General features: G+C 71.6%; 114 protein-coding genes. 82 read left to right on the top strand and 32 right to left on the bottom strand.

Annotated features, from left to right (window positions below):
• Positions 1-85: 85 nt before the first annotated feature.
• Complete coding sequence (locus ACF08F_RS30160) at positions 86-670, bottom strand: DUF4240 domain-containing protein (RefSeq protein ID WP_392301681.1); 585 nt, start codon at positions 668-670, stop codon at positions 86-88.
• A 99-nt stretch (positions 671-769) separates the two neighbouring features.
• Entirely contained in the window at positions 770-3,181 is a 2,412-nt protein-coding gene (gene lon / locus ACF08F_RS30155; protein ID WP_392301680.1) for an endopeptidase La, read from the bottom strand.
• A gap of 131 nt (positions 3,182-3,312) precedes the next feature.
• On the opposite strand from lon, the gene ACF08F_RS30150 reads away from it, so the two are divergent.
• From ACF08F_RS30150 to ACF08F_RS30120, 7 genes are all read left to right on the top strand, one after another.
• The gene (locus ACF08F_RS30150; RefSeq protein ID WP_392301679.1) at positions 3,313-3,951 is read left to right on the top strand and encodes a GNAT family N-acetyltransferase; all 639 of its coding nucleotides are present in this window, start codon (positions 3,313-3,315) and stop codon (positions 3,949-3,951) included.
• 44 nt (positions 3,952-3,995) lie between these two features.
• A complete protein-coding gene (locus tag ACF08F_RS30145; protein ID WP_392301678.1) occupies positions 3,996-4,622 on the top strand; it encodes a hypothetical protein in 627 nt (208 codons plus the stop codon).
• A 251-nt stretch (positions 4,623-4,873) separates the two neighbouring features.
• Positions 4,874-5,476 carry an RNA polymerase sigma factor gene (locus ACF08F_RS30140; protein ID WP_392301677.1) on the top strand — a complete coding sequence of 201 codons (603 nt, stop codon included), beginning with the start codon at positions 4,874-4,876 and terminating at the stop codon, positions 5,474-5,476.
• A complete protein-coding gene (locus ACF08F_RS30135; protein ID WP_392301676.1) occupies positions 5,473-6,387 on the top strand; it encodes a zf-HC2 domain-containing protein in 915 nt (304 codons plus the stop codon). The genes ACF08F_RS30140 and ACF08F_RS30135 overlap by 4 nt, the downstream gene beginning before the upstream one ends.
• Positions 6,384-7,217: an ABC transporter ATP-binding protein gene (locus ACF08F_RS30130; protein WP_392301675.1), complete on the top strand. Its 834-nt coding sequence runs from the start codon at positions 6,384-6,386 to the stop codon at positions 7,215-7,217. Before ACF08F_RS30135 ends, ACF08F_RS30130 begins: the two co-directional genes overlap by 4 nt.
• A 76-nt stretch (positions 7,218-7,293) precedes the next feature.
• Positions 7,294-8,619: a hypothetical protein gene (locus ACF08F_RS30125; protein ID WP_392301674.1), complete on the top strand. Its 1,326-nt coding sequence runs from the start codon at positions 7,294-7,296 to the stop codon at positions 8,617-8,619.
• The gene (locus tag ACF08F_RS30120) at positions 8,616-9,230 is read left to right on the top strand and encodes a hypothetical protein (protein WP_392301673.1); all 615 of its coding nucleotides are present in this window, start codon (positions 8,616-8,618) and stop codon (positions 9,228-9,230) included. The genes ACF08F_RS30125 and ACF08F_RS30120 overlap by 4 nt, the downstream gene beginning before the upstream one ends.
• Before the next feature lie 116 nt (positions 9,231-9,346).
• Here the strand turns inward: ACF08F_RS30120 and ACF08F_RS30115 are convergent, their stop codons facing one another.
• Positions 9,347-9,907, bottom strand: coding sequence for a TetR/AcrR family transcriptional regulator (locus ACF08F_RS30115; RefSeq protein WP_392301672.1), 561 nt, complete (start codon positions 9,905-9,907; stop codon positions 9,347-9,349).
• A 134-nt stretch (positions 9,908-10,041) separates the two neighbouring features.
• Between ACF08F_RS30115 and ACF08F_RS30110 the strand changes: the two genes are divergently transcribed.
• Positions 10,042-10,656: a DUF2867 domain-containing protein gene (locus ACF08F_RS30110; RefSeq protein WP_392301689.1), complete on the top strand. Its 615-nt coding sequence runs from the start codon at positions 10,042-10,044 to the stop codon at positions 10,654-10,656.
• Positions 10,657-10,768: 112 nt separating this feature from the next.
• On the opposite strand, the gene ACF08F_RS30105 is transcribed toward ACF08F_RS30110, so the two are convergent.
• A complete protein-coding gene (locus ACF08F_RS30105; protein ID WP_392301671.1) occupies positions 10,769-11,410 on the bottom strand; it encodes a TetR/AcrR family transcriptional regulator in 642 nt (213 codons plus the stop codon).
• A 197-nt stretch (positions 11,411-11,607) separates the two neighbouring features.
• On the opposite strand from ACF08F_RS30105, the gene ACF08F_RS30100 reads away from it, so the two are divergent.
• From ACF08F_RS30100 to ACF08F_RS30070, 7 genes are all read left to right on the top strand, one after another.
• Positions 11,608-13,365 carry a glycoside hydrolase family 3 protein gene (locus ACF08F_RS30100; RefSeq protein WP_392301670.1) on the top strand — a complete coding sequence of 586 codons (1,758 nt, stop codon included), beginning with the start codon at positions 11,608-11,610 and terminating at the stop codon, positions 13,363-13,365.
• Between the two features lie 255 nt (positions 13,366-13,620).
• On the top strand, positions 13,621-14,691 hold the full coding sequence (surE, locus tag ACF08F_RS30095) for a 5'/3'-nucleotidase SurE (RefSeq protein WP_392301669.1): 1,071 nt from the start codon (positions 13,621-13,623) through the stop codon (positions 14,689-14,691).
• Between the two features lie 129 nt (positions 14,692-14,820).
• Positions 14,821-15,492: a spermidine synthase gene (locus ACF08F_RS30090; RefSeq protein ID WP_392301668.1), complete on the top strand. Its 672-nt coding sequence runs from the start codon at positions 14,821-14,823 to the stop codon at positions 15,490-15,492.
• A gap of 71 nt (positions 15,493-15,563) precedes the next feature.
• Positions 15,564-16,301, top strand: a complete 738-nt coding sequence (locus ACF08F_RS30085; RefSeq protein ID WP_055641368.1) for a response regulator transcription factor — start codon at positions 15,564-15,566, stop codon at positions 16,299-16,301.
• Entirely contained in the window at positions 16,298-17,392 is a 1,095-nt protein-coding gene (locus ACF08F_RS30080; protein ID WP_392301667.1) for an ATP-binding protein, read from the top strand. The genes ACF08F_RS30085 and ACF08F_RS30080 overlap by 4 nt, the downstream gene beginning before the upstream one ends.
• Positions 17,393-17,682: 290 nt before the next feature.
• Entirely contained in the window at positions 17,683-21,471 is a 3,789-nt protein-coding gene (locus ACF08F_RS30075; RefSeq protein WP_392301666.1) for a multifunctional oxoglutarate decarboxylase/oxoglutarate dehydrogenase thiamine pyrophosphate-binding subunit/dihydrolipoyllysine-residue succinyltransferase subunit, read from the top strand.
• A gap of 113 nt (positions 21,472-21,584) precedes the next feature.
• Positions 21,585-21,770, top strand: a complete 186-nt coding sequence (locus ACF08F_RS30070; RefSeq protein WP_024761804.1) for a DUF6104 family protein — start codon at positions 21,585-21,587, stop codon at positions 21,768-21,770.
• A gap of 38 nt (positions 21,771-21,808) precedes the next feature.
• Here ACF08F_RS30070 and ACF08F_RS30065 read toward each other — a convergent pair whose 3' ends face one another.
• Positions 21,809-22,633 (bottom strand): hypothetical protein, encoded by an 825-nt coding sequence (locus tag ACF08F_RS30065; protein ID WP_392301665.1) that lies wholly within the window; start codon positions 22,631-22,633, stop codon positions 21,809-21,811.
• A gap of 148 nt (positions 22,634-22,781) precedes the next feature.
• Between ACF08F_RS30065 and ACF08F_RS30060 the strand changes: the two genes are divergently transcribed.
• Both ACF08F_RS30060 and ACF08F_RS30055 read left to right on the top strand, forming a co-directional pair.
• Positions 22,782-23,777 (top strand): DUF4097 domain-containing protein, encoded by a 996-nt coding sequence (locus ACF08F_RS30060; RefSeq protein ID WP_392301664.1) that lies wholly within the window; start codon positions 22,782-22,784, stop codon positions 23,775-23,777.
• Position 23,778: 1 nt separating this feature from the next.
• Positions 23,779-24,720, top strand: coding sequence for a helix-turn-helix transcriptional regulator (locus ACF08F_RS30055; protein WP_392301663.1), 942 nt, complete (start codon positions 23,779-23,781; stop codon positions 24,718-24,720).
• Between the two features lie 10 nt (positions 24,721-24,730).
• On the opposite strand, the gene ACF08F_RS30050 is transcribed toward ACF08F_RS30055, so the two are convergent.
• The 3 genes from ACF08F_RS30050 to ACF08F_RS30040 form a co-directional block, all read right to left on the bottom strand.
• Positions 24,731-26,152, bottom strand: coding sequence for a cellulase family glycosylhydrolase (locus ACF08F_RS30050; RefSeq protein ID WP_392301688.1), 1,422 nt, complete (start codon positions 26,150-26,152; stop codon positions 24,731-24,733).
• Between the two features lie 82 nt (positions 26,153-26,234).
• Positions 26,235-27,200, bottom strand: a complete 966-nt coding sequence (locus ACF08F_RS30045) for a zinc-binding dehydrogenase (RefSeq protein WP_392301662.1) — start codon at positions 27,198-27,200, stop codon at positions 26,235-26,237.
• Positions 27,201-27,440: 240 nt separating this feature from the next.
• Positions 27,441-28,652, bottom strand: a complete 1,212-nt coding sequence (locus ACF08F_RS30040; RefSeq protein ID WP_392301661.1) for an NADP-dependent malic enzyme — start codon at positions 28,650-28,652, stop codon at positions 27,441-27,443.
• 537 nt (positions 28,653-29,189) lie between these two features.
• On the opposite strand from ACF08F_RS30040, the gene ACF08F_RS30035 reads away from it, so the two are divergent.
• From ACF08F_RS30035 to ACF08F_RS30025, 3 genes are read left to right on the top strand one after another with little or no spacing between them, the layout of a single operon-like run.
• The gene (locus ACF08F_RS30035) at positions 29,190-30,158 is read left to right on the top strand and encodes an ABC transporter substrate-binding protein (RefSeq protein ID WP_392301660.1); all 969 of its coding nucleotides are present in this window, start codon (positions 29,190-29,192) and stop codon (positions 30,156-30,158) included.
• A 29-nt stretch (positions 30,159-30,187) separates the two neighbouring features.
• Complete coding sequence (locus ACF08F_RS30030; protein WP_392301659.1) at positions 30,188-31,138, top strand: amino acid ABC transporter permease; 951 nt, start codon at positions 30,188-30,190, stop codon at positions 31,136-31,138.
• Positions 31,135-31,902, top strand: a complete 768-nt coding sequence (locus ACF08F_RS30025) for an amino acid ABC transporter ATP-binding protein (protein ID WP_392301658.1) — start codon at positions 31,135-31,137, stop codon at positions 31,900-31,902. The genes ACF08F_RS30030 and ACF08F_RS30025 overlap by 4 nt, the downstream gene beginning before the upstream one ends.
• A 98-nt stretch (positions 31,903-32,000) precedes the next feature.
• Here ACF08F_RS30025 and ACF08F_RS30020 read toward each other — a convergent pair whose 3' ends face one another.
• Complete coding sequence (locus ACF08F_RS30020) at positions 32,001-32,750, bottom strand: class I SAM-dependent methyltransferase (RefSeq protein ID WP_392301657.1); 750 nt, start codon at positions 32,748-32,750, stop codon at positions 32,001-32,003.
• A 95-nt stretch (positions 32,751-32,845) separates the two neighbouring features.
• Here ACF08F_RS30020 and ACF08F_RS30015 point away from each other — a divergent pair, with 95 nt between their 5' ends.
• A complete protein-coding gene (locus ACF08F_RS30015) occupies positions 32,846-33,475 on the top strand; it encodes a CGNR zinc finger domain-containing protein (RefSeq protein ID WP_392301656.1) in 630 nt (209 codons plus the stop codon).
• On the opposite strand, the gene sodX is transcribed toward ACF08F_RS30015, so the two are convergent.
• Positions 33,379-33,816, bottom strand: coding sequence for a nickel-type superoxide dismutase maturation protease (gene sodX / locus ACF08F_RS30010; RefSeq protein WP_392301655.1), 438 nt, complete (start codon positions 33,814-33,816; stop codon positions 33,379-33,381). The two genes, ACF08F_RS30015 and sodX, sit on opposite strands and share 97 nt — an antisense overlap.
• 171 nt (positions 33,817-33,987) lie before the next feature.
• On the opposite strand from sodX, the gene sodN reads away from it, so the two are divergent.
• The gene (gene sodN, locus ACF08F_RS30005; RefSeq protein WP_189509412.1) at positions 33,988-34,383 is read left to right on the top strand and encodes a superoxide dismutase, Ni; all 396 of its coding nucleotides are present in this window, start codon (positions 33,988-33,990) and stop codon (positions 34,381-34,383) included.
• A gap of 134 nt (positions 34,384-34,517) precedes the next feature.
• Here sodN and ACF08F_RS30000 read toward each other — a convergent pair whose 3' ends face one another.
• The 3 genes from ACF08F_RS30000 to ACF08F_RS29990 all read right to left on the bottom strand — a co-directional run bounded on the left by ACF08F_RS30000 (position 34,518) and on the right by ACF08F_RS29990 (position 36,731).
• Positions 34,518-35,882 carry a hypothetical protein gene (locus ACF08F_RS30000; RefSeq protein ID WP_392301654.1) on the bottom strand — a complete coding sequence of 455 codons (1,365 nt, stop codon included), beginning with the start codon at positions 35,880-35,882 and terminating at the stop codon, positions 34,518-34,520.
• Positions 35,883-35,953: 71 nt separating this feature from the next.
• Entirely contained in the window at positions 35,954-36,154 is a 201-nt protein-coding gene (locus tag ACF08F_RS29995) for a hypothetical protein (protein WP_392301653.1), read from the bottom strand.
• A gap of 133 nt (positions 36,155-36,287) precedes the next feature.
• Positions 36,288-36,731, bottom strand: coding sequence for a hypothetical protein (locus ACF08F_RS29990; RefSeq protein WP_392301652.1), 444 nt, complete (start codon positions 36,729-36,731; stop codon positions 36,288-36,290).
• Between the two features lie 174 nt (positions 36,732-36,905).
• On the opposite strand from ACF08F_RS29990, the gene ACF08F_RS29985 reads away from it, so the two are divergent.
• The 20 genes from ACF08F_RS29985 (at position 36,906) to ACF08F_RS29890 (ending at position 45,455) form a co-directional block, all read left to right on the top strand.
• Positions 36,906-37,157: a helix-turn-helix domain-containing protein gene (locus tag ACF08F_RS29985; protein WP_392301651.1), complete on the top strand. Its 252-nt coding sequence runs from the start codon at positions 36,906-36,908 to the stop codon at positions 37,155-37,157.
• A gap of 4 nt (positions 37,158-37,161) precedes the next feature.
• On the top strand, positions 37,162-37,389 hold the full coding sequence (locus ACF08F_RS29980; protein WP_392301650.1) for a hypothetical protein: 228 nt from the start codon (positions 37,162-37,164) through the stop codon (positions 37,387-37,389).
• Positions 37,390-37,467: 78 nt separating this feature from the next.
• Positions 37,468-37,836 carry a hypothetical protein gene (locus ACF08F_RS29975; RefSeq protein ID WP_392301649.1) on the top strand — a complete coding sequence of 123 codons (369 nt, stop codon included), beginning with the start codon at positions 37,468-37,470 and terminating at the stop codon, positions 37,834-37,836.
• A complete protein-coding gene (locus tag ACF08F_RS29970) occupies positions 37,833-38,183 on the top strand; it encodes a hypothetical protein (protein ID WP_392301648.1) in 351 nt (116 codons plus the stop codon). The genes ACF08F_RS29975 and ACF08F_RS29970 overlap by 4 nt, the downstream gene beginning before the upstream one ends.
• A 109-nt stretch (positions 38,184-38,292) precedes the next feature.
• Positions 38,293-38,598, top strand: coding sequence for a hypothetical protein (locus ACF08F_RS29965; RefSeq protein ID WP_392301647.1), 306 nt, complete (start codon positions 38,293-38,295; stop codon positions 38,596-38,598).
• Positions 38,595-38,828, top strand: coding sequence for a hypothetical protein (locus ACF08F_RS29960; protein ID WP_392301646.1), 234 nt, complete (start codon positions 38,595-38,597; stop codon positions 38,826-38,828). The genes ACF08F_RS29965 and ACF08F_RS29960 overlap by 4 nt, the downstream gene beginning before the upstream one ends.
• The gene (locus ACF08F_RS29955) at positions 38,813-39,043 is read left to right on the top strand and encodes a hypothetical protein (protein ID WP_392301645.1); all 231 of its coding nucleotides are present in this window, start codon (positions 38,813-38,815) and stop codon (positions 39,041-39,043) included. Before ACF08F_RS29960 ends, ACF08F_RS29955 begins: the two co-directional genes overlap by 16 nt.
• Positions 39,043-39,924: a PD-(D/E)XK nuclease-like domain-containing protein gene (locus ACF08F_RS29950; RefSeq protein ID WP_392301644.1), complete on the top strand. Its 882-nt coding sequence runs from the start codon at positions 39,043-39,045 to the stop codon at positions 39,922-39,924. The genes ACF08F_RS29955 and ACF08F_RS29950 overlap by 1 nt, the downstream gene beginning before the upstream one ends.
• On the top strand, positions 39,921-40,553 hold the full coding sequence (locus ACF08F_RS29945) for a hypothetical protein (RefSeq protein WP_392301643.1): 633 nt from the start codon (positions 39,921-39,923) through the stop codon (positions 40,551-40,553). Before ACF08F_RS29950 ends, ACF08F_RS29945 begins: the two co-directional genes overlap by 4 nt.
• The gene (locus tag ACF08F_RS29940) at positions 40,550-40,756 is read left to right on the top strand and encodes a hypothetical protein (protein ID WP_392301642.1); all 207 of its coding nucleotides are present in this window, start codon (positions 40,550-40,552) and stop codon (positions 40,754-40,756) included. The genes ACF08F_RS29945 and ACF08F_RS29940 overlap by 4 nt, the downstream gene beginning before the upstream one ends.
• Complete coding sequence (locus tag ACF08F_RS29935) at positions 40,753-41,052, top strand: WhiB family transcriptional regulator (protein WP_392301641.1); 300 nt, start codon at positions 40,753-40,755, stop codon at positions 41,050-41,052. The genes ACF08F_RS29940 and ACF08F_RS29935 overlap by 4 nt, the downstream gene beginning before the upstream one ends.
• Positions 41,053-41,085: 33 nt before the next feature.
• Complete coding sequence (locus tag ACF08F_RS29930) at positions 41,086-42,051, top strand: hypothetical protein (protein WP_392301640.1); 966 nt, start codon at positions 41,086-41,088, stop codon at positions 42,049-42,051.
• On the top strand, positions 42,048-42,743 hold the full coding sequence (locus ACF08F_RS29925) for a hypothetical protein (RefSeq protein WP_392301639.1): 696 nt from the start codon (positions 42,048-42,050) through the stop codon (positions 42,741-42,743). Before ACF08F_RS29930 ends, ACF08F_RS29925 begins: the two co-directional genes overlap by 4 nt.
• Complete coding sequence (locus ACF08F_RS29920) at positions 42,740-42,931, top strand: hypothetical protein (RefSeq protein WP_392301638.1); 192 nt, start codon at positions 42,740-42,742, stop codon at positions 42,929-42,931. The genes ACF08F_RS29925 and ACF08F_RS29920 overlap by 4 nt, the downstream gene beginning before the upstream one ends.
• Positions 42,928-43,224: a hypothetical protein gene (locus ACF08F_RS29915; RefSeq protein WP_392301637.1), complete on the top strand. Its 297-nt coding sequence runs from the start codon at positions 42,928-42,930 to the stop codon at positions 43,222-43,224. The genes ACF08F_RS29920 and ACF08F_RS29915 overlap by 4 nt, the downstream gene beginning before the upstream one ends.
• Positions 43,221-43,439: a hypothetical protein gene (locus ACF08F_RS29910; RefSeq protein WP_392301636.1), complete on the top strand. Its 219-nt coding sequence runs from the start codon at positions 43,221-43,223 to the stop codon at positions 43,437-43,439. Before ACF08F_RS29915 ends, ACF08F_RS29910 begins: the two co-directional genes overlap by 4 nt.
• A 25-nt stretch (positions 43,440-43,464) precedes the next feature.
• Positions 43,465-43,863, top strand: a complete 399-nt coding sequence (locus tag ACF08F_RS29905) for a hypothetical protein (protein WP_392301635.1) — start codon at positions 43,465-43,467, stop codon at positions 43,861-43,863.
• An 83-nt stretch (positions 43,864-43,946) separates the two neighbouring features.
• Complete coding sequence (locus tag ACF08F_RS29900) at positions 43,947-44,186, top strand: hypothetical protein (RefSeq protein WP_392301634.1); 240 nt, start codon at positions 43,947-43,949, stop codon at positions 44,184-44,186.
• 58 nt (positions 44,187-44,244) lie between these two features.
• Positions 44,245-44,820 carry a hypothetical protein gene (locus ACF08F_RS29895; RefSeq protein WP_392301633.1) on the top strand — a complete coding sequence of 192 codons (576 nt, stop codon included), beginning with the start codon at positions 44,245-44,247 and terminating at the stop codon, positions 44,818-44,820.
• Positions 44,817-45,455, top strand: a complete 639-nt coding sequence (locus ACF08F_RS29890; RefSeq protein WP_392301632.1) for a hypothetical protein — start codon at positions 44,817-44,819, stop codon at positions 45,453-45,455. Before ACF08F_RS29895 ends, ACF08F_RS29890 begins: the two co-directional genes overlap by 4 nt.
• Here the strand turns inward: ACF08F_RS29890 and ACF08F_RS29885 are convergent, their stop codons facing one another.
• Positions 45,456-45,683, bottom strand: coding sequence for a hypothetical protein (locus tag ACF08F_RS29885; RefSeq protein WP_392301631.1), 228 nt, complete (start codon positions 45,681-45,683; stop codon positions 45,456-45,458).
• A gap of 91 nt (positions 45,684-45,774) precedes the next feature.
• Entirely contained in the window at positions 45,775-46,062 is a 288-nt protein-coding gene (locus tag ACF08F_RS29880; protein ID WP_392301630.1) for a helix-turn-helix domain-containing protein, read from the bottom strand.
• Positions 46,063-46,222: 160 nt separating this feature from the next.
• On the opposite strand from ACF08F_RS29880, the gene ACF08F_RS29875 reads away from it, so the two are divergent.
• The 27 genes from ACF08F_RS29875 to ACF08F_RS29745 all read left to right on the top strand — a co-directional run bounded on the left by ACF08F_RS29875 (position 46,223) and on the right by ACF08F_RS29745 (position 66,207).
• A complete protein-coding gene (locus ACF08F_RS29875) occupies positions 46,223-46,495 on the top strand; it encodes a hypothetical protein (RefSeq protein WP_392301629.1) in 273 nt (90 codons plus the stop codon).
• A complete protein-coding gene (locus tag ACF08F_RS29870; RefSeq protein WP_392301628.1) occupies positions 46,495-46,650 on the top strand; it encodes a hypothetical protein in 156 nt (51 codons plus the stop codon). Before ACF08F_RS29875 ends, ACF08F_RS29870 begins: the two co-directional genes overlap by 1 nt.
• Positions 46,647-47,528: a hypothetical protein gene (locus tag ACF08F_RS29865; RefSeq protein WP_392301627.1), complete on the top strand. Its 882-nt coding sequence runs from the start codon at positions 46,647-46,649 to the stop codon at positions 47,526-47,528. The genes ACF08F_RS29870 and ACF08F_RS29865 overlap by 4 nt, the downstream gene beginning before the upstream one ends.
• Positions 47,525-48,034, top strand: a complete 510-nt coding sequence (locus tag ACF08F_RS29860) for a hypothetical protein (RefSeq protein WP_392301626.1) — start codon at positions 47,525-47,527, stop codon at positions 48,032-48,034. Before ACF08F_RS29865 ends, ACF08F_RS29860 begins: the two co-directional genes overlap by 4 nt.
• Positions 48,031-48,348 carry a hypothetical protein gene (locus ACF08F_RS29855; protein WP_392301625.1) on the top strand — a complete coding sequence of 106 codons (318 nt, stop codon included), beginning with the start codon at positions 48,031-48,033 and terminating at the stop codon, positions 48,346-48,348. Before ACF08F_RS29860 ends, ACF08F_RS29855 begins: the two co-directional genes overlap by 4 nt.
• Before the next feature lies 1 nt (position 48,349).
• Positions 48,350-48,481 (top strand): hypothetical protein, encoded by a 132-nt coding sequence (locus tag ACF08F_RS29850; RefSeq protein ID WP_392301624.1) that lies wholly within the window; start codon positions 48,350-48,352, stop codon positions 48,479-48,481.
• Between the two features lie 11 nt (positions 48,482-48,492).
• The gene (locus ACF08F_RS29845) at positions 48,493-48,663 is read left to right on the top strand and encodes a hypothetical protein (RefSeq protein ID WP_392301623.1); all 171 of its coding nucleotides are present in this window, start codon (positions 48,493-48,495) and stop codon (positions 48,661-48,663) included.
• 134 nt (positions 48,664-48,797) lie between these two features.
• A complete protein-coding gene (locus tag ACF08F_RS29840) occupies positions 48,798-48,977 on the top strand; it encodes a hypothetical protein (protein ID WP_392301622.1) in 180 nt (59 codons plus the stop codon).
• A gap of 100 nt (positions 48,978-49,077) precedes the next feature.
• Positions 49,078-49,368 carry an HNH endonuclease gene (locus ACF08F_RS29835; protein ID WP_392301621.1) on the top strand — a complete coding sequence of 97 codons (291 nt, stop codon included), beginning with the start codon at positions 49,078-49,080 and terminating at the stop codon, positions 49,366-49,368.
• A 130-nt stretch (positions 49,369-49,498) separates the two neighbouring features.
• Positions 49,499-50,101 carry a helix-turn-helix domain-containing protein gene (locus tag ACF08F_RS29830; RefSeq protein WP_392301620.1) on the top strand — a complete coding sequence of 201 codons (603 nt, stop codon included), beginning with the start codon at positions 49,499-49,501 and terminating at the stop codon, positions 50,099-50,101.
• Positions 50,061-51,647: a terminase large subunit domain-containing protein gene (locus ACF08F_RS29825; RefSeq protein ID WP_392301619.1), complete on the top strand. Its 1,587-nt coding sequence runs from the start codon at positions 50,061-50,063 to the stop codon at positions 51,645-51,647. Before ACF08F_RS29830 ends, ACF08F_RS29825 begins: the two co-directional genes overlap by 41 nt.
• Before the next feature lie 14 nt (positions 51,648-51,661).
• Positions 51,662-52,834, top strand: coding sequence for a phage portal protein (locus ACF08F_RS29820; protein WP_392301618.1), 1,173 nt, complete (start codon positions 51,662-51,664; stop codon positions 52,832-52,834).
• Positions 52,835-52,836: 2 nt separating this feature from the next.
• The gene (locus tag ACF08F_RS29815) at positions 52,837-53,517 is read left to right on the top strand and encodes an HK97 family phage prohead protease (RefSeq protein ID WP_392301617.1); all 681 of its coding nucleotides are present in this window, start codon (positions 52,837-52,839) and stop codon (positions 53,515-53,517) included.
• Positions 53,518-53,608: 91 nt separating this feature from the next.
• Complete coding sequence (locus tag ACF08F_RS29810) at positions 53,609-54,850, top strand: phage major capsid protein (protein ID WP_392301616.1); 1,242 nt, start codon at positions 53,609-53,611, stop codon at positions 54,848-54,850.
• 64 nt (positions 54,851-54,914) lie between these two features.
• On the top strand, positions 54,915-55,205 hold the full coding sequence (locus tag ACF08F_RS29805) for a hypothetical protein (protein WP_392301615.1): 291 nt from the start codon (positions 54,915-54,917) through the stop codon (positions 55,203-55,205).
• Between the two features lie 4 nt (positions 55,206-55,209).
• A complete protein-coding gene (locus ACF08F_RS29800; protein WP_392301614.1) occupies positions 55,210-55,806 on the top strand; it encodes a phage gp6-like head-tail connector protein in 597 nt (198 codons plus the stop codon).
• Between the two features lie 8 nt (positions 55,807-55,814).
• Positions 55,815-56,267: a hypothetical protein gene (locus tag ACF08F_RS29795; protein WP_392301613.1), complete on the top strand. Its 453-nt coding sequence runs from the start codon at positions 55,815-55,817 to the stop codon at positions 56,265-56,267.
• Positions 56,264-56,995, top strand: coding sequence for a hypothetical protein (locus ACF08F_RS29790; RefSeq protein ID WP_392301612.1), 732 nt, complete (start codon positions 56,264-56,266; stop codon positions 56,993-56,995). Before ACF08F_RS29795 ends, ACF08F_RS29790 begins: the two co-directional genes overlap by 4 nt.
• A 6-nt stretch (positions 56,996-57,001) precedes the next feature.
• Positions 57,002-57,412, top strand: a complete 411-nt coding sequence (locus tag ACF08F_RS29785) for a hypothetical protein (RefSeq protein WP_392301611.1) — start codon at positions 57,002-57,004, stop codon at positions 57,410-57,412.
• Complete coding sequence (locus tag ACF08F_RS29780) at positions 57,412-57,924, top strand: hypothetical protein (RefSeq protein WP_392301610.1); 513 nt, start codon at positions 57,412-57,414, stop codon at positions 57,922-57,924. Before ACF08F_RS29785 ends, ACF08F_RS29780 begins: the two co-directional genes overlap by 1 nt.
• Positions 57,925-57,936: 12 nt before the next feature.
• Entirely contained in the window at positions 57,937-58,347 is a 411-nt protein-coding gene (locus ACF08F_RS29775) for a hypothetical protein (protein ID WP_392301609.1), read from the top strand.
• 153 nt (positions 58,348-58,500) lie between these two features.
• Positions 58,501-61,644 carry a phage tail tape measure protein gene (locus tag ACF08F_RS29770; protein ID WP_392301608.1) on the top strand — a complete coding sequence of 1,048 codons (3,144 nt, stop codon included), beginning with the start codon at positions 58,501-58,503 and terminating at the stop codon, positions 61,642-61,644.
• 11 nt (positions 61,645-61,655) lie between these two features.
• Positions 61,656-64,403: a hypothetical protein gene (locus ACF08F_RS29765; RefSeq protein WP_392301607.1), complete on the top strand. Its 2,748-nt coding sequence runs from the start codon at positions 61,656-61,658 to the stop codon at positions 64,401-64,403.
• A gap of 8 nt (positions 64,404-64,411) precedes the next feature.
• Positions 64,412-64,852, top strand: a complete 441-nt coding sequence (locus ACF08F_RS29760; protein WP_392301606.1) for a hypothetical protein — start codon at positions 64,412-64,414, stop codon at positions 64,850-64,852.
• A 63-nt stretch (positions 64,853-64,915) separates the two neighbouring features.
• A complete protein-coding gene (locus tag ACF08F_RS29755; protein ID WP_392301605.1) occupies positions 64,916-65,716 on the top strand; it encodes an N-acetylmuramoyl-L-alanine amidase in 801 nt (266 codons plus the stop codon).
• 12 nt (positions 65,717-65,728) lie between these two features.
• Positions 65,729-65,956 (top strand): hypothetical protein, encoded by a 228-nt coding sequence (locus tag ACF08F_RS29750; protein ID WP_392301604.1) that lies wholly within the window; start codon positions 65,729-65,731, stop codon positions 65,954-65,956.
• The gene (locus ACF08F_RS29745; protein ID WP_392301603.1) at positions 65,953-66,207 is read left to right on the top strand and encodes a hypothetical protein; all 255 of its coding nucleotides are present in this window, start codon (positions 65,953-65,955) and stop codon (positions 66,205-66,207) included. Before ACF08F_RS29750 ends, ACF08F_RS29745 begins: the two co-directional genes overlap by 4 nt.
• A 55-nt stretch (positions 66,208-66,262) precedes the next feature.
• Here ACF08F_RS29745 and ACF08F_RS29740 read toward each other — a convergent pair whose 3' ends face one another.
• A complete protein-coding gene (locus ACF08F_RS29740) occupies positions 66,263-66,808 on the bottom strand; it encodes a flavoprotein (protein WP_392301602.1) in 546 nt (181 codons plus the stop codon).
• Positions 66,809-66,926: 118 nt separating this feature from the next.
• Between ACF08F_RS29740 and ACF08F_RS29735 the strand changes: the two genes are divergently transcribed.
• The gene (locus tag ACF08F_RS29735; RefSeq protein ID WP_392301601.1) at positions 66,927-68,111 is read left to right on the top strand and encodes a helix-turn-helix domain-containing protein; all 1,185 of its coding nucleotides are present in this window, start codon (positions 66,927-66,929) and stop codon (positions 68,109-68,111) included.
• A 730-nt stretch (positions 68,112-68,841) separates the two neighbouring features.
• On the opposite strand, the gene ACF08F_RS29730 is transcribed toward ACF08F_RS29735, so the two are convergent.
• Complete coding sequence (locus ACF08F_RS29730; protein ID WP_392301687.1) at positions 68,842-69,102, bottom strand: helix-turn-helix domain-containing protein; 261 nt, start codon at positions 69,100-69,102, stop codon at positions 68,842-68,844.
• Positions 69,103-69,534: 432 nt separating this feature from the next.
• Between ACF08F_RS29730 and ACF08F_RS29725 the strand changes: the two genes are divergently transcribed.
• On the top strand, positions 69,535-70,653 hold the full coding sequence (locus tag ACF08F_RS29725) for a hypothetical protein (protein ID WP_392301600.1): 1,119 nt from the start codon (positions 69,535-69,537) through the stop codon (positions 70,651-70,653).
• Positions 70,654-70,959: 306 nt separating this feature from the next.
• On the opposite strand, the gene ACF08F_RS29720 is transcribed toward ACF08F_RS29725, so the two are convergent.
• From ACF08F_RS29720 to ACF08F_RS29710, 3 genes are read right to left on the bottom strand one after another with little or no spacing between them, the layout of a single operon-like run.
• On the bottom strand, positions 70,960-72,693 hold the full coding sequence (locus ACF08F_RS29720) for a serine/threonine-protein kinase (protein ID WP_392301599.1): 1,734 nt from the start codon (positions 72,691-72,693) through the stop codon (positions 70,960-70,962).
• 56 nt (positions 72,694-72,749) lie between these two features.
• Positions 72,750-73,277, bottom strand: a complete 528-nt coding sequence (locus ACF08F_RS29715; RefSeq protein WP_392301598.1) for a GNAT family N-acetyltransferase — start codon at positions 73,275-73,277, stop codon at positions 72,750-72,752.
• Positions 73,274-74,242, bottom strand: coding sequence for a LysR family transcriptional regulator (locus tag ACF08F_RS29710; protein WP_392301597.1), 969 nt, complete (start codon positions 74,240-74,242; stop codon positions 73,274-73,276). The genes ACF08F_RS29715 and ACF08F_RS29710 overlap by 4 nt, the downstream gene beginning before the upstream one ends.
• Positions 74,243-74,427: 185 nt before the next feature.
• On the opposite strand from ACF08F_RS29710, the gene snpA reads away from it, so the two are divergent.
• A complete protein-coding gene (gene snpA, locus ACF08F_RS29705; protein WP_392301596.1) occupies positions 74,428-75,084 on the top strand; it encodes a snapalysin in 657 nt (218 codons plus the stop codon).
• A gap of 99 nt (positions 75,085-75,183) precedes the next feature.
• On the opposite strand, the gene ACF08F_RS29700 is transcribed toward snpA, so the two are convergent.
• The 3 genes from ACF08F_RS29700 to ACF08F_RS29690 are packed head-to-tail and all read right to left on the bottom strand — an operon-like array spanning position 75,184 to position 76,545.
• Entirely contained in the window at positions 75,184-75,603 is a 420-nt protein-coding gene (locus ACF08F_RS29700) for a DUF6304 family protein (protein ID WP_392301595.1), read from the bottom strand.
• A 42-nt stretch (positions 75,604-75,645) separates the two neighbouring features.
• On the bottom strand, positions 75,646-75,921 hold the full coding sequence (locus tag ACF08F_RS29695; RefSeq protein ID WP_392301594.1) for a hypothetical protein: 276 nt from the start codon (positions 75,919-75,921) through the stop codon (positions 75,646-75,648).
• A 42-nt stretch (positions 75,922-75,963) separates the two neighbouring features.
• Entirely contained in the window at positions 75,964-76,545 is a 582-nt protein-coding gene (locus tag ACF08F_RS29690) for a dihydrofolate reductase family protein (protein WP_392301593.1), read from the bottom strand.
• Between the two features lie 125 nt (positions 76,546-76,670).
• Between ACF08F_RS29690 and ACF08F_RS29685 the strand changes: the two genes are divergently transcribed.
• Positions 76,671-77,246 carry a TetR/AcrR family transcriptional regulator gene (locus tag ACF08F_RS29685; RefSeq protein ID WP_392301592.1) on the top strand — a complete coding sequence of 192 codons (576 nt, stop codon included), beginning with the start codon at positions 76,671-76,673 and terminating at the stop codon, positions 77,244-77,246.
• Between the two features lie 51 nt (positions 77,247-77,297).
• Here ACF08F_RS29685 and ACF08F_RS29680 read toward each other — a convergent pair whose 3' ends face one another.
• Both ACF08F_RS29680 and ACF08F_RS29675 read right to left on the bottom strand, forming a co-directional pair.
• Positions 77,298-78,362: a family 2 encapsulin nanocompartment cargo protein polyprenyl transferase gene (locus ACF08F_RS29680; RefSeq protein ID WP_392301591.1), complete on the bottom strand. Its 1,065-nt coding sequence runs from the start codon at positions 78,360-78,362 to the stop codon at positions 77,298-77,300.
• A gap of 71 nt (positions 78,363-78,433) precedes the next feature.
• Positions 78,434-79,846 carry a family 2B encapsulin nanocompartment shell protein gene (locus tag ACF08F_RS29675; RefSeq protein WP_392301590.1) on the bottom strand — a complete coding sequence of 471 codons (1,413 nt, stop codon included), beginning with the start codon at positions 79,844-79,846 and terminating at the stop codon, positions 78,434-78,436.
• A gap of 255 nt (positions 79,847-80,101) precedes the next feature.
• Between ACF08F_RS29675 and ACF08F_RS29670 the strand changes: the two genes are divergently transcribed.
• Together ACF08F_RS29670 and ACF08F_RS29665 are read left to right on the top strand one after the other, a co-directional pair.
• The gene (locus tag ACF08F_RS29670; protein WP_392301589.1) at positions 80,102-80,692 is read left to right on the top strand and encodes an N-acetylmuramoyl-L-alanine amidase; all 591 of its coding nucleotides are present in this window, start codon (positions 80,102-80,104) and stop codon (positions 80,690-80,692) included.
• Between the two features lie 106 nt (positions 80,693-80,798).
• Positions 80,799-81,704, top strand: coding sequence for a 1-aminocyclopropane-1-carboxylate deaminase/D-cysteine desulfhydrase (locus tag ACF08F_RS29665; protein WP_392301588.1), 906 nt, complete (start codon positions 80,799-80,801; stop codon positions 81,702-81,704).
• Between the two features lie 57 nt (positions 81,705-81,761).
• On the opposite strand, the gene ACF08F_RS29660 is transcribed toward ACF08F_RS29665, so the two are convergent.
• A complete protein-coding gene (locus ACF08F_RS29660) occupies positions 81,762-83,360 on the bottom strand; it encodes a Na+/H+ antiporter (protein WP_392301587.1) in 1,599 nt (532 codons plus the stop codon).
• Positions 83,361-83,407: 47 nt separating this feature from the next.
• Between ACF08F_RS29660 and ACF08F_RS29655 the strand changes: the two genes are divergently transcribed.
• The 3 genes from ACF08F_RS29655 (at position 83,408) to ACF08F_RS29645 (ending at position 85,417) form a co-directional block, all read left to right on the top strand.
• Positions 83,408-83,668 carry a UBP-type zinc finger domain-containing protein gene (locus ACF08F_RS29655; protein WP_392301586.1) on the top strand — a complete coding sequence of 87 codons (261 nt, stop codon included), beginning with the start codon at positions 83,408-83,410 and terminating at the stop codon, positions 83,666-83,668.
• A 313-nt stretch (positions 83,669-83,981) separates the two neighbouring features.
• Positions 83,982-84,395, top strand: a complete 414-nt coding sequence (locus ACF08F_RS29650) for an anti-sigma regulatory factor (protein ID WP_024761155.1) — start codon at positions 83,982-83,984, stop codon at positions 84,393-84,395.
• Positions 84,396-84,472: 77 nt separating this feature from the next.
• Entirely contained in the window at positions 84,473-85,417 is a 945-nt protein-coding gene (locus ACF08F_RS29645; protein ID WP_392301585.1) for an RNA polymerase sigma factor SigF, read from the top strand.
• Positions 85,418-85,424: 7 nt separating this feature from the next.
• Here ACF08F_RS29645 and ACF08F_RS29640 read toward each other — a convergent pair whose 3' ends face one another.
• Entirely contained in the window at positions 85,425-85,850 is a 426-nt protein-coding gene (locus ACF08F_RS29640) for a hypothetical protein (RefSeq protein WP_392301584.1), read from the bottom strand.
• Positions 85,851-85,972: 122 nt separating this feature from the next.
• Between ACF08F_RS29640 and ACF08F_RS29635 the strand changes: the two genes are divergently transcribed.
• Both ACF08F_RS29635 and ACF08F_RS29630 read left to right on the top strand, forming a co-directional pair.
• Positions 85,973-86,941, top strand: a complete 969-nt coding sequence (locus ACF08F_RS29635) for a diacylglycerol/lipid kinase family protein (RefSeq protein ID WP_392301583.1) — start codon at positions 85,973-85,975, stop codon at positions 86,939-86,941.
• A 315-nt stretch (positions 86,942-87,256) separates the two neighbouring features.
• Positions 87,257-87,514 carry a WhiB family transcriptional regulator gene (locus tag ACF08F_RS29630; RefSeq protein WP_003953983.1) on the top strand — a complete coding sequence of 86 codons (258 nt, stop codon included), beginning with the start codon at positions 87,257-87,259 and terminating at the stop codon, positions 87,512-87,514.
• A gap of 157 nt (positions 87,515-87,671) precedes the next feature.
• Here the strand turns inward: ACF08F_RS29630 and ACF08F_RS29625 are convergent, their stop codons facing one another.
• Complete coding sequence (locus tag ACF08F_RS29625; RefSeq protein WP_392301582.1) at positions 87,672-89,138, bottom strand: sensor histidine kinase; 1,467 nt, start codon at positions 89,136-89,138, stop codon at positions 87,672-87,674.
• Positions 89,139-89,431: 293 nt separating this feature from the next.
• The gene (locus ACF08F_RS29620) at positions 89,432-90,079 is read right to left on the bottom strand and encodes a TetR/AcrR family transcriptional regulator (RefSeq protein ID WP_392301581.1); all 648 of its coding nucleotides are present in this window, start codon (positions 90,077-90,079) and stop codon (positions 89,432-89,434) included.
• Positions 90,080-90,162: 83 nt separating this feature from the next.
• Between ACF08F_RS29620 and ACF08F_RS29615 the strand changes: the two genes are divergently transcribed.
• Both ACF08F_RS29615 and nagB read left to right on the top strand, forming a co-directional pair.
• Positions 90,163-90,924 (top strand): SDR family oxidoreductase, encoded by a 762-nt coding sequence (locus ACF08F_RS29615; protein WP_392301580.1) that lies wholly within the window; start codon positions 90,163-90,165, stop codon positions 90,922-90,924.
• 185 nt (positions 90,925-91,109) lie between these two features.
• The gene (nagB, locus tag ACF08F_RS29610; RefSeq protein ID WP_392301686.1) at positions 91,110-91,895 is read left to right on the top strand and encodes a glucosamine-6-phosphate deaminase; all 786 of its coding nucleotides are present in this window, start codon (positions 91,110-91,112) and stop codon (positions 91,893-91,895) included.
• Between the two features lie 114 nt (positions 91,896-92,009).
• Here nagB and ACF08F_RS29605 read toward each other — a convergent pair whose 3' ends face one another.
• From ACF08F_RS29605 to ACF08F_RS29595, 3 genes are read right to left on the bottom strand one after another with little or no spacing between them, the layout of a single operon-like run.
• Entirely contained in the window at positions 92,010-93,533 is a 1,524-nt protein-coding gene (locus tag ACF08F_RS29605; RefSeq protein ID WP_392301579.1) for a glycoside hydrolase family 3 protein, read from the bottom strand.
• Between the two features lie 8 nt (positions 93,534-93,541).
• Positions 93,542-94,408 carry a carbohydrate ABC transporter permease gene (locus tag ACF08F_RS29600; protein WP_392301578.1) on the bottom strand — a complete coding sequence of 289 codons (867 nt, stop codon included), beginning with the start codon at positions 94,406-94,408 and terminating at the stop codon, positions 93,542-93,544.
• Entirely contained in the window at positions 94,405-95,427 is a 1,023-nt protein-coding gene (locus tag ACF08F_RS29595; RefSeq protein WP_359669816.1) for a sugar ABC transporter permease, read from the bottom strand. Before ACF08F_RS29595 ends, ACF08F_RS29600 begins: the two co-directional genes overlap by 4 nt.
• Positions 95,428-95,573: the final 146 nt, after the last annotated feature.

Here is a 95,573-nt window from a genome sequence, read left to right as displayed (position 1 = left end):
TACTGGATGTATCGGGGTGATCCCGACAACGCGGCGAGCGTGCGTGCCAGGCGCCGTCGGGCAGGCGGGACCTTCGCAACACGCCCTAGGAGCCGGACGACCCACGCGGGAAGAGGGCGGTGAGCCGGGGTGTCGCCAACCCCTCCGGCCGAGATCCCCGGGGCACGTCGCCCTCTTCCCGCTCCCCCCGCTCGTCCGCGAGCTCCTCGACCGCGTCGAGGAACTCGTCCCCCTCGTCGTCCTCCTGGCCGGTCAGCTCGTCGAACGCGTCCTGGGCGACGTAGTCGAGCTCCTCCCACTCGGGCCACTCGTGGTCGCACCAGTCGTCGCGGTGGCGCCCCACGAGGGCCCGGATCTCCGGCACGTCGGCCAGCGCGTCCGGGTCGGCGACGACCGACTCGTACACCTTCCGCCCCTGCCCCACCAGCCAGAGCGTGAAGTAGTGGAAGCCGTCGTCCGTGCAGGCGCCGTCCTCGACGCGGTTCGCCGCCTTCCAGACCGCCCGGGTGTCCGCCCGCTCGCAGGCCTCCTCGAGACACACCTGGAACGCCACGCTCTCGGCCGCCGGGCGCCGTGTCAGCTCCGCCCGCAGCCACTCCAGCCGCTCGTCCCGGTCACCGGGGCGACGGCTCAACTCGTCGATGAGAGCCCAGAAGGCGTCGTCGTTCATACGTACGAGCATGCCAGCCCCGACTGACATCCGGACATCGATATCCGGGAACGCCGGAGCGGGGTGCCCACGACGGACACCCCGCTCACGGCAGGCGAGTTACGCGGCCACGGCCACCGGCACCGCCGCCGGGGCGAGCGCGATCTCCAGGACCTGCCGGACGTCGGTCACCGGGTGGACCTCCAGCTTCTCCAGGATCTCGGCCGGGACGTCGTCCAGGTCGGCCTCGTTCCGCTTGGGGATCACCACCGTCGTGATGCCCGCCCGGTGCGCGGCGAGGAGCTTCTGCTTCACGCCGCCGATCGGGAGGACCCGGCCGGTGAGGGAGACCTCGCCGGTCATGGCCACGTCCGTACGGACCTGCCGGCCGCTCAGCAGGGACGCGAGGGCGGTCGTCATCGTGACGCCCGCGCTCGGCCCGTCCTTGGGCACGGCACCCGCCGGGAAGTGGATGTGCACGCCCCGGTCCTTGAGCCCGGTGACGGGCAACTCCAGCTCGGCGCCGTGCGAGCGGAGGAAGGAGAGCGCGATCTGCGCGGACTCCTTCATCACGTCGCCCAGTTGACCGGTGAGGGTGAGCCCGGCGGCGCCGGTCTCGGGGTCGGCGAGCGACGCCTCCACGAAGAGCACGTCTCCGCCGGCGCCGGTCACCGCGAGTCCGGTGGCGACGCCCGGCACGGCCGTGCGCCGCTCGGCCGGGTCCTGGGCCGACTCGGGCACATGGTGCGGGCGGCCGATGAGGTCCCGCAGGTCCTCCGGGGTGACGGTGAACGGCAGCTCGCGGTCGCCCAGTTCGTGCTGGGCCGTGACCTTCCGGAGCAGCCGGGCGACGGCGCGCTCCAGGGTGCGGACGCCGGCCTCCCGGGTGTACTCCCCGGCGAGCTTCCGCAGGGAGGCGTCCTCCAGGACGACCTCGCCGGGCTCCAGGCCGGCCCGCTCCAGCTGGCGCGGGAGGAGGTGGTCGCGGGCGATGACGACCTTCTCGTCCTCGGTGTAGCCGTCGAGCCTGACGAGCTCCATGCGGTCGAGGAGCGCCTCGGGGATGGCTTCGAGGACGTTGGCCGTGGCGAGGAAGACGACGTCGGAGAGGTCGAGTTCGACCTCCAGGTAGTGGTCGCGGAAGGTGTGGTTCTGCGCGGGGTCGAGGACTTCGAGGAGGGCCGCGGCCGGGTCGCCCCGGAAGTCGGAGCCGACCTTGTCGATCTCGTCGAGCAGGACCACCGGGTTCATCGAGCCGGCCTCCTTGATCGCCCGCACGATCCGGCCGGGCAGGGCGCCGACGTACGTGCGCCGGTGACCGCGGATCTCGGCCTCGTCGCGTACGCCGCCGAGGGCGACGCGGACGAACTTCCGTCCCATCGCGTGGGCGACGGACTCGCCGAGGGAGGTCTTGCCGACGCCGGGCGGGCCGACGAGGGCGAGAACGGCTCCGCCGCGGCGGCCGCCGACGACGCCGAGGCCGCGCTCGGCACGGCGCTTGCGCACCGCGAGGTACTCGGTGATGCGCTCCTTCACGTCCTCCAGGCCCGCGTGCTCGGCGTCGAGGACGGACTGCGCGCCGGGGATGTCGTACCGGTCCTCGGTCCGCTCGTTCCAGGGCAGTTCGAGGACGGTGTCGAGCCAGGTGCGGATCCAGGAGCCCTCGGGGGACTGGTCGCTGGACCGCTCCAGCTTCTCGACCTCCTTGAGGGCCGCCTCGCGGACCTTCTCGGGGAGGTCGGCGGCCTCGACGCGGGCGCGGTAGTCGTCGGACTCGTCACCCTCGGCCTCGCCGTTGAGGTCGCGGAGCTCCTTGCGGACGGCTTCGAGCTGGCGGCGGAGCAGGAACTCGCGCTGCTGCTTGTCGACACCTTCCTGGACGTCCTTGGCGATGGTCTCGGCGACGTCCTGCTCGGCGAGGTGCTCGCGGAGCTGGGCGGTGGCGAGCTTGAGTCGGGCGACCGGGTCGGCGGTCTCCAGGAGCTCGACCTTCTGCTCGACGGTGAGGAAGGGCGAGTAGCCGGAGTTGTCGGCGAGGGCGCCGACGCCGTCGATCTGCTGGACGCGGTCGACGACCTGCCAGGCTCCGCGCTTCTTGAGCCAGCTGGTGGCGAGTGCCTTGTACTCCCTGACCAGCTCGTTCACGGAGCCGGGCAGCGGGTCGGGCAGGGTCTCCTCGACGGTGCTGCCCTCGACCCACAGCGCGCCGCCGGGCCCGGTCGTGCCGGCGCCGATGCGGACGCGGCCGAGGCCGCGGATCAGCGCGCCGGGGTCGCCGTCGGACAGGCGTCCGACCTGCTCGACGAGGCCGAGGACACCGGTACCGGCGTAGGTCCCGTCGACGCGGGGGACGAGCAGGACCCGCGGCTTGCCGCCTCCCGGGCGGGCGGCGGCCTGGGCGGCCTCGACGGCGGCCCGCACATCGTTGTCGGAGAGGTCCAGCGGCACCACCATTCCGGGCAGCACGACCTCGTCGTCGAGCGGCAGCACAGGCAGAGTGAGCGGCGCGGACGCCTTGGACGCAGAAGCCATGATCTCCCCTTCGGCAGTCAAGTTGAGCTGTACGGACTCAATGCACATGAGCCCAGGAATGTTCCCCGGGGGCAGTTCGCTCTGAGCGATCACCCTTTCGCGCGGTCGCGAGCTGCCGATGTAATACCTCTATGGATATCGCAGCTATTACCTCGATGTGGGTGGCCGGCTGGACCGTCTCCCGGGGGACCCCGTCCGCCGTCGTGGAGCCCTGGGGCTACCGGATCGACGTCGGCCTGCCCCGGCACGTCGTCCGGCACGTGCTGCCGGCCCCCGACGCGGACTCCGTCGGCGCGCTGTGCGAGCGGCTCACCGAGCCGTACAGCTGGCTCAAGGTGATGGCGACGCCGGAGGAGGTGGCGCCGTGGATCACCGAGGGGTGGACCGTCCCCGACGACCCCGGCTTCATGATGGTCAAGCCGCTGGACCCGGGCGCCCGCCCCGCGCCGCCCGAGGGGTACGCGCGGACCACCGAGGTACGCGACGGGGTCGTCCGGGTCCGGATCCTCGCCCCGGACGGCACCCTCGCCGCGCGCGGCCAGATCGCCCCGACCGGCTCCACCGCCGTCGCCGACCAGATCGAGACCGACCCCGCGCACCGGCGCCGCGGCCTCGGCGCGAACGTCATGCGGACCCTGGAGGCGGCAGCCGCTCAGGCCGGCGCCGAGACCGGGGTGCTCGCGGCGACCACGGACGGCCTCGCGCTGTACGACTCCCTCGACTGGCGCTACCGCGGGCCGCTCACCGGGATCGTCCGCTCGGGAACCTGACCGTCCGGCTGCGCCGGGGACCGCTCAGGAGGCATGCTCGATCCATGGTGAGAGCCCGAGGCGTACGGGGGAAGTGGTGCGGGGCGCTGCTGCTGGCGGCGGTCCTGGCCGGCGGCGCGGGCGCGTGCGGGTCCGGGACGCCTCCCGCGCCGGGGGGACCGGCGTCGGAGGTGACGGCGCCGCCGGTGCCGAGCACGCCGGGCACGCCGAGTACGTCCTCCGCGCCGAGTGCGTCGGGTACGCCGAGCGCGTCCGGTACGCCGAACGCGCCGAGTGCCACGGCGACCGCGACGACGACCGTGACCGCCCCCTCCGAGGAGCCCCGGCCCGGCGAGGTCCTCGTCGAGGTGGTCGTCAACGGCGGCTTCGCCGGGGTCCGCAACCAGCTCGTCGTCCGCTACGACGGCAGCTGGACGAGCCGCTCCGGCACCAAGCCGCCCCGCACGGGGCAGCAGACGCCCGCCGAGGCCGCCGAGCTGCGGGCCGCCCTGGAGGACCCGGCGTACGCGCGCGTCCCGGACCGGCCCACGGGGAGCCCGATCGCCGACGGGTTCCAGTACTTCGTCACGTACCGCCACCGCCTCGTCGTCTCGGGCGACGGCGAGCGCCCGCCGGCCCTCCAGCGCGTCTTCGCGGCCCTGCCGGAGGGCGGCCCGCCGACGAACCCCTGAGCCCGCGGGGCTCCGGTCCGCCGTCGACCGGGAGGAGCTCCGGGGCGCGATGAGCGGGACCTGCTGGCGAAGCTCATGGGCCGGGCCCACGGGCCGGACTCACGGGCCGGGCCCACGGGCCGGACTCACGGGCCGGACTCCCGGGCCGGGCTCACGGGCCGGGCTCACGGGCCGGGCTCCCGGGCCGGGCTCACAGGCCGGGCTCACGGGCGCCGTGAACCGAAGCGGGGTCCGGGCGCGATAGAGAGGGCGTGAGACTGTTGCGCCCCTCAGGGGCAGGCCCCGCAGGGGGAGACGAGGACGACGACGCGGCGCTGCTGCGCGCGGTCGCCCGGGGGGACTCCAAAGCGCTCGGCGTCCTCTACGACCGGCACGCGGGCTGGCTGCACGCCCGGCTCGCCCGGCGCTGCCCGGACGAGGAGACCGTACGGGAGGTCCTCCAGGACACCTTCGTCACGGTCTGGCGCTCGGCCGGCACCCACCGGGGCCGCGGCGAGGCCGGCGGCTGGCTCTGGGTGATCGCCGCCCGGCGCCTGGTCGACGCCCAGCGGGCACGGGCCCGCGCCGACCGCGCCGCCGCACCCGCCGAACCGCCCGCCCCCGCACCCTCCGCCGAGGAGCGGGTGCTCGCGGGCCTGGAGTACGGGGAGGTGGGCGCCGCACTCGACCGGATCTCGCCCGAACTCGCCGAGGTCCTGCGGGCGACCGTCGTCGACGGCCTGACGACCCGCGAGACCGCCCGGCTGCTCGGCATCCCCGAAGGCACCGTCAAGACCCGCGCCCTGCGCGCCCGCCGCGAACTGCGCGCCGCCCTCGGCGCCGGCGGCCCGTACCCCCTGGGAGGCACCGCATGACGTCCCCCACGCAGTCCCCCACGCCACCCCCCTGGCACGTCGGCGAGGCGCTGGCGCTCCGTTACGCGGCGGGGGAGGCGGCCGAGACGGACGCTTGGTCGCTGGAGAAGCACGTCGAGTCCTGCTCCCCCTGCGCGGGGCGCGTCTCGGCCGCCGTCCGCGCCGGAGCCGCGGGCCCGGCCCTGGCCGCCGTACGGGCGGAGCTCCTGGCGTCCGTGGGACACCGGCCTGCACCGGTCGAGGCCGCGAGGGAATCCGCGCCCGGCCCGGCCCGGCACCCTCTCGGGCGGGGCGCGCGGCTCTGGTGGGCCGCCGGGCCCGCCCTGCGCGGCTCCTGGGTCGTGGCCGTGGCGCTCGTCCTGGGCGGCGCCTTCGCCCTGGCCTACGGCGCCGGGCTCCAGGGCGCGCGGAGCTGGCTTCTCGCCGCCTCCCCCGTCCTCCCGCTCGGCGGGGTCGCCGTCTCCTACGGACGCCACGCCGACCCGCTCCACGAGATCACCGCCGCCACCCCGTCCGGCGGTCTGCGGCTGCTCCTGACCCGCACCGCCGCCGTGCTCGCCGTCTGCGTACCGCTGCTGACCGCGGGCGGGGCACTGCTGCCGCCGGTGGCCGGCTTCCCCGGGGCGGCCGCCTGGCTGCTGCCGGGGCTCGCGCTGACCCTGGCGACCCTCGCGCTCGGCTCCTTCGTCGGCTGCCGTGCGGCGGCCGCGACCCTCGCCGGCGGGTGGCTGCTCGCCGTGACGGGCCCGCTCCTCGGACAGACGGGGACCGAGCCCGGAGGCGGCGCCGCCGTCCTCGCCCGCTACTTCTCCGGCCTCGCCGCGCAAGGGAGCTGGGCTGCGGTCGCGCTCGTCTGCGCCGCCCTGCTCGTGCTGCGGCGCCGTTCCTTCGACCTCCTGGAGACCCGGTGAACCAGCCCGCCACGATCGAGGTGACCGGTCTGACCGTCCGGCACCGCCGCACCGTCGCCCTCGACGCGCTCGACCTGTCCCTCTCCCCCGGAGTCCACGGCCTGCTCGGGCCGAACGGCGCCGGCAAGACCTCGCTCATCCGGGTCCTCGCGACGGTCGCCGCGCCCGCCTCCGGGCGGGTGGAGCTGCTCGGCGGGGACGTCGGGAGCCATGGCGAACGCACCGAGATCCGGCGCCGGCTCGGCTATCTGCCGCAGGAGTTCGGCTACTACCCGGCCTTCACGGTCCGCGAGTTCGTGGCGTACGTGGCCTGGCTGAAGGAGGTGCCGGCGGACCGGGCGGGAGCGGCCGTGGAGCGGGCCGTCGCGCGCGTCGGGCTCGCCGACCGGATCGACGCGCGGATGAAGACGCTCTCGGGCGGCATGGTCCGGCGGGCGGGCATCGCCCAGGCGATCGTGAACGAACCGGAACTGCTGCTGCTCGACGAGCCGACGGCCGGCCTCGACCCGGAGCAGCGGGTCGACTTCCGCGCGCTGCTGCGGGAGCTCGGCACGGAGGCGACGGTGGTGGTCTCCACACACCTGGTGGAGGACGTGGCGGCGGCCTGCACCGATGTCGCGCTGATCGAGTCGGGTGTCCTCGCCTTCCGCGGGACGACCGCGGAACTCGCCGCGCTCGGCGGCGAGTCGGCGGATCCGGGCGACTCGACGACGCACGCGATCGAGCGCGGCTACACGGCCGCCCTGCGCGCCCACCGCGACCGCGTCGCCGGGGGCGGCGGCCTCGGCGGAGACCCGGCCGGGCAGCGCGCGAAGGAGTCGCTCCGATGACGACACCCGCGCCCGTACCCGGACCCGCCCCCGCCGCGGCGGCACCCGCCGGGGCTCTCCCGAAGGAGTCCCTCCGATGACGACGACCCTCACCCCGCCCCGTACGGGGAAGCCGGTGCCCGTACGGGCACCCGCGCCGCTCCGTACCGAGCTGCGGCGCGGTCTCGGCCCCTGGTCCGGCGCCGCCGTCGCGCTCACCGTCCTGGTGACGATGTACGGCAAGGCTCCCGACTGGCAGGGTCGTTGGGCCGACGTGACGAACCTGCTGCACGTCGGCGCCGGGCTGCTCTGCGGCCCCCTCGCGCTCGCGGCGGGCTGCTGGCAGGGCGGCCGGGACCGGCGGCGCCGGACGACCGACCTGTGGGCGTCCGTGCCCCGCTCCCCGCTGCGCCGCCTCCTCGTCGCGGTCGCACCGTCCGCGCTCTGGCCCGCCGCCGGACTGCTGCTCGCCGACTCCGTCTGCCTGCTCGCCACCTGGCCGTACGTCTCCGCCGGGCGCCCCTACCTCGAACTCCTCGCCGCCGACGCGGTCGCCGTCGCCGCTCTCGGCGCGCTCGGCCATCTCGCCGGACGGGTCGTCCGGTGGCGGCTCACGGCCCCGCTCCTCGGCATCGTCGGGTACGTCGTCCTCGGGCTCGGCGCCTACACGGAGAGCACCACGCGCTGGCTCAGCCCGGCGGGCGAGCACCAGTTCTTCTGGGACCGTCCGGTGTGGTGGTTCGGCCCGGCGTCGATGGCGTGGACGGCGGGGCTCACGCTCGCCGTACTCCTCGCGTACGGGCTGCGTCCGGCCCGCCTGAGGGTGTTCGCCCTGATCCCGCTGGCCGTCTCGGTCGCCGCCGCCGGCCTGATCCTGCGGCTGCCGCAGGACCAGGGGCCGTGGCGCCCGGACCCTGCCCTGTCCCGGCAGGTCTGCGACGACGGCACACCGCAGATCTGCCTGACGGCGGTGGACGAGGGGCTGTTGCCCGACGTGTCGGCGGCGCTCGCCCCGCTGAACGCCCGCCTCAAGGGGGTGCCCGGCGCGCCGGCCCGCTGGGTGAGCGGCCCGGTCGGACCCGGACTCCCCGGCGACGTCGAACTGCCGGACGCCCGGCGGGACTCGGTGCGCGACCGGCTCGCGCGCCCCGACCTGTACCTCAGCTCCGCTGTGGCCTGGCTGTTCTCGGACACGTGCCGGCCCGGCGACGGCACGGGCGCGAACGCCGAGCGGGCGAGCCTCGTCAACCTCGCCGTCCAGGAGTGGCTGGCACCGACCCCGGACGACTACGGCCCCGACACCACCGGCGCCCAGCCGTACATCGACCGCCTGGAGGCCAGGTCCCCGGCCGAGCAGCGCGACTACCTGACCCGCTACCTGGCCGCGAACACCTGCCACCCGGACGAGGTGCCGATCCCGTGAGGCTCCCCCCGCAGGCTCTCTACCTGCGCTCCCGCGGCCTGCCCGGCGCGCTGGCCGCCCTGCTCGGCACGGCGGTGGCGGCCGCCCTGGCGGCCCGGTGGCTGGTGTCGCTGCCGGACTTCGACCACACGGCCCGGCTGCCGGTCGTGATCCTCGGGCCGCTGCTCGCGGCGGGCGTGATCGGGACGAGCCTGCACACACCGAGCGACGAGCTGGACCGTACGGCGGTACGGGCCTGGTGGCCGCGCCGCCTCGGCCATGTCCTCGCCCCGACCGCACTCGCCGTGGCGCTGCTCGCGCTCGCCCTGCCGGGGCACGCAGAGGAGTTCGGGGCGCCCGCCGCCGTACGCAACGCGCTGGGCCTGACGGGCGTGGCGGCGGGTGCCGCCGCCCTCGTCTGCGCCCGGCTGAGCTGGCTGCCGGCGACCTTCTACGCCGGTGTCGTCTATCTGGCGGCGCCCCCCGGCACGGAGGGCGGCGCGGTCTGGTGGGCCTGGGTGATGCGCCCGGGCCCGGAGGGCGAGCCATGGGCGGTCGCCGCGACCGCCTTCGCGGCGGGCACGGCGCTGTACGCGTGGCGGGGCTCCCGGCGCACGACGGGCGAGACCTGAGCGCCACGGGCGCGGCGTGCGGCGGGACCTGAACACCAGGACCAAGACGCGCGGCGAGACCCGAACGCCACGACCGAGCCGGCCGACAACCGGCCCGGCGACCTGCCCCGCCCCGCCTACCTGAGCAGCCAGTCCTTGGTCAGCGCGCTCATCTCGGCGGGGGTGCGACCGCCGTGGTCGACCGCGATGAAGTGGTCGGCGACGCGCAGCGAGAAGGCGAACAGACAGCGGATCTCGACGTCGTCCTCGTCGGCGCAGAAGGTCCGGAAGAGCGAACGCAGGTACTCCATGCGCCGGTTGTCGGTGCGGCGGAGCCGTGCGGCGACGGCCTCGTCGCGCCGGGCCCAGTCCCGGACGGCGAGGTCGACGGCGATGCCGGTCACCGGCCCGTCGGCGACGTCCTGGACGAACTCGAAAAGCCGGCCGAGCCTGGCGCGGGCGTCTCCGCCGCCGCTCTCGATCCGCTCGATCACCGCGTCGGCGACCTCGCGCTCCCAGGTGTCGAGCATCTCGGCGAGCAGGGTGTCGCGGTTGGCGAAGTACCCGTAGAAGCCGCCCTTGCTGACGCCGAGGGCCTGGGCCAGCGGTTCGATGCGTACGGCCTCCGGGCCGCCCGCGGCGAGCGCGCGAAGCCCCTCCTCGATCCACCGGCCGCGCGGTGTGCGGATCGTGCCCATGGTGTGTCCCTCCTCACCTCGCCACTCCTCCACCCGACTATACGGTGCCGTACAGACGGGTCTACGCTTGATCTATACGCCACCGTATAGATGCGGGCCGGGCGTAGGACCGACGAAGGAGCAGGGGCATGACCATGAGACTTCCCCGCACCGCGCACACCTCCCGCCCCTGGCGGATCCACGAGTTCGCGGACGACTTCCACGTCGAGGACGTGTGGGCGCTGCCCGTGACGGGCGGCCCCGACGAACTCGGCCGCCTCGTACAGCAGTTCACGAACGGCGACGGGAGCGCGCTCTCCGCCCCCGTGGTCCGCGCGCTCTTCGCGCTCCGCTGGAAGCTGGGCGCCCTCCTCGGCCTGGACGGGCCGGACGCCGGCCTGAGTTCACGGGTGGGCTCGCTCCGGGAGCGGCTTCCGGAGGACGTGCGCGCCGGGACGCGCGGCCCCGACCTCCAGGTGGTGCCGTTCACGTCCGTCTACCAGACCCACGAGGAGTGGGTGGCGGAGACCGCCAACCGGACCTGCCACGCGGTGATGCACATCGGCTGGGTCCCGGACCCCACCCCGGGCGATCCCGCCCGGCACCGCGCCCGGATGGCCGTCCTGGTGAAGCCCAACGGCCTGCTCGGCGCCGTCTACATGGCCGGGATCAAACCCTTCCGGTACCTGGGCGTGTACCCGAAGCTGCTGAACGCGATCGGCCGAGAGTGGGAGGCGGGGCGGAAGACCTCGGCCGCGACGGCGTCCTGAACACCCAGGACACCGGCCGGCCGGACGCCGAAAGACCGGACACCGAACGGCCGACCGACCGACGGCCGGACACCGGACGGCCGGACACCGGGCGGCCGCGCCCCGCCAGGACTCACCCCCGCGGCGCCGCCAGCTCCGCGTACCGCCGCTCCAGGAAGGACCGGACGCGCGCGGGCATGTCCATCGACTCCGGGTCGAGGGCCCACTGGATCTGGAGCCCGTCCATGACGGCGAGGTGCTCCTGCCCGACGGCCCGGCAGTCGATGCCGGCGCGCAGCTCCCCGCGCCGCACGGCCTCCTCCAGGAGGTCGACCGTGTGCCGGAGCACGCGCGCGTAGCGCTCCTTGAAGTACTGGTGGGCGGGGTGGCCGACGTTGCCGGACTCGCCCACCAGGACGTTGTACATCCGGACGATGCCGGGACGCCGGGTGTTCTCCTCGATCAGCGCGACCAGGGTCTCCAGGTAGGCCGCGTACGACTCGGGCTCGACACTGAACAGGCGCTCGATGTCGTGCTGTTCGCTCTGCCCGAGGACCGAGAGGAGCAGGTCCTCCTTGCTGCGGAAGTGGTGCAGCAGTCCGCCCTGGGTGATCCCGCAGTCGTTCGCGATCCGGGCGAGCGAGGAGGCGTGGAAGCCCCAGCGCCCGAAGTGGTCGACGGCGGTGTCCAGGATCTTCTGGCGGCGCGCGTCACCGACCGCGTAACTGCCCCGGCCTGCGGATTTACGGGGGGTCGGTTCCTTCTTCTCCGGCATGCGCCCCACCCTACGGGGACCCCTCTCCGCGGTCCCGCCCCCGTCCCACCCGACCCCTCCCTGCTGTGATCCAGGACACATGACAGAAACCTAGTGGTCACTCGGTTTTCGCGCCTAGCCTGACGCCGTTCGGCCATCCGGTCATATCCGGCCACCCGTCATCCGGCCATCCGGTCACACAAGCAGGGACGTACGCCATGCACCCCTACGAGGACGCCACCCGTCCCGTCGACGAGCGCGTCGAGGACCTCCTCGCCCGGATGACCCCGGAGGAGAAGGCCGGCCAGCTCTTCCACTCCATGCTGACGATGAACCCCGACGGCACCCCGGTGACCGAGACGGACGGTTCGACGCTGCCGCTCACCACCCCCGACCTCGTCGAGGACCGCCGGCTCACCCACTTCAACCTGCTCGGCAGCTACGGCGCACGCGAGATGGCGCTCTGGCACAACGCGATCCAGGAGATGGCCGCCGGCACCCGCCTCGGCATCCCGGTCTCGCTCTCCACCGACCCCCGCCACGCCTTCACCGACAACATCGGCGCCTCCTTCAACGCCGGCGCCTTCTCCGCCTGGCCCGAGGCCCTCGGCCTCGCCGCCGTCGGCGACCCCGAGCTCGTCTTCGCCTTCGCGGACACCGTCCGCCGCGAGTACCTCTCCGTAGGCTTCCGCACCGCGCTCCACCCGCAGATCGACCTCGCGACCGAGCCCCGCTGGTCCCGCCAGTCCGGCACCTTCGGCTCCGACGCGAAGCTGACGGGCGAGCTGGTCCGGGCGTACGTCCGCGGGCTCCAGGGCGAGCGCCTCGGCAAGGACTCGGTGGCCGCGATGGTCAAGCACTTCCCCGGCGGCGGCCCGCAGAAGGACGGCGAGGACCCGCACTTCCCGCACGGCAAGGAGCAGGTCTACCCGGGCGGCATGCGCGAGCACCATCTGGAGCCGTTCCGGCACGCGATCGCGGCGGGCTGCTCGCAGATGATGCCGTACTACGGCCAGCCGATCGGCACCGACTGGGAGGAGGTCGGCTTCGGCTTCAACAAGGGCGTGATCACGGGGCTCCTCCGCGAGGAGCTCGGCTTCACCGGCATCGTCTGCGCCGACTGGGGTGTGCTCACGGACTCGACGATCTACGGCGAGCCGCACGCGGCGCGCGCCTGGGGCGTCGAGCACCTGAGCGTGGCCGAGCGGACGGCGAAGGCCCTCGACGCCGGTGTGGACCAGTTCGGCGGCGAGCAGTGCCCCGAGGTGATCGTGGAGCTGATGGCCTCGGGCCGGATCCCCGAGTCCCGCGTCGACGCGTCCGTACGCCGCCTCCTGCGCGAGAAGTTCCTGCTCGGGCTCTTCGACGAGCGCCGGTACGTCGACCCGGACGAGGCCGCGGAGACCGTCGGCCGCGCCGACTTCACGGCCGCGGGCGCCGCCGCCCAGCGGCGCTCCCTCACCGTCCTCACCGACGGACCGCTCCCCCTTTCGGGGCGGCCGAGGCTGTACGTGGAGAACGTCGACCCGGCGGTCGCGGCGGTGTACGGCGAGGTCGTCGCCGAGCCGGCCGCGGCCGACCTCGCGGTGGTGCGGCTGCGCACCCCGTACGAGGAGCGGCCGAACCTCTTCGAGTCCTTCTTCCACTCCGGCTCGCTCGCCTTCGCCGAGCCCGAGCTGACCCGGATCCTGGATCTGCTCGCCGCCGTGCCGACCGTCGTCTGCGTCAACCTGGAGCGGCCGGCGGTCCTGCCGGAGATCGCCGAGCGGGCGGCGGCGCTGATCGCCGACTTCGGCGCGAGCGACGAGGCCCTGCTGGACGTGGCCTTCGGGCGGGCGAAGGCCGAGGGGCGGCTGCCCTTCGAGCTGCCGCGCTCGATGGCGGCGGTCGAGGCGGCCCGCCCGGACGTACCGAACGACACGGCGGACCCGGTCTTCGCCCACGGCCACGGCCTGTCCCTGGACCTGGCCCGGTAGCCGACCACCCGGCGGCGACGAGCTCAGCCGCGCCACCCGGCGGGGAATGCTCCGCCGCACCACCCGGCGGGAGGGCTCCGTCGCACCACCCGGCGGGGAAAGCTCCGGCGCACCACCCGGCGGGAGAGCTCCGCCGCACCCCAAGACCGCGGGGGACCTGAACGACCCCGCGAAGGATCCGGGGCTCGCCCGTGGGGGGCCGGGCCCCGGGTCCACCCTCCCCTGCCCGCATGTCATGCACCTGAAGGGTTCTCCATGCGCAAGCGCACCTTCCTCGCCCTGACCGGATCGGTCCTGCTCGCCACCGCCGGCGTCACGGCCTACGCGGCGACCCCCGCCACCACCGGCTCCACCGCACAGCCCCTCGCCGGGATGCGGATCCTCCTCTCCAACGACGACTCGATGCAGGCCGCGAAGGCGAGCAACTCCGACGGCCTCGGCCTGTACGAGCTCCGCCGCGCGATGTGCGCCGCCGGCGCCGACGTCGTCGTGATGGCCCCCTGGCAGGTGCAGTCCGGCAAGGGCACCGCCGTCACCAACGGCGGCGTCGTCACCGCCCAGCGCCGCACCGCCCTGCCCGCCGGATACGAGAACGACTGTGCGGGCGCCCCCGCCCGCGGCGCGGTCTACGGCGTCTGCCTCTCCGACGGCCCCTGCACCAAGGACTCCGCCAGCGCCACCCCCGCCGACACCGTCAAGCTCGCCCTGCGCGGCGGCCTCAAGGCCAAGGCCGGCTGGACCGGGGCTCCCGACCTCGTCCTCACCGGCATCAACTCCGGCCCCAACATCTCCGCCAGCGTCAACGACTCCGGCACCGTCGGCGCCGCCGTCGCCGCGATCGACCAGGAGGTCCCGGCCCTCGCCTTCTCCTCCTCCGGCGACGCGACGAACACCTTCTTCCCCCGCGCCAACTACCGCGCCCACGCCGAGTTCGGCGCCCGCCTCGTCGCCGGACTGAAGCAGCGCGGGCTGCTGACCTCGAAGTTCGCCCTCAAGGTCGACTATCCCGACGTCAGCACCGGCGTCCCGGCCAAGGCCCCGGTCTGGGCCCGCGTCGGCGACGGGGCGGTCGTCTACCACGCCTTCGAACAGCGCGGGAACAGCGACGCCTTCGACATCGCGCTCGGCCTCTGCCCGGTGGACGGCAGCGGCGAGGGCGAGTGCGCCGAGGGCCGGAAGGACGCCGACTCCACCTGGCTCCTCGACAAGGGCCACATCACCATCGCCCCGATCACCTGGGACCGCACCTACGGCACCCCGGTCGACGCCCCTCGCGAGCTGAACCGGATCGAGCACTTCGTGAAGCACGAGGCCCCCCGCCCGTAGCGAGACGAGCCGTCACACGTCGCCGCACCGTGTGACTCCACGACTCCGTTAAGTGTTTGTCCCGGCCCTCCCCGCCCCGCGAGGATGGCCGGGACATCCACTGCAGAGCCGAGAGCGGAGTGACCGATCTTGACCAGTCCCGTGACACTCGACCGCCGAGACGGACCGTACGGAGAAGTCGTGCTGCGCCGCCGCGACGAGCACTTCGAGATCATCGCGAACGGCACCTTCCTGATGGACACCTCCGACGGGCGCTCCGAGCGGCTCCTCGTCGACGCGGCCCTGGCCGCCCTGCCGGAGGAGTCCCGCGCCGGCGCCGCCGTCCTCGTCGGCGGACTCGGGGTCGGCTTCTCCCTGGCGCACGCGGCGGCCGACCCGCGCTGGGGACGGATCGTCGTCGCCGAGCGTGAGGACGCGATCATCGACTGGCACCGGGAGGGACCGCTCTCCGCCATCTCCGGCCGCGCGCTGGCCGATCCGAGGACCGTGATCCTGCACACGGACCTGGTGACCCACCTCGGCACCTCCTCCGACACGTACGACGCCCTCTGTCTGGACATCGACAACGGGCCGGACTGGACGGTCACCGAGGACAACGAATCCCTGTACTCGGCCGAGGGGTTGGCGGCCTGCGCGGCCCGGCTGAACCCCGGCGGCGTCCTCGCCGTTTGGTCCGCCCAGCCGTCGGCCGATTTCGAAGACTCGTTGCGGAATGCCGGATTCAGCGGGGTACGGACCGAAGAGATCCCCGTTGCCCGGGGCGTCCCCGACGTGGTCCACCTCGCCGTCCGTCCCCGATAACTCCTGGATAGCCGGGACACCACCCGTACCTCTAGGCTGCTGCACCGACATCGGCGACGCGAGGCGGGGCAATGGAGCAGACACACACCACTCACCACGGTGCGGCGGCCACTCCCGGGGCCCAGCGACGGGTGCTCGTGGTCGAGGACGACGCGACGATCGTCGAGGCGATCTCCGCGCGGCTGCGCGCCGAGGGCTTCCTCGTGCAGACCGCGACGGACGGCCCGGCGGCGGTCGACGCCGCCGAGGCCTGGCAGCCGGACCTGATGGTCCTCGACGTGATGCTCCCGGGCTTCGACGGCCTGGAGGTGTGCCGCAGGGTCCAGGCCCAGCGCCCCGTCCCGGTCCTCATGCTGACCGCCCGGGACGACGAGACCGACATGCTGGTCGGGCTGGGCGTCGGCGCGGACGACTACATGACGAAGCCGTTCTCGATGCGCGAGCTCGCCGCCCGGGTGCACGTCCTGCTGCGCCGGGTCGAGCGGGCCGCGCTGGCGGCCGTCACCCCGCGCAGCGGGATCCTGCGCCTGGGCGAGCTGGAGATCGACCACGCGCAGCGCCGGGTCCGCGTGCGCTCCGAGGACGTGCACCTGACCCCGACCGAGTTCGACCTGCTGGTCTGTCTGGCGGGCACCCCGAGGGCGGTCCTCTCGCGCGAGCAGCTGCTCGCCGAGGTGTGGGACTGGGCGGACGCCTCCGGCACCCGGACCGTGGACAGCCACATCAAGGCGCTGCGCCGGAAGATCGGAGCCGAGCGCATCCGTACGGTCCATGGCGTGGGGTACGCGCTGGAGACCCCGGCGCCGTGAGGCGACGGCCGGGCAGGAGCACCGGCGCCCGGCGCCGGATCGTGATCTCGATCAAGACCAAGCTCGGCGCGCTGGTCGTCGGCGCGGTCCTGCTGACCTCGTGCCTCGCGCTGGTGGCGATCCGCACGTCCACCGAGTTCCGGTACATCACGATCTTCGCGATGATCGCGACGCTGCTGATCACCCAGTTCGTGGCGCAGTCGCTGACGGCGCCGCTGGACGAGATGACCACGGTGGCCGGGTCGATCTCGCGCGGTGACTTCAGCCGGCGGGTGCGGGGCGCGGACCGGCGGGACGAGCTGGGCGACCTCGCCTCGACGATCAACCGCATGGCGGACGACCTGGAGGCGGTCGACCGGCACCGCAAGGAGCTGGTCGCCAATGTGTCGCACGAGCTGCGCACGCCGATCGCCGCGCTCCGGGCCGTCCTGGAGAACGTCGTGGACGGGGTGTCCGAGGCCGATCCGGAGACGATGCGCTCGGCGCTGAAGCAGACGGAGCGGCTGGGCCGGCTGGTGGAGACGCTGCTGGACCTGTCACGTCTTGACAACGGTGTCGTGGCGCTGAGGGCGAGCCGTTTCGAGGTCTGGCCGTATCTGTCGGGCGTTCTGCGGGAAGCGAACCTCGCCGCGTCCCAGCGCGGCCTGTTCTCCACGTCGGGGCTGCACAACCGCACGGACGTCCATCTGCACCTGGACGTGTCGCCGCCCGAGCTGGTCGCCCACGCGGACGCGGAGCGGCTCCACCAGGTCATGGCGAACCTGATCGACAACGCGGTGAAGCACTCGCCGCCGCACGGCCGGGTCACGGTCCGGGCCCGGCGCGGCCCGTACCCGGACTCGCTGGAGCTTGAGGTCGAGGACGAGGGTCCCGGCATCCCGGAGTCCGAGCGGCACAAGGTCTTCGAGCGCTTCAACCGCGGCACGGTGCCGCTCCGGCAGGGCCCGGGCAGCGACGGCGGCACCGGGCTGGGGCTCGCGATCGCCCGCTGGGCCGTGGATCTGCACGGTGGCGGGATCGGCGTGGCCGAATCATCACGCGGCTGCCGCATCAGAGTCACTCTTCCGGGCAGCCTTCCGCTGAGAGATTGACGTAGGGTTCGAACCGGAAGAGCACGTTCTGCGTGTACGTGTGCGGGACCTGCGCGCACGTGAACGGGGTGCGATCAGGGATGCGGCCGAAGGGGGCCGTGCCCGCGCTTTTCCGTACCCTCACACATGCGGAACCACGGTTGTTTCCCGCCATTCACGGTCCCGAAACGCCTCGTCAAGTGTGACTTGCGCGACGTTGGAGTGCCTGGCCTGCACCTCCCGGCCGGACAGGCGTAGCCTTTATTTCCGCTGTCCATCACCTTGTGAAGCGGAAGAGGGCGGTTGCCGCCGTGTCGTCTCAGTCCCCCAGTACCCCGAGCTCCCCGACCGACCAAGACGGGCAGGGTAAGAACCCTGCCGCCGCCTTCGGTGCCAATGAGTGGCTCGTCGACGAGATCTACCAGCAGTACCTCCAGGACCCGAATTCGGTCGATCGTGCCTGGTGGGACTTCTTCGCCGACTACAAGCCCGGAGCGTCGGCGACCCCGACCGCCCCGGCCGCCACCACCACCCCGAGCGCGCCCGCCGCGCCGCAGGCGAGCCCCGCACAGGCCGCGCCTTCGGCTCCCGCGGTCGTTCCGGCCCCCGCGCCCGCCCCGGCCGCGACCCCGGCTCCGGTGAAGCCTGCCGCGGCCCCCGCGCCGGCCGTCGCGAAGCCCGCCGCCGCCGCGCCGGCGCCGGCCAAGGCCGCTCCGGCCACCGAGGCCCCCGCGGGCCCCGAGCTGATCACGCTGCGCGGCCCCGCCGCCGCGGTCGCGAAGAACATGAACGCCTCGCTGGAGGTGCCGACGGCCACGTCCGTCCGCGCCGTCCCGGTGAAGCTGCTCTTCGACAACCGGATCGTGATCAACAACCACCTGAAGCGTGCCCGGGGCGGGAAGATCTCCTTCACGCACCTCATCGGCTACGCGATGGTGCAGGCGATCAAGGCCATGCCGTCGATGAACTACTCCTTCGCGGAGAAGGACGGCAAGCCGACCCTGGTCAAGCCGGAGCACGTCAACTTCGGTCTCGCGATCGACCTGGTGAAGCCCAACGGCGACCGCCAGCTCGTCGTCGCGGGCATCAAGAAGGCCGAGACGCTCAACTTCTTCGAGTTCTGGCAGGCGTACGAGGACATCGTCAAGCGCGCCCGCGTGGGCAAGCTGACGATGGAGGACTTCACCGGCGTCACGGTCTCCCTGACCAACCCCGGCGGCCTCGGCACCGTCCACTCCGTGCCGCGTCTGATGCCCGGCCAGTCGGTCATCATGGGCGTCGGCTCGATGGACTACCCGGCCGAGTTCCAGGGCACGTCCCAGGACACCCTGAACAAGCTGGGCATCTCGAAGGTCATGACCCTGACCTCGACCTACGACCACCGGGTCATCCAGGGCGCCGCCTCCGGCGAGTTCCTGCGCGTCGTCGCGAACTACCTGCTCGGCGAGCAGGGCTTCTACGACGACATCTTCAAGGCGCTCCGCATCCCCTACGAGCCGGTCCGCTGGCTCAAGGACATCGACGCGTCGCACGACGACGACGTCACCAAGGCCGCGCGCGTCTTCGAGCTCATCCACTCCTACCGGGTCCGCGGCCACGTCATGGCCGACACCGACCCGCTGGAGTACAAGCAGCGCAAGCACCCCGACCTGGACATCACCGAGCACGGCCTCACCCTGTGGGACCTGGAGCGGGAGTTCGCGGTCGGCGGCTTCGCCGGCAAGTCGATGATGAAGCTCCGCGACATCCTCGGCGTCCTGCGCGACTCGTACTGCCGCACCACCGGCGTCGAGTTCATGCACATCCAGGACCCGAAGCAGCGCAAGTGGATCCAGGACCGCGTCGAGCGCCCCCACGCCCGCGTGGAGCGCGAGGAGCAGCTCCGGATCCTGCGCCGGCTGAACGCGGCGGAGGCCTTCGAGACCTTCCTGCAGACGAAGTACGTCGGCCAGAAGCGCTTCTCCCTGGAGGGCGGCGAGTCCGTCATCCCGCTGCTCGACGCGGTCATCGACTCGGCCGCCGAGTCGCGCCTCGACGAGGTCGTCATCGGCATGGCCCACCGCGGCCGCCTGAACGTCCTCGCGAACATCGTCGGCAAGTCGTACGCGCAGATCTTCCGCGAGTTCGAGGGCAACCTCGACCCGAAGTCGATGCACGGCTCCGGCGACGTCAAGTACCACCTGGGCGCCGAGGGCACCTTCACCGGTCTCGACGGCGAGCAGATCACGGTCTCCCTGGCCGCCAACCCCTCCCACCTGGAGGCGGTCGACCCGGTCCTGGAAGGCATCGTCCGCGCCAAGCAGGACGTCATCAACAAGGGCGGCACGGACTTCACCGTCCTGCCCGTCGCCCTCCACGGTGACGCGGCCTTCGCCGGCCAGGGCGTCGTGGCCGAGACCCTGAACATGTCGCAGCTGCGGGGCTACCGCACCGGCGGCACGGTCCACATCGTCATCAACAACCAGGTCGGCTTCACCGCCGCCCCGGAGTCCTCGCGTTCCTCGATGTACGCGACCGACGTGGCCCGCATGATCGAGGCGCCGATCTTCCACGTGAACGGCGACGACCCGGAGGCCGTGGTCCGCGTCGCGCGGCTGGCCTTCGAGTTCCGCCAGACGTTCAACAAGGACGTCGTGATCGACCTCATCTGCTACCGCCGCCGCGGACACAACGAGGGCGACAACCCCTCGTTCACCAACCCGCAGATGTACAACCTGATCGACAAGAAGCGTTCGGTGCGCAAGCTGTACACCGAGTCGCTCATCGGTCGCGGCGACATCACCCTCGAAGAGGCGGAGCAGTCGCTCCAGGACTTCCAGGGCCAGCTGGAGAAGGTCTTCGCGGAGGTCCGCGAGGCCACCACCGCGCCGACCCCGACCCAGGTCCCGGACGCCCAGGCCGAGTTCCCGGTCGCCGTCACCACCGCGGTCTCCGCCGAGGTCGTGAAGCGGATCGCCGAGTCGCAGGTCAGCGTCCCGGAGCGGATCACGGTCCACGCGCGTCTGCTGCCGCAGATGCAGCGCCGTGCCGCCTCCATCGACGACGGCACCATCGACTGGGGCTTCGGCGAGACCCTCGCCATCGGCTCCCTGCTGATGGAGGGCACCCCGGTCCGCCTCTCGGGCCAGGACTCCCGCCGCGGCACCTTCGGCCAGCGCCACGCGGTCCTGGTGGACCAGGAGACCGGCGAGGACTACACCCCGCTGCTCTACCTGGCCGAGGACCAGGCCCACTACAACGTCTACGACTCGCTGCTCAGCGAGTACGCGGCGATGGGCTTCGAGTACGGCTACTCGCTGGCCCGTCCGGACTCCCTGGTCATCTGGGAGGCCCAGTTCGGTGACTTCGTCAACGGCGCGCAGACCGTCGTCGACGAGTTCATCTCCTCGGCCGAGCAGAAGTGGGGCCAGACCTCCGGCGTCACGCTGCTCCTGCCGCACGGCTACGAGGGCCAGGGCCCGGACCACTCGTCCGCGCGCCCGGAGCGCTTCCTCCAGATGTGCGCCCAGGACAACATGACGGTCGCCATGCCGACGCTGCCGTCGAACTACTTCCACCTCCTGCGCTGGCAGGTGCACAACCCGCACCACAAGCCGCTCATCGTCTTCACCCCGAAGTCGATGCTGCGTCTGAAGGCCGCGGCGTCGAAGGTGGAGGAGTTCACCACCGGCGGCTTCCGCCCGGTGATCGGCGACACGACGGTCGACCCGGCCGGCGTCCGCAAGGTCGTCTTCTGCGCCGGCAAGGTCTACTACGACCTGGAGGCCGAGCGTCAGAAGCGCGGCGACACGGAGACCGCGATCATCCGTCTGGAGCGCCTGTACCCGCTGCCGGGTGCCGAGCTGCAGGCCGAGATCGCCAAGTACTCCAACGCCGAGAAGTACATCTGGGCGCAGGAGGAGCCGGCGAACCAGGGTGCGTGGCCGTTCATCGCGCTCAACCTGATCGACCACCTCGACCTGGCGGTCGGCGCGGACATCCCGGCGGGCGAGCGCCTGCGCCGGATCTCGCGTCCGCACTCCTCCTCCCCGGCGGTCGGCTCGGCCAAGCGCCACCAGGCGGAGCAGCAGCAGCTGGTCAACGAGGTCTTCGACGCCTGATCGACCACCCCGTACGCGTACGTGCGACGCGCCTGTGCGCGTACGGGAGGAGGCCCGGCACCCCGAGAGGGGTGCCGGGCCTCCGGTGTTTCCGGATTGCCTATTCTGGTCGCATGTACTTCACCGACCGTGGCATCGAGGAACTGGAGAAGCGGCGCGGCGAGGAGGAGGTCACCTTCGAGTGGCTCGCCGAGCAGCTGCGGACGTTCGTCGATCTCAACCCCGACTTCGAGGTGCCGGTCGAGCGCCTCGCGACCTGGCTGGCCCGTCTGGACGACGACGAGGACGACGACGAGTAAGGAATCCGCGGCGGGCGAGCGGGGGGCCGTGTGCCCCGTCAGCGGTCCCTGAGGCGGTCGTAGGCCAGCCCCAGCGCGCCGTGCGCGACGAGCAGCGCCCCGGCCGCCGCCCAGCCGCCGCTGCGCCGGCCGATGCCCCAGACCAGCAGCGGCACGCCCGCCGCGAGCTGTACCCCGCCCAGAACCCGCGCCCTGGGCCCGCGCAGGTCTCGCAGGTACGGGCCCAGGGGCCCTTCCTCCATCACGTCCAGCTCGGCTCGTACGGCATCGCGCCAGCCGAGCCATTCGAGCTGCTCGGCGCCCTGCGCCAGGGCGACGGAGCGCAGCCGGTCGGCGCTGTCGCCGGGGACGAGGCCGGTCGGCAGGGTGAGACCCGCGCGGGCCAGGACCGCGACGATCCCGACGAGCCTGCTGCGCGCGTCGGCGTCCGTGTCCGGCTGGGTGAGCGGCTCCAGGGCCTGCACGTCCAGGACGGGGTCGAGGGCGAGCCGGGCGGCGAAGGTCCGCATGGCCTCGTCCTCGCCGACGGGCGTGCCGTCCGCGAGCCAGGTGTAGCCGACGGTGCGGCGGAAGCCGGCGGCGAGCGTGATCCCGGCCCGGTCGCGGTCCCACCAGAGGGCGAGGACGGGCCAGGTCGAGGCGGAGACGGCGAGGGCGGTGGCCCAGCCGGTGACGACGTGTTCGACGGACTCCCCGCCGTGCAGCCAGGGCTTCCCCTCCGGTACGAGCACGCTCCAGTCGACGCCCGCGGGGGCGAGGAGCAGGTGCTCCCGGAGGAGCTGGGCCGGTGGCCTGACCGCCGCGGGGTCGGCACGGCAGAGCAGCAGCGCCCCTGAAGGGCTCGATCCGGGTGTCGCGTTCATGCCCCCACGCTAGCCAATTTGTCCATGTATGACGGTGATTGCCCCTGTCGCATCAGGGGAGAGTCAGGGTTGACTTCCCCTGACCGCGATATATCGTGTCTATCGAGAGTCGCGATATGTTGCGTTGCCGAAACGGGAGGTCAGCACCATGACAGAGTGGTCCGTCACCGAGCCGACGAAACTTACCCCGGCCGACCCCGTGACGCGCCTGCAGGTCCGCATCGTCAACGGCACGGTGAACGTGGTGGGGACGGACGAGGAGTCCGCGCGCGTCGAGATCTCCGAGATCCAGGGCCCGCCGCTGATCGTCACGCAGGACGGCTCCACCCTGACCGTGACCTACGAGGACCTGCACTGGAAGAACCTCCTCAAGTGGTTCGACCGCAAGGGCCACAAGCGCCGGGCCGTCGTCTCCGTCGCGGTCCCCGCGGGCGTCGACGTCGAGGTCGGCGCGGTCGACGCCGAGGCGGTCGTCTCCGGCATCAGAGGGCGTACGGAGGTGCGCGGCGTCACGGGCGACACGACCCTCGTGGGGCTCTCCGGCCCGGTCCGCGCCGAGAGCGTCTCCGGCAGCCTGGAGGCCCAGTCGGTCACCGGCTCGCTGCGGATCACCTCGATGACGGGCGCCGTCACGGTGATCGAGGGTGCAGGCGGCTCCGTGAAGGCCGAGACCGTCAGCGGTGACATGATCATCGACATCGACCCGGCCGAGCTCGACGGCCCGCCCGCGGACATCCGCCTCACCAGCGTCTCCGGCGAGGTCGCCATCAGGCTGCCGCACCCGGCCGACGCCCGGGTGGAGGCGAGCACGACGAGCGGCTCCGTGTCGAACGCCTTCGAGGACCTGAGGGTGTCGGGCCAGTGGGGCACCAAGTCCATCACCGGCACCCTGGGTTCCGGTCGGGGCACGCTCAAGGCGACCACCGTCTCCGGCTCCATCGCCCTGCTCCGCCGCCCCGAGACGCCCGAGGACCCGGCGGACACCGGGGACCTCGCGGACGCCCAGGACACCGGAGCCGCCGAGGACACCGGGTCCGCCCAGGACATCGGGGCCGCCCAGGACACGACCCCCGCGGCCTCCCCCGACTCCCCCGACTCCTCCGACTCCCCCGCCGCTCCCTCCGCGACCGGAAAGGTGCTCTGACATGTCGCCCGTCTTCGCCCATGGCCGCCTCCGCCTCTACCTGCTCAAGCTGCTGGACGAGGCCCCCCGCCACGGCTACGAGGTGATCCGGCTGCTGGAGGAGCGCTTCCAGGGGCTCTACGCCCCCTCCGCCGGCACGGTCTACCCGCGGCTCGCCAAGCTGGAGGCCGAGGGCCTCGTCACCCATGCCAGCGAGGGCGGCCGGAAGGTGTACTCGATCACCGAAGCGGGCCGGGCCGAGCTGGCCGGCCGCGGGGCCGAACTGACCGACCTGGAGCGGGAGATCCGCGACTCCGTCTCGGAGCTGGCGGCGGAGATCCGCGACGACGTGCGCGGCGCGGCCGGCCGGGTGCGCAGCGAGATGCGCGCGGCGGCGGGGCAGACGCGGAAGGCGGAGGCCTCGTCCTTCGCCGACGCCAAGGAGGAGCTGCGCCGGGCGAAGCTGGAGTGGAAGGAGCAGGCCCGCCAGGCCAAGGCGGAGGCCCAGTCGGCGCGCCACCAGGCGAAGGAGTTCCAGCGCATCGCCCAGCAGGTCCAGGAGGAGGTCCAGGACCGGTTCTCGCGGGGCGACTGGCCCAAGGGCGTCTGGGAGGGGATCTCGGACATCACGGCGCAGCTCGGCGGGCTGGTGGCGGGCACGACCCACCCGAAGGCGGCGGCCCGGGCGGCCGGAGCCGGCAGAGCCGCCGGCGAGGCCGGGGAGACCGGCTGGGCCGATGCCGCCGACGAGGCCGCACGGGCGCCGGAGTGGGCGCGTGACGCGGACGGTTCGGGCGATCCGGGCCGCGATCTCGACCGGCTGCTCGACCGCTTCCGGGACGAGATCCGTGACGCGGCCCGGGACCACGGGGTGACCGGGGACCAGCTCGCCGAGGCCCGCCGCCATCTGTCGACGGCGGCGGTCCGGATCACGGACGTGCTGAACCCCCGGAGGGAGGGCTGAGCGGACCGGGTCAGCCCCGGGTGACGGTGACCGTCACCCGGGCACCCGGGGCCGCGAGGACCCAGGCCCTCCCTCGGTCCTTGCGGAGCACGAGCGCCGCGCCCCCGGCCCGCACCCGCCAGTCGCCCGGCGGGAGCGAGAGTTCGGTGACGCGGGAGCCGCGCCGGCCCGCGGCGTCGTACGACAGGCGGTAGACCCCCGCCGCCGCGTCGTAGGCCGAGGCGCGGACGGTGCCCGCGACCGCCTCCGCGTACGGCTCGGCGGTCAGCTCCTTGTTGGTGCGGAAGGCGCCCGTACCGTCCACCGCGCAGTAGCCGCCGCCGTAGCACCACTCCCAGCCGGCCCAGCCGGAGCTGTAGCGGCCGAGCGAAGCCATGGCCTCCCGGTAGAAGCGGTTCATGTTCGGCCGGGAGTTGTTGAGCGGCCCCCACTCGCCCACCAGGAGCGGCACCTTGTACTCCTTCGGGTACAGGGTGACGGCCTGTTCGTAGTTCTCGATCCAGCGGGCGTCCGGGTCGTAGTCCCCGCCCGCCTCCATGCCGCCGTTGTAGAAGTGCGGGGCGTAGACGACCTTCGGGTCGTCGATCCGGCCGAGCCCCGTGGGCACCCCTTCGCCCACGATCGGGGTCGGCTCGACGAAGAGCCAGTTGTCGTCGTCGACCGAGCGGATCGCGTCCGCGATCCGGTTGTACATCGGGGTGATCTGGTCCCGTTCGATGCGGCGGGCGGCCGTCGCCAGGTCCTCGCCCTCCCGCAGCTCGCCCATCGGCTCGTTGATCAGGTCGTAGCCGAGGACGGCCGGGTGGTCCTCGAAGCGGTCGGCGAGCACCCGCCACATGCGGGCCTGGGCGCGCTGGAGGTCCTCGTCCTCGTACAGGTGGGTGAAGGCCCGCTGCACGGCGGGCTCGAAGTACTCGGAGAACCAGTCCTCGGGGTGCGGGGTGAAGGGCAGGCCGTCGGTCCTGGTCGCCCAGGCGGGGATGCCGCGGTGGTCGAAGGCGGGCCCGAAGACGTCCTGGTGGGCGTCGAGGACGACCTTGACGTCATGGCGCGCGGCCCAGTCCAGGACCCGCTCGATCTTGCGGAGGTAGGCCTGGCTGTAGCGGCCGGGGCTGGGCTCCAGGTCGTCCCAGAAGACGAGGACCCGGGCGAAGTTGAAGCCCTTGGCCCGCATGTCGCGGAAGTGCTTCTCGGTGATGGCGGAGAGGGCGGCGTCACCGCTGTGCGCCTTGTCCCCGACGTTCCAGCCGCGCAGGGTGAGGACGCGGCCGCGGTCGTCGATGAGGGCGGGGATGCCCGTACCCCCCGGACCCGCCGGGGTCTCCGGAGCCGCCGAGGTCTCCGGACCCGCCGGGCCTGCGGGGTCCGCGTGGGCGGCCGTCGGGGCGAGCAGCGCGGCGACGACGACGGTCGCCGCGAGGGTGGTTCGCAACAAGGTGGACCTCCGACACGACAAGGTGAGTGATGTTCACGTTTCTCGTGCCGGAGATCCCATCAGGATTACTGACGAGTCATCAAGAGGTCGTCAGTACGATCTTTCCGAAGAGTTCGCCGGAGGCCATCTTCTCGAAGCCCTCACGGGCCCGGTCCAGCGGCAGGACCTCGTCGACGACCGGCCGGAGGCCCGTCGCCGCGCAGAAGGACAGCAGGTCCTCCAGCTCGTCCTTGGAGCCCATCGTGGAGCCGACGACCTTCAGCTCCAGGAAGAAGATCCGGGTCAGCTCGGCGTGCGCCGGCCGGTCCCCGCTCGTGGCGCCCGAGATGACGAGGGTGCCGCCCGGCCGCAGCGACTTGACCGAGTGCGACCAGGTGGCGGCGCCGACGGTCTCGATGACCGCGTCCACGCGCTGCGGCAGCCGCGCCCCCGGCTCGTACGCCTCGACGGCACCGAGCTCGACGGCGCGCTTGCGCTTGGCCTCGTCACGGCTGGTGGCGAAGACCCGCAGGCCGGCCGCCTTGCCGAGGGCGATCGCGGCGGTCGCGACACCGCCGCCCGCACCCTGCACGAGCACCGAGTCCCCGGGCCGTACCCCGGCGTTGGTGAAGAGCATGCGGTACGCGGTGAGCCAGGCGGTGGGCAGGCAGGCGGCCTCCTCGAAGGAGAGCTCCTTCGGCTTGGGCAGCACGTTCCAGCGGGGCACGGTCACGCGCTCGGCGAAGGTGCCCTGGTACCGCTCGGTGAGGATGGAGCGGGGCTCGTCGGGCCCGACGCCGTGGCCGGACTGGCCGATCACGGAGTGCAGGACGACCTCGTTGCCGTCCTCGTCGATGCCGGCGGCATCGCAGCCGAGGATCATCGGCAGCTTCTCCTCGGGCAGCCCGACCCCGCGCAGCGACCACAGGTCGTGGTGGTTGAGCGAGGCGGCCTTGACGGTGACGGTGGTCCAGCCGGGCCGGACCTCGGGCTCGGGGCGTTCGCCCAATTCGAGCCCGTTCAGGGGCTGGTCGCGGTCGATTCGGGCGGCGTAGGCAGCGAACATGGCCCCGACCCTAGGGTCCGACGGGTGCGTGGCGGAACCACGCACCCGTGTGACACATGCCTCCGCCCGGCGCGGGACCCGGACGGCCGCCGCTCGCGCCGGCCCGTCCCGCTCCTCCACGCCCGCACGGCGGACCAGGCCCCCGCGCCCCCTCCCCAGAAGGCCCCGGCAGTCACGCACGCGACAGGGCCCCGTCCCGGTGGTCCGGAACGGGGCCCTGTCGGGGGCTCAGGTACGAGCTCAGCGGCGCGCGACGCCCTCCGCACGGGCGGCGGCGGCCACCGCGGCCGCGACGGCGGGGGCGACCCGCTCGTCGAACGGCGACGGGATCACGCAGTCGGCGGCCAGCTGGTCACCGACGACGTCGGCGATCGCGTTGGCCGCGGCGATCTTCATGCCCTCGGTGATCCGGGAGGCCCGGACCTGGAGCGCGCCGGCGAAGATGCCGGGGAACGCGAGGACGTTGTTGATCTGGTTCGGGTAGTCCGAACGCCCGGTCGCCACGACGGCCGCGTACTTGTGCGCGACGTCGGGGTGGACCTCGGGGTTCGGGTTGGCCATGGCGAACACGAAGGCGTTCGGCGCCATGGAGGCGACGGCCGCCTCGGGGACCGTACCGCCGGAGACGCCGATGAAGACGTCCGCGCCGGCGAGGGCGGTCTCCAGGGAGCCGGTCAGGCCCGCCTTGTTGGTGAGCTCGGCGAGCTCGCGCTTGACGTCCGTGAGGTCCTCGCGGTCGCGGCTCACGATGCCCTTGCGGTCGGCGACGGCGACGTCACCGAGGCCGGCCTCCAGCAGGAACTTGGCGATGGCCACACCGGCCGCACCGGCGCCGGAGATGACGGCGCGCAGGTCGCCGAGGGTCCGGTCGGTCAGCTTCGCCGCGTTGCGCAGGGCGGCGAGGGTGACGATCGCGGTGCCGTGCTGGTCGTCGTGGAAGACCGGGATGTCGAGGCGCTCCTGGAGCTTGCGCTCGATCTCGAAGCACCGCGGCGCCGAGATGTCCTCCAGGTTCACTCCGCCGAAGGACGGGGCGAGCCGGACGACCGTCTCGACGATCTCGTCGGTGTCGGTGGTGGCGAGGGCGATCGGGACCGCGTCCACGCCGCCGAACTGCTTGAAGAGGATGGCCTTCCCCTCCATGACCGGGAGGGAGGCCTCCGGGCCGATGTCGCCGAGGCCGAGCACCGCCGTACCGTCGGTCACGACGGCCACGACCTGGGACTTCCAGGTGTAGTCGTTGACCAGCTCGGGCTGCTCGGCAATCGCGGTGCACACCTTGGCGACGCCGGGCGTGTACGCGAGGGACAGGTCGTCCTTGTCCCGGAGGGGCACGGTGGCCTGCACAGCCATCTTGCCGCCCCGGTGGAGGGCGAAGACAGGGTCGAAGAGCTCCTCGGGAGCTCCTTCCGTACCGCTGTCATTGCGAGGATTGACGATCTCCGCTGCCATTGGGTTGACCCCTTAAGTCTGCTTCATTTGAGGGTGGCCGCTCCTGGTTGAGGAGGGGTGGGGAGGCACCGCGGCCGCCTTGTCTGGCAGCCGCTCGGGCGCGCCGCACAACGCGCCCTGAGCCCCGGATGAGGGGTGTAAGGATCCTTCTTACCGGACGGACGGCACCGCAGACGAGTCCATAACCTCTCGGTGACGCGACTCATACCGAGAGCATCCGGACACGGACGGAGAACGACACGTCACCCGATGTCCCTATAGATGCCTACGGCACCCGAATGGCCGCTTTCGGCTCGTCCGAATGGCGAGATCAACCGGAGATTTTCCGGTGGCGGGGAAGGCTTTCCGAAGAAGGTCCGGCCTTGATGTACCGGCCTGTCGGGATTCGGGGGTCACCCGTTACCCGATTTTGACATCCGTGGCCGTCGGTTTGAGGCAGTCCGAATGGCAAGATGCCGTAATCACACGAGGTCGCGACACTCGAAGACGCGTACGTGACCTACTGGCAACTCCCTCACACGCCGGAGGAACCCGACCATGACCGCACGCTCCACGCGCTGTACGACCGCTGCCAAGACCCGCACGTCCCGTCTTGCCGCGGTCGCCGCTGTCGCGGTCGCCGGCTCGATGCTGCTGACCGCCTGTGGCGACCAGACCGAGGGTGGCTCCACCGCGACCCCGACGAAGGGCGCCGAGTCCGTCAACTCCGCCCCGCTCTTCTCCAAGCTCCCGGCCGACATCCAGAAGGCCGGCAAGATCAAGGTCGGTACGGACGCCTCGTACGCCCCGATGGAGTTCACCGAGGGCGGCAAGATCGTCGGCGTCGACCCTGACATCGCCCAGGCCCTGAGCAAGCAGCTCGGTGTCGAGTTCGAGTTCACCTCGGGCACGTTCGACGGCCTGATCACCTCGATCTACACCGGTCGCCAGGACCTGATCATGTCCTCGATGACGGACAACAAGAAGCGCCAGGAGGGCCTGGACGACAACGGGAAGAAGATCGGCAAGGGCATCGACTTCGTCGACTACTTCAGCTCCGGCGTCTCCCTCCTGGTCAAGAAGGGCAACCCGCAGGGCGTCAACTCCCTCGACGACCTCTGCGGCAAGACCGTGGCCGTCCAGCGCGGCACGATCTACGAGGACACCTTCAAGGCCCAGGCCGCGAAGTGCGGCGACAAGAAGCTGACGATCCAGGCCTTCGACACCGACGCCGAGGCCCAGACCCGCGTCAAGGCCGGCGGCGCCGTGGCCGACCTCAACGACTACCCGGTGGCCGCGTACATCGCGAAGACCTCGGGCGGCGGCAACGACTTCGAGGTCGTCGGCAGCCAGAGCGACGTCGGCCTCTTCGGCATCGGCGTCTCGAAGGACAACACGCAGCTCCGCGACGCCGTCAAGGAAGCGCTCGACGCGATCATCAAGGACGGCACCTACGCCGATGCCCTGAAGAAGTGGGACGTCGAGGACAGCGCCGTCAAGTCGGCCACCGTCAACGCCGGCAAGTGACCTCCCCGCTCCACTGAAGGGCAGTCGTCGTGACTGACAAGATCAGCAAGGACCCGGCCGCCGCTCCGGCCGGGCCCGGCGCCTCGGGCACCCCGTACGAGGCGATCAAGGCCATCCCCGTGCGGCACTACGGGCGCTGGATCAGCGCCGTCGTGGTCGTCGCTCTGCTCGGATGGCTCGTCTACGCCTTCTCCCAGGGCAACATCATCTGGGACACGGTGTGGGACAAGGTGTTCGACCCGTCCATCATCAGCGGTCTGTGGAACACGATCATCATCAGCGTCGCCTCCATGGCGCTCGGCCTCGTCCTCGGCATCGTGTTCGCCGTGATGCGGCTCTCGAAGAACCCGGTGACGGGCGCAGTCGCCTGGCTCTACATCTGGTTCTTCCGCGGTACCCCGGTCTACGTCCAGCTGCTGGTGTGGTTCAACCTCTCGCTGATCTTCCAGTACATCGACCTCGGGCCGATCTACAAGAACGAGACCGTGGACGTCATGACGCCGTTCATGGTGGCCCTGCTCGGCCTCGGTCTGAACGAGGGCGCCTACATGGCGGAGATCGTCCGCGCCGGCATCCAGTCGGTCGACGAGGGCCAGACCGAGGCGGCGCACGCGCTGGGCATGTCCCAGACGAAGACGATGGGCCGTGTCGTGCTCCCGCAGGCGATGCGGGTGATCGTGCCGCCGACGGGCAACGAGTTCATCAACATGCTGAAGACCTCGTCCCTGGTCTCGGCGGTGCAGTACACCGAACTCCTCCGGGCCTCCTCGAACATCGGCAGCACGGCCGGTGCCGTGATGGAGATGCTCTTCGTCGCCTCCATCTGGTACCTGGCGCTGACCAGCGTGTTCAGCGTCGGCCAGTACTACCTGGAGCGTCGCTTCGCCCGCGGTTCGCTCCGCAGCCTGCCGCCCACCCCCTGGCAGCGGGTCAAGACGAACCTCACCACGTTCAAGCGCTCCCCGGAGGGATCGGCATGACCGGTCAGCCCATGGTCAAGGCGGAGGGCGTCCACAAGTCGTACGGCGCCGCCCACATCCTCCGCGGCATCGACCTCGAAGTGCAGAACGGCGAGGTCTTCTGCCTCGTCGGCCCCTCCGGCTCCGGAAAGTCGACGTTCCTCCGGTGCATCAACCACCTGGAGCGGATCGACGGCGGCCGGCTGTCGGTCGACGGCGAGCTGGTCGGCTACAAGGAGAAGAACGGCAAGCTGTACGAGCTGAAGGACAGCGAGGTCGCGGTCCAGCGCCGTGACATCGGCATGGTCTTCCAGCGCTTCAACCTCTTCCCGCACATGACGGCCCTGGCCAACGTCATGGAGGCCCCGATCCAGGTCAAGGGCGACTCCAAGGCCGTGGCGCGCGAGCGGGCCGAGCGCCTGCTCGACCGCGTCGGCCTGCGGGACAAGATGGGGAACTACCCGTCGCAGCTCTCCGGCGGCCAGCAGCAGCGCGTCGCCATCGCCCGCGCGCTGGCGATGGAGCCGAAGCTGATGCTCTTCGACGAGCCGACCTCGGCGCTCGACCCGGAGCTCGTGGGTGACGTCCTGGACGTCATGCGGGACCTGGCCGAGTCGGGCATGACGATGATCGTCGTCACGCACGAGATGGGCTTCGCCCGCGAGGTCGGCGACAGCCTCGTGTTCATGGACGGCGGCGTGGTGGTCGAGTCGGGCAACCCGCGGGACGTCCTGGGCAACCCGCAGCACGACCGGACGAAGGCGTTCCTGTCCAAGGTGCTGTAGGGCGCGGAGACCGGTGAGGGGCGGTACGGAAACCCGTACCGCCCCTTCCCCGTCCCCCGTCCGGGCGAACCGCCCGGGCCGGCCGCCCGGCCTGCTCGCTACTTCACGGCGAGGAGCAGGGTGTCGGAGGGCGAGGCCCAGACGGCCCGGGCCTCGCCGAAGCCGGCGGCGCGCAGGGTGTCGGCGTGCCAGCCGGCGGAGGGCGTGTCGCCGTCGGCGTGCTCGCCGTAGATCTCGAAGCGGCGGGCGGTGGGCTCGGCGAGGACGGGGTCCTTGGCGGCGAGGGCCCACCACTCGGCCCAGTCGAGGACTCCGGCGGCCTTCTCGCCGTCCATCCGGGCGTGCCGCCGGGCGCGCTCGGCGGCGTTGATGCGGGGGGTGGCCGGGTCGATCATGTGGTCGGCGTTCATGAAGACGCCGCCGTCGCGGACGAGACCGGCGACCTGCCCGTAGAGGGCGGTCAGGGGCTCGCTGTGGAGCCAGTGGAGCGCGGTGGCGGTGAGGACGGCGTCGTACGAGTCGTGGGGCAGCCGCGCGGCCCACGCGGGGTCCTTGAGGTCGGCGGTCACGAAGGTGACGCGCTCGTCGCCGTCGAAGTACCCCTCGGCGATGGCGAGCAGCGCGGGGTCGAGGTCGACACCGGTGCTGGTCGCCTCCGGGAACCTCCGGAGGAGCCGATCCGTGATACTTCCCGTACCGCACGCGAGGTCGAGGACCCGGGGCTTCGGTCCCACCAGGGCCTCGACCATGTCGAGCATCACGCGGAACCGCTCCTCACGGTCCGGCATGTACCACTCCTGCTGACGGTCCCAGCTCTGCTGCCAGCCCGCCCAGTCGGTTCCGGTCATCGCCGTTCCTCCCCGCCTACGTAATACCCTCGTAGGGGCAACAGCCGTTACCCCTTCCCGACCGAGACACTAGCCCGCCGGAGTAAGGACTACAAGTGGAACTGGCCTATTACTCGGATTACGCCGTGCGTCTGGTCAACACCGAGGAGCCGGCCCGCAGCAAGGACTCCCTGACCTCCGTCGAGGTGATCCGCGAGCTCTTCGGCCCGGCCACCCAGATGGCCCGGCGGGCCACCGACTCCGACGTGACCCGCTTCCGCTCGGTACGCGCCCGGCTGCGGGCGGTCTTCACCGCGGCCGACGAGGGCGACTACACGGGGGCGGTGGACCTCCTGAACTCCCTGCTCCTGGAGTTCCCCGTCAGCCCGCAGATCTCGGGCCACGACTACCTGGACGAGGAGGGCCGGCCCCGCTGGCACATGCACCTCGCCGACCACCCCTCGAACGCGACCGCGGGGTACGCGGCGATCGCGGCGATGGGCCTCGCCTTCCACCTCACGGAGTTCGGCGCGGACCGGCTCGGCCTGTGCCAGGCGCCGCCCTGCCGCAACGCCTACCTCGACACCTCCACCAACCGCTCCCGCCGCTACTGCTCGGACCGCTGCGCGACCCGGGCCAACGTGGCCGCCTACCGGGCCCGCAAGCGCCTGGAGGCCGAGCGGTCGGACCGGACGGGCCTGACCGACGAGAACAGCCAGGAGAGCACCACCCCGGCCGAGCGCTGACGCCCCGGCGTCACCGGCCGGTACCGCGCCCGCACCCGCCCGAGGACCAGCTCGGGCGGTACGGCGCCGAAGACCCGGCTGTCCCCCTCGGCGGCCGGGTTGTCGCCCAGCACCCACCAGCCGCCGTCGCGTCGCTCGATCAGCCGCTTCACGATGAGCAGATCCTGCTGGAGCGGATGCCGCAGCACGACGACGGCACCGGGCCGCAGTCGGCCGCCGTAGTGCACGAGCAGCTGGTCGCCGTGGAGCAGCGTGGGCACCATCGACACCCCCGTGACCTCGGCGACCCCGAACGGCGGCCCACCGGCCTCACCCGTCCGCTCCGGCCCCGTTTCCCTCATCGCCACTCCCGCCGTCCGAGCACCCGTCCCGCGACACGACTCGTCCACTCGTACACGAGTCCCATGATGACCCTGGACTTTTGACCTAAGCCCCAGGGGGCGCCCGCGAAAACGCCCTTCTCACCGAGTAATGTCCCACCTGAGAAGACGATCACGAGGAAGGACGGCTCAATGCTCTCCCGCCTGTTTGCCCCCAAGGTGAAGGTCAGCGCCCACTGCGACCTCCCGTGCGGCGTGTACGACCCGGCCCAGGCCCGCATCGAGGCCGAGTCGGTCAAGGCTGTCCAGGAGAAGTACCTGGCGAACGAGGACGCGCACTTCCGTGCCCGCGCCACGGTCATCAAGGAGCAGCGCGCGGAGCTCGCGAAGCACCACGTCTCGGTGCTCTGGAGCGACTACTTCAAGCCCCCGCACTTCGAGAAGTACCCCGAGCTCCACACGCTCATCAACGACACCCTGAAGGCCCTCTCGGCCGCCAAGGCGTCGACCGACCCGAAGACGGGCGAGAAGGCGCTGGAGCTCATCGCCGAGATCGACCGCATCTTCTGGGAGACGAAGAAGGCCTGATCCAGGCCTCTCCCGCCCTCCGCTCGATAGCAGGTCAGAGGGCAAATGGAACGGCCCGCCCGGTCACCCCGGGTCGGGCCGTTGCCATTTTCAAGATCAAATGGGAGAGGGTTGGGAGACGAGGTGGGAGAGGGTCACCCAGACCGGCGGTGCGCCCAGTCCTCGCCGACCGTCTCCTCGGCGCCCTGCGACGCCTCCCACAGCTTCTGGAGCCCCTTCGCGATGGCGAGCTCCATCTCTCCGGACGTGTGCGAGTACGTGCCCTCGACGCCCTTCAGCTTGTGGCCCATCCGCTCCTCGACCGCGACCCGCGGGTGCCCTTGGCCGTCGAGCCATACCTTGTGTCCGTGCCGGGTGCCATGGGGGACCATGTCCTCGACCCCAGCAACGGCCGGCAGGGCCTTCTGGGCGGGGCGCCCGCGGCGCTTCGGCTCCTCGTCCTGGCCGTTGAGCAGCGGGTGCCAGAAGCGGCCGTAGAACTGGTCGTCGACGCGAAGGGGGCGCCCGCGCTGCGAGGGGAAGACCAGCGTGTCGTGCGCCTTCGTGGCCACCTGCTCGGCCAGGAGGTCGGCGAGGAACGGCGGGAGGATCAGGGTCCGGTAGGAGCTGTACTTCGGCGGGACCAGGGTGAACCCCTTGGGCAGGAGCAGTTTCCGCTTGACCCGGAGGCGGGCGTCCGGCTCGATCTCGTTCAGCTCGGCGATCTCTCCCGCTCGGGCGGGGTCAGCGAGCCGCAGCTCGGCGATCGACTCGCAGGTCTCGCCCTTCACCACCTCGTGCCGGGCGTGGGCCGACAGCCACTGCCCCTGCCACTGCACGCGGAGGTGCCGGCCGTACTCCACGCCGAGCAGGCGGAGCTGGTCGCGGCGGAGACCGGCGACCTCACCCATTCGCATGCCGGTGTAGGCCATGGTCAGGATCATCACGTACCACTGGTCGCCGCGAAGGGCTCGGGCGTTCTCGGCGATGAGCAGGGCCTGCTTGGGGGTGGGCCAGACGTAGGTGTCCTCGGTGTCCACGGGCGCGTGCCGGCCGCGGCGGCGCTTCGACTTGGCGGGCATGGGGTTGAACGGGATGAGCCGCTCTTCGACGGCGTCGTCGAGCAGCATGCGCAGCATGCCGTCGATGGCGTCCACGTAGTTCTTGCTGAACTCGTCGGAGAGCTTGTTGCGCCAGGCCTTGTAGGCAGTGGCCGTGATGTCTCCGAGGGGGGTGTCCTTCCACTTGGGGAGGATCACCGCGTTGAGTCGGCTGTGGTAGGTGCGGTCGCTGGTCTCAGCGACGTCCATCACCTTGATCCATTCGTCCGCCCAGGACCCGAGGGTCTGGCGGCCGTCCTTGGGGTTGACGAAGACCTTCCGCTGGACGTCGGTCTCCTGCGCCCGGCCGTGGTCGAGGGCGTCTTGCTTCGTCTCGAAGCCGCTCGCCGAGTCGTACTTGCCATCTGGCAGTTGGTACCGGACCCGCCAGGTCTTGCCGCGCTTCTCCGCGTACGCCACAGTGCCGCCCTCCCGGTGCGGACGGTGGCCGACAGGCACCCCTGACTGCCGATCACCTACTCATGGACTGCTTACGCGGCACGGCGGAGCGGGCAACTCTGCTCGCACGCGTCGCAGTCACCTCCTTGACGACTGATCAACTCCCGCGCCTGCCGCCTGATGACCGGGTCGGTACGGACTTTGGACGTCGCTACGCACACGATCTTCTCGCCGACCTTGCCAGCCATGCCGATGAACCCCGGCACAGGGTCGTACGCGATGAACTCGTGCATGGGCCTCCCTTCGGTGCGGTGGAACCCCAGTGGTTGCGAGCATCACACGTTGAACGTTCGACCGAAAGGCATATGTCAGAAGACAGAATCGAACGCTCCGTAACGATGTCGTTACAGCAGGAAGGTTGTACAGCTAGGGGGTTGAATCTTCACCCTCAGGCGGAATCACGCCGCGTTGACGGAGCATCTCCACGATGCCCTTCTCCAGCTCGGCCATCTTCCCGGCTGGCATATCCGGGGTCACCGCGATGACGACATCCCGGACACTCTTCCTGGCCGCCTCGTCGATGTTGACGGCCGGCGCGAACCGGGCACCGCCGGAGATGTCGCCAGCCAACGGCGCCTCTTCCAGTCCATCGAGGATGGCGTGGCATGCGCCGGGCGCCCAGGTGAAGGCCTTCTCGACGGCGGAGTAGGTGACGTCACGAACGGCCTGCGCGGTCTCGACGCGCATGTACGTCGTGTGCGTGAGGCCGGCCGCCTTAGCCGCGTCCACCTTGTGCCAGCCGAGTTCTCGGCGGCGATGGATCACGAGCTTGGCGAGTCTCAGCCTGTCGGCGTGGCTGGGGGTGGTCATGCCCTCATGTTCCCAGGAACTCCTAGGTACCGCCAGGAACAGCTTTCAGCCTCTACGAGTCCGTGACAGTCCCTTGAGGATTCCTTAAGACGGAATGGCAGGCTCCTCGCAACTTCTGCTAGTTACTGCCTGGTACTGCTAGAAGCTGCTAGCAACTCCTGTTAGGTTCTCTTCATGCAGGCACCCCGACCCACTTTCGAGGTGGACGGGGCGGCCATCAGGAAGATCCGCATGTCACGCGGTGTCCCGATCGCCGACCTCGCCCGTCGCACAGGCATCACCCCCAGCTATCTCTCGCGGCTGGAAACAGGCGTACGCCGCAACATGCGCCCGCCGAAGTACGAGGCCCTCCGCGAAGCGCTCGGCCTGCCGCCCGACACCACTCAGCTCCTTGCCGTGAGCGAGGACCGACACCCACCGAGGTGACCCCATGGCGACGCTGACCGCCGTACCCACCATCGAGGACTTCACCGACGTCATGGAGACGGCCCGCCGTCTCGGCATTGGTGCCCGCCGTCTCCGCGACGGCGTGAACCACATGGGCTTCCCCGCCCACCGCATGGGCCGCCGGCTGATGTTCAGCCCGCAGGACCGGGCGGAGATCGCGGCCATGCACCGCATCCCGGCGCAGGCGAAGCGCCGCCGCCGCGCCGCCTGACCAACGAAACGGGGCCGCCCGGACGGCCAGGTCCAGGAAGCCCCTCGGCACCTCACTGCACAGAGAAGAGGAACCGTGATGCAGAACCATATCCCCCAGACGCAGGACCCGTTGGTCGTCACCACGAACGACGGCACCGTGTGGCAGCGCTCCGGCGTGACCCGCTCCGGCCGAGGCTTGTACGCCATCGAGGGCGTGACCCCCTGCCCCGAGCACGTCATGGCGACGCTCGCCGAGCTGGCAGAGCACGGCATCAAGCCGATGCCCCAGCCGCTCACCCCGCCGACCGAGGACGTCACGCCGCAGGTGCAGCAGCTGCGCGCGCTCCTCGCCAGCCAGCGCGCGGCGACGGCCGGCGAGTTGGCCGAGCAGCGGCACCTCGTCGACCCGCTGGACCACGCGCTCGAGGCCCTCGCCCCGCGCACGCAGGCGGGTGGCGACCGATGACGATGGCCCCGATCGCCGTACGCCTCGCGCCGGGTGCCCTGGTGGGCCGACTGTCGGCCGCGATCCTGCGGCAGACCACGCTCCTGTCCCTCGTCGCCGACTGGGCGGACGAGGAGTCGCGGGAGAACGTGCTCGCAACCCTCGACAACCTGGCCGTCGTCGCGGCGGACCCGACGGACGAGGACGAGATCCACCGCCGCGTGCTGGCCGTGGAGTGCGCCGCCGAGATGGACCCGGCCGACGTGTCGGTGCCCCTCGACGAGCTGCTCCGGCTCCGCGACGAGATGGACCGCGTGATCAACGAGATCCGCAGCACTCACGTGCTCCTGGTGGGGCGGCTCGGATGACCCACGACCCCCGCCGCTGCCGCCTCTGCGCGCCGCTCCGCCACCCCTCGCAGCGCGACACCCGCCGCGCGCTCCCCCTGCTGCTCCCCGCCCAGACCCGGAGGCCCTCGTGAGCTTCAGCGCAACATGGTTCCTGAACCCGAAGACGTCCGTCCGCAGCTCCGCCGCCGTAGGCCCGGTGCTGTACATCGAGCCGGACGGCACGGCCTACGGATCCATCAGCCTGCAGATGCAGGGCCGTCTCACGCTCGACGAGCAGGTGCAGATCGCAGACCGCATCGCCTCCGAGGTCACCCGCTGGCGGGACGAGATCGCCGCCCGCGCGGACCGGGAGCGCACGGCCACCGACGAACTGGCCGAGGCGCGCGCGGAGATCGCCCGTCTCAAGGCCGAGCAGGACGGCAGCACCGCGTGAGGTCCGACGACGCTGAGCGCCTGGCGTTGCTCCGCACGGCCGCCACCGAGTGGCAGGGCGAGTGGACCACGCGCCGCGCCCAGCACCTGTACCAGGCGCGCTTCGGCTCCGGGGACTGGCGGCGTACCGCCCGCCGTGACCTCGCCGAGCTGACCGCACAGGGCCTTCTCACCCAGCGGGGCCCGGAGAACCAGCGCACGTACACCTTCAACGCTTGGGGACAGCAGTGACCGACACCCGCACCGGCTACCTCCTGGCCGCGATCCAGGACGAGCCCGGCCCCGTCACCACCCACCGCGCCGAGGAGATCCTCGCCGCCTCCCCCTACTCCCACCACCGCAACTCGGCCCGCCGGTCGCTCCGGTCGCTGACCCGCGCCGGCCACCTCGCCGCCACCGACACCGGCGGCCGCCGCACCTACACCCCGACCGGAGCCACCCTCTGATGAGCACCACCTCGAGCGCCGGGGCCCCGGCCCCGGCCGCCGAGCCGATCGGGCCCGGCCTGTACCCCGACCTCACGGCCGAGGCGTACCACGGCGACCGCCGATCCCTCTCCTCCAGCGGCGCCCGGAAGATCCTCGACGCCTGCCCCGCCGTGTTCAGGTACGAGCAGGACCACCCCCAGCCGCCGAAGAAGACGTTCGACATCGGGCACGCCGCCCACCGCGAGGTCCTCGGCGACGGCCCCGACCTCGTCGTCATCGACGCACCGCGCTGGGACACCAAGGCCGCCAAGGCCGAGGTCGCCGCCGCCCGCGACGCTGGCGCCGTCCCGCTCAAGCAGCACGAGTTCGACCAGGTCCAGGAGATGGCCGCCGCGATCCGCCGCGAACCCGCCGCCGCCGCACTCTTTGCCAACGGCAGCGGGCGCCCGGAGGTCTCCGGCTTCTGGGCCGACGAGCCCACCGGCGTGATCCGGCGGGTCCGCTTCGACTGGCTGCCCGACCGCGGCCCGGGGCGGCTGATCATCCCCGACTACAAGACCTGCGCCAGCGCCGACCCCGTCGACTTGGAGAAGGCGATGGCCACCTGGGGCTATCACCAGCAGGCCGACTGGTACGAGGCCGGTGCCCGCGCGCTCGGCCTCGGCGACGACGACGTCGTCATGGTCTTCGTCTGCCAGGAGAAGACCCCGCCGTACGTCGTGACCGTGTTCCAGCCCACGGCCGTCGCCATGCAGATCGCCGCCGCGAAGAACCGCCGCGCGCTGGAGGTCTTCGCCGAGTGCACGGCCACCGGCATCTGGCCGCCGTACGCCGACGACGTCATCCCCCTGTCCCTTCCCCCGTGGGCCGAAGCCCGCGACACCGAGGAGTACCTGTGACCGAGCTCGCCGTCCCCGACACCACCACCCCGCCGGCCGTCCCGGACCCCGCGCCCCCGACCACGTCCGCGCTGCTGCTCTGGGCCAACGAGGCCCGGCAGGCCGCGCTCGTCGCCGAGTCCCTCGCCCGTACCTCGTTCGTCCCCGCGTCCCTCCGCGGGAAGCCGGAGGACATCACGGCCGCGATCCTCGCCGGGCAGGAACTTGGCCTCCCGCCGATGGCCACGCTCCGCTCGATGGACGTCATCGGCGGCACGCCTGCCCTCCGCGCCCACGCCATGCGCGGACTCGTCCAGTCCCACGGCCACGAGGTTGAACTCCTCGACTCCAGCCCCGAGCACTGCCACATGCGCGGCCGCCGTAAGGGCAGCGACCAGTGGCAGGAGGTCACCTGGACGATCGAGCGGGCCGCACAGCTCGGCCTCACCGGGAAGCCGGAGTGGAAGAAGCAGCCGCAGACCATGCTCGTCGCCCGCGCGACCGGCGAGATCTGCCGCCTGATCGCCTCCGACGTCCTGCACGCCATGCCGTACGCGGCCGAGGAACTCCACGACGACGCCCCGACGACCACCGTCGAACGCGTCACCCTCGCCGAGATCACCGGCCAGGACGAGGCGGTGGCGTCGTGAAGTTCCCGCTCATCACCCGCCGCAGTGCACAGGCCGCCGTCGACGTCGCCACCGCCGGCCTCCGCCACCAGCTGGAGCAGGCCCGCGCCGAGGCCGCGCGGGAACGAGGCCACCGGCAGCGCGCGGCGGCCCACGCAGTGCAGCTCGCCGAACGCCTCGACGAGGTCACCGCCGCCAACCAGTCGTACGACGTCGGCCCGTGACCGCACCGACCCCCGCGCCCGGGATGCCGACTCCCCTCCCGGGCGCGGGCACCAACTGGCGAATGTTCGGCCAGTGCCGCGACGAGGACCCCGAGCTGTTCTTCCTCAAGACCCACGCTGGCCGCCGCGAAGCGCTCGCCGTCTGTGCCAAGTGCCCGGTCCGGGAACGGTGCCTTACCGAAGCCCTCGCCGAAGAAGGCGGACGGAACACCGGTGACCGCCACGGCATCCGCGGCGGCACAACCCCCACCGGCCGCCAGAAGCTCCACGCCCGCACGGCCAAGACCGCCACCTGAACCACCCCGCAACCCTCCAGGAAGAAGCCGCACATGCCGTGGGTCCGTCTCGACGACCGCTTCCCGTCGCACCGCAAGGTCGCGCTGCTGTCCGACCGGGCCTTCCGGCTGTACGTCTCCGCTCTCTGCTGGTCCTCCGAGAACCTCACCGAGGGCCGGATCCTCGAGAAGGAACTTCCCCTCGTCGCCCGGATCCGCGGGCACAAGACGGCTGCCGCCGAGCTTGAGGCCGCCGGCCTGTGGGACCGGGCAGAGGTGGGATGGGTCATCCACGACTACCTCGAGTACAACCCAGACCGGGCGAAGGTGCAGGCGGAGCGAGAGGCGAACGCAGCTCGGCAGCAGGCGTGGCGGGACCGGAAGAAAGCCGAGCGCGAGGCGAAGCGTAACGGGGACCGTAACGGCGTTACGCCCACCCCGGATTCGGCCCCGGATGACACGACGGATGCACGACGGCGACACGACGGCGACACGAACGCGAGCCGAAGTGGTGCCGAGAACCAGTCATCGTCGCAGGTCAACGAGTTTCGTAACGGCGTTAGTAACGCTGCCCCGTCCCGTCCCGTCCTTCCTTCTCCTTCAGAGAAGGAGAAGGAAGACGTTAGTAAGACAGAGGGACAGCCCCCCGGCGCCTCTCTGACACACATCGGCGACCGGCCCCGCATCCCCACCAACTGCGAACCCCTCGTCGCAGCCCTCTCCGCCAACGACCTCCACGTCGGCTGGGAACTCGCCGCCAACGAGTGGCTCCTCATCGAAGCCCTCATCAAGCGCTGCGGCATCCCCGCCCTCGTCACCTCAGCCCGAGGCAGCTGGCAAGGAGCCCGCGTCCAACCCCGCTCCGGCCGCTACTTCCTCCCCGCCTGGCGCCAACTCCCCGACGCCGTCGCACCCGGCACACCCACCCTCGCCCCCGTCCAAACCCTCACCGGCACCGACGCCCGCGTAGCTGGCTGGGGAGCCATCGCCGCCAAGTTCGCAGCAGAGGACTCCGCATGAACCGCACCGAAGCCAGCATCCTGCTCGGCCACTGCGCCGCCTTCGACAACAGGCAGCCCTCCGAAGTTGCCGCGCAAGCTTGGACCGCCGCACTCCACGACGTTCCGCTCGACCAGGACGCCAGGGACGCTGTCGCCGCCTACTACTCGACACCGCCGAAAGACTCCAACCAGCGCCTGTGGATCCTGCCCCACCACGTCCGCACCCTCCGCAGCCAACTCCGGTCCGCGCGGCTCGAGACGTTCGTGTACGAGGGCAACCCCGACGAAACACCGCTCGAGTACCTGGCCCGGTACCGCGGCCAGCTCGAGGCCGTCGCCTCCGGCGCCGTACCCGCGGACGCCATCACCCGGCCCGTACTCGAGGGCCCCCCGCACCGCGCCGTCGCCGAACTCCTCAGCGGCAGCGTGCAGGCCGTAGACGCCGACGGCGCCCCCGAGCCCCGGCCGACCGTCGAACGGCGCGCCACGGGCCCGCTGGGCGTCATCTGCCCCGACTGCAACGCGGCCATCGGCCGCCCCTGCAAGAGCAGCTGGCGCCGCAAGCCCCGCCAACCCCACCCCGCCCGCCGCAGGGCCGCCGCCGGCGAACCCATCCGCCTCACCACGCAGGCCGAGACCGACGCCCGACGACACCTCGCCACCAACCGGCTCAACCCCATCACCGAGCCCGCCACCGAGGAGCAGCCGTGACCCAGCCCGCCACCTGTGACCGCGCGAACGTCGAGCGCGCGCTGAAGGCCACCCGTGTCCGCGCCCTCATCGACGCTGCCAACGCGGTCGAAGCCGCTGCCGAGGCCGAGGAGGACTACTACGCCCCCCAGGGCATGTACCAGGCCGTCGACCTGCTCCGCCGCATGGCCGAGGAGGCAGGCCAGTGACCGACGTCGACGTCCGCGACATCGCCGCCCTCCGCCAACAAGGCGACCTCGGAAAGTTCCTCCGCCAGACCCGCAACGACGAAGCCGCCACCAACGCAGCCCGCAAGCGCCTCGTCTACCGGCACACCGACCTCGTCGACCAGCTCCGGTTGATCGGCCAGGACCCGTGGAACGGGCGTATCCCCCCGCGCGAATGGTCCGGCGCCATCAACACCAGCCCCATCCGCGCCCAGCTGCTCGCCATCGTCGCCGAGGCCGAACAGCGCGCCGGCCACCAGCAGGCCGCCGCATGACCCCGGGCCGGCGCCTGAGCATCGTCCGCGCCCAACTCGACACCCCACCCCCGGCCACCGTCCCCGGGCAGCTCGCCATCCCCGCCGCAGCACTCGCCGTGCTTGAGGCCGCCGAACAAGACGCCACCAACCTCCACGAGGACGACCACGCCCGCGCCGAACGCGCCGCCCTCTACCTCGCCTCGTCCGGCTGGACCATCACACCCGCCCGCTGACCGCCACCACACCCAGGAGAACCCCATGCCCGAGCGCCCGTACACCGACGACGACCTCCGCGCCGAAGCCGCCCGCCAGCACGCCCAGTCCGCATGGGACCCCGACCTCGTCAGCGTCGGCGAGCAGATGCAGGGCCAGGAAGTCACCCCCGACGGCGGGGTGGACTGGGACGACTTCAGGGACGAGACCTTCGAGGCCGGCCAGCGCAGCATCTACGACCTCATCGCCGGCGCGGCCGACGTGTCCGAGTGGGCCGTGAACCTCGGCGCCGACGGCCTGCAGCCCTACGACGGCCAGCTCACCCTCGACGGCGACGACAAGCCGTTCGCCCGCATCCACTTCGCGTTCGCCCCGGACATGCCCGAGGACATGCGCATGGCACTCGTCCAGGGCGTCGGCAGCGCGATCGCCCGCCACCTCTGAGCATGCCGCAGACCGCCCCGCGCGAGGAAAGCGCGCGGGCCGGCCTGGGCACCTCGACCCTACCCACCGAAGGAGCAACACCCATGGCCACCCTCCCGCCCGCCTCCCAGCGCCTCCTCCGCGAGATCGCCCGCCGCGACGCCGGTGCCGGCGTCCAGTTCGAGCTCCTGCCCCGGCGTCGGTATCGCCTTGTCGGCACCGACTACACGGTCAACCAGCGGACCTTTTTCCCGCTCACGGCCGACGGACTGGTGACCGACAACGAGGACGACACCGCACCGGTCCGCATCACCGACGCCGGTCGCGCCCGGCTCGCCGCCTGACCCTCGCCGTCTGCCGGGCCGCACACCACGGCCCGGCCCACCACCAGGAGCCACACGCATGACCGAACTGACCGAGCAACAGCGCGCTACCCGCCGGAAGCAGGCACGCGACGCCATCGAGGCCGCCATCGCCAATGCGCCGGGCGCCGAGACCGCCACGGCATCCGAGCTGGCCGATCACGCCCTCGACGCCCTCGGCGACCTCGCCGCCGAGATCCTTGCTGACGGCACGATGATGCGCTCCCTCACGATCAAGGACGGCGTCGTCACCCTGGAGCTCGACGAAGCCACCGAGATCCTCAAGATCTTCGTCGCCTCGATGCGGGGCGTGCTCGACGGGTACGGCGCCGAGAACTACGTCGAGACCGAGATGACGGCCCCGTCCGTCTCCATGGACCTGCGGCACGGATCCGACCCGCGCGACTCGTACACCGTCACCATCCAGCGTCGCACCGGCACCACGCCGCACCAGTTCCGCGCGCGCGCCGAACGGCAGCGCGACGAGGTGCTCCGGATCGTCGCCGAGTACGTCGTCGAGTCCAACGACGTCGGCGGCATCGACTGCAACGACCTTGCCGACCGGCTCCGCGCCGCCGGCCACCCGCTCCCCGACGAGGAGGACGAGACCCGATGACTGACTGCGGCATGTGCGAGACCCCCGTCGAGCACGGCTACCTCTGCCCCGGCTGCACCCGAGCCCTCGCCGACCGGCTCCAGCGCATGCCGCGCCTCTACACCGCCCTGGAGGCGTTCCTCGCCCCGTCGACGGCCCGCGAGCCCGGCGCCGGCCGCACGGGCCGCGCCGAAGCCCCCCTGCCCGTCTCCGAACCCGTACTCAACCTCCGCGGGCCCGGCGGCATCGTCGGCATCCTGGAGGACTGGCGCACCGCCCTCCACGCCGCCCGCCGATGGGCCCCGCCCGCCCCCGCCGTCGGCATCCCCAACCGCGTGGCGCTCGCCTCCACAGCGCTACTCCACTCCATCGACTGGATCAGCACCTGCTGGCCCGAGGCCGGCGACCTCAGCCGCGAGATGCGGGACCTCGACAGCGACATCGCCAGCATCACTGGCGCCCGCGAACGCCCCCGCGGCACCCGACTCGGCCCCTGCCCCGCCGAACACACCGACGGCACCCTCTGCGGCGCCATCCTCCGCCTCGCCCCCGGCGGCCAGCTCGTCACCTGCCAGTGGTGCACCACCACCTACCCGCCCGCGACGTGGACCGCCCTCCGCGACCTCATCCACCACGACACGGCACAGGCCGCCTGATCACGGCGACGCCGGCGGCTCCAGGGTCCACACCTCGGGGCCGCCGCCGCGCCACTCGATCGGCGGCCACTGCTCGGCGTCCAACCAGCCGGCACGCCGGAGGAACTCCACCAGGTCCGTCAGCGAGAACGCGCGCCCCGAGATCTCGCCGTCGATCCGGACCGTCCGCCCGCCCTCGTCGTCCGGCGGATTCACCACCACGTGCGGCTGCGCCTGCTCCTCATCCATGGGCCCACCCTGGATCCGGACGGCCCGGACAGCATCCGGACAGGTCCGGACAGGCGAAAGCCCCCGCCGGCATCCGGACGGGGGCCTCGCGCTACTCAGCGGCCTTGCGCGGCCGGTGCGTCCCGGACCCGCTGTACCCGCGCAGGATGTCCTGAACGGTGCTCGGCGACGTCCCTACCCTCGCGGCGATCTGGCGGATCGAGACCTCGGCCTCCCGTAGTTCCAGGACCAGCGCGCGGCGCTCCTTCTGCCACGTCTTGTTGCGCTCCACCTGCGCGGCCATGGTCTGGCTCATCGCCCGGACGCGCTCCTCCCGATCCTCGATGCGCTCCACGGCGTCCAGGGCTTCCGACACCAGCCGCACCTCCTCTTCGCTCACAGCCGCACCTCTCCATCCGGGTGGGCTACTTGCCAAGAGTGTATGGGTCCCATACGCTCCGTGGAAGTAGCCCAGCTACAACGCACAACGGCCCCGGCCGGGAGTCGCCACTCCAGATGGCCGGGGCCCAGCCCACCCCTGACGACACCAGGAGAAGGCCATGCCCGAGCGTACCGACCAGACCCCCGACGTCCACACCCTCCTCAACCAGGTCGCCGACCGCCTCGACGAGAAGTACGCCCACAAGCCCATGCTGGAGCCCCTCGCGCTCGCACAGGCCCTCGTCGTCGCCGAGCACACCCACGGGCCCACCCCCGCCGCCGACGCCGCCGAACGCGCCATCGTCGCCACCCTCCCGCCGATCCGCACCGGTGACACCCGCGCCGAGTACGCCGCCCGCGTCCGCCTCATCGCCCAGGAGGTGGCGGCGTGATGAACACCCCCACCTACGAGCCCCCGGCCGAGCCCGACCGCACCCCGCAGCCCAACGCGATCCTCGCCGAGCCCGCCACCCCGGCCGCCTGCGCCCGGGACTACGCCGACGCCGCCCCCATCCGCGCCACCATCGACAAGCAGGCCACCCGATGAACCTCCGCCGCCCCAGCGCGCCCCCCATCCTGTACGGCGCCTACGCCCTCGCCGGCCTCTCCCTCATCTGGTCCGGCTACGCCATCACCGACCTCATCCACAGCGGCTGGTTCGGCCTCTCCGTAGCCCTCGCCGGCGACCTCGGCTGGATCACCGTCATGTGGGCCGAACACAAGCGGCTCGGCGGCCGGTACGCCACCGTCGCCGGATGGGTCATCGCCCTCATGGTCGGTGCCCTCCTCGTCCTCCACGGCGTCCTCGCCCACGACCTCGGCCAGGCCATCGCAGGCCCGTTCGTCGTCCTCGTCGGCAAGACCGTCGCCCAGTTCGCCCTCCTCGCCATGCAAGACCCTGCCGCCCTCACGGCCGAGCAGGAGGCCGAGATCAACGACGTCATCCGCGACAGCGAGTACAAGGCCCGGATGCACGCCGCCCAGCTTGACCAGTTCGACCGCGAGGCCGAAGCCACGATCGCCCGCATCAAGGCCGAGGCCAGGGTCACCCTCGTCCGCGACGACGAGGACTTCCGGATCGGCATGGAGCGCCTGGAGAAGCGAGCAGCGATCGAGCGGAACAGCCGGATCGCGATCGGCCCGATCACGGCCGAGGTTGTTCGCGAGCAGCCGGCCGAGCCGTACCGAACAGCCGAACACCCTGAAGCTTCGGCGCGTCCCGAACCCGCCATGAACAGCACGAACACGAATTGCGAACAGCCGAGCATCACCAAACTCGCCCGCGAACAAGTCGCGAACACCCCCGACAACGCGCTCGCCATCCGGGCCGTCCTCGCCCTCCGACCCGATGCCAACGAACAGTCCGTCGCCGCCACTGTTCGCCGTGTTCGCAAGCAGTCCGATGCCCGTGGAGGCTACCGATGATCTGGGCCACTCTCGGCGGCGTCACGATCGGCCTCGCCCTCCTCATCCGTCACCTCGTCCAGTGGTGGCCCGGGCTTAAGGCCCTCCAGGCCGCACCCCTCCAGCACGCCGGCAAGCTGCTCCCGTTCCTTGCCGCCTGGTGCTACGGCGCCCTCGCCATCCTCACCGTCGGCGGCCTGATCGGCTGGTTCGCCGACACCACCCTGTGGATCACCAACTGGTTGGGGGACGCCGCGTTGGTCTGGGGCGTCGGAGGGAACGCTGGCGTCTCCTCCCGCGGCACCAGCTATCTGCCGCTCACCCAGACCGGCGGCGCCATCGTCCTCCTCGCCACCGTCGCCCTTGTCGCCGCCATCAAGAAGTCCGCCCGCGGCGGCGAGCTGAAGGCTGGCGCCTGGTGCGGCATCTGCCTCGGCACCTCGGCCGGCATCGCCGGATTCGCCGCTGTACCCCTCGCGCAGGCCGCCAACGCCGTCGGCGCCACCGTCTACGGGGCCATCGCATGACCGCCGACGAGACGCCCGAGGAGGAGCAGGAGAGCCCCTCCCGGGCCGCCGGCGGATGCGCGCTCCTCTTCCTCGGCGGTATCCCCCTGGCGGCCGTGTTCGCCGTCTCTTCAGAGGCCGGTGTCCTGGCCACGGTCGGCGCGACGGTGGGCGCTGTGTGGTGGTTCGTGCGACGCGTGCCCCGTACAGCTAACCCCGCTCCCCCACCGCCCTCAGAAGGGGCTGACGACAAGAAACCCCAGTTCACAGTGATGGCCGACGAAACGAACCCCCACCGCTCTCGCGTCGTGTGGCACGCCCAGAAGGAGGCCTGACATGGCCCTGCGTCAACCCAAGCCCGCCCCCGACGACCCCCGCCTCAAGGGCCACGAGACCGTCTACAGCTCCTCCCGCGGCGGCTGGGTCAAGCCCGAACCGAAGCCCACCCCCGGCACCCCGAAGAAGTAGGAGAGCCCGCCGTGGACCTCACCGATCAGCAGCTCGCCCAGCTCGTCGCCGTCATCACCCTCGCCGCCGGGAACAACCCGGAGAAGATGAAGGCCGGCCTCGCCCTGCACGACCTGACCGACGACGACATGAAGCGGGCCCTGTACTACCTGGAGTCCAACCGCCCCATCCTCGGACGCTGACATAGCCCCAACTGTCAGTGGCCGCCCGTACCGTGGCAGTCAGTCCCCATTCGCTGCGGCTGGCTGCCCGCGACTCGGACCCCGCCCCGCCCTACTAGGACAGCGCCCGGTACGGCGGGGCGCATCATGTCCGCATGAACACACCCCTCGTCGTCGATACCCACGCCGCGGCGGCAGCCACCGGCACCCGCCCAGGAACCCTGCGCCAGTGGCTCCGCCGAGGCCACCTCACCCACCACGGCCACGACCGCGCCGGCCGCGCCCTCGTCGACCTCCACGAACTTCAGCAGCGCCTCGCCACCAAGGCCGCTTGATCCGCGCCCCAGCAAGGTGTAACACTGACCCCACGTCCGCCATGTCCGGACACCGACAGGCCCGCCACAGTGCGGGCCTTCGTCATGGCAGGGGGCAGCCATGGCCAAGCGCGACGACCTGACCGCGTACGAGTACCGCAAGGCCCGCGCTGCATTCCTTGCTGCCAACGACGTCTGCCACCTCTGCGGCCATGCCCAGGCCGACGTCATCGACCACCGCATCCCCGTAGCCCGAGGCGGCGACCGCAGCGACCAGGACAACTGGGCCCCCGCGCACGGCGTCAACCGCTGCCCCACCTGCGGCCGGAACTGCAACGGCGAGAAGAGCGATAAGCCCCTCGCCCAGGCCGCCCAGCTCAACACCAGCCGCGACTGGTACGCGGGACCCTGATCCGCCCGCGAACGGCCCGAAATTTTTTGGGCGAGGCCTCTTCCCAGCCCCGCGCCCAGCTTTTATTTTTCTCCCCCCGGCCCTGACCAGCCCGTATGCGATTGCTGACCCCAGACGTCGGGAGGTCCCCATGGCTGCTCGGCCCCTGGAGATCGGCCCGGCGGGAGCGCACGTTGGCGAGGCTGTGACCCGGCTCCGGGAGGCCCGCGGCTGGGATCAGGAGGCGCTCGGCGCGCGTCTGGCCGCCGAAGGCCGGCCGATGTCCCAGCCGATCCTGTCCCGCGTCGAGGCCGCGACCCGCCGGGTCGACGCGGACGACCTGGTCGCCATCGCCGCTGCGTTCGGCGTCCCCATGGCCGTTCTACTCCCCCCGGACCCTGCCGCCACCCCGGCACCGGCCGGGACGGACAGCGTGCGAGGCCCGACCGCACGCCTGGCCGCCGTCGACGAGCTCGGCGCTGTGAGCGCCGCCCTGGCCGAGGACATCGAGGTCCTCGGAGACCTCACGGGGATGGAACCCACCCTCGCCGCGACCGCCGTAAGGCTGGCCGAGCTCGTCGACGGCGGCCGACCCGTCCCGTGCGACGAGTGCGGCTCCTTGGTCCGCGGCGTGGCCGACGCCCGGACTCTCCCTCAGCTGACGCGCGAGCTGCGGGCGACCGTGGCCGCGCTGCTGGAGGGGCGGACCGTGGATGACGACGATGACGACCTCGGCGACCTCGGATCCGTCTGAGACCTGGGCCCCGCCGCCGGAGTTCGCTGCTGACCTCCTCGACCGGTACGGGCTGACCTGCCCGCCGCGCTGGGGTACGCCTCGCAACCCGGCTTTCCCCAGCCTGGGGCCGAAGCTGTGGAAGGTAATGGCGGCCCTCGGGGCGCCACCGATGCCGTGGCAGAAGTACGTCACCGACGTGGCCCTCGAAGTGAACCCGGACACCGGCCTGTTCGTGCACCGCGAGGTCGGCCTGTCGGTGTCCCGCCAGCAGGGCAAAACCGAGCTCACCCTCGGCGCCCAGGTACACCGGGCGCTCGCGTTCCCGCGGCAGAACATCATCTACGCCGCCCAGACGCGGGGCATGGCTCGGCAGCGCTGGGAGGACGAGTTCTGGGAGAAGATCTCCGCCTCGCCGCTCGCGAAGCGGGCCCGGATCCGCAAGTCCAACGGCAACGAGGCGATCCTGTGGGGCGCCACCCGCTCCCGCATGGGCATCACCGCCAACACGGAGAAGGCCGGCCACGGCCCGCCGCTGGACCTCGGGTTCATCGACGAGGCCTTCGCCCACGAGGACGACCGCCTGGAGCAGGCCTTCTCGCCCGCGATGCTGACGCGCGCCATGGCACAGCTGTGGTGGGCGAGCGCGGGCGGCACCGAGCGGTCGGCGTGGCTGAACAAGAAGCGGGCCAAAGGCCGAGAGCTGATCGAGGCCATGTGGGCAGCGCTCGCCGAGGACCCCGCCGCCGCCCGGCCACGCGCGGCGTACTTCGAGTGGTTCGCCCCCGAGACCCTGCGTCGGGACGACCCGGCGACCTGGTACGCCACGCTGCCCGCGCTCGGGTTCACCGTCACCGAGGACACGATCCGGGCCGAGCTGGAGAAGCTGGACCCGGCCGAGTTCGACCGCGCGTACCTGAACCGCACGCGCAAGAGCACGCCGCCGGACGACCCGAACATCCCGAAGGCGGAGTGGGCGGCGCTCGCGGACGTCACTTCGCGGCCGCCGGCCGACGAGCTCGCGCTCGCGGTCGACGTCTCGCAGGACCGCAAGCACGCCAGCATCGGCATCGCGATCAAGCGGCCCGACGGGCGCGTGCACCTGGAGCTCATCGACCGCCGCGCGGGCACGGCCTGGGTAGTCCCGGCCGTCGTCCGGCTCGCCGCCCTGTGGCGGCCGCTGGTCGTGGCGATCTCCGGTGCGGGCACCCCGGCCGGGTCGCTCGTTGACGACCTCGTCGCCGGAGGGATCACCGTGCCAGAGAAGAAGGACCAGCCTCACCGCGGGCACCTCGTCGTCCTGCGCGGCGGTGACATGACCGAAGCGTGCGGCCAGCTCGCCGACGCGCTGCGACAGGACACCGTCCGGCACATCGAGCAGGCACCGCTCACGGCCGCCATCAACGGCGGCCGTACCCGGCGGATCGGCGACGCCTGGGTCCTGGACCGCACGGCGTCGCTCGTCGACGTCGGCCCGCTCATCACCGTGACCGAGGCCCGCTGGGCCCTGCTCGCCAAGGGGCCGGCCGTCCTGGACGACTACGACGTCCTCAACAGCATCGGATGAGAGGAGGTGGCGGTATGCCGCGCTGGACACGTGCGCTCGCCGCGCCGTTCCGGCGGCTCGGCCAGGTCACGAGGCGGGCGATCACCTCGCTCCCGTGGTCCGCTGGAGGTCCGTCGTCGTCGGCGATGTCCGCCGAGCGGGCCCTGACCTTGATCCCGGTGTTCGCGTGCGTGCGGATCATCTCGGAGTCGGTGGCCACGCTGCCGTTGCAGCTCTTCCGCCGGGACGGCTCCACCCGCGAGCCGCTGAACTTCGTGCCCCAGTTGTTCTGGGCCCCGGACACACAGGGCGACCTGGTGACGTGGCTGTCGAAGTGCCTCACCTCGATGCTGCTCCGCGGCAACGCCTACGGCCTGATCACCCAACGGGACGCCCTCGGCTTCCCGACCATGATCGAGTGGCTCAACCCCGACGACGTGTGGGTCGACGAGACCAACCCCATCCGGCCCGTGTACTACTGGCGCGGCCGGCACGTCGACACGGGCGACATCGTCCACATCCCCTGGGTCGTCCTGCCCGGGCACATCGTCGGCCTGTCCCCGGTGGCCGCGTTCGCCCAGACCATCGGGTTCGGCCTGACCATCACGCAGTACGGACAGTCCTGGTTCGCCAACGGCGGCACCCCGCCCGCCGTCCTGAAGAACTCCCAGCGCACCATCACCCCGGCCGACTCCGAGGAGATCTCCGACCGGCTGTCCGCGCGGATCCGGGCCCGTAAGCCGCTCGTCATCGGCTCCGACTGGGACTTCACCGCCCTGTCGGTGAGCCCCGAGGAGTCCCAGTTCATCGAGTCGCTGCGGCTCAACGCCACGCAGATCGCCGCGATCTACGGCGTCCCGCCGACCAAGGTCGGCGGCGACTCCGGCGGCTCGATGACCTACGCGAACGTCGAGGCCGAAGCGAACGACCTGGCCGCGATGACCCTTCGCCCGTGGATGGTCCGTCTGGAGAACGTGTTCTCCCGTCTCATGCCCGGCCGGGAGTACGTGCGGTTCAACGTCGACGCGATGATCCGCACCTCGCTCCTGGACCGCTACAACGCGCACGGCATGGCCATCCGCGACGGCTGGCAGAACCGCGACGAGATCCGCGCCACCGAGAACAAGGCCCCCATCAAGGGCCCCGCCGGCCAGCTGTACGGACCGCTCCCCGCCCTTCCGGCCGGGACCCCGAGCCAGGAGGTATGACCATGGGCGACGCTGAGCGCCGCTTCACCCGCGGCCTCGTCGAGGTCCGCGCCGACGGCGGCCCGAGCCGCCAGATCGGCGGCTACGCCGCGAAGTTCAACCGGCTGTCCCAGAACCTCGGAGGATTCGTCGAGCGCCTCGACCCAGCGTTCTTCGCCAAGAGCGAGGGCGACGGCTGGCCCGACGTGATGGCCCGCTACAACCACGACGACAACCGGCTCCTCGGCACCACCGAGGCCGAGACGCTCCGACTCCTCGTCGACGGCACCGGCCTCGACTACAGCGTCGCCGTCCCTGCCTCCCGCGAGGACGTCTACGAACTCGTCCAGCGCGGCGACGTCCGCCGCAGCTCGTTCGCGTTCCGCACCTTCGCCGACGACTGGTCCCAGACCGAGGACGGATTCCCCCTGCGCACCCTGCTGTCCGGCGCGCTCGTCGACGTCGCCCCCGTCAACACCCCCGCGTACATGGACACCTCGACCGGTCTGCGCTCGCTCGCCGAGAAGGCCGGCGCCGACCTCGCCGAGGTCCGCGCGGCCGCCGCCTCCGGCGAGCTGAGCCGCTTCCTGGGGGCCAAGCCCCCGACCACCATCGACCTCGCGCCGAGCGGGCAGGGCGACACCCACCCGCTCATCGCGATCCGGCGGCGGCGCGCCGAGCTCGAACTGCGCCGCACCCCCTGAGGCAGGGCGACACCCACCTCGACAACCGTCCACACCTGACGCCCCGGCCGCCGGCCGCACGGGCGCCGTCGTCACGCCCAAGGAGGGCACCGTGCCCAGCTTCATCCAGCAGATCCAGGACCGGCGCAACAGCGCCTGGGAGCAGGCCAAGGCCCTGCTCGACACCGCCGAGGCCGACAACCGCGACCTGACGGCCGAGGAAGAGCAGACCTACCAGCGGATCAACACCGAGATCGGCCAGATCGACGAGCGCGTCAAGACCCTGCTCGAAGCGGAGCAGCGCACCCGGGACGCCGACGCGGCGTTCCGCCAGCTCCTGGAGAAGGAGCCGAACCCCGAGGCCCGGGGCAGCGCGGCCGACCAGGAGCTCAAGCGCGTCCGGGACTGGCTCACCGGCGCGTCCGGCAGCCGCTCCCTCGACATCGCCCCCGACTCCGCCCTGCCGCTGGACCAGCGCACCCTCTCCAAGCTGACCGCGGCCGCCGGTGCGAACACAGTGCCGATCAGCTTCTACAACCGGCTCGTGCAGCACATGATTGAGACGTCCGGCGTCCTGGCCGCCGGGCCCACGGTCCTGCGCACCGCGACCGGCGAGCAGATGCAGATCCCGAAGACGACCGCACACTCCGCGTCTGCGAGCATCGTCGCCGAGGCCGGCACCCTGTCCGCCAACGAGCCGACGTTCGGCCAGGTGGCGCTCGACGCCTACAAGTACGGCTTCCTGCTCCAGGTCTCCCACGAGCTCGCCAACGACACCGCCGTCGACCTCCTCGGCTACCTCGCCATGCAGGCCGGCCGCGCGCTCGGCAACGGCTTCGGCACCCACCTCGTCACCGGCGACGGCTCGTCCAAGCCGAACGGCGTCCTCACCGCCTCGACGCTCGGCAAGACCGGTGCCGCTTCGGTCGCGGGCGCCCCCGCCGGCGACGACCTCATCGACCTCTTCTACTCGATCATCGCCCCCTACCGTCAGTCCTCCTCGTGCGGCTGGCTCATGCGGGACGCCACCGTCGCCGCGATCCGCAAGCTGAAGGACTCCACCGGCCAGTACCTGTGGCAGCCCGGTCTCCAGGCTGGCAGCCCGGACACGATCCTCGGCAAGCCGGTCCGCACCGACCCGAACGTCCCGGCCGTCGCGCTCGGCGCCAAGAGCATCCTGTTCGGCGACTTCTCCACGTACTTCGTCCGGCAGGTCGAGACGCTGCGCTTCGAGCGCTCGGACGACTTCGCGTTCAACACGGACCTGATCACGTACCGCGCGATCTTGCGCGGCGACGGCGACCAGGTCGACACGACCGGTGCGATCAAGCACTTCATCGGCAACGCCGCCTGACCCCTCCCGGGGCGGGCCCCGCGCGGGCCCGCCCCGGACCCATCCACCTGAGAGGAGCAGCACCGTGCGCGTGCGCATGAAGATCAAGATCAGCGGGACCCGGGACGGCCAGGACTGGCCCGACAAGGGCGGCGAGATCACCCTTCCCGACGACGAAGCCGAGCAGCTCATGCGCTACGGCGCCGCCGAGGCCATGAACGAGCCCGAGCCGGACACCACCGGCGAGGACGAAGGGGAGAGCGAGCAGGAGCCGGAGGGCACCGACCCCGAGGCCACACCGGAGGAGCCGGCCGAGGAGACCGCCACCGCCCCGGACAGCGCCGAGACCCGGCCGCGCTCCCGCCGCAAGGCCTGATTCCGTGGCCGCCCCCCTGTACGCCGACCTGGCCGATCTGCGCGAGATGCTCAACCTCGCCGACGACGACACGAGCCGGGACAACCTGCTGACCACCGCGCTCACGGCGGCGTGCCGGGGGATCGACCGGGCGACCGGCCGCCGGTTCTACCTCGACGAGACCGCGACCGCGCGCGTCTTTCGCCCGGCCGGACGCACCGTGTGCGGAGACGACGGCGAGCGCCTGGTCGTCGACGACATCGGCAGCCTGACTGGCCTCGTCGTCGAGACCGGGTCGGCTGGCGCCTGGTCGACGCTCACCGACTACGAGACCAGCCCCGACAACGCCCTCGCCCGCGAGCGCCCGGTCACCGCCCTACTCACCACCGCGAGCTGGGGCACCGGTGCAGCCCGCGTCCGGGCCACCGCCCGCTGGGGCTGGCCAGCGGTTCCCGAGGAGATCGAGCAGGCCGCACTCATCCAGGCCGCCCGCCTCTACCGCCGCAAGGACTCCCCCGAGGGCGTCACCGGTTCGGCCGAGTGGGGCGTCGTCCGGCTCTCCCGCCGCGACCCCGACGTGTGGGCCCTCATCGAGCACTTCATCGTCCCCGGCTTCGGATAGGAGGCCGCATGCGCATGTCCGCCGTCCGCGCTGCGATCGCGGACGCCGCCCGCCAGGTCGTCATGCCCGCGGGCACCGCCAAGCTCACCTGCACGGGGTACGTGCCCGATGCCGTCACGCACCCGCATTTCTTCGTCGGCGAGTACAGCGTCGAGTACGACAAGGCCATGGCCCGCGCCCTCGACGAGGCGGAGTTCACGTGCCGAGTCCTCGTCGGCCGGGCGGACGACCGCGCCGCGCAGGAGATCCTCGACGGCCTCCTCGACGGCTCCGGCCCCGGCTCCCTCAAGCAGGCCATCGAGGCCGCCCGCGGCGCCCCGGGCGAGTACGCCCTCGGCGGCCTGGCCGACGACCTCCGCGTAACCCGCCTCCAGGGCTACCGCTGGTACGAGCACCAGGGCACGCAGTACGTCGGCGCCGAACTCATCATCCGCGTCATCGGGAAGGGGGCCCCCTCGTGAGCCTCGTACTGACCAACGTCCGGGCCTTCGCCGTCGGCGCCGACCTCACCAGCGCGAGCAACAAGGTCGAGCTCGCCGCCGAGGTCGAGGAGAAGGACGTCACCAACTACGCCTCCGGTGGCTACAAGGAAGTCATCGGCGGCCTCGGGTCGGCCGAGATCTCCGGGGAGGGGCAGTGGGAGGCAGGGGACCCCGGCCTCGTCGACGACGCGTCCTGGGCCCAGCTCGGCGGCGTCGGCCCCTGGACCGTCTGCCCCGACGGCGCGCAGGTTGGCTCGCTCGCCTACCTGACCCAGGCCCTGCGCGCCGACTACAAGCTGCTCGGCGCCGTCGGCGACGTCGCTCCCTGGTCCGGCACCGCCAAGAGCGCGTGGCCGCTCGTGCGCGGGCAGATCGCCCACCCGCCGGGGACCGCCCGCACCGCCACCGGCTCCGGCACCGCGCTTGACCTCGGGGCCGTCGCCGCGGGGAAGCGCCTGTACGCCGCGCTGCACGTCCTGTCCGCCGCCGGAACCACGCCGTCGCTCACGGTCTCCATCGAGTCCGACGACGCCGTCGGCATGGCCACGCCGACCACCCGTCTGACCTTCGGCGCCGCCACAGCCGCCGGCGGTCAGACGCTCCGCACCGACGCGTCGGCCATCACCGACACGCACTACCGGGTCGCCTGGGCCATCTCCGGCACGAGCCCGTCCTTCATGTTCGCTGTCTCTCTGGGAATCAGGTGATCACCCATGCCCAAGATGGTCCTCACGTCCGAGTACGTCAGCCTCAACGGCGTCGACCTGTCCGAGTACACCCGCAAGGCCGAACTCTCCATCGAGGTGGAGGAGAAGGACGTCACGACCTACGCCTCGGCCGGATGGAAGGAGGCCATCGGCGGCCTCAAGTCCGGTGAGCTGGGCGTCGAGTTCCTCCAGGACTTCGCCGCCACGCGCATCGACAGCATCATGTGGCCGCTGCTCGGCTCCGTCGTTCCCTTCGAGGTCCGCCCCACCAGCGCCGCCGTCGGCACGTCGAACCCCAAGTACACCGGCAGCGTGCTGATCAAGGAGTGGAAGCCGATCGAGGGCGGAGTCGGCGACGAGGCCACCTCGTCCGCCAGCTTCCCGACGTCCGGCCCGGTGCTCCGCGCCACCGCCTGATGGCCTCGAACGGCCTGCCGTTTGAGCTGGGCGTCGACGCCCACGACGCGATCCAGGCCCTCACCCGGGCCATCCGCGCGGAGGCCGACGGCAAGGAGCTCCGCAAGGACCTCGCGAAGAACATGCGCGCCGCGCTCACACCCGCGGCCGCCGAGGCCAAGTCCAAGATCATGGCCATGTCCTCGGCCGGCCTCGGCACCGCCCCGGGACTGCGCTCCTCGATCGCCCGGAAGATCCGGCCCGAGGTCAAGCTCGGCGGCCGCTGGTCCGGCGCCCGCGTCAAGGCCTTCAAGACCAAGAACATCCGCCACTTCCCCAACGCCCCCAAGCGCACCAACCGCGCCGGAGGCTGGCGCCACCTCGTCTACGGCCGCGCCGACTCATGGGTCACCCAGCACGGCAAGACCGACTGGTTCGACCACGCCATGGAAGGCATCGGGCCCAACGCCAAAGAGGCCGTCGAGAAAGCCATGGAAGACATGGCCCGCCGCCTCGCCGACCGCATCCGATAGGAGCAGCACCCCGTGTTTCTCGTCTACCACCCCGAGGGCCAGACCGAGCCCACCCGCTGGCGCTACAACCCCCGTCGTCTCATGACCGTCGAGCGGGAGACGATCGAGCGGCTCACCGGGAAGAACTTCACCGAGTTCACCACCGACGTACTCCAGGGCAACAGCCTCGCCCGCCGGTGCCTGCTCTACACCTTCCTGCGGCGCGATCACCCCAAGACCAAATTCGAGGACGTCGAGTTCTTCTGGGACGAGCTGAAGCTGGAGTACTCCCGGCAGGAGTGGCAGGAGATGCGCGACCGCGCCGCCGAGAACCTCGTCGGCGCGGAGCGTGCCGCGGCCCTCGCCCAGTTCGACGCGGAGATCGAGACCGCGTTCGACGACACGAGCGAAGAGGGAAAAGCGGGTCTGCCGATCGCCGACTGAGGCAGGCCGGAAACGCCGCCCACCTCCTGCACATCCGCCCCTGGGAGTGGGACCTGATGACCGTCGAGCAGGCCGACGCCGCCCTCGACTGGCTCGACTCGTACGAGGCCTCGATGGACGAGGCCGAGGAGAAGATGCGAAGGAGGTGACTCCGTGTCGGACACCTCCCTCGTCTTCAACTTGGTGGCCCGAGACAGAGCCAGTGGGGAAGTCTCGGCGATGGGCGAGCGGTTCAACACCGCCGCCGCCGGCATCGGAGCAGGCTTCGCCGCCGCCCTGGGGGCGTCTGTCCTCTCCGAGCTCGACATCGAGGCCGCGGGCGACAAGCTCGCGGGGCAGCTCGGCGTCGGCCCGGCCGAGGCCGCCGAGCTCGCGAAGGTCTCCGCGAACGTCTACCAGGACGCGTGGGGCGACTCGACGACCACCGTGAACGAGGCGATCCGCGGCGTCTACAAGAACATCGGGGACGTCTCCGAGGCCGAGGGCGGCCTTGAGGGCGTCACCAAGAAGGCACTCGCCCTGGCTCAGACGTTCGATCAGGACCTGGCCATGACCACCGCCGCCGTCGGGCAGCTGATGCGCACCGGCCTGGCCAAGTCGGCCGACGAGGCGTTCGACATCATCACCGTCGGCCTCCAGGGCGCCGCCGACAAGAGCGGCGACTATTTGGAGACCCTCAACGAGTACTCCACTCAGTGGCGTCGGGTCGGCGTGGACGGGAAGGCCGCCACCGGTCTGCTCTCCCAGGCGCTCCAGGCCGGCGCCCGTGACGCCGACCAGGTCGCCGACGCGATCGGGATCTTCGGCGAGACTGCCCTCAAGGGTGGCACCGCGGTCGACACGGCCTACAAGTCCATCGGGCTCAGCAGCAAGACCGTGGCCAAGCTCATGCGCGAGGGCGGGACCAGCGCGACGCAGGCCTTCCAGATGACCATGGACGCGCTGCGCGGTACCGAGGACCGAACCGTACGGCTCAATGCGGCTGCCGCGCTCTTCGGCGACCCCGCGAACATCATGGGCGACGCCCTGTACGCGCTCGACCCCGCGTCCGCGGCCGCCGCCGGCGGGATGGACAAGGCGAGTGGCGCCGCCGACCGCATGACCGCGACCGTGGGGAACAACGCCACGCACGCACTGGAGAAGTTCAAGCGCGGTGCCATGGCCGAGCTCGGCCAGATCGGCGGCGCCGTCGCCCAGTTCGCAATGACCCATCAGGCTGTCGTCGTCCCGCTGGCGTACACCTTCACCGGCCTCGCCGTCGCAGTCCTCGCCGTCAAGGCCGCCATGGCCGTCTACGCCGCGGGGGCCACCGTCGTCACGGCCGCCCAGACCCTGATCTCCGCCTCGTGCTGGACCGTCATGGGCAACTGGATCCGGATGAACGCCATCGGCCTCGGCATGTACGCGAAGATCGCCGGCGCCGCCGTCGTCTCCGCCGCGACGACGTCCGCCGCATGGCTCGGCTCCGCACTCGCCGCCATGGGCACCTGGCTCGCCGCCGTCGTGCGGACCGCAGTGACCGCCGTCGCGCAGTTCGCCGTGATGGCCGCCCGGGCGGTCGTGTGGGCCGCCACCATGGCCGCCCAGTGGCTCATCGCCATGGGCCCCGTCGGCTGGGTCATCGGCATCATCATCGGCCTCGTCGCCCTGGTCATCCTGAACTGGGACAAGATCAAGAACTTCACGAAAAAGGCCTGGGACTGGGTCTGGCAGAAAATCCAGGACGCCGTCAAGAAAGTCATCGCCGCCATTGAGTGGCTGGGCCGACTGCCGAAAATGGTTTCCGACTTCTTCGGCAAGATCAAAGAGTGGGCCATTCGAAAGATGGCCGAGCTCATCATCTGGCTCCGCGACCTGCCCGGAAAAATCGGCAACGCGATCGGAAACCTGAAAGACCTCCTCATCGACAAGGGCAAGGATGTCGTGCGCGGCCTACTCGCAGGTGTTCAGTCGATGGGCGGCTGGATCGCGGGCAAGCTGATCGGCTGGGCCAAGTCCGTGATCCCCGGGCCGATCGCCAAGGCGCTCGGGATTGCCTCACCGTCCAAGGTGACCGCGAAACAGGGCGAGTGGATCGCGCGCGGCCTCGTCGTCGGCATGACCGGTGGCCTGGGGCAGATTCGGTCGACGGCGAAGAAGATGGCCGACATCATCATCGACGCGACATCGGTGACCCTGACGCCCAAGAAGAAGCGCATCGCGCGCAAGGAGCGCAAGGAAGTCAAGGGCACCAAGTCACAGAAGAAGCGAATCCGCGAACAGAACAAGGAAATCGACCAGCAGAACAAAGAGATCGACGAGCAGAATCGGAAGATCGATCAGCAGAACAAGAAGATCGACGAACAGAACGCGCTTCTGCTGAAAAGGTCGAAGGACACCCGCAACAAGGCCATGGGCATCCTCAACCGTGCCACCGCCCAGCTCAACGTGCTCGCCAAGCGCGAGGAGCAGGTAGCCGCGAAGCTGAAGACCGCCAATGCCAAGCTCGCCGACTTGGTCAAGGCGCGGAACGCGCTCGCGGCCGACGTGAAGAAGGGCGTCCTCGACGCCGCGAACATCACGCAGGGCTCCGAGGCCGGCGGCACCACGGCCACCTCGATCTGGGCCACCCTCAATGCCCAGCTCGCCAAGGCCAAGCGGTTCGCCGAGCAGCTCGCCATCCTGAAGAAGAAGGGCGTGCGGGCGGACCTCATCGCGCAGATCGCACAGGCCGGTGTCGAGCAGGGCGGAGCCGCGGCCGCCGCGCTCGCCTCCGCCTCGTCCGGGCAGATCGCCCAGATCAACTCCACGCAGAAGCAGCTCGTCGACGCCGCCACCAAGGCGGGCACCGTCGCCGGCGACGCGATGTACGGGGCGGGAATCCAGGCTGCGCAGGGTCTCGTGCACGGCCTGGAGGTGCAGCAGAAGCAGATCGAGAAGCAGATGCTCAAGATCGCCATGAGCATGCAGGCAGCGATCAAGAAGGCACTCGGGATCCGCTCGCCCTCGCGGGTCATGGCGACGCTCGGCCAGTGGATCCCCGCCGGCCTGGTCCGGGGCATCGAGGACGGGCGCCCCGCCGTCGCCCGCACCATGAACGGCCTCGTCCAGGCCCCGCCGTCGTCCGCCGGCCTGCTCACCGGCCAGCGCCTCGCTCCCGCCCCGCTCCTGCGGCAGGGCGGAGGGGGCGGCGCCGGCGGTGTCGTCGTCGTCCGGCTGGAGACCTCCGGCGCCGACAGCGCGACCCGCACCTTCCTCCAGAAGATCGTCCGCGTCGAGGGACGCGGCAACGTCCAAGTGGCCTTCGGCCAGCCGTAGAGGAGGCCCCCGTGGCGTTCCCGCAGGATCCGCTCGACGTCCGCACCGAGCTCCAGATCGGCGGCACCTGGACGACGCTCTCGCAGAGCGTCTACACCCGCGCCCCGATCGCCATCGAGTGCGGCCGCTCGGAGGAGGCCAGCCACACCAACCCCGGCAAGCTGGCCATGGAGCTGGACAACCGGACCGGGGCCTTCTCCTCGCGCAACCCCAGGAGCCCGTACTACGGGCTCCTGGGCCGCAACACACCCGTCCGCGTCTCCGTGCCCGGGACCGAGTCCTACCTCGAACTGGACGGCTCGGTCACCGGCTACGCCACCACCCCCGACCACGCCTCGCTCGACATCACCGGCGACCTCGACGTCCGCGCCGAGGTCGCCGTCGCCTGGCACAACACCCTGGAGAACCAGGCCCTGATCGGGAAGTGGGGGGCGCCCGGAAACCGGTCCTGGGTCCTGCGCATCTACAACCGAACCCTAGGCCTGCTGTGGACCACGGACGGCGCCGTCACGGGCCAGGTATCCGCCCTGCTCCAGATGCCCGCCATGCCCCGCCGTGCGGCCGTACGGGCCACCCTCGACGTCAACAACGGCGCGGGGGGCTGGACCGCCCAGTTCTACTGGGCCCCGACACTGGCCGGCCCCTGGACCCAGATGGGTCAGATCACTGGCACCGGCACGACGTCCCTCTTCAACTCGACCGCCGCTCTCACGATCGCGCCGGAAGCGCCGGAGACCGGCCCGCCGCGCAAGCCGTTCGTCGGCAACGGCTACCGCTTCGAGGTCCGCAACGGCATCGGCGGCAGCCTCGTCGCCGCCCCCGACTTCCGGGCCCTGGCCGTGGGGACGACCGCGTTCTCCGATTCGGCCGGGCGCCCCTGGACGCTCACAGGCAGCGCGCGGGTGGACAACCGCGTCTACCGGTTCCACGGCGAGGCGGCCTCCTGGGCGCCGCGCTGGGACGTCTCCGGCAAGGACGTGTGGGTGCCGGTCGAGGCTGCGGGGACGCTGCGCCGCCTCGGCCAGGGCCGCAAGGCCCTCGACTCCGCGCTGCGCCGACGCTTGCCCTCCTTCAATCCGCTGGCGTACTGGCCGTGCGAGGACAGCCAGGGCGCCAGCCAGGCCTACTCGCCGCTCACCGGCGGCAGCCCGCTCGCCGTCACGGGCTTCGACTTCGCCCAGGACGACACCCTCGGCGGCTCCTCGCCGCTCCCCGTGATCGCGCCCGGCGGCACCATGCGCGGACGCGTCCCCGCCCCGACGTCGCCCTCCACTGTCTGGGCCCTGTGCATGCCCTACCGGGTCGACGGGGCGGCGCCGGTAGCCGAGCAGGAAATGCTCTCCTGGACGACCAGCGGCACCATCCGGCGGTGGCGTATCACCATGGGCGCCACCGGCACCCACATCCTCGGGTACGACGCCACCGGCACCCTTCTCCTCGACTCGGCCATCCTCACCGACGCGACGTACCTGTCCGGATGGTGGCGGCTCCAGTTCAAGGCCGAGCAGGTCGGCGGGAACATCGCGTACGAGATCCGCTGGACCAAGGTCAACGGCATCACCATCCCCGTCTCCGGCTCCGTCGCCGGAACCCTGGGCACCGTCACCCAGGTCGACACCTCGATCGGGCCCGGGCTGCCCGACCTGCGGGTCGGCCACATCACAGTGTGGGCGGCCGACGCCGCCAACAGCGCGTACGACTCGGCCGACCATGGGTTCTTCGGAGAGACAGCCTCCAACCGCGTCTCGCGGCTGGCCGCCGAGGAGTCGCGCACGGTGCAGCTCGCCGTCGTCGACGGAGACCCCACCGCCCCCTCCGAGGCCCTCGGGGCACAGCGGCCGGCCGAGCTGCTCACGCTCCTCCAGGACGCGGCCGACGCCGACGGCGGCATCCTCTACGAGTCGCGCGCCGACAGCAGCCTCGTCTACCGCGACCGGACCTCCCTCTACAACCAGACACCGCGGCTCACCCTCGACTACACCATCGACGGCGAGATCGGCCCCCCGCTGGAGCCCGTCGAGGACGACCAGCGGACCAGGAACGACATCACGGTCACCCGCGAGGGCGGCTCCTCCGCCCGGGTCACCCTCGACACCGGCCCCATGTCCACCCAGGCCCCGCCCGACGGCGTCGGCGTCTACGACGACTCCCTCACGCTGAACCTGGCCAGCGACTCCCAGCCCCAACAGATTGCCGGATGGCGCCTACACCTCGGCACACAGGACGAGGCCCGATACCCCACCGTCCGGCTGATGCTCCACGCCGCACCCCACCTGATCCCCGACGCGCTGCGGCTGGAGATCGGCGACCTCATCCGGATCACCAACCCGCCCGACTGGCTCCCGCCCGGCCCCATCGACCTCATCGTCCAGGGCTGGAGCGAGCAACTCGACCTCTACACCTGGGACATGGTGCTCAACTGCACCCCGGCCTCGGCCTGGACCGTCGGCGTCCTCGACGACCCGGCCCGCGGCCGCCCGGACACCGACGGCACCACCCTCGGCGCCAGCGTGTCCACCACAGCGACGGCCCTGTCGTTCGTGTCGTCCCCCGGGCCGAACTGGCTCACCACGGCCACGCACCCGAGCGAGTTCCCCGTCGACGTCCTCGTCGGCGGCGAGCAGATCCGCGTCACGGGCATCACCGGCACCGGACTCACCCAGGCCGCCACCGTCGTCCGCTCGATCAACGGCATCAGCAAGTCCCACACCGCCGGCGCGCCCGTGCGCCTGGCCCAGCCCCTCACCCTCGCCCTGTAGGAGGCCTCATGGTGGTCTACGTCCCCTTTCAGGCTGGCGAGACAGCCACCGCCGGAAAGCTCAACTCCAGATTGGTCGAAGAGATCATGGAATGGACGCCGCTCACCTCGATCGGTGCCTTCGCCGGTGGATTCAGCGCGGCGACTCTCACGCCCATGATGCGCAAGATCCGCTTCCTCGGTCAGGAGCGCTGGGAGTACAAGGGCAGGATCTCCGTGGTGGCCGGCACGATCGTCGCCAACGTCAACACGACCGCGTTCACGTTCGCCGTCGGCTACCGGCCGACGTTCGAGCACGGCTGGCAGCTCGCCGGCGGGACGACCGGGTTCTACGGCGTCCGCACCACGATCTCCAGCGGCGGCCTCCTCCAGTTCGGCGTCCCTACGGCCGCCGGGAACAACACCAACGGCGTCCTGCTCGACGGACTGCACATCGACGCCCCCATCTGACCCAGCCCCGCCCCCGTACGCCCCGAGCCGCCTGGCCGGGGCTTCTGCATGTCTGGAGGCCTCATGGCCTGGTATCCCGGGGCGACCCGGTATGAGCTGCAGCCGGAGTCGGATGACCAGCCGGCCATCCGTCCGACGCAGTTCATCGTGCACAGCATCATCGCGCCGTGGACGGCGAAGCGGACCTACGAGTACTGGCGCGACAGCACCAACCTCGAAAGCCACTTCGGTCTCGGGTACGAGGGCGACCTCGGCCAGTTCATCGGCACGGAGACCCGCGCGGACGCCAACTACCAGGCGAACCGCAGGCCGGACGGGACCGGCGCCGTGAGCATCGAGACCGCGTCCAATCTGCAGGGCAGCGACCCATGGACAGCGGCGCAGGTCGAGGAACTGATCAAGCTCGGCGTGTGGCTGCACCAGCGGCACGGCATCCCGCTGCGGATCTGCCGAACCCACGACGACCCGGGATTCGGCTACCACCGGCTCCACTCCGCATGGGCCGTCTCCGGCACGTCGTGTCCTGGCGACGCCCGCGTGAAGCAGTTCAAGGAGCTCGTGTTCCCCGGCATCGTCGGCCGCGCGGCCGGCCCCTTCACACCCCCTGAGCAGGAGGACGACATGACCCCCGAGGAGCGGAAGCTGCTCACCGACACCGCGGCCGCCGTGAAACGGATCGAGGCCGCCCTCGCCCAGAAGCCGTGGACGTACAAGGGGAAGGGCGACCCGCGCGACATGCACCAGGTCGTCAAGGACATCGACGCGACCGTCCGCAGTTTCAAGAGCGCCGGCCTCACCCCGGCCCAGATCGACACCCTCGTGGACAAGCTCGGCGACTCCCTCGCCGCCCGCCTCGCCAACTGAACGGAGCACCCCATGTCTGATGCCTCGAAGCGCACCGCGCGCACCATCCTCCAGTCCGCCGTCGGCATCGCCGTCGTCCTCCCCGCCGTCGTTGCGGCGTCTGGGGTTCCCGAGGCCCTGCCCTGGGTCGCCGGTGCCCTGGCGGTAGCGGGCGGCTTCGCCCGGGTCATGGCCCTTCCCGCCGTCCAGGCGCTGCTGCCGCGCTGGCTCCGCACCGACGACCCGGCGGCGCGAGGATGACGCCGACCGAGTCGGGGCAGGTGGTCTTGGAGCTGGAGCGTCTGCGGGGCACCGTCGAGACCGGGTTCGCCAGGGTGGACGGTCAGCTCGCGCTGCTCGTCCAGCGCAGCGACCAGACGGACAAGCAGCTGGCCGACCATGACGCCCGCCTCGACACGCTGGAGAAGAGCCGGTGGCCGATCGCCTCCGTCGCAACCCTCGTCAGCCTCGCCGCGCTCGGCCTGACGCTGTACGAACGCGCCGCCCGCTGAACCGCCACGCCCCCTCTGCCTTCGGGCGGAGGGGGCGGCTTCGTCGTGTCTGGGGTCAGTCTGTCTGCGGCAGGTCGCGCACCGCGTCCAGTGCCAGCCGCCACGGATATGCGGCGGGGTTCCCCTGGCCAGGCTGGTTGGGCACGAACCCTCCCTCGCCGTACAGCACCGTCACCCCGGCGCCCCGGAGCGTGTCCATCGATCGCTCGAACTGGGGGTGCTGCACGTAGGCCGCGTTCACGCACGGCATGACCGCCATCGGGATCCGCTTTCCGATGCCCTCCGCCACGACGCCCACCACGAACTTGTCTGTCAGCCCGAGGGCCCATGCGTTCACGGTGTTGAAGGTGGCCGGCGCGACGAGGATGGCGTCCGCCTTCGGCCAGACGTCTGGCTCGCCGGGCAGCTTGTAGTCCCACCGGACCGGGCGCCCCGTGAGCGCGGCGAGGCCGTCGAGGGAGTCCTGGAGCCAACGGGCGGCGGCGGGAGTGAGCCCGAGGCAGACGTCCCAGCCGTCTGCCTGCGCGTCCTCGATGACGTGGGCGATGTCGAAGACTGGCGGGGCGGCCGAGCTGAACAGGTAGAGAGTCCGAGTGCTCATGTGCCCATCCGATCACATGCAACCGCCCCCGATCCGGGTGGAGTCGGGGGCGGAAGAGGCACACCCGCGCACTGGCGCGGGTACCGTTCCAGATGACGAGTCAGGAACGGAGACCAGTATGCCCTCCCCCGACGACGACCACACCGGAACGCGCATCAAGGAGCAGCGGCGCCTGGCTCGGCTGAATCAGCGCGAGCTGGCCGATCGGATCCCGTACTCCTACAGCTGGCTTACCCAGGTCGAGTGCGGCGCCCGCCCAGCCTCCGCCGACTTCACCGCCGCTGTTGCGCGCGCCCTCCGGGTCGACGTCACCGTCCTGACGGGACAGCCCTACGTGACCCAGCTCCATCAAGACCGCCTCGCCGACCTTGTCCGTCCGATCCGCGAGGCCCTCGACCTGTACGACCTCGGCCCTGACCCGGCCGTCACCACCCGGCCGGCAGGCGACCTCATCGCGGCCGCCACTGTGCTGTGTGGACAGGTCCGCGCCGCCCACCTTCATGCCGCTGCGTCTGCGCTCCCCGACGTCATCACGGAGCTGACCACGCTCGCGTGGAGGAACCCGGCGACCGCCCTGTGGCAGGCCCTCGCCTCGACGTACCGCACCGCGCACGACATCTCGGTGAAGCTCGGCTACTACGACCTGTCCGCCGTGGCCCTCGACCGCATGGACTGGGCTGCCCGGCGCGCCTCGGACCCGTGCCTCGCCGCTGTCCGCCAGTACATGCGCGCGCTCGTCTACTTCCGCGAGGGCGAGTACTCGATCGGCCGCCGGCTCATCGGCTCCGGGCACGGCATCCTCCGCCAGGCCGACGAATCCCGCGAGTCGCTGGCGGTCGCCGGGCAACTGCACCTCGGCGCATCGGTCATCGCCGCCCGGGCGGACGACAAGGCCGCGGTCGACACGCACATCGCCGAGGCGACCAGCTACGCGGACCGGGTGGGGGACGCCTCGGACGTGCACTGGCTGTCGTTCGGCCCGACGAACGTGGCCATGCACCGGATGTCCGCCGCGGTGGAGATGCGGCGCTTTGACGAGGCGCTGAAGCAAGCGAAGGCGATCAAGCCTCCGGCTGCCATGGCCACCTCTCGCCGGGCGCACTTCCTCATCGACCGGGCCCGCTCCGAGATGGAGCTCGGCAAGGCGGACGCCGCGTTGAAGAGCCTCGTCGCGGCCCGACGCGCGGCACCCGAGCAGACCCGCTACCACCCCGGCGCCCGCGAGACGATCCGCGGCCTGGTCCACCTGACCCGCCGGACACCGGAATCCCTGGGCAGCATGGCCGCCTGGGTGGGCATGTAGGGCTCGGAACTCTCTCTCATCTGAAAGAGTTCCGGGCCTTCCGGCTCGTCACGATGGTGATGTTCCTGATCACCCGACGAACCGGGGGTGCGTGATGACGACCCGACCCCGCAGGTCACGCGCCTGCACCTACTGCCCCGAACCCGATGCCGACGCTTGCGTCCGCACCCTGCGCAACGAGGCTGGCGGCGCTCACATCTACGCCCACCGAAAGTGCGCGGCCTCGCGGGGCGTGCCCACCTTGTACAGCTTCACCGACGAGCCGACGCCCAAGGCCGCGCGGTGACGGCCACCTCGTTGGAGCCGGCGGTACGGCCTGCGTGCCAGTTCGGCGAGCACTCCTGGTGCAAGATCGGCGAGGTCCGCACCAGCTACGGCGATCTCGTACTCCCCGCAGAACGCTGCGACTGCCCCTGCCACAGGAAGGCCAGACGATGAAGAGGTGCGAGTACTGCGGGAATACGATCATCGGCCAGGCGCGCGCCATCGACGATGACGCCGCCTCGGGTGCCCACGCCTCCGCGTACTGGCATGCCAACGAGGCGGAATGCGGGCCGCGTATGTCTCGTGCGAGGACCATGGACGACTGGCGGACAAGCCCGCTCCAGCGCCGCCTCGCGCCGTACTGGAGTCCCCGCCCCTGATCTCCTGCTCGTCCGTGTTCTCGGCGGACCACGGGCGGGCAGGTCTAACCGCCCCGGCCGAATCCGTCCCCCGCGTCCGGCCGGGGCTACCGCACAAGGTCCGCTACGTCGAGGCCGAGGGCTTCGGCGATGCGGAGGAGGTCTCCGTACCGGGGGTCGCTCTCGCCGGCCTCGATGCGCTGGAGTGTTCGCCGGTCGATATCGGTCATCTCCACGAGAGCTTCCTGGGTGTGGCCTCGGTGTATCCGCTGGTCGCGGATGCGGCGCCCCAACGTGCGGCGGCGTTCGTGGACCCAGGGAGGTTGTTCGTGAGGCACTCGACAACGCTGTGACCTGCGTGATCCCATGTCAGCGTCAGCAGTGACGCTTTTTTGGATCATGATACGGGGCGCCACAAACGGCCGCCCGTTCGCCGAGCACCCCCGGCGGGCGGGCGGTCTTTCCCTTGCCCACTCCCGCCCCTGGGAGGGGTGGGAGATTCCGTGGGAGATGATCATGGAGAGTAGTTACGCCGCTCTGCTAACTCCTGCTAGATACTGCTAGATAGCGACACCAGGAAAGGCCAGGTCAGCGGCATAAGCCCAGGTCGCGATCACGCCGGGGAAGTCGCCCGACAGATCGACCGCATCTTCTGGGAGACGAAGAAGGCCTGACCTTCGTCGCTCCCTCCGACCGCATCCTTTCCACCGGCCGCCCTGCGCGGCGGCCCGGTGGGACGGGTGCGGTCTGCGTTGTGGGGGCCCCGTGGTTCTTGCGGGTCCCTCAGTACGCTGACGGGCATGATCGACCCGTCGTCGCCGTCGCCCCTGACCCCGGAAGCCGCCCGACGTCTGCAGGGGATGCTCCGGGCCGAGATCGGGCCGGGGCTCACGGAGGGGGAACTGGATGCGGTCGAGGCGCGGTTCGGGTTCCGGTTCTCGGCGGATCACCGGGTGTTCCTCGCCGCCGGCCTCCCGCTCGGTTCGCCGCGGTGGCCCGACTGGCGGGGCGGCGATCCCGAGGACCTGGCCGGGCGGCTCGCCTGGCCCGTGGAGGGCGTGCTCTTCGACGTCGAGCACGCCAGGTTCTGGCACCCCTCGTGGCCGCTGCGGCCCGCGGAGACGTCCGACGCGCTGCGGCTCGCAGGGGCCGAGCTGGCCACCGTGCCGCCGCTGGTGCCGGTCTACGGGCACCGCTACCTGCCCGGCGTGGCGGGACAGCACGGGCACCCCGTGCTGTCCGTGATGCAGACCGACATCATCGTCTACGGCGACGACCTGGCCGGCTACCTCCGCCACGAGTTCCTCGGCCAGGCGAGCGGCGCGTCCGCACGTCTGGGCGTGGACTTCTGGTCGTACTTCGTCGACGGCGGGCCCGGCATCGACGTCACCGCGCCCACCCCGTTCACGCCGTACGCCGTGACCGCGCCGGAGGCCGTCGAGTGTCTGCGCATGCTGGCCCTGGAGCGGATGATCGGCCGGCCCCACCGCCCCGAGCAGCTCATCGAGGCCGGGCTCGCGGCCCTGGTGCTCGATGTCGAGGCGGAGTCCCTCCCGCTCCTCGCCGGCCTCTCCCGCGCCGAACACCGGCAGGCCGAGGCCCTGTTCGAGGACGTGCTGGCCGAACTCCGGCTGATCCCGGACCTCCCCGAGGAAGCGGCCCGCTGGGAGCTCGTCCGCTGGTGGCTCCGGCTCGTCCTGAACGGCAGCCTGGCTCCGGGCGCCGGCGGCGACCTGATCACGTACGAGGGCTGGACCGCACTCGCCCGGCCACACTCGCTGAAGCCGCTGGTCGACAGAACCGACGCCTACAACGACTGGACGGCGCTCCCCCGCGAGCAGCGGGAACTGCGGGCGCGGGCCGTCGTGGAGGAGGCGGAGCGACTGCTCACCGGCCCCTGGCCGCCGCCGCGGTCATGACAGCGGAGAGGGCGTTGCGGTGGATGGGGCGGCGGCGGGACCCCGTCCACCCGACCTCACGGCCCGCAGCCGGGTCCGCAGGCCGCCGCGCGTGGCGCCGCGACGGCCCGGGCGCTGTCTTTCGGGCGCCTAGGGCGTGTTGCGAAAGTAGCGCCGGCCGCCCGAAGGGCGGGCCCGACGGCGTCTGGTGCGTGCGATCGCACGGCGGAGGGTCGCCCCGATACTGGATGTATCGGGGTGATCCCGACAACGCGGCGAGCGTGCGTGCCAGGCGCCGTCGGGCAGGCGGGACTTTCGCAACACGCCCTAACCCCGGTGAATTCCCTCGGTGTTCCAGACGAGGCCGCGCGTGCCGTCCTGGGTCTGGGCGATCATCGCGGTCGCGGTGTTTCCCTCGTACCAGCCCACGGCCAGGTACCAGGTCCCCGGGGTCAGCCGGGTGAGGACCCTCGGGGTCAGGTCTTCCGGGACCAGTTGCCGCTCCTCGGGTACCGCGAACCAGAACGGAACGAAGGGCTGCTGGGGGTCGGGGCGGTTCCGAGGCGGCGAGAGAGGGCCGCGGGCACCCGGACCGGGGCGTTCGGCGGCCGCGTCCCTCATCCGCGTGACGTCGATGTCGATCCAGGTCGCCGCTCGGCCCTGTACGTGTCCGGTCCTGGCCCGCAGAGCTTCCTCGATGTCCTCCAGATCCGTCCGGCGCCGGCCCTTCCCGGCCGCCACGAGGGCCTCGTCGGCATCGCGGTCGCGCTCCGCATAGCGCAGCAGGGTGATCAGCTTGACGAGGGAGGCGGGTCGCTGGAGACGGCCCGCGTACCGCATCAGGTTGTCTGCCAGGAACGGGTACCTGCCGGACCGCAGGGCGTGTGCCAGGTCCAGCAGCTCCGACGGAGGCCGGGCTCGTCCGACGCGCTTGAGCGCGGCGTGGACGTCCTTCCTGTCACCGCTCTCCCAACGGTCGGTCAGGGCGGGCGCCAGCCGTTCGACCGGCAGCTCGCCGAGGGCGTAGGCGCTGAGGGCGGGGACGGCGAGGACGGGCTCCTCGTCGAGGACGGGCTCCTCGTCCCCGATCCCGGCAGCACCTTGGGCCGGCACGTCCAGGACGGTCCGTTCGCGGGGCTTCGGCGGGACCGCGACCCGGGCGTCGGGGGCGGCCGTGACCGTGGGCAGCGCCGCGAGGGCGGCAGCCGTGAGGGCGGGCGCGGGGGCCGGGTGCGAGGCGTTCCGCGGCCTTTCGACGAGCTCCGCGAGGGCTTCCCGCAACGCCTCGGCGGTCAGCCGTGCTTCCGGCTCGCGGGTGAGCAGTCCTGCCAGGACGGGGGCCAGTTCGCCGGCCCGCTCGGTCGGCCACGGATCCTCGGTGCAGATCGCGTGGATGACCGCGGCGTCGATTCGTCCCGTGAACGGGCGCCGTCCCTCCACGAGCTCGTACAGGGTCACCCCGAGCGACCACAGGTCGGACGCCGCATCGCCCCGGTGCCCGCGCAGACGCTCCGGGGCCGTGTAGCTCCACGACCCCGGCCCGCTGTCGCCCCTGGTCAGCTGTGTGGCGCCCTGGACGAGGGCGATGCCGAAGTCGACGACCACCACCCGCGAACCGGACAAGACGATGTTGGCGGGCTTGAGGTCCCGGTGAACGATGTCCTTGCCGTGCACCTCGGTCAGCGCGTCCAGGATCGCGAGCCCGATCTTGGCGGTCTCCCGGACGGACATCGCCCCCTGGTCCCGCAACAGCTGCTGGAGTGAGGGGCCCGCGACGTACTCCATGACCATGACGGGCGGTTCGAGATCGTCCAGGACGTCGTGGACGCCGACGATCCCGGCATGGCCCAGCTTGGCCAGCGCCTTGGCCTCGTGGATGAAGCGTCTCCGCTGGATGTCGCGGCTCGTCTCGCCGTCATCCGCGAACACGACTCTCTTGAGGGCGACATCGCGCCCCAGCTTCTCGTCACGAGCCAGCCAGACCTTCCCCATGCCACCATTTCCGATGGCCCTGACGAAGCGGTACCGACCCACGACCAGCTCGTCCTGCTCCCCTGGCATGAGCGGCATCCTAGGGCCTGTCCTCGGACGAGCCCGGCAAGATCAGGAAGAGACCCCTATGCCGAATCCACCGACAGGGTGTAGCGGCGCTTCTCCTTGGAGGTTGCGCCCAGGCGGTCGTAGAAGCGGATCGCGCCCTCGTTCCACGCGGGGGTCTGCCACTGGATCTCCGTCAGGCCCAGGGCACGGGCCTCCGCTCGGACGGCTTCCATCAGGAGGGGGCCGAGGCCGTGGCCGCGGGCCGTGGACGTGAGGTAGAGGCAGTCCATGTGGAGGTAGGCGACGCCGTCCCACGTGGAGAGTTCGGGAGCGCAGGTGGCGTAGCCCGCGAGGCCGCCGTCCGGGAGCTCGGCGACCAGGCAGCGGAGGCGGGGCGTGTCGGTGCCGGCGGGGGCGGGCGGCTCGCCGGCTCTCCCCCGGTCGCCGAAGAGCAGGCCTGCCAGGCGGGTCGCGAGGCCCGGGGCCGGGGGTGCGGCCTTCTCGTACGCGGCGTGCTCGGCGACGAGTTCGACGACCCGCCCCAGGTCCTCGACGCGGGCGTGGCGCACCACGGTCCTTCCGCCCCCGCTGTCACGATCGCTCATACGGCCATCATGCACGGCCCCACCGACAGTCCCGCCGCCGCGCCCTGGCGCCGCAGCCACTCGCGGTACGGGGCGGCGCGCAGGGCCGCTTCGCGGTAGGCGGCGGACAGGTCCGCGTACAGGGCGTCCAGGGCCGTCCCCGGGCGTGCGTACAGCAGGAGCCGGACCGCCAGCGGGTCGCCGCGCAGGGGCCGGATCGCCATGTCCTCGCGGGGGACGGAGGTCGGCTGGCAGGGGGCGACGGCCTCGCCGAGGACGATGAGGGACGCGGCCGTGTGGTAGTCGCCGTGGAGCAGCGGCGGGTCGATGCCGGCCGCTCCGAGGACCCGTCGGAGGCCGTCCCATTCGCCGTCCACGGTCGGGTCGACCATCCAGTGGTCCCGGGCGAGGTCGGCGAGGTCGACGACGGGGCTCGCGGCGGCGGGGTGGTCGCGGGCCAGGGAGACGAACTGCGGTTCGCGGGCGACCAGGACGCGCCGCTGGAGGCCCTCGGGCACCCGTAGGGGGCAGCCCTCGACCTCGTGGACGAAGGCGACGTCGAGCCGGCCCTCGGCGACCGTGCTCAGCAGCGTGTTGGCGGAGACGTCCACGCGGAGGCCGACGTCGGTGCCGGGCAGGCGTTCGCGGAGCCGGCGCAGCCAGCCGGGGAGCGCCCGGCTGGCGGTGGAGCCGACGCGGAGTCCGGGGCCCTCGGTGCGGGCGACGGCGGCCCGGGTCTCGGTGACGAGCGCGGCCATGTCGGCGACGAGGGGGCGGGCCCGGCTGAGCACGGAGCGGCCGAGCTCGGTGGGCAGGCAGCCGTGGCGGCCGCGCGAGAAGAGCTCGGCGCCCAGGGAGTTCTCGATGCGACGCAGCTGGGTGGTCAACGAGGGCTGACTCATGCCCAGTTGTCGCGCCGCCTTGTGCAGGCTGCCCGCGTCCGCGATGGCGCAGAGCGCCCGCAGATGCCTCACCTCCAGCTCCATGCCCCGAGGGTAGGGCGGCGACCTGTGTCGCACCAGACAGCCGGAACACCTCAAATACCTTTGTTTTCAAGGTAGTTGGATGCTCCCACTCGGGGGATGTGGGCGGGCTATCACCAGTTGACATCATCCCCATGCGCCCCGGGTTCCCCGAGACTCTCCCCGACCCCCTACAGGAGGAGCCCCCCATGCGTCACCCCAAGGTCCTCAACTCCGTACTGACCGCCGCCCTCGGCCTCGGTCTCGCCGCCTCGCTCGGTGCCGCTCCCGCGGTGGCCGCCGACACCGACAGGGCCGTGACCGCCGGCGCGGTCGGCGCCGCGTACGCCGGTTCGGCGGAGGAGGCCAAGGCCAACAAGGCGTTCTTCGACGCCGTCGTGAAGTCCGTGGCGAAGAAGCGGGCCGCCAACCCGGCCGCGGCCGCCGTCACCGTCGTCTACAGCGCCGCCAACGCGCCGAGCTTCCGCACCCAGATCGCCCGCTCCACCCAGATATGGAACAGCTCGGTGGTGAACGTCCGGCTCGTCGAGGGCAGCAACCCCGACTTCCGGTACTACGAGGGCAACGACTCGCGCGGGTCGTACGCGAGCACCGACGGCCACGGCAGCGGCTACATCTTCCTCGACTACCGCCAGAACCAGCAGTACAACTCCACCCGCGTGACCGCCCACGAGACGGGGCACGTCCTCGGCCTGCCGGACCACTACAGCGGCCCGTGCAGCGAGCTGATGTCGGGCGGCGGCCCCGGCACCTCCTGCCAGAACGCCACGCCGAACTCCCAGGAGCGCGCCCGCGTCGACCAGCTGTGGCGGTACGGCCTCACCTCCGCGTTCAAGGCCTCCTGACCCTGAACCGTCCGGTTCCGGATCCGTACGAAGAGGACGGCGGCGCCCCGCGAGGGGGCGCCGCCGTCCGGCGTTCGGGAGGGTTTGGGACCCGGGGTGTCAGGCCGCCTGCAGGAGGCGGCGGCCGAAGTCGGCGCCGGGCGGAAGCTGGCGCCGGACCCGGTCGAGCGCCCCGTCGAAGTCACCTCCGGCGACGCATGCTTCGAACGCGGCGCCACCGTAGTGGAGCGTCAGACTGAGGTCCGCGCGCTCACCGAGCGTCAGCAGACAGCTCAGTGTGGCCTGCTGGGTCACGCCGTCCAGGACGACGGGGAGCGGCAGGTCCCACTCCAGGACGCAGCCGCCGAGGGCCTGCCCGCCGCTCTCGGCGGCGCTGAGCGCGGCGAAGCTCGCGCCCGTGTACTCGACCCCCCTGATCCGGGTGGCGACGTGCCGCCCGGTGGCCGTGATGACGATCGCTTCCGCGCCGCTGCGGTCCCGGTACCAGCCGGTCCAGACTTCTGTCGACTCCGATGACATGCGCGGACTGTAGCGGTATGACCGGCTCCGGCGCGCGGCCGGTCACCCGGTGGCCGGACTTCTCCCGATCTCGCCGTTCTTGCCGGTCACCTGCGTGCCGGTGGCATCCGCGCCGAGGTCCGGACCGCCGTCGGCGCGCGCCTCCGCGCCCTCGTACAGCGAGCAGTCCGGGTTGCGGCACGGCTGCACCTCCCACTCCGGGACCCAGGCCCCGAGGACCTTGTGCCGGGTGGCCAGCTTGTCGCGCGGAAGGCCGCAGGCCGGGCACTTGGTCTCGGCCAAGGGGTCCCGCGTCGTGCGAGGTACCTCTTCACGCATGTCTCCAGGGTAGGACGCCTCGCGCGGGCCCGCTCCTCGCCGTCACCGCTTCCTGGTGTACGTACGGACGAACGCGCCGTTGCCGAAGACGCGCAGGTCGTCCAGCTCGAAGTCGCGCGGCTCGAAGCCGGCGCCGAACATGGGCATGCCGGAGCCGTAGACCTGCGGGTACGTCTTGATGACGAGCTCGTCGATCTCGTCGATGAGCTCGCCGGCGATCGCCGAGCCACCGCAGAGCCAGATGTCCAGCGGGCTGTCCTCGGCCTTGAGCTCGCGGACGCGGGCGACCAGGTCGTCGGCGATCAGCTCGACGTTGGGGTCGGGCGACTCGCTCAGCGAGCGGCTGGCGACGATCTCCCGCAGGTGGCCGTACGGGCTCGTGAGGGCGACGTCCAGGGCGATCTGGTACGAGCCCCTGCCCTGGATGACGGTGTCGAACCGCTTGTTCTCGGCATCGATCCCGAGCGCCTCCCGGCCCTGCGCCGAGACGGTCTCCGGGTACTCGCCGGTCAGGAACTCCAGGAACTCCGCGTCCACGAACTGGTACATGGAGCCGGCATCGCCCTTGGGGTCACCGATGAAGCCGTCGATGGTGCAGGCGATGAAGTACGTGAGCTTGCGCAAACCGGTCCTCTTCCACTTCGGAGCGCGGCTGCGATCGCAACCACGACGGCTATAGTGCTTCACCTGTAGTGGTTGCGCAAGGCTTATTTTCGAGAAGCTTCACCAGAGATCCGAAGGAGCACGACATGGCGAGAAACCCGGAGCGCCGCACGGCCCTCCTCGACGCGGCGATCGAGGTGCTGGCCGAGGAAGGCGCCCGCGGGCTGACCTTCCGGGCCGTCGACGCCCGGGCTGGGGTCCCCACGGGCACCTCGTCCAACTACTTCAGCGACCGGGACCAGGTGCTCTCCGAGGTCGCCGACCGGATCTTCGTCCGCCTGACCCCCGAGCCCGGGGCCATCGACGCCGCGCTGCTCCCGGAGCCCAGCCGCGCCCTCGTAGTCGAGCTGATGCGCTGGCTCGCCCGACGCATGGCCGCCGAGCGCACCTGCTACCTGGGCCTCTTCGAGCTGCGTCTGGAGGCCACGCGCCGTCCCGAGCTCCAGGCCCGGTTCACCCAGGTGCTCCGGGCGGACCTCGACCTGAACATCCGGCTGCACGTCGGATCCGGGATGCCCGGGGATGCGGACACGGTCCGGGTGCTCTACTTCGCCCTCACCGGGCTGCTGCTCGACCACTTCACCGTGCCCGGCCTCCACGCCGAGCGGGACCTGGACGACCTGGTCGAGACCGTGGTCAACCGGATCGTCCCGGCGGAGTGACCACGCCCCGGAACGCCCCTGGAACGTCCCCGGAACACCCCGGCGAACGCCTCAGCGCGTACGCCGGGTGACGAACTCCGCGAGGGCGAGCAGGTCCCCCGCCGCCGCCAGGTCCGGGACCGCCTGGGCCAGGTACTCGACGGCGCGGCCCATGCGCTCGGCCGCCTGGGCCTGCGCCCAGTCCCGGCCGCCCGCCCGCTCGACCGCGTCCGCCGCCGCCCGTACGGCCGCGGCGTCGAGGACCGGGCGCGTGTAGAGCTCGGCCAGCTCCTCGCCGGCCGGGGTCCCCGAGACGAGCGCCGCCACCACGGGCAGCGACTTCTTGTGGGCGACGAGGTCGGCGCCGGCCGGCTTGCCCGTACGGTCCGGGTCGCCCCAGATCCCGATGAGGTCGTCGATCAGCTGGAACGCGAGTCCGGCCTCGCGGCCGAAGGAGTCCATCGCCGCGACCTCCTCCTCGCCCGCGCCCGCGTAGAGCGCGCCGATGGCGCAGGAGGCGCCGAGGAGGGCCCCGGTCTTGGCGGTGGCCATGGCCAGGCACTCGTCGAGCGAGACGTCGCGGGGGCCGCGCTGCTCGAAGGCGCAGTCCGCCTGCTGGCCCGCGCAGAGCTCGATGACGCAGGCGGCGAGGCGCGCCGCGGCGGCCGGCGAGGCGGGATGCGGGTCCTCGGCGAGCAGCCGGAGCGCGAGCGCGTTCATCGCGTCACCCGCTATGAGGGCGTCCGGGATGCCGAAGACGGTCCAGGCGGTGGGCCGGTGCCGCCGGGTCGGGTCCTCGTCCACGATGTCGTCGTGGAGCAGGGTGAAGTTGTGCGCGAGTTCGACGGCCGCCGCGGCCTTCACCGCCTGGGCGGACTCGGCCCCGAGGGCGCGGGCCGCCGCGAGGACCAGCGCGGGCCTGATCGCCTTGCCCGCCTGTCCGGCGGCCGGGGTGCCGTCGGCGTGCTCCCAGCCGAAGTGGTACATCGCCACCCGCCGTATGGAGCCCGGCAGGGACTCGACGGTGGAGCGGAGTTGGGGATGGACGGCGGCCCGCGTCTGGTCCAGGAGCAGCACTGCTCCCTGACCCTCGGCGACGGCGTCCGGGCTGGTCGTGGTCACGGTCACTTCCTTCATGTCCTTCGCGACGCGGGCCGGGAGACACCCGGGGGCGGGAGGTTCGGTCCCCGCCCCCGGGCGCCGGCGGCTCAACGCCAGCGGCTGACCTCGACGTTCTCCAGGATGCCGAGCGCGTCCGGGACGAGGATGGCGGCCGAGTAGTAGGCCGTGACGAGGTAGGAGATGATCGCCTGCTCGTCGATGCCCATGAAGCGGACCGAGAGGCTGGGCTCGATCTCGTCGGGCAGGCCGGTCTGGTGCAGACCGATCACACCCTGGTCGGCCTCGCCCGTACGCATGCAGATGATCGAGGTGGTCCGGGCGTCCGAGACCGGGATCTTGTTGCACGGGAAGATCGGCACACCGCGCCAGGTCGGGATGCGGTTGCCGTTGACCTCGATCGTCTCGGGCACGAGGCCGCGCTTGTTGAGCTCGCGGCCGAAGGCGGCGATGGCGCGCGGGTGGGCGAGGAAGAGCTTCGACCCCCGGCGGCGGGAGAGCAGCTCGTCCATGTCGTCGGGGCTGGGGGCGCCGTCGTGGGGCTGGATCCGCTGCCCGTAGTCGCAGTTGGCGAGGAGGCCGAACTGCTTGTTGTTGATGAGCTCGTGCTCCTGGCGCTCGCGGAGCGCCTCGACCGTCAGCCGCAACTGCTGCTCGGTCTGGTTCATCGGCTGGTTGTAGAGGTCGGCGACGCGGCTGTGGACCTTCAGGACGGTCTGGGCGACGCTCAGCTCGTACTCGCGCGGCGCGAGGTCGTAGTCGACGTACGTGTGCGGGATGACCGCCTCGCCGATGTGGCCTGCGGAGAGGTCGATGGCGGCCTCGCCGTAGGTGTTGGTGCGCTGGTCGGGGAGCGCGGCCACGGCCTCCAGGTGGGCGGCGAGCGAGGGCGCCCGGTCCGCCAGGTTCAGCACGTCGGCGCGGGTGAGCTCCAGGACCGTACAGGCGGTGGCGGCGCGGGCCGTCCAGCCCCAGACGGCGTCGGCGCTGACCAGCGCGGACTCGCCGAGGTAGGCACCGTCGGCGAGCACGCCGAGGACGGCCTCGTCCCCGTAGGGGCCCTCGCCGACCTGCTCGATACGGCCGTGCGCGAGGAGGTGCACGCGGTCGTTGGCCGCGCCGACGGCGGCGATGATGTCGCCCGCCGCGTACTCCCGCTGGGCACAGCGGGACGCGAGCTCGGCCAGGGCGGTCTCGTCCTCGTAACCACGCAGCGCGGGGAGTTCGCCGAGCTCGGCGGGGATGACCGCGACGTTCTGCCCCGTCTGGACGAAGGTGACGCGGCCGTCGCCCACGGAGTAGCTGAGCCTGCGGTTCACCCGGTACGTACCACCCTGCACCTGCACCCACGGCATCATCCGCAGCAGCCACCGGGAGGTGATCTCCTGCATCTGCGGCGCGGACTTGGTGGTCGTGGCGAGGTTCCGCGCGGCGGCGGTACCGAGACTCTGCTGCGGTGCCTGGTCCGTACGGACCTCGTCGCCAACCGAACCAACGGACATGGAACTCCCTCTCGTATGCGTGAGTTGCGAGAGAGAGCCTTTCAGCACGGAACGTGTCCGCGCCATTACACAATCGGGTGGGACTGTTCGACGATCTTCGGGGCATGTCACGTGATTTCCCCCCGAACAGCAGCGCAGAGCAGGCCTCGTGGCGCCGTGTCCGAATCGGCTCGCACGCCACCCGAACGGATAGCCGCGGAGTGGCGGACTCCGGTACTCCGGAAGTTCACCCCGTTCCCCTGAAGGGAGTCGGTCATGGCCTCACCCATGTCCGCGAGCAGGTTCCTCGCCGCGCTGCGCGACGAGGGCCTCGCGGTCGTCCAGGTCGGCGACTGGTCCACCCACAACCGCAACCACAAGGGCCCCTGGGGCCCGGTGCACGGCGTGATGATCCACCACACCGTGACCAAGGGCACCGCGGGCACCGTCCGCATCTGCAGAGACGGTTACGAGTCCCTGCCGGGGCCGCTCTGCCACGGCGTGATCGCCAAGGACGGCACGGTCCACCTCGTCGGCTACGGCCGCACCAACCACGCGGGCCTCGGCGACGACGAGGTGCTCAGGGCGGTCATCGCCGAGAAGCGCCTGCCGCGGGACGACGAGGCCACGACGGACGGCAACCGGCACTTCTACGGCTTCGAGTGCGAGAACCTCGGCGACGGCGTCGACCCGTGGCCGAAGGTCCAGCTGGAGGCCATCGCGAAGGCGGCCGCCGCCGTGTGCCGGGCGCACGGCTGGACCCAGCGCTCGGTCATCGGGCACCGGGAGTGGCAGCCGGGGAAGGTGGACCCGCGCGGCTTCACGATGGCCTCGATGCGCGAGCGGATCGCCGACCTGCTCCGCTGACCGGCGGGGCGGGTCGACAGGTCGCTCGGCCGGCCGACCGGCGGGCGACCTGCCGACCGAGGGCTCCGGCCGACCGAGGGCCCCGGTCGGCCTGGACAATGGCCGGGTGAACGCGTTCGACCTCTCCCCCCTGCGGCCCCGGCTCCCCTCCCCCCTGGAGCCGGTGGAGGACGAGCGCCTCGCCCGGCGCGGTCTCACGCTGCTGCTCAAGCGCGACGACCTCATCCACCCCGATCTGCCGGGCAACAAGTGGCGCAAGCTCGCGCTCAACCTGCGGGCGGCCGGCGGCCGTCCCGTGCTCACCTTCGGCGGCGCGTACTCGAACCACCTGCGCGCCACGGCCGCCGCCGGCCGGCTCCTCGGCTTCCCCACGATCGGGGTCGTCCGCGGGGACGAGCTGGCCGGGCGGCCGCTCAACCCGTCCCTCGCGCGGTGCGCGGCGGACGGGATGCGGCTGGAGTTCGTGGACCGGGCCACGTACCGCGCGAAGGGCGATCCGGCCACGCTCGCCGCGCTCCTGGAGCGGGCCCCCGCGGAGACGTACGTGGTTCCCGAGGGCGGCAGCAACGTGCTCGCCGTGCGGGGGTGCGTGGAGCTCGGCCGCGAGCTCGCGGAGGCGGCGGACGTCGTCGCCGTCGCCTGCGGCACCGGCGGCACCCTGGCGGGCCTCGCGGCCGGCCTCTCCCCCGGGCAGTCGGCCCTGGGCATCCCGGTCCTCAAGGGCGGCTTCCTGGGCGCGGAGGTCCGTGCCCTCCAGGAGGCGGCGTTCGGCGGGACGCGTGGCGACTGGGCCCTCGACGAGCGGTTCCACTGCGGCGGTTACGCCCGTACGGGTCCGGCCCTCGAAGCCTTCGCACAGGACTTCGAGGCGCGGCACGGACTCGCCATCGAGCGGCTGTATGTCGCCAAAATGCTCTACGGCCTCGTGAACCTGGCGCAGGAGGGCGCGTTCCCGGCGGGTACCCGGCTCGCAGCGGTGGTGACGGGCGCCCCTGAGCCGGAGGGCCCCTGACGGGGAGCGGGCCCTGGCCCGCCCTTCGGGCGGCCGGCGCTACTTTCGCAACACGCCCTAGCCCGCCTCCTCCTCGCGGTACGCGGCGGCCTCCTCCAGGTCGAGGCGGCGGAGGAGCGTGCGCATCATCTCGTCGTCGATGCGGCGCGCGTCGCGCAGCTGCACGAAGACCTCGCGCTCGGCCTCGATCATCTCGCGCGAGAGCCGCCGGTACGTGTCGTCCGCCGTCTCCCCGGTGGCCTCGTTGACCGCCCCGAGCCGCTCCCACACGGAGTTCCGGCGGCGCTCCAGGACGGTGCGCAGCCGGTCGGCGAGGGGCTGGGGAAGGGCGTTGCGCTCGTCGGCGAGGAGCGCGTCGAGGCGTTCCTCGGCGGCCCGGGAGGCCTCGCTCTGGGCCTGGGCCTCGGCGAGGGTCTCGGCGTACCGGTCACGGCCGGGGAGCTTCAGGAGCCGGATGAGCGGGGGCAGGGTGAGGCCCTGCACCACGAGCGTGCCGATGACGGTGGTGAAGGTGAGGAAGAGGACGAGGTTGCGGGCGGGGAACTCCACCCCGTCCGTGACGGCGGGGATGGAGAAGGCGATGGCGAGGGAGACGACCCCGCGCATGCCGGCCCAGCCGACGACGAGCGGGGCCCGCCAGTCCACCCCCGGCTCGCGCTCGCGCACGCGCGCGGAGAGCCATCGTGGCAGGAAGGTCGCCGGGTAGACCCAGACGAACCGCACGACGACGACGGCCACGAAGACCCCGACCGCGTACCAGGCCGCCTCTGCGATGCCGTACTGGCCGAGGCCCTCGACGACGTAGGGGAGCTGGAGCCCGATCAGGGCGAAGACGGCGGACTCCAGGATGAAGGCGACCATCTTCCAGACCGCCTCCTCCTGGAGGCGGGTCGCGAAGTCGACCTGCCAGGCGCGGTGGCCGAGGAAGAGGCCGACCACGACGACGGCGAGGACACCGGAGGCGCCGACCTCCTCGGCGGCCGCGTAGGCGACGAAGGGGACGAGGAGGGAGAGGGTGTTCTGGAGGAGGGAGTCGCCGAGGCCTCGCCGCAGCCAGTGGATGGGGACCATGAGGACCAGGCCGACGCCGATCCCGCCGACGGCCGCGAGCGCGAACTCCCAGATCCCGCCGGCCCAGCTGACGCCCTCGCCGACCGCGGCCGCGAGGGCGACCTTGTAGGCGGTGATCGCGGTGGCGTCGTTCACCAGGGACTCCCCCTGGAGGATCGTGGTGATCCGGTTGGGCAGGCCGAGCTTGCGGGCGATGGCCGTGGCGGCGACCGCGTCCGGCGGGGCGACCACGGCGCCGAGCACGAGCGCGGCCGTGAGCGGCAGGTCGGGGACGAGGACGTACGCGAGCCAGCCGACGGCCACGGTGGCGAAGAGGACGTAGCCGACGGAGAGCAGGGCGACGGGCCGGATGTTCGCCCGCAGGTCGAGGTAGGAGGAGTCGACGGCCGCGGTGTAGAGGAGCGGGGGCAGGATCAGCGGCAGCACGATGTGCGGGTCGAGCGTGTAGTCCGGAACCCCCGGCACGTACGAGGCGGCGAGACCGACGGCGACCAGGAGCAGCGGGGCCGGTACCGGGGTCCGCCGCGCGAGCCCCGCGATCGCGGCGCTCGCCGCCACCAGCCCCACCAGCTGCAGTGCGTCCATGCCCGTGTGCCCGTCCCTGTCCTGTGCCGCAACGTAACCTGGCCATCATGAGCGAGTGCCCGCACGTTGCCGAAATGCCGCGCCCCGAACCGGCGCCGCTGGCCGACACCTGCCCGGAGTGCCTGGCGGACGGTACACACCCGGTGCAGCTCCGGATCTGTCTGAGCTGCGGTCACGTCGGCTGCTGCGACTCGTCGGCGGGGCGGCACGCGACGGGGCACTTCTCCTCCACCGGGCACCCCGTGATGCGGACGTTCGAGCGGGGCGAGGCCTGGCGCTGGTGCTTCGTGGACGGCGCGATCGTCTGACGGCCGACGGTCGGCGGGGCGGTCCGGTCGCCTGACGACCGGGGGGCCGCGCGACGGTTCGAGGGCCTCGCGGTTGGGTACGTCATCCCTCCGCCGGTCGCTCGATTTCGCCCCCCGCACACCTCTACCCACCGTCCGCACGCATGGGCCTACCATGGGTGACGAGCGTGATCGGGGGCCGGGGGGCTCACGGCGACACGGCGGGACGTATCGCGATAGCGTCACGGCGGACTGCGCAGCCCCCTGCGCACCGCCCGGTCCGGGGCCTCTCCCCCCGGACCCCGAATGAGCTTGTGCCACCTTGGAGGTGAGGGTGTCCCAGATCACAGGCGAGCCCGGGACCCAGGACTTCGTGGAAGTCCGGCTGCCCGCTGCGGGTGCCTATCTGTCCGTGCTGCGTACGGCCACGGCCGGCCTCGCGGCGCGCTTGGACTTCACCCTCGACGAGATCGAGGACTTGCGGATCGCCGTCGACGAGGCCTGCGCGATCCTGCTCCAGCAGGCCGTGCCGGGGTCCGTCCTCAGCTGCGTCTTCCGGCTGGTCGACGACTCGCTGGACGTGACGGTCTCCGCCCCGACGACCGACGGTCGGGCACCGGAGCGCGACACCTTCGCCTGGACGGTGCTGTCGGCACTGGCCGGGAAGGTGGAGTCGTCGGTGGCCGATGACCGTACGGTCTCGATCAGCCTGTACAAACAGCGCGGCGCGGGGCCAGGCCCGGCGTGAGGAGCGGGGACGCGACGGCCGGCATCCCTGAGCAGCAGGCGCGGCCGCATGAGGTCGCTACGGAGCAGGCGGACCAGATGAGCGAGCACGAGCAGCACCACCAGGTTCCCGAGACGACCGGCCTCCCGGAGGCCCCGGTGGCCTCCGGAGCTTCCTCGGGCATGCCGAGCGCCGAGGACGACACGAAGGCGGCCGAGGCGGGGGCGCACGGGGCCGGGGCCGAGTCCGACGAGGCGGAGGCGGACGACACTCCGGCCGTCCCCGCCCCGAACGACCGGAGCGGCGCGCGCGCCCTCTTCGTCGAGCTGCGTGGGCTGCCGGAGGGCTCCCCGGAGAAGGCGGAGCTGCGCAACCGGCTGGTCCGGATGCACCTGCCGCTGGTCGAGCACCTGGCCCGGCGCTTCCGCAACCGCGGCGAGCCGCTGGACGACCTGACGCAGGTGGCGACGATCGGCCTGATCAAGTCGGTGGACCGGTTCGACCCGGAGCGCGGGGTCGAGTTCTCGACGTACGCGACCCCGACGGTCGTCGGCGAGATCAAGCGCCACTTCCGTGACAAGGGGTGGGCGGTCCGCGTGCCGCGCCGCCTCCAGGAGCTGCGGCTCTCGCTGACCACGGCGACGGCGGAGCTCTCCCAGCAGCACGGCCGGTCCCCGACGGTGCACGAGCTGGCCGAGCGGCTCGGGATCTCGGAGGAGGAGGTCCTGGAGGGGCTGGAGTCGGCGAACGCCTACTCGACGCTCTCCCTGGACGTGCCGGACACGGACGACGAGTCGCCGGCCGTCGCGGACACCCTGGGCGCGGAGGACGAGGCCCTGGAGGGGGTCGAGTACCGCGAGTCGCTCAAGCCGCTCCTGGAGGACCTGCCGCCCCGGGAGAAGCGGATCCTGCTGCTGCGTTTCTTCGGGAACATGACCCAGTCGCAGATCGCGCAGGAGGTCGGCATCTCGCAGATGCACGTTTCTCGGCTGCTGGCCCGGACCCTGGCGCAGCTGCGGGAGAAGCTCCTCGTGGAGGAGTGACGATCCGTTACGGAGTGTCCTGACCGGGGCGCCGGATGCCGAGCGCCTCGGTCGTGGCCGGGTTCACCAGGAGGACGAGCCCGGTGACGGCGAGGACGCCGAGGACGATGCCGACCGGGATCAGGGCGCTGTTCGCCTGGAGCATCTGCCAGGCGACCGGCAGGGCCAGGATCTGTGTGATGACGGCCGGTCCCCGGCTCCAGGACCGGCGCAGCCACAGTCCGCGGGCGGCGGCGAGCGGGATCAGGCCGAGTGCGACAAGTGTCACCGCGCCGGTCAGAGCGCCGGTGAGGTCGCCGGTGCCGTCCGCGAGGGCTTTCACCAGCATGTACACACCACCCGCGAGGAGCCCGAGGGCCTCGACACCGGCCACGGCCGCGGCTGCGGCGAGTCGGCGGGGGCGGGAGGTCTGCTCCGTACTGCTGCTGCTCATAGAGGGCAGGGTAACCGGGCCGCCGGGGAACCCGGCGGGGCTCCCCTGCCGGAGCCCCGCGGGGTGTCCGACGGGTGGGCCTGGACTGGGCCCGGTACCGCCGGGTAGGTACCCTGGCGCTCATGCGCGCACTTCTCGTGGTCAATCCGGCAGCCACCACCACCAGTGCCCGCACCCGTGACGTGCTCATCCACGCGCTGGCGAGCGAGATGAAGCTGGAGGCGGTCACCACCGAGTACCGCGGGCACGCGCGCGACCTGGGACGGCGGGCCGCCGACTCGGGCAACATCGACCTCGTCGTGGCTCTCGGCGGCGACGGCACGGTGAACGAGGTCGTCAACGGTCTGCTGCACGACGGGCCCGACCCGGACCGGCTGCCGGGCCTCGCGGTCGTCCCCGGCGGCTCGACCAACGTCTTCGCCCGCGCGCTCGGACTGCCGAACGACGCCGTGGAGGCGACCGGCGCCCTGCTCGACGCTTTGCGTGAGCGGCGAGCACGCACAGTGAGCCTCGGGCTGGCGGCCGGGACGCCGGGCACCGAGGACGAGGCGGTGCCCTCGCGCTGGTTCACCTTCTGCGCCGGCCTCGGATTCGACGCGAGCGTCATCGGCCGGGTCGAACAGCAGAGGGAGCGCGGCAAGCGGTCCACGCACGCCCTCTACCTCCGCCAGGTGTTCCGCCAGTTCCTGGACGAGCCGAACCGACGGCACGGCACGATCACCCTGGAGCGGCCCGGCGCCGAGCCGGTCGAGGACCTCGTCCTCTCCATAATCTGCAACACGTCTCCCTGGACCTACCTGGGCAATCGTCCGGTGTACGCGTCCCCGGAGGCGTCCTTCGAGACCGCTCTCGACGTGCTCGGACTGAGCCGTCTCTCCACCCCGGCGGTGGCCCGCTACGCCACCCAGCTGCTCACCTCGACCCCGGAGCGGGGCCCGCGGGGCAAGCACGCTGTGACTCTGCACGACCTGACCGACTTCACCTTGCATTCGAAGGTTCCCCTCCCTCTGCAGATGGACGGAGACCACCTGGGACTGCGTACGAGCGTGACGTTCACAGGCGTTCGCCGTGCACTGCGTGTGATTGTGTGAGTGGAAGGGCCCAAAGTCCTTTCACTCGAACGTTTAGGCGCGCATCCACCCCTTAGAAGTACGGCTGTGACCTAGCCGACACCGAGGAATCAAAAAAAACTTTCCGGAAGGGGTTGTATCCGTTGCTGGGGTTTGGGAGTCTCTTCTTGGCGATCGGGACGGCCCGCAAGACCGGCCTCCACTGAGAGTCAGAACCCCTCCCCAACTTGGACCACACCAGTTCACCTGGCAGTCGGCCCTTCCCTTGCGGGGGGATTCGTGAAAGCGTTCACATTCACAAGCAACTGGCACGTAACACTGAGAGAGGTAGCAGCCATGGACTGGCGTCACAACGCCGTTTGTCGTGAGGAAGACCCGGAGCTTTTCTTCCCCATCGGCAACACCGGTCCTGCGCTGCTGCAGATCGAGGAAGCCAAGGCCGTCTGCCGCCGCTGCCCCGTCATGGAGCAGTGCCTGCAGTGGGCGCTCGAGTCCGGCCAGGACTCCGGCGTCTGGGGTGGCCTCAGCGAGGACGAGCGCCGCGCGATGAAGCGCCGCGCCGCTCGCAACCGGGCGCGTAACGCCAGCGCCTGACGCCCCACCGAAGCCTGAGGCCAGCGGCGCATACATCGCGTATGCAATCACCGCCCTCGAGTCGCAGCGCGCAGCAGTAACCCACAGCATTCGAGCCCCGGACCGTTCTTCTCGGTCCGGGGCTCGCTGCTGTGCGGGAGAACCGCGCGTCAGGACGTCACTTCTGCGGCTGCACGGGGATGTCGAGGAGCACCTTCGTGCCGCGCTCGGTGCCGGGGACCATGTCGAACGTGCCGCCCAACTCCCCTTCCACCAGCGTCCGTACGATCTGGAGGCCGAGGTTGCCGGCCCGCTGCGGGTCGAATCCCTCGGGCAGTCCGCGGCCGTCGTCCTTGACCGTGATCAGGAGCCGGGCGTCGGCACGGGGCTCGCCGCGGACGGCGGTGACCTCGACCGTGCCCTGCTCGCCCTGGGCGAAGGCGTGTTCCAGGGCGTTCTGCAGGATCTCGGTGAGGACCATGGAGAGCGGGGTGGCGACCTCGGCGTCGAGAATGCCGAAGCGGCCGTTGCGCCGGCAGGTGACCTTGCCCGGGGAGATCTCGGCGACCATCGCGATCACCCGGTCGGCGATCTCGTCGAACTCGACGCGCTCGTCCAGGTTCTGGGACAGCGTCTCGTGCACGATCGCGATCGAACCGACACGCCGCACGGCCTCGTTGAGCGCCTCGCGGCCCCGGTCCGAGTCCATCCGCCGGGCCTGGAGGCGCAACAGGGCCGCCACGGTCTGGAGGTTGTTCTTCACCCGGTGGTGGATCTCCCGGATGGTGGCGTCCTTGGTGATCAACTCGCGCTCACGGCGGCGCAGTTCGGTGACGTCGCGGAGCAGGACGAGCGAGCCGATCCGGGTGCCCTTGGGCTTGAGCGGGATCGCCCGCAGCTGGATCACTCCGCCGTTGCCCTCGACCTCGAACTCGCGCGGCGCGTAGCCGGAGGCCAGTTTGACCAGGGCCTCGTCCACCGGGCCGCGGGAGGGGGCGAGCTCCGCGGTGATCTGGCCGAGGTGCTGGCCGACGAGGTCGGCGGCGAGCCCGAGCCGGTGGTACGCGGAGAGGGCGTTGGGCGAGGCGTACTGGACGATGCCGTCCGCGTCCAGGCGGACGAGGCCGTCGCCGGCGCGCGGCGAGGAGTCCATGTCGACCTGCTCACCGGGGAAGGGGAACGCCCCGGCGGCGATCATCTGGGCGAGGTCGGAGGCCGACTGGAGGTAGGTGAGCTCCAGCCGGGAGGGCGTGCGGACGGTGAGCAGGTTGGTGTTGCGGGCGATGACGCCGAGGACCCGGCCCTCGCGGCGCACGGGGATGGACTCGACCCGCACCGGGACCTCCTCGCGCCACTCGGGGTCGCCCTCGCGGACGATCCGGCCCTCGTCGAGGGCGGCGTCGAGCAGGGGGCGACGGCCGCGCGGCACCAGGTGGCCGACCATGTCGTCCTGGTAGGAGGTGGGGCCGGTGTTGGGCCGCATCTGGGCGACGGAGACGTATCGCGTGCCGTCGAGGGTCGGAACCCACAGGACGAGGTCGGCGAAGGAGAGGTCGGAGAGCAGCTGCCACTCCGACACCAGCAGGTGGAGCCACTCGAGGTCGGAGTCGCTCAGGGCGGTGTGCTGGCGCACGAGGTCGTTCATGGAGGGCACGGTGCGAGGGTACCCGCGGAATTGCAGGGGCGGTGAACCTGGATCTCCGGGCGTCCGTGTTGGAGGATGGGCCGGGAAGAGCCGCGTTCCTGTGGATGGACAGACAAGAATGGTCTAGTCCACAATGAACGCATCCAGCCTCCATCCTCCCCGCACAGGAGGATGGAACGAGGTACCCGACGCTCTCTGCCCTGACTGCGTCGAGACCTCCCACACGGCCGAGGGACCGCACACCCCCGGCCGAGCAACTCCGGGCTGCGGTGCCGGACGGGTTGAGGGTCCCGTCAGGCGCCGCGGCCCGCGGGTGTTTCCGGGGCCTTTTCCCGGGCGCCCCCGGGGGCCGGCGGCCAGGACCGCATCGCCCACTCCGCCACCGCCGCGAGCTCCTCGCGTGTCGCCCCGTCGCGGGCCTGCTGGGACATGCCCTGGAGTACGGCGCCGCTGAAGCGGGCGAGCGCGCGGGCATCGGTGCCGGGCGCCAGCTCCCCCGCCTCGACGCCCTGGCGGATCCGGGCCTCGAAGGAGGTCAGATTGGCCTCCCGGCGGGCCCGCAGGGCCTCCTCGACCTCGGGGGTCGAGCAGTTCACCGCGGCGGAGATCATCAGGCAGCCGCGCGGGTGGCCCGACTCCGTGAAGAGCTCCGCCGACTCCCGCAGGAGGCGCCCGATGGCGGCGCGGGCCGTCGGCTCCTCGGTGAAGGCGCGCTCGCCGTACGACCCGTACGACCCGGCGTACGCCTCGACGACCTCCTCGAAGAGCGTCCGCTTGTCGCCGAAGGCCGAGTAGAGGCTGGGTGCGCTGATGCCCATGGCGCGCGTGAGGTCGGCGACGGAGGTCGTCTCGTAGCCGTGCTCCCAGAAGGCCATCGTGGCCTGCTCCAGGGCCGTGAGCCGGTCGAAGGAGCGGGGCCGGCCGCGCTGTCTCGTCACCATGGAGTGAATTCTATAGCGCGCGCTAGCAAAAGTGGGGTACGGTCTTTTCATAACGACCGCTACACAAAGAGGGGGGCGTCGCCATGGGCGTGCTCGCAGGGAAGACGGCACTGGTCACGGGCGGAAGCCGGGGCATCGGACGCGGGATCGCGGAGCGGCTCGGCCGCGAGGGCGCGCGGGTCGGGGTGCACTACGGGAGCAACGAGACGGCGGCGAAGGAGACCGTCGAGGCGATCGAGGCGGCGGGCGGCGAGGCCTTCACGCTCGGCCAGGAGCTGGGGGTCCCCGGGGACGCGGCGGCCCTGTGGGAGGCGTTCGACCTGGCCGTGGGCGGCGACGGCGGGCTGGACATCCTGGTGAACAACGCGGGGATCGCGGCCTCGGAGCCGTTCGCGAAGCTCGGCGAGGAGGAGTTCGACCGGATCTTCGCCGTCAACGCCAAGGCGCCGTTCTTCCTCGCCCAGCTGGGCGCCGAGCGGCTCCGGGACGGCGGCCGGGTCATCAACGTGTCGACGGGCCTGACCAGGACGGCGGTGATGCCGGACCTGATCGCCTACTCGATGTCGAAGGCCGCGCTCGACGTGTTCACCCGGGACCTGTCGAAGGTCCTCGGGCCGCGGCGGATCACGGTCAACTCGGTGGCGCCGGGGATCGTGGACACGGACATCAACGCCGGCTGGCTGAGGGGCGACGAGCAGGCCTGGGCGGGGGCGGCGGCACTGTCGGCGCTGGGCGGGGTCGGCTCCCCGGCGGAGATAGCGGACGTGGTGGCCTTCCTGGCCTCCGAGGACGCGCGCTGGATCACGGGCCACTGGATCGACGTCACGGGCGGCTCGCTGAGCTGAGCCGGCGCGCGGGTCCCGGCGGGGTTCGGGTGGCTGGGGGGACGGGGGCGGCAGACGATGGTGGCGGTGCCGTCCGCACGTCGGAACGGCATGAGGAGAAGGGCTTCCCTCTGCTAGATTTGGCTTTGATTGGTCTATACCACATGGCCCCTCTCCGGCCCCTCCACCAGATCGGCAGGCACAGCGTGGAAGTTGTCATCGTCAAGGACGCCAAGGCGGGCGGCGAGCTCATCGCGGACGGCATCGCCGGCCTCCTGCGCCGCAAGCCCGACGCGCTGCTCGGCGTGGCCACGGGTTCGACCCCGATCCCGATCTACGACGCCCTGACCGCCCAGGTCGCGGCCGGCTCCGTGGACGCCTCCCGGGCCCGGATCGCCCAGCTGGACGAGTACGTCGGACTGCCGGCCGGGCACCCCGAGTCGTACCGCTCCACCGTGCTCCGCCAGGTCGTCGAGCCGCTCGGGCTCTCCCCGGAGGCCTTCATGGGCCCCGACGGCTCCGCCGAGGACGTCCAGGCCGCTTGCGAGGCGTACGACAAGGCGCTGGCCGAGGCCGGCGGTGTGGACCTGCAGATCCTGGGCATCGGCACCGACGGGCACATCGGCTTCAACGAGCCGTGCTCCTCGCTCGCCTCGCGCACCCGGATCAAGACGCTCACCGAGCAGACCCGCGTGGACAACGCCCGCTTCTTCGACAACGACATCGAGCAGGTGCCGCACCACGTCATCACCCAGGGCATCGGCACCATCCTGGAGGCCCGTCACCTGGTGCTGCTCGCCACCGGTGAGGGCAAGGCCGAGGCCGTGGCGCAGACCGTCGAGGGCCCGGTGGCCGCGCTCGTACCGGCCTCCGCGCTCCAGCTGCACCCGCACGCCACGATCGTCGTGGACGAGGCCGCCGCCTCCAAGCTGAAGCTCGCGGACTACTTCCGCCACACCTTCGCGAACAAGCCCGCCTGGCAGGGCATCTGAGGGCAGCCCGCGGCCGGCCGCCCCGGCGGGACGGACGACGGAGCGTGCGACGGAGGGGCCCGGCACCTGGATCAGGTGCCGGGCCCCTCCGTCGCACGGGAGTACGGGCGGCGCTCAGGCGCCGGTGCCGACCACGGCCTCGGCGGCCGCGCGGCCGCAGACACGGGCCGCGCCGTGCGTGGCGATGTGCAGGGCCCCGCGGGGCTCCGCCTCGTTGAGGCCCATCTCGACGACGACGGTGTCGGGGCGGGCCGCGAGAAGGCCGTCCAGGGCCTCGGTCATCCACGGGTGGCGGTGGGCGTCGCGGACGACCGCGACGATCCGGCGCTCCCCCGCGGCGGCGAGGACCGGGTCCACGGAGGCCTCGGCGTACGAGCCGGTCTCCGTGCCGGGCAGCAGCCGCTCCAGCTCCGCCGCGATGCCCCAGGGGGTCTCGTCACCGACGGCGAAGTTCGCGACCGGGGTGAAGGAGGCCACGTAGGGGGCGCTGCTCACCGGGGTGTACGGCCGCTCCCCCCGGGTCACCTTCAGGGCCCGGCGGGCCGCGACGAGTCCGATGTCGGTGCCGGGCGCGGTCCCCTCCTGCACTGCCGCGCCCGGCACCGACTCAGCCCCCCTGGCCCGGTGCGACTGGGTCCAGGCCGCCAGGGCGCGCACGCGCGCCGCGGCGTCGGCCAGCCGCTCCTCGGGCAGTTCACCGGTCCGTACCGCGTCGACCAGCGCGTCGCGCAGCCGCAGTACGGTGTCCTCGTCGCACAGCCCGCCGCCGACGCAGATGGCGTCGGCGCCCGCGGCGATCGCGAGGACGGATCCGCGCTCGATGCCGTACGTCGCCGCGACGGCCTGCATCTCCATGCCGTCGGTGACGATCAGCCCCTCGAAGCCCAGCTCCTGGCGCAGCAGACCGGTGAGGATCTGCGGGCTCAGGGTGGCCGGACGGTGCGGGTCGAGCGCGGAGAGAAGGATATGCGCGCTCATGACCGCTTTGGTACCCGCGGCGATGGCGGCGCGGAAAGGTACCAGCTCACGGGCGTGCAGTGTGGCGAGGTCCACATCGATCCGGGGCAGCGCGTCGTGCGAGTCGACGTTGGTGTCGCCGTGTCCCGGGAAGTGCTTCGTGCAGGCCGCGACGCCGACTCCCTGGAGGCCGTCGACGTACGCGACGGTGTGCCGGGCGACCAGGTCCGGGTCCGGTCCGAAGGACCGGACGCCGATGACCGGGTTCTCGGCGTTGGAGTTGACGTCCGCCGAGGGCGCCCAGTTGAGGTCGACACCGCACTGCGCGAGGCGCCGGCCGAGCTCGCGGGCGACGGCCCGGGTGAGCTCGACGTCGTCGACGCTGCCCAGCGCGTAGCTGCCGGGGAAGGACGAACCCTGCTTGACCTCCAGGCGGGTGACGTCCCCGCCCTCCTCGTCGATGGCGACGAGGACGTCGTCCCGCTCGGCGCGCAACTGCGCGGTGAGCGCGGCGAGCTGTTCGGGGCTGACGATGTTCCGGCCGAAGAGGCCGACCGAGGACAGGCCCTCGCCGATGTGGCGACGCAGCCAGTCGGGTGCGGTGGTGCCGACGAAGCCGGGCTGGAGCACCGTGAGCGCGTCACGGGTCAGGGTGTCCGAGCCGTGTACGAGAGTGGTCATGGGAGCCGTTATCCCTTCACCGCGCCGGCGGTCATGCCGCCGACGGCCTTGCGCTGGAGGAAGAGGAACACGATGAGCACGGGGAGGGCGAAGAGCGTGGAGGCGGCCATGGTGGCGCCCCAGTCGCTGCCGAACGCGGTCTGGAACTCGGTGAGCCAGCGCGTCAGGGTCTGCGATTCCCGGTCCTTGTTCAGCATGAGGACCATGGCGAACTCGTTCCAGGCGGTGATGAAGCCGAAGAGCGAGGTCGACATGAGGCCGGGGGCGAGCAGCGGGAAGATCACCTTGCGGAAGGCCTGGCCGCGGGTGCAGCCGTCGATCTGCGCGGCCTCCTCCAGCTCCACCGGGACGGCGGCGATGAAGCCGCGCAGGGTCCAGATGGTGAAGGGGAGGACCATCACGAAGTAGATCAGCGTGAGCATCGGGATGCTGTTCAGCATGTCGTTCTCACGGGAGATCATGTACATCGCGATGACCATGACCTCCCAGGGCGCCATCTGGGCCAGCATCACGACGAGGACGATGCCCTTGCGCCCCTTGAACTTCATGCGGGCGATCGCGAAGCTCGCGGCCAGGGCCACGAGGAGGGCGAGGAGCACGGCGCCGAGGGTGACGAAGAGGCTGTTCTGGACGTACGTCCAGAACAGGTCGACGCCCGTCGCGGTCGTGTAGTTGTCGAACGTCGGCGTGAAGACGAAGACGGGGTCCTTCGTCATGATCTCGTGCTGCGGCTTCAGCGAGGACGAGAACATCCAGTAGACGGGGAAGACGAACACCACGGCGAGGACGAGGGCGGTGAGGTTCTTGGCGATGACGCCGACCGACAGCGGCTTCCTGGTGCGCAGCTTCTGCGGAGTCTCAGTGGTGGTGCTCACAGCTCCTCCTCCTGCTTCAGGATCAGGCGGAAGTAGAAGGACATGACCGCGATGAGCATCACGATCGTCAGGACGGAGATGGCGGCGGCGACGCCGTAGTGGAACTGGCCGACGCCCTCGATGTAGGCGAAGACGGGGAGCGTCTCGGAGCCTCGGTCGGGACCGCCCTGGTTCATGGCGTAGACCTGGGCGAACGCCTTGAAGATCCAGATGATCTCCAGGAACGTCGTGATCATGAAGAAGGACTTGAGGTTCGGGAAGACCACGGACCAGAAGGTGCGCCAGCCGCTCGCGCCGTCCATCTTGGCGGCCTCGTACAGCTCGGTCCCGACCGTGGTCAGGGCGGCGTACATGTTGAGGGCGACGAAGGGGACGGAGCCCCAGACGAGCAGGATCAGGATGATGACGAGGGTGGAGAAGCCCGTCTCGAACCAGTTGTGCTGCTCGTAGCCCGAGAAGCCGAGCGTGCGCATCAGCCAGTTGACGACACCGAACTGCTCGTCGAAGAGCCAGCGGAAGACGGTGACGGAGGCGATGATCGGCATGGCCCAGGCGAGCATCAGGGACAGCGAGAGGACCAGCCGCATCTTCTTGCCCAGGCGGTTCAGCAGCAGGCCGACGCCCGTGCCGATGGCCATGATCAGGGCGACGTTGACGGCGGTGAAGACGACGCTTCGGACGACGACCGTCCAGAACTGCGAGTCGCTCAGCAGGTCCGTGTAGTTGTCGAAGCCGATCCAGACCGTCTCGCGGGTGATGAACTCTTTCCGGTTGAGCTGCTGGAAGGAGAGCATCACATTGCGGATCAGCGGGTAGAGCAGGAGCACCGCCATGGACAGCAGGGCGGGCGCGACGAGCAGATAGGGCAGCAGCCCGCTCGGCAGCGAGCGTCTGCCGCGCGAGGGCTGAAGGACTTCCTTCGAGCCGGAAGGGGATGGCGGAGTCTGAGACTTCCCTGCCGCCCTCCCGGGCGCGTCCTGAGGAGCGGCGCTGGCCGTCCCCTGGGAGTCCACGGTCATGGTCTTATTCCTCGCGGTTCTGGGGCTCCCGCGCCCACCGGGGCGCGGCCCGGGGGAGCGGGCCGCTCATCACTGCATGCGATGCGTCACTGCAAAGCGTCACTGCAAGCGCCGGTGGTGCGGCCGGTGCGACACCGGCCGCACCA

Origin of the sequence: Streptomyces sp. NPDC015130 (assembly GCF_043080005.1) — a bacterium.
Lineage (GTDB): Bacteria > Actinomycetota > Actinomycetes > Streptomycetales > Streptomycetaceae > Streptomyces.
The sequence above is the reverse complement of the archived record's forward strand: the minus strand, read 5'-3'. Positions and strand labels throughout refer to the sequence as shown.

Coding starts and splice junctions, on each gene's coding strand:
- ACF08F_RS30160 (WP_392301681.1), bottom strand. CDS start 670: ATGAACGACGACGCCTTCTGGGCTCTCATCGACGAGTTGAGCCGTCGC.
- lon (WP_392301680.1), bottom strand. CDS start 3,181: ATGGCTTCTGCGTCCAAGGCGTCCGCGCCGCTCACTCTGCCTGTGCTG.
- ACF08F_RS30150 (WP_392301679.1), top strand. CDS start 3,313: ATGGATATCGCAGCTATTACCTCGATGTGGGTGGCCGGCTGGACCGTC.
- ACF08F_RS30145 (WP_392301678.1), top strand. CDS start 3,996: ATGGTGAGAGCCCGAGGCGTACGGGGGAAGTGGTGCGGGGCGCTGCTG.
- ACF08F_RS30135 (WP_392301676.1), top strand. CDS start 5,473: ATGACGTCCCCCACGCAGTCCCCCACGCCACCCCCCTGGCACGTCGGC.
- ACF08F_RS30125 (WP_392301674.1), top strand. CDS start 7,294: ATGACGACGACCCTCACCCCGCCCCGTACGGGGAAGCCGGTGCCCGTA.
- ACF08F_RS30115 (WP_392301672.1), bottom strand. CDS start 9,907: ATGGGCACGATCCGCACACCGCGCGGCCGGTGGATCGAGGAGGGGCTT.
- ACF08F_RS30110 (WP_392301689.1), top strand. CDS start 10,042: ATGAGACTTCCCCGCACCGCGCACACCTCCCGCCCCTGGCGGATCCAC.
- ACF08F_RS30105 (WP_392301671.1), bottom strand. CDS start 11,410: ATGCCGGAGAAGAAGGAACCGACCCCCCGTAAATCCGCAGGCCGGGGC.
- ACF08F_RS30100 (WP_392301670.1), top strand. CDS start 11,608: ATGCACCCCTACGAGGACGCCACCCGTCCCGTCGACGAGCGCGTCGAG.
- surE (WP_392301669.1), top strand. CDS start 13,621: ATGCGCAAGCGCACCTTCCTCGCCCTGACCGGATCGGTCCTGCTCGCC.
- ACF08F_RS30085 (WP_055641368.1), top strand. CDS start 15,564: ATGGAGCAGACACACACCACTCACCACGGTGCGGCGGCCACTCCCGGG.
- ACF08F_RS30070 (WP_024761804.1), top strand. CDS start 21,585: ATGTACTTCACCGACCGTGGCATCGAGGAACTGGAGAAGCGGCGCGGC.
- ACF08F_RS30065 (WP_392301665.1), bottom strand. CDS start 22,633: ATGAACGCGACACCCGGATCGAGCCCTTCAGGGGCGCTGCTGCTCTGC.
- ACF08F_RS30060 (WP_392301664.1), top strand. CDS start 22,782: ATGACAGAGTGGTCCGTCACCGAGCCGACGAAACTTACCCCGGCCGAC.
- ACF08F_RS30055 (WP_392301663.1), top strand. CDS start 23,779: ATGTCGCCCGTCTTCGCCCATGGCCGCCTCCGCCTCTACCTGCTCAAG.
- ACF08F_RS30045 (WP_392301662.1), bottom strand. CDS start 27,200: ATGTTCGCTGCCTACGCCGCCCGAATCGACCGCGACCAGCCCCTGAAC.
- ACF08F_RS30040 (WP_392301661.1), bottom strand. CDS start 28,652: ATGGCAGCGGAGATCGTCAATCCTCGCAATGACAGCGGTACGGAAGGA.
- ACF08F_RS30035 (WP_392301660.1), top strand. CDS start 29,190: ATGACCGCACGCTCCACGCGCTGTACGACCGCTGCCAAGACCCGCACG.
- ACF08F_RS30025 (WP_392301658.1), top strand. CDS start 31,135: ATGACCGGTCAGCCCATGGTCAAGGCGGAGGGCGTCCACAAGTCGTAC.
- ACF08F_RS30020 (WP_392301657.1), bottom strand. CDS start 32,750: ATGACCGGAACCGACTGGGCGGGCTGGCAGCAGAGCTGGGACCGTCAG.
- sodX (WP_392301655.1), bottom strand. CDS start 33,816: ATGAGGGAAACGGGGCCGGAGCGGACGGGTGAGGCCGGTGGGCCGCCG.
- sodN (WP_189509412.1), top strand. CDS start 33,988: ATGCTCTCCCGCCTGTTTGCCCCCAAGGTGAAGGTCAGCGCCCACTGC.
- ACF08F_RS29995 (WP_392301653.1), bottom strand. CDS start 36,154: ATGCACGAGTTCATCGCGTACGACCCTGTGCCGGGGTTCATCGGCATG.
- ACF08F_RS29990 (WP_392301652.1), bottom strand. CDS start 36,731: ATGACCACCCCCAGCCACGCCGACAGGCTGAGACTCGCCAAGCTCGTG.
- ACF08F_RS29985 (WP_392301651.1), top strand. CDS start 36,906: ATGCAGGCACCCCGACCCACTTTCGAGGTGGACGGGGCGGCCATCAGG.
- ACF08F_RS29980 (WP_392301650.1), top strand. CDS start 37,162: ATGGCGACGCTGACCGCCGTACCCACCATCGAGGACTTCACCGACGTC.
- ACF08F_RS29975 (WP_392301649.1), top strand. CDS start 37,468: ATGCAGAACCATATCCCCCAGACGCAGGACCCGTTGGTCGTCACCACG.
- ACF08F_RS29970 (WP_392301648.1), top strand. CDS start 37,833: ATGACGATGGCCCCGATCGCCGTACGCCTCGCGCCGGGTGCCCTGGTG.
- ACF08F_RS29950 (WP_392301644.1), top strand. CDS start 39,043: ATGAGCACCACCTCGAGCGCCGGGGCCCCGGCCCCGGCCGCCGAGCCG.
- ACF08F_RS29930 (WP_392301640.1), top strand. CDS start 41,086: ATGCCGTGGGTCCGTCTCGACGACCGCTTCCCGTCGCACCGCAAGGTC.
- ACF08F_RS29925 (WP_392301639.1), top strand. CDS start 42,048: ATGAACCGCACCGAAGCCAGCATCCTGCTCGGCCACTGCGCCGCCTTC.
- ACF08F_RS29910 (WP_392301636.1), top strand. CDS start 43,221: ATGACCCCGGGCCGGCGCCTGAGCATCGTCCGCGCCCAACTCGACACC.
- ACF08F_RS29905 (WP_392301635.1), top strand. CDS start 43,465: ATGCCCGAGCGCCCGTACACCGACGACGACCTCCGCGCCGAAGCCGCC.
- ACF08F_RS29900 (WP_392301634.1), top strand. CDS start 43,947: ATGGCCACCCTCCCGCCCGCCTCCCAGCGCCTCCTCCGCGAGATCGCC.
- ACF08F_RS29895 (WP_392301633.1), top strand. CDS start 44,245: ATGACCGAACTGACCGAGCAACAGCGCGCTACCCGCCGGAAGCAGGCA.
- ACF08F_RS29890 (WP_392301632.1), top strand. CDS start 44,817: ATGACTGACTGCGGCATGTGCGAGACCCCCGTCGAGCACGGCTACCTC.
- ACF08F_RS29885 (WP_392301631.1), bottom strand. CDS start 45,683: ATGGATGAGGAGCAGGCGCAGCCGCACGTGGTGGTGAATCCGCCGGAC.
- ACF08F_RS29875 (WP_392301629.1), top strand. CDS start 46,223: ATGCCCGAGCGTACCGACCAGACCCCCGACGTCCACACCCTCCTCAAC.
- ACF08F_RS29870 (WP_392301628.1), top strand. CDS start 46,495: ATGAACACCCCCACCTACGAGCCCCCGGCCGAGCCCGACCGCACCCCG.
- ACF08F_RS29865 (WP_392301627.1), top strand. CDS start 46,647: ATGAACCTCCGCCGCCCCAGCGCGCCCCCCATCCTGTACGGCGCCTAC.
- ACF08F_RS29860 (WP_392301626.1), top strand. CDS start 47,525: ATGATCTGGGCCACTCTCGGCGGCGTCACGATCGGCCTCGCCCTCCTC.
- ACF08F_RS29855 (WP_392301625.1), top strand. CDS start 48,031: ATGACCGCCGACGAGACGCCCGAGGAGGAGCAGGAGAGCCCCTCCCGG.
- ACF08F_RS29850 (WP_392301624.1), top strand. CDS start 48,350: ATGGCCCTGCGTCAACCCAAGCCCGCCCCCGACGACCCCCGCCTCAAG.
- ACF08F_RS29840 (WP_392301622.1), top strand. CDS start 48,798: ATGAACACACCCCTCGTCGTCGATACCCACGCCGCGGCGGCAGCCACC.
- ACF08F_RS29835 (WP_392301621.1), top strand. CDS start 49,078: ATGGCCAAGCGCGACGACCTGACCGCGTACGAGTACCGCAAGGCCCGC.
- ACF08F_RS29830 (WP_392301620.1), top strand. CDS start 49,499: ATGGCTGCTCGGCCCCTGGAGATCGGCCCGGCGGGAGCGCACGTTGGC.
- ACF08F_RS29825 (WP_392301619.1), top strand. CDS start 50,061: ATGACGACGATGACGACCTCGGCGACCTCGGATCCGTCTGAGACCTGG.
- ACF08F_RS29820 (WP_392301618.1), top strand. CDS start 51,662: ATGCCGCGCTGGACACGTGCGCTCGCCGCGCCGTTCCGGCGGCTCGGC.
- ACF08F_RS29815 (WP_392301617.1), top strand. CDS start 52,837: ATGGGCGACGCTGAGCGCCGCTTCACCCGCGGCCTCGTCGAGGTCCGC.
- ACF08F_RS29795 (WP_392301613.1), top strand. CDS start 55,815: ATGCGCATGTCCGCCGTCCGCGCTGCGATCGCGGACGCCGCCCGCCAG.
- ACF08F_RS29785 (WP_392301611.1), top strand. CDS start 57,002: ATGCCCAAGATGGTCCTCACGTCCGAGTACGTCAGCCTCAACGGCGTC.
- ACF08F_RS29780 (WP_392301610.1), top strand. CDS start 57,412: ATGGCCTCGAACGGCCTGCCGTTTGAGCTGGGCGTCGACGCCCACGAC.
- ACF08F_RS29760 (WP_392301606.1), top strand. CDS start 64,412: ATGGTGGTCTACGTCCCCTTTCAGGCTGGCGAGACAGCCACCGCCGGA.
- ACF08F_RS29755 (WP_392301605.1), top strand. CDS start 64,916: ATGGCCTGGTATCCCGGGGCGACCCGGTATGAGCTGCAGCCGGAGTCG.
- ACF08F_RS29750 (WP_392301604.1), top strand. CDS start 65,729: ATGTCTGATGCCTCGAAGCGCACCGCGCGCACCATCCTCCAGTCCGCC.
- ACF08F_RS29745 (WP_392301603.1), top strand. CDS start 65,953: ATGACGCCGACCGAGTCGGGGCAGGTGGTCTTGGAGCTGGAGCGTCTG.
- ACF08F_RS29740 (WP_392301602.1), bottom strand. CDS start 66,808: ATGAGCACTCGGACTCTCTACCTGTTCAGCTCGGCCGCCCCGCCAGTC.
- ACF08F_RS29735 (WP_392301601.1), top strand. CDS start 66,927: ATGCCCTCCCCCGACGACGACCACACCGGAACGCGCATCAAGGAGCAG.
- ACF08F_RS29730 (WP_392301687.1), bottom strand. CDS start 69,102: ATGGGATCACGCAGGTCACAGCGTTGTCGAGTGCCTCACGAACAACCT.
- ACF08F_RS29725 (WP_392301600.1), top strand. CDS start 69,535: ATGATCGACCCGTCGTCGCCGTCGCCCCTGACCCCGGAAGCCGCCCGA.
- ACF08F_RS29720 (WP_392301599.1), bottom strand. CDS start 72,693: ATGCCAGGGGAGCAGGACGAGCTGGTCGTGGGTCGGTACCGCTTCGTC.
- ACF08F_RS29715 (WP_392301598.1), bottom strand. CDS start 73,277: ATGAGCGATCGTGACAGCGGGGGCGGAAGGACCGTGGTGCGCCACGCC.
- ACF08F_RS29710 (WP_392301597.1), bottom strand. CDS start 74,242: ATGGAGCTGGAGGTGAGGCATCTGCGGGCGCTCTGCGCCATCGCGGAC.
- snpA (WP_392301596.1), top strand. CDS start 74,428: ATGCGTCACCCCAAGGTCCTCAACTCCGTACTGACCGCCGCCCTCGGC.
- ACF08F_RS29700 (WP_392301595.1), bottom strand. CDS start 75,603: ATGTCATCGGAGTCGACAGAAGTCTGGACCGGCTGGTACCGGGACCGC.
- ACF08F_RS29695 (WP_392301594.1), bottom strand. CDS start 75,921: ATGCGTGAAGAGGTACCTCGCACGACGCGGGACCCCTTGGCCGAGACC.
- ACF08F_RS29685 (WP_392301592.1), top strand. CDS start 76,671: ATGGCGAGAAACCCGGAGCGCCGCACGGCCCTCCTCGACGCGGCGATC.
- ACF08F_RS29680 (WP_392301591.1), bottom strand. CDS start 78,362: ATGAAGGAAGTGACCGTGACCACGACCAGCCCGGACGCCGTCGCCGAG.
- ACF08F_RS29675 (WP_392301590.1), bottom strand. CDS start 79,846: ATGTCCGTTGGTTCGGTTGGCGACGAGGTCCGTACGGACCAGGCACCG.
- ACF08F_RS29670 (WP_392301589.1), top strand. CDS start 80,102: ATGGCCTCACCCATGTCCGCGAGCAGGTTCCTCGCCGCGCTGCGCGAC.
- ACF08F_RS29660 (WP_392301587.1), bottom strand. CDS start 83,360: ATGGACGCACTGCAGCTGGTGGGGCTGGTGGCGGCGAGCGCCGCGATC.
- ACF08F_RS29655 (WP_392301586.1), top strand. CDS start 83,408: ATGAGCGAGTGCCCGCACGTTGCCGAAATGCCGCGCCCCGAACCGGCG.
- ACF08F_RS29645 (WP_392301585.1), top strand. CDS start 84,473: ATGAGCGAGCACGAGCAGCACCACCAGGTTCCCGAGACGACCGGCCTC.
- ACF08F_RS29640 (WP_392301584.1), bottom strand. CDS start 85,850: ATGAGCAGCAGCAGTACGGAGCAGACCTCCCGCCCCCGCCGACTCGCC.
- ACF08F_RS29635 (WP_392301583.1), top strand. CDS start 85,973: ATGCGCGCACTTCTCGTGGTCAATCCGGCAGCCACCACCACCAGTGCC.
- ACF08F_RS29630 (WP_003953983.1), top strand. CDS start 87,257: ATGGACTGGCGTCACAACGCCGTTTGTCGTGAGGAAGACCCGGAGCTT.
- ACF08F_RS29625 (WP_392301582.1), bottom strand. CDS start 89,138: ATGAACGACCTCGTGCGCCAGCACACCGCCCTGAGCGACTCCGACCTC.
- ACF08F_RS29620 (WP_392301581.1), bottom strand. CDS start 90,079: ATGGTGACGAGACAGCGCGGCCGGCCCCGCTCCTTCGACCGGCTCACG.
- ACF08F_RS29615 (WP_392301580.1), top strand. CDS start 90,163: ATGGGCGTGCTCGCAGGGAAGACGGCACTGGTCACGGGCGGAAGCCGG.
- ACF08F_RS29605 (WP_392301579.1), bottom strand. CDS start 93,533: ATGACCACTCTCGTACACGGCTCGGACACCCTGACCCGTGACGCGCTC.
- ACF08F_RS29595 (WP_359669816.1), bottom strand. CDS start 95,427: ATGACCGTGGACTCCCAGGGGACGGCCAGCGCCGCTCCTCAGGACGCG.